At 33.8% G+C, this 115,343-nt stretch carries 110 protein-coding genes and 1 pseudogene (2 of these 111 cut by a window edge); 43 read left to right on the top strand and 68 right to left on the bottom strand.

Features of this window, described 5'->3' with window-relative positions:
* The 4 genes in view from SMGD1_RS02695 to SMGD1_RS02710 are tightly spaced (at most 7 nt apart) and all read left to right on the top strand, a layout consistent with a single transcriptional unit that may run on beyond the window.
* Positions 1-1,063 carry the 3' portion of a bifunctional 2-C-methyl-D-erythritol 4-phosphate cytidylyltransferase/2-C-methyl-D-erythritol 2,4-cyclodiphosphate synthase gene (locus SMGD1_RS02695; RefSeq protein ID WP_008337844.1) on the top strand. It extends 59 nt beyond the left edge of the window, so only the last 1,063 of its 1,122 coding nucleotides appear in the window; the start codon falls outside the window, past its left edge; its stop codon occupies positions 1,061-1,063.
* Positions 1,060-1,947 carry a response regulator gene (locus tag SMGD1_RS02700; protein WP_008337925.1) on the top strand — a complete coding sequence of 296 codons (888 nt, stop codon included), beginning with the start codon at positions 1,060-1,062 and terminating at the stop codon, positions 1,945-1,947. Before SMGD1_RS02695 ends, SMGD1_RS02700 begins: the two co-directional genes overlap by 4 nt.
* A complete protein-coding gene (locus SMGD1_RS02705) occupies positions 1,925-3,115 on the top strand; it encodes a sulfate adenylyltransferase (RefSeq protein WP_008337937.1) in 1,191 nt (396 codons plus the stop codon). The genes SMGD1_RS02700 and SMGD1_RS02705 overlap by 23 nt, the downstream gene beginning before the upstream one ends.
* Before the next feature lie 7 nt (positions 3,116-3,122).
* Entirely contained in the window at positions 3,123-3,629 is a 507-nt protein-coding gene (locus tag SMGD1_RS02710; RefSeq protein ID WP_008337846.1) for a phosphatidylglycerophosphatase A family protein, read from the top strand.
* 25 nt (positions 3,630-3,654) lie between these two features.
* Here the strand turns inward: SMGD1_RS02710 and SMGD1_RS02715 are convergent, their stop codons facing one another.
* The 10 genes from SMGD1_RS02715 to SMGD1_RS02760 all read right to left on the bottom strand — a co-directional run bounded on the left by SMGD1_RS02715 (position 3,655) and on the right by SMGD1_RS02760 (position 14,985).
* The gene (locus tag SMGD1_RS02715) at positions 3,655-4,161 is read right to left on the bottom strand and encodes a hypothetical protein (protein ID WP_008337722.1); all 507 of its coding nucleotides are present in this window, start codon (positions 4,159-4,161) and stop codon (positions 3,655-3,657) included.
* Positions 4,162-4,170: 9 nt separating this feature from the next.
* The gene (locus tag SMGD1_RS02720) at positions 4,171-4,929 is read right to left on the bottom strand and encodes a hypothetical protein (protein WP_008337926.1); all 759 of its coding nucleotides are present in this window, start codon (positions 4,927-4,929) and stop codon (positions 4,171-4,173) included.
* Positions 4,930-4,931: 2 nt separating this feature from the next.
* Positions 4,932-6,038, bottom strand: a complete 1,107-nt coding sequence (locus SMGD1_RS02725; protein ID WP_081444055.1) for a 4Fe-4S binding protein — start codon at positions 6,036-6,038, stop codon at positions 4,932-4,934.
* A gap of 4 nt (positions 6,039-6,042) precedes the next feature.
* On the bottom strand, positions 6,043-6,657 hold the full coding sequence (locus SMGD1_RS02730; protein WP_008337895.1) for a TorD/DmsD family molecular chaperone: 615 nt from the start codon (positions 6,655-6,657) through the stop codon (positions 6,043-6,045).
* Between the two features lie 85 nt (positions 6,658-6,742).
* Positions 6,743-8,464: a mechanosensitive ion channel family protein gene (locus SMGD1_RS02735; RefSeq protein ID WP_241761431.1), complete on the bottom strand. Its 1,722-nt coding sequence runs from the start codon at positions 8,462-8,464 to the stop codon at positions 6,743-6,745.
* A 125-nt stretch (positions 8,465-8,589) separates the two neighbouring features.
* Positions 8,590-9,945, bottom strand: a complete 1,356-nt coding sequence (gene gdhA / locus SMGD1_RS02740) for an NADP-specific glutamate dehydrogenase (protein ID WP_008337785.1) — start codon at positions 9,943-9,945, stop codon at positions 8,590-8,592.
* Positions 9,946-9,996: 51 nt separating this feature from the next.
* On the bottom strand, positions 9,997-10,740 hold the full coding sequence (locus SMGD1_RS02745; protein WP_008337894.1) for a fumarate reductase iron-sulfur subunit: 744 nt from the start codon (positions 10,738-10,740) through the stop codon (positions 9,997-9,999).
* Positions 10,737-12,725: a fumarate reductase flavoprotein subunit gene (locus SMGD1_RS02750; protein ID WP_008337738.1), complete on the bottom strand. Its 1,989-nt coding sequence runs from the start codon at positions 12,723-12,725 to the stop codon at positions 10,737-10,739. Before SMGD1_RS02750 ends, SMGD1_RS02745 begins: the two co-directional genes overlap by 4 nt.
* A complete protein-coding gene (locus SMGD1_RS02755) occupies positions 12,725-13,456 on the bottom strand; it encodes a fumarate reductase cytochrome b subunit (protein ID WP_008340568.1) in 732 nt (243 codons plus the stop codon). Before SMGD1_RS02755 ends, SMGD1_RS02750 begins: the two co-directional genes overlap by 1 nt.
* 47 nt (positions 13,457-13,503) lie before the next feature.
* On the bottom strand, positions 13,504-14,985 hold the full coding sequence (locus tag SMGD1_RS02760) for a dihydrolipoyl dehydrogenase family protein (RefSeq protein ID WP_241761432.1): 1,482 nt from the start codon (positions 14,983-14,985) through the stop codon (positions 13,504-13,506).
* Between the two features lie 171 nt (positions 14,986-15,156).
* Between SMGD1_RS02760 and SMGD1_RS02765 the strand changes: the two genes are divergently transcribed.
* The gene (locus tag SMGD1_RS02765) at positions 15,157-15,483 is read left to right on the top strand and encodes a hypothetical protein (protein ID WP_008338133.1); all 327 of its coding nucleotides are present in this window, start codon (positions 15,157-15,159) and stop codon (positions 15,481-15,483) included.
* Positions 15,484-15,599: 116 nt separating this feature from the next.
* The gene (locus tag SMGD1_RS14990; protein ID WP_008337905.1) at positions 15,600-17,507 is read left to right on the top strand and encodes a methyl-accepting chemotaxis protein; all 1,908 of its coding nucleotides are present in this window, start codon (positions 15,600-15,602) and stop codon (positions 17,505-17,507) included.
* 32 nt (positions 17,508-17,539) lie between these two features.
* On the opposite strand, the gene SMGD1_RS02775 is transcribed toward SMGD1_RS14990, so the two are convergent.
* The gene (locus SMGD1_RS02775; RefSeq protein ID WP_008338054.1) at positions 17,540-17,911 is read right to left on the bottom strand and encodes a hypothetical protein; all 372 of its coding nucleotides are present in this window, start codon (positions 17,909-17,911) and stop codon (positions 17,540-17,542) included.
* A gap of 65 nt (positions 17,912-17,976) precedes the next feature.
* Here SMGD1_RS02775 and SMGD1_RS02780 point away from each other — a divergent pair, with 65 nt between their 5' ends.
* Positions 17,977-18,372: a rhodanese-like domain-containing protein gene (locus SMGD1_RS02780; RefSeq protein ID WP_008340575.1), complete on the top strand. Its 396-nt coding sequence runs from the start codon at positions 17,977-17,979 to the stop codon at positions 18,370-18,372.
* Between the two features lie 66 nt (positions 18,373-18,438).
* On the opposite strand, the gene SMGD1_RS02785 is transcribed toward SMGD1_RS02780, so the two are convergent.
* Positions 18,439-21,564 carry an efflux RND transporter permease subunit gene (locus SMGD1_RS02785; protein WP_081444056.1) on the bottom strand — a complete coding sequence of 1,042 codons (3,126 nt, stop codon included), beginning with the start codon at positions 21,562-21,564 and terminating at the stop codon, positions 18,439-18,441.
* A 3-nt stretch (positions 21,565-21,567) separates the two neighbouring features.
* Positions 21,568-22,008: a hypothetical protein gene (locus SMGD1_RS02790; RefSeq protein ID WP_008337969.1), complete on the bottom strand. Its 441-nt coding sequence runs from the start codon at positions 22,006-22,008 to the stop codon at positions 21,568-21,570.
* A gap of 67 nt (positions 22,009-22,075) precedes the next feature.
* Between SMGD1_RS02790 and SMGD1_RS02795 the strand changes: the two genes are divergently transcribed.
* On the top strand, positions 22,076-22,786 hold the full coding sequence (locus SMGD1_RS02795) for a DUF445 domain-containing protein (RefSeq protein WP_008337914.1): 711 nt from the start codon (positions 22,076-22,078) through the stop codon (positions 22,784-22,786).
* Positions 22,787-22,806: 20 nt separating this feature from the next.
* On the opposite strand, the pseudogene SMGD1_RS02805 reads toward SMGD1_RS02795, so the two are convergent.
* A pseudogene (locus SMGD1_RS02805) lies at positions 22,807-24,275 on the bottom strand (acetyl-CoA carboxylase biotin carboxylase subunit).
* A 150-nt stretch (positions 24,276-24,425) separates the two neighbouring features.
* On the opposite strand from SMGD1_RS02805, the gene SMGD1_RS02810 reads away from it, so the two are divergent.
* Positions 24,426-25,301 (top strand): AraC family transcriptional regulator, encoded by an 876-nt coding sequence (locus tag SMGD1_RS02810; RefSeq protein ID WP_008337733.1) that lies wholly within the window; start codon positions 24,426-24,428, stop codon positions 25,299-25,301.
* On the opposite strand, the gene SMGD1_RS02815 is transcribed toward SMGD1_RS02810, so the two are convergent.
* Positions 25,298-25,600 carry a hypothetical protein gene (locus SMGD1_RS02815; protein ID WP_008340581.1) on the bottom strand — a complete coding sequence of 101 codons (303 nt, stop codon included), beginning with the start codon at positions 25,598-25,600 and terminating at the stop codon, positions 25,298-25,300. The genes SMGD1_RS02810 and SMGD1_RS02815 overlap by 4 nt on opposite strands.
* A gap of 1 nt (position 25,601) precedes the next feature.
* Positions 25,602-25,805 carry an RNA-binding S4 domain-containing protein gene (locus SMGD1_RS02820; RefSeq protein WP_008337903.1) on the bottom strand — a complete coding sequence of 68 codons (204 nt, stop codon included), beginning with the start codon at positions 25,803-25,805 and terminating at the stop codon, positions 25,602-25,604.
* 92 nt (positions 25,806-25,897) lie between these two features.
* Here SMGD1_RS02820 and SMGD1_RS02825 point away from each other — a divergent pair, with 92 nt between their 5' ends.
* The gene (locus SMGD1_RS02825) at positions 25,898-26,500 is read left to right on the top strand and encodes a putative metalloprotease CJM1_0395 family protein (protein WP_008338139.1); all 603 of its coding nucleotides are present in this window, start codon (positions 25,898-25,900) and stop codon (positions 26,498-26,500) included.
* Positions 26,501-26,612: 112 nt separating this feature from the next.
* Here SMGD1_RS02825 and SMGD1_RS02830 read toward each other — a convergent pair whose 3' ends face one another.
* Positions 26,613-27,155, bottom strand: a complete 543-nt coding sequence (locus tag SMGD1_RS02830) for a hypothetical protein (RefSeq protein ID WP_008338089.1) — start codon at positions 27,153-27,155, stop codon at positions 26,613-26,615.
* 234 nt (positions 27,156-27,389) lie between these two features.
* Between SMGD1_RS02830 and SMGD1_RS02835 the strand changes: the two genes are divergently transcribed.
* Both SMGD1_RS02835 and SMGD1_RS02840 read left to right on the top strand, forming a co-directional pair.
* Positions 27,390-27,608, top strand: a complete 219-nt coding sequence (locus SMGD1_RS02835; RefSeq protein WP_008337787.1) for a cold-shock protein — start codon at positions 27,390-27,392, stop codon at positions 27,606-27,608.
* A 118-nt stretch (positions 27,609-27,726) separates the two neighbouring features.
* Positions 27,727-28,170 (top strand): hypothetical protein, encoded by a 444-nt coding sequence (locus SMGD1_RS02840; protein WP_008340584.1) that lies wholly within the window; start codon positions 27,727-27,729, stop codon positions 28,168-28,170.
* On the opposite strand, the gene SMGD1_RS02845 is transcribed toward SMGD1_RS02840, so the two are convergent.
* Together SMGD1_RS02845 and pta are read right to left on the bottom strand one after the other, a co-directional pair.
* Entirely contained in the window at positions 28,167-29,192 is a 1,026-nt protein-coding gene (locus tag SMGD1_RS02845) for an acetate kinase (RefSeq protein ID WP_008337676.1), read from the bottom strand. The genes SMGD1_RS02840 and SMGD1_RS02845 overlap by 4 nt on opposite strands.
* Positions 29,192-31,273: a phosphate acetyltransferase gene (pta, locus tag SMGD1_RS02850; protein ID WP_008338009.1), complete on the bottom strand. Its 2,082-nt coding sequence runs from the start codon at positions 31,271-31,273 to the stop codon at positions 29,192-29,194. Before pta ends, SMGD1_RS02845 begins: the two co-directional genes overlap by 1 nt.
* Positions 31,274-31,342: 69 nt before the next feature.
* Between pta and acs the strand changes: the two genes are divergently transcribed.
* Both acs and SMGD1_RS02860 read left to right on the top strand, forming a co-directional pair.
* On the top strand, positions 31,343-33,298 hold the full coding sequence (gene acs, locus SMGD1_RS02855) for an acetate--CoA ligase (RefSeq protein WP_008337704.1): 1,956 nt from the start codon (positions 31,343-31,345) through the stop codon (positions 33,296-33,298).
* 6 nt (positions 33,299-33,304) lie between these two features.
* Complete coding sequence (locus SMGD1_RS02860; protein WP_008337782.1) at positions 33,305-33,649, top strand: YchJ family protein; 345 nt, start codon at positions 33,305-33,307, stop codon at positions 33,647-33,649.
* Between the two features lie 55 nt (positions 33,650-33,704).
* On the opposite strand, the gene SMGD1_RS02865 is transcribed toward SMGD1_RS02860, so the two are convergent.
* Entirely contained in the window at positions 33,705-34,124 is a 420-nt protein-coding gene (locus SMGD1_RS02865; RefSeq protein WP_008338100.1) for a GNAT family N-acetyltransferase, read from the bottom strand.
* 177 nt (positions 34,125-34,301) lie between these two features.
* On the opposite strand from SMGD1_RS02865, the gene SMGD1_RS02870 reads away from it, so the two are divergent.
* The 4 genes from SMGD1_RS02870 (at position 34,302) to SMGD1_RS02885 (ending at position 39,428) form a co-directional block, all read left to right on the top strand.
* Entirely contained in the window at positions 34,302-36,569 is a 2,268-nt protein-coding gene (locus SMGD1_RS02870) for a methyl-accepting chemotaxis protein (protein WP_008337994.1), read from the top strand.
* A gap of 67 nt (positions 36,570-36,636) precedes the next feature.
* On the top strand, positions 36,637-38,241 hold the full coding sequence (locus tag SMGD1_RS02875; protein ID WP_008337838.1) for an ABC-F family ATP-binding cassette domain-containing protein: 1,605 nt from the start codon (positions 36,637-36,639) through the stop codon (positions 38,239-38,241).
* On the top strand, positions 38,228-39,079 hold the full coding sequence (locus SMGD1_RS02880; RefSeq protein ID WP_008337983.1) for a DUF5718 family protein: 852 nt from the start codon (positions 38,228-38,230) through the stop codon (positions 39,077-39,079). Before SMGD1_RS02875 ends, SMGD1_RS02880 begins: the two co-directional genes overlap by 14 nt.
* A gap of 4 nt (positions 39,080-39,083) precedes the next feature.
* Positions 39,084-39,428 (top strand): translation initiation factor, encoded by a 345-nt coding sequence (locus SMGD1_RS02885; RefSeq protein ID WP_008338091.1) that lies wholly within the window; start codon positions 39,084-39,086, stop codon positions 39,426-39,428.
* Here SMGD1_RS02885 and SMGD1_RS02890 read toward each other — a convergent pair.
* Positions 39,425-40,681 carry a diguanylate cyclase gene (locus tag SMGD1_RS02890; protein WP_008338057.1) on the bottom strand — a complete coding sequence of 419 codons (1,257 nt, stop codon included), beginning with the start codon at positions 40,679-40,681 and terminating at the stop codon, positions 39,425-39,427. The two genes, SMGD1_RS02885 and SMGD1_RS02890, sit on opposite strands and share 4 nt — an antisense overlap.
* Before the next feature lie 228 nt (positions 40,682-40,909).
* On the opposite strand from SMGD1_RS02890, the gene SMGD1_RS02895 reads away from it, so the two are divergent.
* From SMGD1_RS02895 to SMGD1_RS02945, 11 genes are all read left to right on the top strand, one after another.
* Positions 40,910-41,581 (top strand): Crp/Fnr family transcriptional regulator, encoded by a 672-nt coding sequence (locus SMGD1_RS02895; protein WP_008337901.1) that lies wholly within the window; start codon positions 40,910-40,912, stop codon positions 41,579-41,581.
* Complete coding sequence (locus SMGD1_RS02900; RefSeq protein ID WP_008338110.1) at positions 41,578-42,588, top strand: type IV pili methyl-accepting chemotaxis transducer N-terminal domain-containing protein; 1,011 nt, start codon at positions 41,578-41,580, stop codon at positions 42,586-42,588. Before SMGD1_RS02895 ends, SMGD1_RS02900 begins: the two co-directional genes overlap by 4 nt.
* A 205-nt stretch (positions 42,589-42,793) precedes the next feature.
* Positions 42,794-45,613, top strand: a complete 2,820-nt coding sequence (gene napA, locus SMGD1_RS02905; RefSeq protein ID WP_008337904.1) for a nitrate reductase catalytic subunit NapA — start codon at positions 42,794-42,796, stop codon at positions 45,611-45,613.
* Between the two features lie 41 nt (positions 45,614-45,654).
* Positions 45,655-46,467: a ferredoxin-type protein NapG gene (gene napG / locus SMGD1_RS02910; RefSeq protein WP_008337933.1), complete on the top strand. Its 813-nt coding sequence runs from the start codon at positions 45,655-45,657 to the stop codon at positions 46,465-46,467.
* Positions 46,467-47,294: a quinol dehydrogenase ferredoxin subunit NapH gene (napH, locus tag SMGD1_RS02915; RefSeq protein ID WP_081444057.1), complete on the top strand. Its 828-nt coding sequence runs from the start codon at positions 46,467-46,469 to the stop codon at positions 47,292-47,294. Before napG ends, napH begins: the two co-directional genes overlap by 1 nt.
* Positions 47,295-47,296: 2 nt before the next feature.
* Positions 47,297-48,001, top strand: a complete 705-nt coding sequence (locus tag SMGD1_RS02920) for a nitrate reductase cytochrome c-type subunit (RefSeq protein ID WP_008338108.1) — start codon at positions 47,297-47,299, stop codon at positions 47,999-48,001.
* Positions 48,001-48,495, top strand: a complete 495-nt coding sequence (locus SMGD1_RS02925) for a ferredoxin-type protein NapF (protein ID WP_008340593.1) — start codon at positions 48,001-48,003, stop codon at positions 48,493-48,495. Before SMGD1_RS02920 ends, SMGD1_RS02925 begins: the two co-directional genes overlap by 1 nt.
* Positions 48,496-49,446 (top strand): WD40 repeat domain-containing protein, encoded by a 951-nt coding sequence (locus tag SMGD1_RS02930; protein ID WP_008337754.1) that lies wholly within the window; start codon positions 48,496-48,498, stop codon positions 49,444-49,446.
* A 23-nt stretch (positions 49,447-49,469) separates the two neighbouring features.
* Positions 49,470-49,859: a chaperone NapD gene (locus tag SMGD1_RS02935; RefSeq protein WP_008337997.1), complete on the top strand. Its 390-nt coding sequence runs from the start codon at positions 49,470-49,472 to the stop codon at positions 49,857-49,859.
* A gap of 2 nt (positions 49,860-49,861) precedes the next feature.
* Complete coding sequence (locus SMGD1_RS02940) at positions 49,862-50,152, top strand: hypothetical protein (protein WP_008337839.1); 291 nt, start codon at positions 49,862-49,864, stop codon at positions 50,150-50,152.
* Positions 50,152-50,586, top strand: coding sequence for a hypothetical protein (locus SMGD1_RS02945; protein ID WP_008337890.1), 435 nt, complete (start codon positions 50,152-50,154; stop codon positions 50,584-50,586). The genes SMGD1_RS02940 and SMGD1_RS02945 overlap by 1 nt, the downstream gene beginning before the upstream one ends.
* A gap of 20 nt (positions 50,587-50,606) precedes the next feature.
* Here the strand turns inward: SMGD1_RS02945 and SMGD1_RS02950 are convergent, their stop codons facing one another.
* From SMGD1_RS02950 to surE, 20 genes are read right to left on the bottom strand one after another with little or no spacing between them, the layout of a single operon-like run.
* Positions 50,607-51,887 carry an aminopeptidase P N-terminal domain-containing protein gene (locus SMGD1_RS02950; protein WP_008337989.1) on the bottom strand — a complete coding sequence of 427 codons (1,281 nt, stop codon included), beginning with the start codon at positions 51,885-51,887 and terminating at the stop codon, positions 50,607-50,609.
* Entirely contained in the window at positions 51,884-52,483 is a 600-nt protein-coding gene (locus tag SMGD1_RS02955) for an ABC-type transport auxiliary lipoprotein family protein (protein WP_008340596.1), read from the bottom strand. The genes SMGD1_RS02950 and SMGD1_RS02955 overlap by 4 nt, the downstream gene beginning before the upstream one ends.
* Positions 52,483-53,445, bottom strand: coding sequence for an MlaD family protein (locus tag SMGD1_RS02960; RefSeq protein ID WP_241761433.1), 963 nt, complete (start codon positions 53,443-53,445; stop codon positions 52,483-52,485). The genes SMGD1_RS02955 and SMGD1_RS02960 overlap by 1 nt, the downstream gene beginning before the upstream one ends.
* Entirely contained in the window at positions 53,438-54,178 is a 741-nt protein-coding gene (locus tag SMGD1_RS02965; RefSeq protein ID WP_008338063.1) for an ABC transporter ATP-binding protein, read from the bottom strand. The genes SMGD1_RS02960 and SMGD1_RS02965 overlap by 8 nt, the downstream gene beginning before the upstream one ends.
* Entirely contained in the window at positions 54,178-55,251 is a 1,074-nt protein-coding gene (locus SMGD1_RS02970) for an ABC transporter permease (protein ID WP_008337952.1), read from the bottom strand. The genes SMGD1_RS02965 and SMGD1_RS02970 overlap by 1 nt, the downstream gene beginning before the upstream one ends.
* Before the next feature lie 32 nt (positions 55,252-55,283).
* Positions 55,284-55,778 carry a chemotaxis protein CheW gene (locus tag SMGD1_RS02975; RefSeq protein ID WP_008337724.1) on the bottom strand — a complete coding sequence of 165 codons (495 nt, stop codon included), beginning with the start codon at positions 55,776-55,778 and terminating at the stop codon, positions 55,284-55,286.
* The gene (locus tag SMGD1_RS02980) at positions 55,778-58,174 is read right to left on the bottom strand and encodes a hybrid sensor histidine kinase/response regulator (RefSeq protein ID WP_008337690.1); all 2,397 of its coding nucleotides are present in this window, start codon (positions 58,172-58,174) and stop codon (positions 55,778-55,780) included. Before SMGD1_RS02980 ends, SMGD1_RS02975 begins: the two co-directional genes overlap by 1 nt.
* 10 nt (positions 58,175-58,184) lie before the next feature.
* Positions 58,185-59,126, bottom strand: coding sequence for a chemotaxis protein (locus SMGD1_RS02985; protein ID WP_008337876.1), 942 nt, complete (start codon positions 59,124-59,126; stop codon positions 58,185-58,187).
* Positions 59,127-59,128: 2 nt separating this feature from the next.
* The gene (locus tag SMGD1_RS02990; protein ID WP_008338080.1) at positions 59,129-59,884 is read right to left on the bottom strand and encodes a UDP-2,3-diacylglucosamine diphosphatase; all 756 of its coding nucleotides are present in this window, start codon (positions 59,882-59,884) and stop codon (positions 59,129-59,131) included.
* Entirely contained in the window at positions 59,874-60,878 is a 1,005-nt protein-coding gene (gene argC, locus SMGD1_RS02995; protein WP_008337921.1) for an N-acetyl-gamma-glutamyl-phosphate reductase, read from the bottom strand. The genes SMGD1_RS02990 and argC overlap by 11 nt, the downstream gene beginning before the upstream one ends.
* Positions 60,865-61,362: a transcription elongation factor GreA gene (greA, locus tag SMGD1_RS03000; protein WP_008337764.1), complete on the bottom strand. Its 498-nt coding sequence runs from the start codon at positions 61,360-61,362 to the stop codon at positions 60,865-60,867. The genes argC and greA overlap by 14 nt, the downstream gene beginning before the upstream one ends.
* A 48-nt stretch (positions 61,363-61,410) precedes the next feature.
* A complete protein-coding gene (locus SMGD1_RS03005) occupies positions 61,411-62,403 on the bottom strand; it encodes an LPP20 family lipoprotein (protein ID WP_008338014.1) in 993 nt (330 codons plus the stop codon).
* Positions 62,400-62,987 (bottom strand): caspase family protein, encoded by a 588-nt coding sequence (locus tag SMGD1_RS03010; RefSeq protein ID WP_008340604.1) that lies wholly within the window; start codon positions 62,985-62,987, stop codon positions 62,400-62,402. The genes SMGD1_RS03005 and SMGD1_RS03010 overlap by 4 nt, the downstream gene beginning before the upstream one ends.
* Positions 62,988-62,995: 8 nt before the next feature.
* Positions 62,996-64,198, bottom strand: coding sequence for an Lcl C-terminal domain-containing protein (locus SMGD1_RS03015; RefSeq protein ID WP_008340607.1), 1,203 nt, complete (start codon positions 64,196-64,198; stop codon positions 62,996-62,998).
* A gap of 50 nt (positions 64,199-64,248) precedes the next feature.
* Positions 64,249-64,755 (bottom strand): Lcl C-terminal domain-containing protein, encoded by a 507-nt coding sequence (locus SMGD1_RS03020; protein WP_241761434.1) that lies wholly within the window; start codon positions 64,753-64,755, stop codon positions 64,249-64,251.
* Between the two features lie 17 nt (positions 64,756-64,772).
* Positions 64,773-65,024, bottom strand: coding sequence for a hypothetical protein (locus SMGD1_RS03025; protein WP_008337661.1), 252 nt, complete (start codon positions 65,022-65,024; stop codon positions 64,773-64,775).
* Complete coding sequence (locus SMGD1_RS03030) at positions 65,008-65,388, bottom strand: hypothetical protein (protein ID WP_008340609.1); 381 nt, start codon at positions 65,386-65,388, stop codon at positions 65,008-65,010. Before SMGD1_RS03030 ends, SMGD1_RS03025 begins: the two co-directional genes overlap by 17 nt.
* Positions 65,389-65,403: 15 nt before the next feature.
* Positions 65,404-66,303, bottom strand: a complete 900-nt coding sequence (locus tag SMGD1_RS03035; protein WP_008338008.1) for a hypothetical protein — start codon at positions 66,301-66,303, stop codon at positions 65,404-65,406.
* Positions 66,303-66,944: a tRNA threonylcarbamoyladenosine dehydratase gene (locus SMGD1_RS03040; RefSeq protein WP_008337896.1), complete on the bottom strand. Its 642-nt coding sequence runs from the start codon at positions 66,942-66,944 to the stop codon at positions 66,303-66,305. The genes SMGD1_RS03035 and SMGD1_RS03040 overlap by 1 nt, the downstream gene beginning before the upstream one ends.
* Before the next feature lie 5 nt (positions 66,945-66,949).
* Positions 66,950-67,735: a 5'/3'-nucleotidase SurE gene (gene surE, locus SMGD1_RS03045; RefSeq protein WP_008337651.1), complete on the bottom strand. Its 786-nt coding sequence runs from the start codon at positions 67,733-67,735 to the stop codon at positions 66,950-66,952.
* An 85-nt stretch (positions 67,736-67,820) separates the two neighbouring features.
* Here surE and SMGD1_RS03050 point away from each other — a divergent pair, with 85 nt between their 5' ends.
* Entirely contained in the window at positions 67,821-68,372 is a 552-nt protein-coding gene (locus SMGD1_RS03050; protein ID WP_008338135.1) for a hypothetical protein, read from the top strand.
* A gap of 41 nt (positions 68,373-68,413) precedes the next feature.
* Entirely contained in the window at positions 68,414-69,517 is a 1,104-nt protein-coding gene (locus SMGD1_RS14995; protein WP_008337777.1) for a methyl-accepting chemotaxis protein, read from the top strand.
* Between the two features lie 3 nt (positions 69,518-69,520).
* On the opposite strand, the gene SMGD1_RS03060 is transcribed toward SMGD1_RS14995, so the two are convergent.
* Genes SMGD1_RS03060 through SMGD1_RS03070 form a run of 3 tightly spaced genes read right to left on the bottom strand, consistent with a single transcriptional unit; the run spans position 69,521 to position 74,951 of the window.
* Positions 69,521-70,762, bottom strand: coding sequence for a TolC family protein (locus SMGD1_RS03060; RefSeq protein ID WP_008337658.1), 1,242 nt, complete (start codon positions 70,760-70,762; stop codon positions 69,521-69,523).
* Positions 70,762-73,905, bottom strand: coding sequence for an efflux RND transporter permease subunit (locus tag SMGD1_RS03065; protein ID WP_008337736.1), 3,144 nt, complete (start codon positions 73,903-73,905; stop codon positions 70,762-70,764). Before SMGD1_RS03065 ends, SMGD1_RS03060 begins: the two co-directional genes overlap by 1 nt.
* Positions 73,905-74,951 carry an efflux RND transporter periplasmic adaptor subunit gene (locus tag SMGD1_RS03070; protein WP_008338101.1) on the bottom strand — a complete coding sequence of 349 codons (1,047 nt, stop codon included), beginning with the start codon at positions 74,949-74,951 and terminating at the stop codon, positions 73,905-73,907. The genes SMGD1_RS03065 and SMGD1_RS03070 overlap by 1 nt, the downstream gene beginning before the upstream one ends.
* A gap of 114 nt (positions 74,952-75,065) precedes the next feature.
* Between SMGD1_RS03070 and SMGD1_RS03075 the strand changes: the two genes are divergently transcribed.
* The 3 genes from SMGD1_RS03075 to murI all read left to right on the top strand — a co-directional run bounded on the left by SMGD1_RS03075 (position 75,066) and on the right by murI (position 77,770).
* Positions 75,066-75,560 (top strand): MarR family winged helix-turn-helix transcriptional regulator, encoded by a 495-nt coding sequence (locus SMGD1_RS03075; protein ID WP_188093529.1) that lies wholly within the window; start codon positions 75,066-75,068, stop codon positions 75,558-75,560.
* Between the two features lie 105 nt (positions 75,561-75,665).
* Positions 75,666-77,027 carry a transcription termination factor Rho gene (rho, locus tag SMGD1_RS03080; RefSeq protein ID WP_008337828.1) on the top strand — a complete coding sequence of 454 codons (1,362 nt, stop codon included), beginning with the start codon at positions 75,666-75,668 and terminating at the stop codon, positions 77,025-77,027.
* Positions 77,027-77,770, top strand: coding sequence for a glutamate racemase (murI, locus tag SMGD1_RS03085; protein WP_008340615.1), 744 nt, complete (start codon positions 77,027-77,029; stop codon positions 77,768-77,770). Before rho ends, murI begins: the two co-directional genes overlap by 1 nt.
* On the opposite strand, the gene SMGD1_RS03090 is transcribed toward murI, so the two are convergent.
* Positions 77,771-78,814 (bottom strand): chemotaxis protein CheX, encoded by a 1,044-nt coding sequence (locus SMGD1_RS03090; protein WP_008337929.1) that lies wholly within the window; start codon positions 78,812-78,814, stop codon positions 77,771-77,773.
* A 134-nt stretch (positions 78,815-78,948) separates the two neighbouring features.
* On the opposite strand from SMGD1_RS03090, the gene SMGD1_RS03095 reads away from it, so the two are divergent.
* A complete protein-coding gene (locus tag SMGD1_RS03095; RefSeq protein WP_008338121.1) occupies positions 78,949-80,709 on the top strand; it encodes a GGDEF domain-containing protein in 1,761 nt (586 codons plus the stop codon).
* A 53-nt stretch (positions 80,710-80,762) separates the two neighbouring features.
* On the top strand, positions 80,763-82,556 hold the full coding sequence (locus tag SMGD1_RS03100; protein WP_241761435.1) for a DNA polymerase III subunit gamma/tau: 1,794 nt from the start codon (positions 80,763-80,765) through the stop codon (positions 82,554-82,556).
* Positions 82,557-82,560: 4 nt separating this feature from the next.
* Here the strand turns inward: SMGD1_RS03100 and SMGD1_RS03105 are convergent, their stop codons facing one another.
* The 5 genes from SMGD1_RS03105 to SMGD1_RS03125 form a co-directional block, all read right to left on the bottom strand.
* Positions 82,561-82,773 (bottom strand): hypothetical protein, encoded by a 213-nt coding sequence (locus SMGD1_RS03105; protein WP_008337859.1) that lies wholly within the window; start codon positions 82,771-82,773, stop codon positions 82,561-82,563.
* A gap of 72 nt (positions 82,774-82,845) precedes the next feature.
* On the bottom strand, positions 82,846-84,240 hold the full coding sequence (locus tag SMGD1_RS03110; protein ID WP_008337669.1) for a HAMP domain-containing sensor histidine kinase: 1,395 nt from the start codon (positions 84,238-84,240) through the stop codon (positions 82,846-82,848).
* A complete protein-coding gene (locus SMGD1_RS03115; RefSeq protein WP_008338103.1) occupies positions 84,234-84,908 on the bottom strand; it encodes a response regulator transcription factor in 675 nt (224 codons plus the stop codon). Before SMGD1_RS03115 ends, SMGD1_RS03110 begins: the two co-directional genes overlap by 7 nt.
* A 106-nt stretch (positions 84,909-85,014) precedes the next feature.
* A complete protein-coding gene (locus tag SMGD1_RS03120) occupies positions 85,015-85,710 on the bottom strand; it encodes a response regulator transcription factor (RefSeq protein ID WP_008337759.1) in 696 nt (231 codons plus the stop codon).
* Positions 85,703-88,231 carry an ABC transporter substrate-binding protein gene (locus tag SMGD1_RS03125; protein ID WP_008337999.1) on the bottom strand — a complete coding sequence of 843 codons (2,529 nt, stop codon included), beginning with the start codon at positions 88,229-88,231 and terminating at the stop codon, positions 85,703-85,705. The genes SMGD1_RS03120 and SMGD1_RS03125 overlap by 8 nt, the downstream gene beginning before the upstream one ends.
* 110 nt (positions 88,232-88,341) lie before the next feature.
* On the opposite strand from SMGD1_RS03125, the gene SMGD1_RS03130 reads away from it, so the two are divergent.
* Positions 88,342-88,797 (top strand): hypothetical protein, encoded by a 456-nt coding sequence (locus tag SMGD1_RS03130; protein ID WP_008337893.1) that lies wholly within the window; start codon positions 88,342-88,344, stop codon positions 88,795-88,797.
* On the opposite strand, the gene SMGD1_RS03135 is transcribed toward SMGD1_RS03130, so the two are convergent.
* From SMGD1_RS03135 to yajC, 15 genes are all read right to left on the bottom strand, one after another.
* A complete protein-coding gene (locus tag SMGD1_RS03135) occupies positions 88,794-89,606 on the bottom strand; it encodes a TIGR00282 family metallophosphoesterase (RefSeq protein ID WP_008337745.1) in 813 nt (270 codons plus the stop codon). The genes SMGD1_RS03130 and SMGD1_RS03135 overlap by 4 nt on opposite strands.
* Positions 89,606-92,596 (bottom strand): transcription-repair coupling factor, encoded by a 2,991-nt coding sequence (gene mfd / locus SMGD1_RS03140; protein ID WP_008338042.1) that lies wholly within the window; start codon positions 92,594-92,596, stop codon positions 89,606-89,608. The genes SMGD1_RS03135 and mfd overlap by 1 nt, the downstream gene beginning before the upstream one ends.
* A gap of 85 nt (positions 92,597-92,681) precedes the next feature.
* Positions 92,682-92,993, bottom strand: a complete 312-nt coding sequence (locus tag SMGD1_RS03145) for a bactofilin family protein (protein ID WP_008337741.1) — start codon at positions 92,991-92,993, stop codon at positions 92,682-92,684.
* The gene (locus SMGD1_RS03150) at positions 92,990-93,946 is read right to left on the bottom strand and encodes a M23 family metallopeptidase (protein ID WP_008337743.1); all 957 of its coding nucleotides are present in this window, start codon (positions 93,944-93,946) and stop codon (positions 92,990-92,992) included. The genes SMGD1_RS03145 and SMGD1_RS03150 overlap by 4 nt, the downstream gene beginning before the upstream one ends.
* A gap of 3 nt (positions 93,947-93,949) precedes the next feature.
* Entirely contained in the window at positions 93,950-95,104 is a 1,155-nt protein-coding gene (locus tag SMGD1_RS03155) for a bifunctional folylpolyglutamate synthase/dihydrofolate synthase (protein ID WP_241761436.1), read from the bottom strand.
* Positions 95,105-95,106: 2 nt separating this feature from the next.
* A complete protein-coding gene (locus SMGD1_RS03160; RefSeq protein WP_008337638.1) occupies positions 95,107-96,657 on the bottom strand; it encodes a GGDEF domain-containing protein in 1,551 nt (516 codons plus the stop codon).
* 3 nt (positions 96,658-96,660) lie between these two features.
* On the bottom strand, positions 96,661-97,173 hold the full coding sequence (gene lptE, locus SMGD1_RS03165) for an LPS assembly lipoprotein LptE (RefSeq protein ID WP_008337735.1): 513 nt from the start codon (positions 97,171-97,173) through the stop codon (positions 96,661-96,663).
* 2 nt (positions 97,174-97,175) lie between these two features.
* Positions 97,176-99,626, bottom strand: coding sequence for a leucine--tRNA ligase (gene leuS, locus SMGD1_RS03170; protein WP_008338137.1), 2,451 nt, complete (start codon positions 99,624-99,626; stop codon positions 97,176-97,178).
* Between the two features lie 9 nt (positions 99,627-99,635).
* The gene (locus tag SMGD1_RS03175; protein WP_008338018.1) at positions 99,636-99,974 is read right to left on the bottom strand and encodes a DUF6394 family protein; all 339 of its coding nucleotides are present in this window, start codon (positions 99,972-99,974) and stop codon (positions 99,636-99,638) included.
* Positions 99,975-100,054: 80 nt separating this feature from the next.
* The gene (locus SMGD1_RS03180; RefSeq protein WP_008338016.1) at positions 100,055-100,243 is read right to left on the bottom strand and encodes a PLDc N-terminal domain-containing protein; all 189 of its coding nucleotides are present in this window, start codon (positions 100,241-100,243) and stop codon (positions 100,055-100,057) included.
* Positions 100,244-100,317: 74 nt separating this feature from the next.
* The gene (locus tag SMGD1_RS03185) at positions 100,318-102,924 is read right to left on the bottom strand and encodes a CHAT domain-containing protein (RefSeq protein ID WP_008337788.1); all 2,607 of its coding nucleotides are present in this window, start codon (positions 102,922-102,924) and stop codon (positions 100,318-100,320) included.
* Complete coding sequence (locus SMGD1_RS03190; RefSeq protein WP_008337902.1) at positions 102,914-103,648, bottom strand: hypothetical protein; 735 nt, start codon at positions 103,646-103,648, stop codon at positions 102,914-102,916. Before SMGD1_RS03190 ends, SMGD1_RS03185 begins: the two co-directional genes overlap by 11 nt.
* Before the next feature lie 178 nt (positions 103,649-103,826).
* Positions 103,827-104,798 (bottom strand): protein translocase subunit SecF, encoded by a 972-nt coding sequence (secF, locus tag SMGD1_RS03195; RefSeq protein ID WP_008337751.1) that lies wholly within the window; start codon positions 104,796-104,798, stop codon positions 103,827-103,829.
* A 2-nt stretch (positions 104,799-104,800) separates the two neighbouring features.
* A complete protein-coding gene (gene secD, locus SMGD1_RS03200) occupies positions 104,801-106,366 on the bottom strand; it encodes a protein translocase subunit SecD (RefSeq protein ID WP_008340619.1) in 1,566 nt (521 codons plus the stop codon).
* Positions 106,356-106,622 (bottom strand): preprotein translocase subunit YajC, encoded by a 267-nt coding sequence (yajC, locus tag SMGD1_RS03205; RefSeq protein ID WP_008337797.1) that lies wholly within the window; start codon positions 106,620-106,622, stop codon positions 106,356-106,358. The genes secD and yajC overlap by 11 nt, the downstream gene beginning before the upstream one ends.
* A gap of 82 nt (positions 106,623-106,704) precedes the next feature.
* Here yajC and SMGD1_RS03210 point away from each other — a divergent pair, with 82 nt between their 5' ends.
* From SMGD1_RS03210 to SMGD1_RS03225, 4 genes are read left to right on the top strand one after another with little or no spacing between them, the layout of a single operon-like run.
* The gene (locus SMGD1_RS03210; RefSeq protein ID WP_008337688.1) at positions 106,705-107,940 is read left to right on the top strand and encodes an apolipoprotein N-acyltransferase; all 1,236 of its coding nucleotides are present in this window, start codon (positions 106,705-106,707) and stop codon (positions 107,938-107,940) included.
* 44 nt (positions 107,941-107,984) lie between these two features.
* A complete protein-coding gene (locus SMGD1_RS03215) occupies positions 107,985-110,084 on the top strand; it encodes an RNA degradosome polyphosphate kinase (protein WP_008338120.1) in 2,100 nt (699 codons plus the stop codon).
* A gap of 1 nt (position 110,085) precedes the next feature.
* The gene (locus SMGD1_RS03220; protein WP_008337756.1) at positions 110,086-110,613 is read left to right on the top strand and encodes a gamma carbonic anhydrase family protein; all 528 of its coding nucleotides are present in this window, start codon (positions 110,086-110,088) and stop codon (positions 110,611-110,613) included.
* Between the two features lie 9 nt (positions 110,614-110,622).
* Entirely contained in the window at positions 110,623-111,234 is a 612-nt protein-coding gene (locus tag SMGD1_RS03225) for a trimeric intracellular cation channel family protein (RefSeq protein WP_008337786.1), read from the top strand.
* Positions 111,235-111,258: 24 nt separating this feature from the next.
* Here SMGD1_RS03225 and argJ read toward each other — a convergent pair whose 3' ends face one another.
* The 3 genes from argJ to rpmB are packed head-to-tail and all read right to left on the bottom strand — an operon-like array spanning position 111,259 to position 113,764.
* Positions 111,259-112,434, bottom strand: a complete 1,176-nt coding sequence (gene argJ / locus SMGD1_RS03230; protein WP_008338138.1) for a bifunctional glutamate N-acetyltransferase/amino-acid acetyltransferase ArgJ — start codon at positions 112,432-112,434, stop codon at positions 111,259-111,261.
* Positions 112,427-113,557, bottom strand: coding sequence for a potassium channel family protein (locus SMGD1_RS03235; protein ID WP_171801000.1), 1,131 nt, complete (start codon positions 113,555-113,557; stop codon positions 112,427-112,429). The genes argJ and SMGD1_RS03235 overlap by 8 nt, the downstream gene beginning before the upstream one ends.
* Positions 113,558-113,575: 18 nt before the next feature.
* Complete coding sequence (gene rpmB / locus SMGD1_RS03240; RefSeq protein ID WP_008338092.1) at positions 113,576-113,764, bottom strand: 50S ribosomal protein L28; 189 nt, start codon at positions 113,762-113,764, stop codon at positions 113,576-113,578.
* Between the two features lie 169 nt (positions 113,765-113,933).
* Between rpmB and SMGD1_RS03245 the strand changes: the two genes are divergently transcribed.
* On the top strand, positions 113,934-114,731 hold the full coding sequence (locus SMGD1_RS03245) for an HDOD domain-containing protein (protein ID WP_008337709.1): 798 nt from the start codon (positions 113,934-113,936) through the stop codon (positions 114,729-114,731).
* On the top strand, positions 114,728-115,343 hold the 5' end (the start) of the coding sequence (locus SMGD1_RS03250) for a chemotaxis protein CheX (RefSeq protein WP_008337732.1). The gene runs 779 nt beyond the window's last position; the window shows 616 of its 1,395 coding nt (coding positions 1-616); its start codon is at positions 114,728-114,730; its stop codon lies beyond the right edge, outside the window. The genes SMGD1_RS03245 and SMGD1_RS03250 overlap by 4 nt, the downstream gene beginning before the upstream one ends.

The raw sequence follows: 115,343 nt of genomic DNA on the forward strand, positions 1-115,343 counted from the left end.
TGCTAAGAAACAGTGGCTTCGTATTGGACATGAGCCTTTATGGCAATATGTCGCCCGTAAGTGTGTAGAAACTAAACTTTTCGATAAAATCATTATCACTTCATCAAGTGACGATATTGAGTTTATGAGAAGTTACGATTCTTTTACTTTTGTAGAAGGTTCTACCACTAGACAAAGTTCTTTAAATAATGCTTTAAAAGAAGTTGAGAGCGAATATGTTCTTGTTAGTGATATAGCAAGATCTTGCATCAGCGAAGAGTTTTTGAAAAAAATCATCTCTAAAAAAGGTGAAGCTGACTGTATTGTTCCTTACTTAAAAGTTAGTGATACTATTGTATACGATAATGAGACTATAGACAGAGACAAGGTAAAGAGAATTCAAACTCCTCAGCTATCAAAGACTTCAGTTTTAAAAGATTCTCTTAATACTAATACCGAATTCACTGATGAGAGTAGTGCCATCGTAGCAAATGGTGGTTCAAGAGAGTTTATACTTGGCGAGAACGAAGCTAATAAAATCACTTTTATTAAAGATTTAAACCAACTATCATGTTTATCAAAGCCATCAAATGATATTCTTAGTGGTACAGGCTTTGATGTTCATGCTTTTGATGAGAGCAAAGATATGTATTTGTGTGGCGTTAAAATAGATTCTGACTTTGGATTTAAAGCCCATAGTGATGGTGATGTCGCCATTCATGCCTTAATAGACGCTCTTTTGGGTGCAGCTGGTATGGGTGACATTGGTATGATGTTCCCAGACAGCAGTGATGAGTATAAAAATATAGACTCAAAAATTCTACTTCAAAGAGTTGTTAATAAAATATACAACTTTGGTTTTGTTATTGTAAATGTTGATTTAACAATAGCAGCTCAGACGCCAAGGATTGGCAAGTACAAATTACAAATGAGAAAAACAATTGCAGAGATTTTAAACTGCGAAAGCTCACGAGTAAATATAAAAGCTACAACAACTGAAAAGCTTGGCTTCATAGGTCGAAGTGAAGGCGTTGGGGTTATTGCGAATGCAAATTTAAAATATTTTGATTGGACAAAAATTTGAAAATACTAATTATAGAAAATGAAGTTTATTTAGCGCAGAGTATTGCTACAAAGTTAGGCGAGTTAGGTCATGTATGTGAAATGTGTACATCTACAAGAGACGCTATAAAGAGTAATAATTATGATGTTGTTTTACTTTCCACAAACATCAATGGTCAAGATTTCAACCCTGTTATTGAGACATTCAAAAAATCTATTATTATCTTAATGGTTTCATATATTTCTAACGATACAGTCTCAAAACCACTTAGTGCCGGTGCGAAAGACTACATTCTAAAACCATTTATGATTGAAGAGCTCATAAGAAAGATAGATCACTATCAAGATTATGAAAAACTAAAGAAAAGAGATGCTGCTTATAAGAAATATCTAACTCACTCTTTTTCTACGGTAACACATGAGTATAATCATGATATTATAGATCTTCCTATTTTTATCTCATCTTCATTTCAAAAGTATTCAGATGCTTTTGCATTTGAGCATGCATATAAAAAAGATTTACCGATTCACTTTATCACGCTTAGTGATCCTAAAGCTATGAGTGAAATAGAGTCGTTGAACCAAGATGCAATTTTGTATATTATAGATTATCAAACTCTTAAAAAAGGTGATAAGAAAGCTTTCTGTTCTCTTATAACTAATAAAAAAGTTATTGTATCTAGTACAGATAAGATAGAAAATGTTGAGCATCAAGTTTTAGAGATAAAAAGTGACAACAATATTTTTGACCAGGGAGACATACTACCGATAGAGGATTATGTTAAGTATATTGTTCTTAACTATCAATACAAGTTTCCAGATATTGAACTATCAAAGAAACTAGGAATTAGCAGAAAAAGTTTATGGGAAAAACGAAAAAAATATGACATCATCAAGAAAAAATAAAACTCTTTTAATTGACAAAGAAGCAGCTTCTGCCTTAGAGTTACTAAAAGATGGACTACTAGCACCAGCTACTTCTTTGATGAACTCAAAAGAGAGTCAGAATGTTTTAAAAACGGGATTGATTAATGGAAGGACTTTCCCATTTCCTTTCATCCTTGCACCTTCTGGAAAGACTAATGCAGAGGTTCTCAGTAATCTTGAAGTCGGAGAAGAACTTACAATACTGTTTGAGAAAAAACCTTTTGCAACTCTAATAGTAGAAGAAGTTTTCCATATTGAGCCAAGTGAGAGAATTAAACATATTTACGGGACAGATGACATTGGACATCCTGGTGTTCTAGCGACTATGAATAGACTAGGGCCATTGGCAGTTTCGGGAGAGTATAAACTTGTAAATAAATCTAGTGATAAGAATAAGCAAACTATTGAAAATGCTAAAAAGCTCATAGAAGCCAAACATACAACATCACTTGTTATGGCAGCAAATCCTCTTCACCGTGCTCATGAAAGACTTATTCGCCAAGCACTTGAAAATACAGATCTGCTTGTGATATTTTTACTAAAAACAACTAACGAATCAAATTTAAGCTATGAAATAAGAAAAGAGTCTCTGGACTATTTCATAAATAACTTTCTTACAAAGAATCATGTAATTGTTGTTCCTCTGGAGAACAGCTACATTTTTGCAGGTTACAATGAAATAATCATAGATGCTATCGTTACAAAAAACTATGGTTGTGACAGACTTACAATTGGAAGAAACCATGCCGGACTTGGTATGTTTTATGATTGTAATTCAAACAAGTCTATCATCGACAAAGTAATAGGGATAGATATAGAAATAAATATAGCCAGCGAATATGTTTACTGTGATAAATGTACTACATTAGTAAGTAAAAACACTTGTCCTCATGGTCAACACCATCAGATATCTTATCATGCAGACTCAATCTTAGAGCTTCTAGAACTTGGTATTTTACCTCCAACTATGCTTATGAGAAAAGAAATTTCTGCACAAATACTCTCTAAACTATTTCCAAATAGATTTAAAAACTTAGAGAAACTATACTATGACATCTTACCGGTTGAAGGTCTTTTAGAAGAACACACTGAAAAAGATTTCTACCTAGAGTTAATGAAACTCTACCAAACTACATCACTTACTTAGGAACACAATGAACTGGTTTTTTATAACATTAGGCTACAGTGGCCTATTTCCTAAAGCTCCTGGTACTGCAGGAAGCTTTGTGGCACTTATTCTTGGTATTTTAATACTTAGTATATTTGAAGTTGAAACACTGTTTTTAGCAACTATTTTAATAAGCATCATAGCTATTCGTGAAATTAACAAATATGAACTAAAGAGTGGAATTCATGATGACAAACGTATAGTTATTGATGAACTTGCAGGAATGTGGTTTGCACTAAGTGTTGCACCAGCTATGACTATTGGCATGGGTGAGATTACACAACTAGAGAATGGATTTTTAATCCAAGCTATTTTATCATTTCTTCTATTTAGATATTTTGACATCAAAAAACCATCTATCATAGGTAGAATTGACAGAGAAGTTAAAGGCGGGATCGGTGTTATGGGTGACGATATCCTTGCAGGTTTTGCAGCTGGTATTGTCAGTTCACTTATCTGGCAAGGTTGGTTACAACTACAAGGAATGCTTTAATAGATGTTTGTATAAAACTTTAGTTTTATACAAACATAGGATCTGATGTCGGTTCTATCTCTTCAAAATCTTCAATAATTGTACTAAACATTTTCATAGTTTTCTGTGCTTTTTTTGTATGTTCATCAAAAACACTCTTAGATGCCGGAAAAGCTTCACTCAATTCTTGATAAATTAAAATACGACCATTAATATGCTTATCTATCTCAGCGAATGCATCTTTTAAATACTCTTTCTTTGTAGTGTGTCTAAAGAGTGACTTAACCATCTTTACACGTTCTTTAATTGGTATTGACTCATCGATTGCTTCTGCAATTCTTTTAATATCCAAACGAGAAAGGTAGACTCCACTATGTGCTGGTGCTAAAAGTCTTGAAGTCAGAGCATCTACAAACTGTGGTACCGGTTCTTCATCTTCCTTATCTCCAACATCTCTGTTTTGCTGTACACCATCTTCTGGGCTTAGTGAGCATTTATCACTAACAAACTTATCAAATTCTGCTTTTAAATCACTTAAATCATGTTCATTCATCGTTATTCCTTATTTTGTTATCTCTTTGTAAGCTTTTTTTGTAAGCTCTTCTATCATATCGTCGTAACTGATATACCTAGCGTTTAGTTCATCTGCTCTTTTCTTTAAGGCTGAAAACTCTTTTGTATTTTTCATATCAAAGTTAAATGCAGGGAGTTTTTCAATCATCTCTAAAGAATTAAAATCTGAAAAATCAAGCACGGCGTCAAAGTTAGATAAATCCAGACTCATTCCACTTGCACAACGATTAATATCAGCATCTTGTATCTCAACTTCTTGCGTAAAAGCCATCAACTCTTCAAGGTTCTCATTATAATAACTCACATTAAATCCACAAGATAGGAATGAAAAAGATTTTGCATGTGGTTGTACACCTATTACAGCTATCTTAGAAGCACGGATATCCTTTAGGTACTCAGTAAGTACTCTTGTACTGAAAACGTCGCCTCTGAGCTTCTCACCCTCTTTAAAGATGATATCACACATCCCAGTTCTTTTAACCATACTGCTTGCGTCATCTAATATCTCTAAAATATCATTTACATATTCATTGGATATTACAACACCGTTAACATGTGACTTTTTCATGTTCGATATAGTAAAGTAAAGATCATCTTCTCTAATGTTCATTGGAATCATCATCACGTCATCAGCATTAGCTTTAAACATCTTATTTATCACTGCACTAAATCTACTCACTCCAGCATTTTCACCTATATAACCAAATAGTTTTGTCTGGTGCGAGATTTCATTTGAATTATTCATCATAATTACATATCCTCAGTTATGCCCCAAAGGGAGCGGGCTTCTTCATCTTCTGCTTTACATCTGTAACACATCTTGTCATTTGAGTTTGTGCTAAATATAACATTACACTCATCACATCTTCTTACCTTAAAAGAGACCAAATTTTGAACGGCTGGTTCAAAAAACTCTTTTACATTGTATGAACTTGAAAGCGTTATTGCATCTGGTTCACAAACATCATGACAAATGCTACATTTTATACAAAGAAATGGATCAAAGTCTATTTTAGAATTTTTTATATCGGATGTCAGAGCACCTGTTGGACAGATTCTATAGCACATTTGACAAGCAGTACAACTATCTTCATTTAAAAGCTTTTGTGAAGTAAATGTAACTTCATTAGCATCTACAATATGAAACTGAGATGGTTTGCTTACTCTTTTTATAGCTGTAAAAAAGAGCTTTCTTTTTTCTGGTACTCTTTTTTTCTTCAACAGTGCAATATCTTCTTTTTGTAGAGTATGTTCTACAAGTTCATCAGTAGCTTTTTTAACCTCAGCCTCAAAAGCATGTTTGCCTTTTGCAACATTACCAAGAGTAATAGAGTTGAAAAAATCTCTTCTATCACTCTCCTTGTTCTGTGTTTCTTTAATAAAACAAACATCTTCAAGTTTTATCTCAGCTTCATTTTCCATAGCACTTAAAATATATGTTGCTTCTTCATAGTTTTTAAGAATCTGAGGTTTGCACTTATGTGCAATAGAACAGCTATCACAGTGTCCCATATCAAAAACCATCTTTTTTTTCAAAATAGCTAAAGAGATTATATGCTCAACACTCAAAGCTGCTATGCAAGGAACATTTTTCCGACATGAGATTATATTTTCATTATCTTCTAAAAAAGAGAAGAAAAACTCTGTAGGCTTAAATGTATCAAGAGATAGTGCTTCATTAGGACAAATTGCATCACATGCACCACAGCCAATACAAGATGAGAAATTAATTGATGGTAGAGGGTTTTCTCCTACGACAATAGCTTCTGTTGGACAGATTATTTCACACTTATTACATTCACTCTCTCTTGCAAGAGAACGAACACATCTACTGGCATTTAGTGATATTAAAGACATTTAACTATTTTGACTCTTGAACAAGGTACTCGTTATCACTAAGAATAAACTCTAACGCCATCTCTGCAGCATCGTAGTAAAGAGGTGTTCTTGCTTCAAACTTCATGTTTATGAGGTATAGTGGAGCCCATTTAAGCAGGTGCTTGTCTAAAAATTCAAGCTGAACTTCTCTTATTTCTTTTACAGATACCATATCACCCTCTTCTAAGGCTTTTAGCTCAGCAAGACACAAGTGATGCATAAATTCAAGTTCAACACCTATATGGTCTGATGATACAGTTCTCGACGCTTCATAATCAACCATAAAGTTGTATGCACTATACATATCTGTTACTGGATTTGCGCCACCAGTTTCAATCATTTGATCTTCTCTTACATAAAAAGACTCATATGGGATTAAATGCAGTATAGATAAATTTACAAAATCAGGGTTAAAATACTCTTCTAAAAGTTTATTGTCACTTAGCTCATTAAGTGGTTTCCAATCTTTTAAAGTTGGAAAAAAATCTAAAATATTTTCATCTTCTTTAATCATTTTAAGACTCTTAGCATCTAGCTCTTGTAATAAGATGCGAGACATAAGCGCGTAAATATTTACTCTTGCTTGTGTTTGTTGCATAGGTTATTGACCTTTTTTATTTGTTAAAATTATACAATTGAGATTTTTAAAGTGATTATTTTATCACAAAAGACTGAAAATATGATTAGCTTGTCTGACTAGGCTCATTTTCCTTGTAAATACTCATAGAAGGAAACGCAAACTCTAAAGAGTTTCTCTCTAAGATTTCCATTATATTATACATAACATCTTCTTTAGTCTCCAACCATTCAGCCCAATTTACACTTTTAGAAAAGCAGTATATAAGTATGTTAATACTTGAACCTGAAAATTCATCTAGATATACAAGGAGATTTCTCTTAATACCCATTTCATCATCTTTTGAAACAAGCTTAGCACTCTTATGATGAGAGTAGTCATACTCAGTATTTACAGTAGCAATTCCAGGATGCTTATCTATCATATGGCGTATCTCTTCTATAGCATTTTTTATATTTTCGCGTTTAGAGTTGTACTTGATGCCTATACTCATTTTTATTCTTCTACCAAGTGAGCGCTTATCCCAGTTCTTAACATTTTGGTTAGCTAAAATAGAGTTTGGAATTGCAATAATCGCATTATCAAAAGTCCTTAAAGTAGTAACTCTTAGACCTATCTCTACAACAGTACCTTCATGTCCATTTACAGCTATCCAGTCACCCTGAGAAAAGACATCACTAAGCAAGATGGAAAGAGTTCCAAAAAAATTGGCCAAAGAGTCTTTTGCAGCAAGAGCTACAGCAAAACCACCTATTCCAAGACCAGAGAGAACAGTGGTGAGGTTTGCCCCTGCAAAGTGTAAGATTACAAGCAGACCTATAACCATAATAATAAAATTAATTATTTTAATACCGACGTTAATTATTTCACTTTTGATTTTTTTATCGACAGTATCTATCTCATGAATTTTTATACTTGATATTACATTTACAATTTTATAGACAATATATGTGAGCAGAACTATATAACTTATAGTAAAAAACTTATCAAATGTGCCGACTCCTGCAAAATCATTATAAATATAAAGTGTTACTTCTATATTGATCAAGATGATAATAAACTCTATTGGTTTTCGTACACTGTTTAAGATATCTTTTGAATATTTTTTCAAAGATTCTATATCAAAGATATATGCTTCTATCTCTTTGTAGAGGTATTTACGAATAAGATAAATAATTGCAAATACAAGCAATATAAAAATAATTTTGACAACATCAAAGCCATATGGACGAATAACAGAGTTTATCTGTTGTGCTATAGCAGTATTGTTTATGGAGATAACAGGATTTATCAGATTATAGTTTGAGTACTTATTTAGCCTGTACATCTTCTTTTCAAACAAAGATAGATATTTAAGGGTATCTCCATTTAATTCTAATAATGCATAGTAATCTCTGATATTTTCCTTAGCCTGCTTTAGAGTTCTTGATGGTTCATCAATCTGTAAAATAGCTTCATAGTCTATATTAGTTATCTCTGCATTATGCTCTTGATTCTTTACAAACATATCACTCATATATACTTGAAATTCTTCAAAGCTCATGTTATTTAGAGCTCTAAGAATACTTCTTACCATAGTGTTTTGAGCATTTAAAAGTCTATATGATTTTACTAAGACCTCATCTCTAATAGTTGCATATTTATTACCAAGACGTTTATTTAGCTTTATGATTTTTTCTAATGCAAAAATCTCAGAGTCATAGACTCTGGATTTATCTATAAATTTGTTTTTGTTTTTTAGGATGTCATCTAACGCTTTAGAGTACAGAGCTTCTTGCTTCGCTGCAATCTGCATTATCTTCTCTTGAGTTACATTATCATCATTCATCTGCTTTATCATTTCAATCTGTTGAGTGATAAATGGCGAATAATCAGGTCCAGACTTAGCAAATAGCGGTAAAACCAGTATTAAAATTATAAGTAATTTTTTGATGACAGACTCCTTGTTATATTTTAGATGCCCTCAGCAATCATAGCATCAGCAACTTTTTTAAACCCTGCAATATTTGCTCCATCTACATAATTACCTTCAACCCCATAATCTTTGGCAGTTAAGGCAACTCTTTTACAAATCTGTTGCATTACATTTTTTAGTTTTGCATCTACTTCTTCAAAACTCCACTTACTCATAGAAGCATTTTGAGCCATTTCAAATTCACTAACAGCAACACCACCTGCATTTGCAGCTTTTGCAGGTGCAAAACATATTTTATGAGATAAGAAATCATTTACAGCTTTTGGTGTTGATGGCATATTTGCACCCTCACTTACACTAACACAACCGTTTACTATAAGATTTTGAGCGTCAAAGCCATTTAACTCATTTTGAGTTGCACATGGAAATGCCGCATAACATGGTATATCCCAAACGGCATGTCCATCTTCTGGGTACTCTGACACTGGAATATATTTAGCCTCTGGATGAGCTACTACATACTCTTCCAAAGAGGTACGTTTTTCTAGTTTCAAATCTTTCAAAAGTGCTAAATCAACACCACGAGGGTCATGAATAGTTCCTTTTGAATCTGAACAAGACACGGGGATAGCACCAATGTGATAAAGTTTCTCTATAGCATGAAGAGCAACATTACCTGCTCCACTAACTGTACATATTTTACCTGTTAAAGGCTCTTTACCTTCAATTTCCAACATAGTCTCAGTAAAGTATACAGTTCCATAACCTGTCGCTTCTGGTCTCATAAGTGATCCGCCAAACATAAACGGTTTACCTGTTAAAACACCCTCGTATGATGAAGTTATCTTTTTATACTCACCAAAAAGGTATCCTATCTCTCTGGCACCAACACCAATATCCCCTGCCGGTATATCTATACGAGGGCCTATATATTTATGAAGTTCAGTCATAAAAGCTGAACAAAACTTCATAACTTCAAAGTCACTTTTTCCCTTAGGATCAAAGTCACTTCCACCTTTACCACCACCAATCGGCAGACCGGTAAGTGCATTTTTAAGAATCTGCTCAAATCCTAAAAATTTCAATATACCCTCATTTACTGATGGATGAAAACGAAGTCCACCTTTGTATGGTCCAAGAGCATTGTTAAACTGAACTCTGTAGCCTGTGTTTACCATTATGTTTTGATTATCATCCATCCAAACTACTTTAAACTTTATTATTCTGTCTGGAACTACAAGTCTCTCTAAAATCGCGTGTTTTTTATATCTGTCATCTGATTCCAAAAGTGGAGCTATCGAATATATAACCTCTTCCATCGCCTGATAAAAAACCTTATCCTGCTCACAATTACCACTCTCAAATTTTTTAATTTTACTTTCTGCTGTAGTCATTAACTTTCCTGTTATTTTTATTATTATATGTATATTTTATAACTAATGTTCTTAATTTTTCATAGATGTTTTAATCATCATTCTTCTAAGATATGCTATCTTACTTTGCAATGGAAGGTCTTTTGGGCAGACATCTTCACATCCAAGCAACGTCATACATCCAAAGATACCATCTTCATCTCCGATAAGTTCATAATACTCTTCATCGCTACGTTTATCTCTTGGATCTAAATGATATCTAGCTATCTTATTCAGTCCAACTGCACCAGTAAATGTTGGTCGCATCTGGATAGTACCACATCCAGCTACACAACATCCACATTCTACACAGCGATCAAGCTCATATATCTCATTAGCCAGTTCTGGTTCCATGCGTTCTTCTAGTTTATCTACATCTAGCTCTTTTTCTTTATCATGTATCCAAGTCTCCAGATGCTCATTTAAATAACGCATCCATTTTCCTGTATATATAGATAAATCTCCTATGAGTTCAAAAAGAGGAAGAGGTGCAAGAGTAATATGTTCACCTAGTTTAGAAGTGAGGGTTCTACATGCAAGCTTTGGTCTTCCGTTTACAAGCATTGAACAGCTTCCACAGATACCTGCACGACAAACAAAGTCAAACTTTAAGGAGTTATCATGATGCTCTCTTATCTCATTTAAAACTATATATAGAGTCATTCCATCAGATTCTTCTACTTTAAATGTTTCCATATGTGGAACATCTTCTGGATCATGTGGATCAAAACGTAATATATTTATCTTAAGCATTCTTGCCTTTTTCTCATTACTCATACGTTCTCTCCAAGTCTCTCGTTATTTCCTCTATACTTTTTAGGCAGTTTATCTCTAAATGGCATCAAAGCTTCTTGAATCTCAAATCTGTCTTTTCCTGCTTCTTGAAGCATCTTCGTAGCCTTTTCTACACTATTTTCTCTAACCTTTGTCATTGGATGATGCTTAGTTAAATCTTTCCCGTAACCACGGAATCCAGGTGGCATCTCCATCTTAGATATATTGATATCTTCATAACTTACACTAGGCATAGTCTGATTTGCATCCGGCCACGAAGTAATCGTTCTTTTTAGCCATCTTTCATCATCTCTCTCAGGAAAATCCTCTCTTGAGTGAGCCCCTCTACTCTCTTGCCTTAAGTATGCGCCTAGAGCACATGTAAGTGCTACTTTTATCATTCTTTGAGTTCTATATGCATTAACCAGCGCCGGATTTGCAGCACGAGATTTTGAACGAAAAACTTCTATGTTCTTACTTCTCTTTAACAACTCTTCAAGCTCATCAACTGCTTCTTTTAAATCTTTGCCATTTCTAAAGATCCCAACCTTATCCATCATTATAGTTTCCATGCGACGGCGAAGAACATACGCATCTTCTCCATTTTTATTTGTAAGCAGTTTTTCTAACTTGTCATACTCTTGTTTCATAAAACACTCAACTTTACTGCTGTGAATAACCATATCACTCTCTGGAGTATCAAGGAAATCGCTAATATACTCTGCAACCATCATACCGGCTACAACAGTTTCACTTACAGAGTTTCCACCAAGTCTGTTAAAACCGTGTAAATCCCAACAAGCTGCTTCTCCACAAGAATAAAGACCTTTTAAAGTTTGTGATTCACCTGTGTATTTTGTACGGATTCCACCCATAGAGTAGTGTTGAGTCGGGCGAACAGGTATCCAGTCAACTGCAGGATCTATTCCCAAAAAGTTTTCACAAATCTCTTTTACTTCTCTTAAGTTTTTTTCTATATGTTCTCTTCCAAGATTAGTTATATCCAGCCAAAGATGATCTCCATACTTGGATTTAACTCCCTTTCCTTTTCTCATATGTTCAGTCATTCTGCGACTTACAACATCTCTAGATGCAAGCTCTTTTTTGTCAGGCTCATAGTCTGGCATAAATCTATAACCGTCTTTGTCAAGCAGAAGTCCACCATCACCGCGACAACCTTCAGTTGTCAAAATTCCAACCGGAACAATTGCAGTAGGGTGAAATTGAATAGCTTCCATATTTCCAAGTGTTGCGATACCTGTCTCAAGAGCGATTGCCTGACCCATGCCCTGACAGATAATGGCATTTGTTGAAACACTATAGATTCGTCCATATCCGCCTGTAGCCATTGTTGTAGCTTTTGATACATACGCTACCAGCTCTCCACTCATAAGATTTCTTGCAACTGCTCCGTAGCATCTGCCATCTTCGTGAATAAGTGAAATTGCTTCTAATCTCTCATGAATCTCAACTTTTTCTTTATGAGCTTTGTTATCCATTGCATAGAGCATGCTATGTCCTGTTCCATCAGAGGTATAACAAGTTCTCCATTTTTTCGTACCACCAAAATCTCTTGCTGTGATAAGACCATGAGCCTCATCTTTTTCGGTAATAGTGACTGTCTCAGCATTTATAATTACCTTTCTGTCACCCTTTTGAACTCTGCTCCATGGAACACCCCAATTAGCCAGCTCTCTTATGGCTTTTGGTGCACAATGAACGAACATTCTTGCGACTTCCTGATCTGCTCCCCAGTCGCTACCTTTGATAGTATCTGAGAAGTGAACATCTTCATTATCACCTTCACCCATTTTAGCATTTGCCAAACTAGCTTGCATCCCGCCCTGTGCAGCCGATGAATGAGATCGCTTTGGAGGGACAAGAGATATTACTACAGCGTTATGACCTCTCTCTTTAACACCAGTTGCAACCCTCAAACCAGCTAAACCACCACCAATAATAAGAACATCTGTATATATAACTTTCACTAGTGAGCCTTTAAATTTATAATAGTTGATTTATATCTTGTACCTGGTTCAAAATCATTTGTGTAACCAATATAGATATATTTCATAAGGCTAAGTGAACCGACTACAATATATATAACGATTAAACTCTTCATCAAAAGCTTAAATCTTCTTCGCGATACTTTTGTATTTCTACTCTCCATAAAACCCCACTTCATAGCAAGGCGATAAAGCCCAATAAAAGCATGTGAGACAACAGATAGAAGTAGTAAGAAGTAAAGAGGAGCCATATGTTCATGGACAACTCTGTATGAAGATGCAAATGGTCCGATATTTGAAGGTTCCGCCATCATAGTATAAAGATGCACAGAGCCGATAAAAAGCATTATAAATCCAGTCATAATTTGAACAACCCACAAAGATGTATCTTCATGCTTCATTTGAAGAACATGATTTCTCATAATCTTATGTTGTCTGTAATTATTTGGAAACTTCTTTAAAGCAACACCGGCATGAAGAATAAATATAATAGAAATTGCACCTGCTAAAAATGAGATGATCCCAGGATATGTCTCACCAAAAAAGTAATATCCTTCAAACATAATAGTTACTCTGTACATCATTTCATTACTAATTAAAATAGAAGACTCAAAAAGGATATGTCCCATTATGAACACTCCCAATATAAGCCCAGTACTACTTTGGATAAAATCCAATATTGCTGGTGTTTTATCTATCTTTTTGTTCTTCATTTATTCTCCGAGGTTATCATTATTATAATTATGCAATTTTACTATAATTATTGTTCTTCTGGCTTCCAACTTTTAAAGCTTATATATTGAGGAAAAGCTTCTGGCTTAAAGATTGACTTACCTAATAGTGTTCTAATACACTCTTGTATGCCTTCAGTCATACTTGGATGCGGGTGTACTGTTTTCATAATATCTCCAAGACGAATATTATGATCCATAAGAGTTACTATATACATAATAGATGCTGCAGATTGCGGTCCAGCTGCCCTCATACCAAGAACTTTTGGATTTTCTTCATCAGTCACTATCATCTTAAAAAATCCTTCTGTTTCTCGCATCGTTATGGCGCGAGAAACTAAAGCATGTTTATAAAAAACGACTTTATAAGCTATCTTAGCTTTTTGACACTCTTTTTCATTTAATCCTACCGATGAAATTTCAGGATTAAAGAACATAATTGTAGACATATTTCTGTATCTAAGCGGGAATTTTATTTTTGATTCTATCGCCTTTGCCGCAAATCGCCCTTCCATCTCAGCTACATTTACAAGCGCATTATGTCCGGAAATATCACCGGCTGCATATATATTACTATTGACTAAACACTCTTCATCTGTGCAGATAAGACCGTTCTGTGTTAGTTCTATACCTACATTCTCCAATCCAAGTCTTTTAAAACTCGGCACACGTCCTATTGAGACTAAGATTGTATCGACACTGATTACCTCAGTGTGAGAATCTTTATAATCAAGTGTAACATCTATATGAGTGTCATGTTTTTTAATAGATCTTAGAGATGCTGTATGATAGATTGAGACACCAATATTTTCAAGCATCTTTGCTGCATAGTCACTTACATCGTTATCTTCAAAAGGAATGACTCTCTCTTGCGAATCCAACAGGTGCACCTTTGTTTGACCAAACTCTGCAAATATTGTTGCAAACTCGCATCCAACTATTCCCGCTCCTACTATTAAGATTTCTCTTGGAAACTTTTTAAGTTTTAATATATGATTGGAGTTAATAATCATTTCTCCATCTACTTCAAGAAGTGGATGCTTTCTTGGATGAGAGCCACTTGCTATGATAAAATTATCTGCAATGATTTCAACAACTTCACCGTCATGCTTGGTAACTAGAACACTCTTATTTAAAGAAAAGCTTCCCCATCCCTCAATAAGCGTTACACTTTTGTCACTGCCCTCTTTTTTGGAAAATGTCTCGATTTGTGAGCGAATCTGGTACTCTTTTTCTCTAACTGCTGCAAAAACATTATCACGAACTTTTTCATAATCAACACTAATATTTGAAGCCCTGTAACCACGATCTATTTTATTTGCAATCGAAAAATCTTTTGAAAGCTCCCACATAGTTTTCGAGCTAAGTGCACCATCAGCAACACCTGCACCACCAATACGATTTCCTTCAATTATGCAAACATGATTGCCAAAATCATACGACCTCATTGCTGCTGCAAAACCTGCAGGACCACATCCGATAACACAAACATCATATTTTAATCTATTCATAGTATATTTTACAACATTTGACATAAAACAACTATTTCTTTTTTACAATTATGCTAGAATCACTTTTAAAAAGGATTTCTTATCACTTACACTATTATTCATACTATTCATATTTTTTCTGTATTCATCTACGGTGGATTTTTATTTGTAGATGTTCTGTTTCTTTCTAAAATGCCTCAGACTCTTGACTCCGATGAGCATAAAAAAGCCAGAGAAGCAATCATGATTCATGTAAGGAAAGTTGTTCCAAAAGCTCTTATTGTAGCTGTTTTCACAGGTCTTTACCTCTTTTCCCAAGTCTTTGGAGAGATAGCTAGCAGTGGATTAACACACTTTCAGATGCTACTTAGTATAAAAGCTTTTTTTGGTCTTTGGCTTGGCTTTCGTGGAATAAATCAAGTGTTTTTTGGGATTCAGCCTTGGGTTTTTAAAAGTCATCTTTTCCCTTTTTCGCTAGTAGTTATTATCATATTATTATCACAATTTATGTATTTATAAAGTGGTGAAATAATCACATTTTATTGATATTTTAATTTTTTTACCCTTTTTTTATAATTATTACTTATTTTATGTGATAAAATGCAGGCACATAAAATCGACAAAAGGGTAATTATATGTTTGCAAATACTAGTATCCAAAAGAAAATGAATCTTCTCATTTTAATGGTTACAATTTCGGTCCTCTCAGCCACTATATTCGTTTTTCTGGCAATGAGTTTTATAGAGTCAAAATATGACCATCTACACAAAAACTCAATGCTAGGAGCACTTCAAACTTTAGAAATAGAGAAAAACTTGAACTATGTAAGTAGAACAACCAGAGACATTATGCTCGGCGGAGACTACAACAAAGATATGACAAAGCTAAATGAGTCTATAGAAAAAATTGGTAGTCTATTTTCATCTTTAGAAAAAATGATGGAGCAAGACACTTCTTTGCCAATGGTAATAGATGCGAAAACTTCTACTATGTTATTTTTAGACAACTCTTACAAAATGATGGAATCTTTGAACAGTGAAGATATTCAAAACTCTAAAGAAAGCATATACAAAAAATATAAAAATGATTTAACACCTTTTGCAAACACTTCTAGAACAGCCTTTAAGAAGCTGGTAAAGCACAAAGGAAATGAGCTAAGCAATGACTCTGTTGCCTTAGCAGATGACTTAGGCTTTTATAAAACACTGGTTTTAGTTGCTGGTCTGTTTGTAGCAGTTGTTGTGTTTATTTTAGCAACAATAATTAGAAAATCAATCACAGGCGGGATTGGAACATTTATAACTCTTATTGGACATGCTGCAAAAGGTAACTTTACTCATAAAGACAATTCATGTAATGATACAAACACTGAGCTTGGAATTTTGGGGTGTGAACTATCTACACTATTAGGACATATTGAAAACCTTATCAATGAGATAAACAGAACAATTACAGATGCTTCTAAAGGTGTATTTACACATCAAATCTCATCTGCTGGAATGGATGGTGAATTTGTTGAAGCTATAATAAGTGTTGAGAAAAGTATTACTTTCATGAAAGAGCAAAATCAAAAAGCTGCAAGAGATACTTTCAACTCTCAACTAAGTACAAAAAGTGTTAATGTGTCTGAATCATTATCACTCATTATTAGTAATCTAAGAGATAATATTGGAAATCTAAAAGAGGTAACAAAAGCCACAAAAGCTGCTTCAGATTTAGCAAGTACTTCTCGTGAGAGTGTTAATGAAATAGTTAATGAGTTAGGACATTTAAGTGAGCAAGTTAGTACAAACAATCATAGCATCAGTGAACTAGCTAATCAGACTAATGAAATTACATCTGTTATTGAACTAATCACTGATATAGCAGATCAAACAAACTTACTAGCACTTAATGCAGCAATAGAAGCAGCAAGAGCCGGCGAACATGGACGTGGATTTGCCGTTGTTGCTGATGAAGTTCGCAAACTTGCGGAGAGGACGCACAAAGCCACTGGTGAAATTTCTGTATCTATTAAATCATTACAACAAGATATGAATGAGATTCAAGAAAGCTCTTCTACTATGAAGACTACAGTAGAAGGTTCAGCTAGTAAGATCAATGAGTTTGAAGGAACTCTGATTGAACTTAGTGATAACTCAAGTGAGATTGTAAACTACTCTTTTGAGATGGAAAACTCTATATTTGTAGTTCTTGCAAAACTAGACCATATTCTTTATAAGTCTCGTGCATATAACTCTATTATGTCACTTGACAAACTTCTTACTAACCAGACAACTCACGAATGTAGTTTAGGACAGTGGTATGATAATGAAGGAAAGAGCAGATTTGCTTCTACTTCAACTTTCGCTAAAATATCTGCTCCACATCATATTGTTCATGATAGTGCAAATATGAATTTAACTTATATTGATGGAGATGCACTGAAGTCAACACTAGATAATGCTGATGAAATTGTACGTAATTTTGATAAAATGGAAGAAGCTTCTAACGAACTCTTTACCCTACTAGATGCTATGTTAGTAGAGTCTAAACAAAACTAAGAGAATTTTTTTCTCTTAGTTAAAATAACTATCTATTCCCAATCATCATATTTAGAGTTTATATGCTTATCTTTTTTATATCTTCTAGCATTTTTACTCTTGTCTAACTGATTTGAGCTGTATAGAATATCTTCTTTAATATCTTCTATATCTTTATCTGAATCTTTTAATCCGATAATCTTTTGTACAAGTTTTTGTAAATCTTGCAATTCACCCTTATAAAGGGCTATCTCTTCAACTCTATTTAAAACTTTTAGAGCATTTTCTATTTTTTTTTCATATCTCTCTTTTGAGACTTCCGGAGTATTGAGAAGATAAGATATTATGCTATTGTGAAATCTTTCCAATGCTCTTATATAGCGGAGTCTATGAGCGTTATCTATAGCTTTTTGAGATGCTGACATGTTGTGCCTATTATTTATTTATCGTAGCTATAATTATACACTTTAATTATTATATGGAGAACAACTTGAAAAAAATATTATTATCATTGATAATTTTAAGCGTTACACTACTTGCATCTATGACAAATGAATACCCGTCACAAAAAATTTTAGATTCTAAGATTCCTATAGTTGACATCAGAACACCTGGAGAATGGAAAGAAACCGGCATAATTGAAAATTCTATCACTATTATGTTTTGGGACGAAAAAGGAGGCTATGATGTCAATGCTTTTTTAACTGAGTTAAACCAAAAAGTAGATACTAAAAAACCATTTGCTTTGATTTGTAGAACAGGAAGCAGAACAAGTGTAGTTGCAGACTTTTTAGCTAAAAAACTAAACTATGATGTTATTAATTTTTTAGGTGGAATAGTCTATCTAAAAGCGTTAAATCTAAAAACGGTTCCATACGAAAAATAATGAATTTTTTAAAATTTCTTTTTCACTTTAGCATCAGACTTGTTCTGGTTTTTGGTTTCATAGCCCTTATAGTCTTTGGACTATGGGGCTTGTTATATCTTGCTTTTTTGAAATAGGTTTAATATCATTTACCAATGCGTAGAGAGTTGGTAGATACAGAAGATTTAAAAATGTCCCCCACACCAATCCAAAACCTAAAGACACAGCTATCGGCTGTAAAATTACTGCTTGTCCAGTAGAATAAAATATAAGAGTAAATAGTCCCAAGAATGTTGTTAAAGACGTTATTACAATTGGGCGAAGTCTAAGCTTAGCTCTTGTAAAAAAATCCTCTGACCTATGCGTACCATGCAAGAAATCCAACATAATGATGCCATCGTTTATAACAACTCCGGCAAGTCCTAATATTCCTATGATTGAAGGCATACTAAGGTTTATTCCTAAGAGTTTATGTCCAAGTAGTGCACCTAAAATAGAAAGAGGTATTACACTCATAACCATTAAAACGTATTTTATTTTTGAAAATATTAGTAAAAGTGTTAAAAATATTAAAAAGACCGCTAATACCAAAGCATTTTTCATATCATCTTTAAGCTGTGTTTTCTTTTCTTTTTCTCCTAGAAGGTTAACTTCTATTCCTGAATCTCTTATGGTATTAAGTGTATCTTGAATAGAATCTAAAACCTCCGTTGGTGTAATTATTCTCTTATCAACGCTTGCATAAACAGTTTTAACTATACTTCCATTTAATTTATCAATCTTTTCATAATCTTGCAGCTGTGTAATATCAGCTATATCAGTCAATTTAACATATCGTCCATCACCAAGAGCTATGCTGAAATCTAAAAGAGTTTGGGTACTATCTTTTGCACTATCTCTTGTTTTAATCTCCATTACACCGCGTTCATTGAATGTAGTTGATTGTTTTTTCTCTAAAAAGTATGAGCTGAGAACTCTAGCTACAGATGCTTCATTAAGACCCAGACTCTCTCCATAAGAGTTTATCTTTATTTTATATTCCATCTTCCCATATCGAATATTATCACTAAAGTTTTTTATTCCTTTTAGCTTTAAGATTTCTGATTCTAAAGTTTTTACAGCTTTTTGAAGCTCTGCATCATTACTTCCAGATAAATTTATCTGTATATCGCTTCTGATAAGCCCAGGTTTATCCTCCATAACTCCTAGCTCTACCATATTGTACTTCTCTTTAAAAGGCATTACTAGTTCTCTAGCTCTAGGGGATAACTCAAAAGTCTGTTTTTGTCTTATTTTCTCTGGATTATTAAAATCAAAACTAAAGTTTAAAACTGGACTTACATACTTATTTATCCAGCTCGTCTCTTCTCTGTCATAAAGCTCCATAGTGATAAAGAAAACACTGTTATTTCTCTGTGTTTCACCTGAAAGACTTCTTCTATATCCACTTGTTGATGAGATAGACTTTAGTGAAAACTCCTCTGAGTATTCCATCATTTTTGCCTGTATCTCTTTTGAAATTTCAAAAGTATCTTCAAGAGGAGTGTTTATGTCAAGTTTTCCAGATATATAGAGGTTATTACCATCAAAATTTGGAAAAAATTGAAACTTCATCGACTTAGCAGTCATTACAGTAGCTATTGGAATCAAGATGATAAATAACAGAAGAAATGTCTTTTTATACTCAATAAAAAACGAAAGAGTTCTGCCATATAATTCCTGAAATGGTTTCCAGTTTACAAAATTATTACTTTTTCTAAGAAATTCAGCTGCATGAAGCGGTAAAAATACAAAACTCTCTAAAAGCGAACCTAATAAAATCATAATAACTACAATTGGAATTAGCACAAGGAAAAGAGCAATTTCTCCATTAAGCATAAACATAGGTAAAAATGCAGCAACAGTAGATACTGTTGCAAGTGTAACTGGGAGCATCATCTCTTTCACACCAAGCAGTGCTGCTTCCATATTCTCCATGCCATCATCAATGTGACGCTGAATATTTTCACTTACAACTATGGCATCATCAACTACTATTCCGATAACTATAAGTGCACCCAAAAGTGAGACAATATTTATAGAATAGCCCATATGATATATAAAAAGTAATCCTATAATAAATGAAAATGGAATACCTAAGGCAACAATTAGAGCTATTCTAAGGTTTATCAAAATATACATAGACAAGAAAACTAAAATTAGTCCAAACATTAGGTTAGCTATTACCGTATTTAGTCTGTCCTCAACTGGTTTTGAAGTATCTTGATAGAAGTTAAACGTAACTTCCGGATAACTTTTTTGAAGCTTTTTTGCATACTTTCTTAGTTGTGCAGAGAGTGCAATAGAGTCTCCTAGTTCACCTTTTGAGATTACTAATGTTAGAGTTTGCTTGTTGTTAAAAGATGCTAGAGTATCAGTTTGTGGATATTCTATTTCCACCTTTGCAATATCGCCCAATTTTATGTACTTTCCATCTACATTTAAGATACTCTCTTCCCACTCTTTAACATCAGCCTTACCATTTGCTGTTGATATATATATAAAACTGCCTCTCTCTTCAATATCTCCGACTGGAAAAATATAAGACAAGTCAGATATTGCTTTGAGAACACTGGCATGTTTTAATTTATAAGCAAGTACAGCCTGTGAATCAACCCTGATAGAGACTTCCTCTTTAGAGTCTCCACGAATAAGTATCTCACTAATATTTTTTATCCTTGAGATTTTTGTTTTAATCTCTTTTGCAATAGCCGTGAGTTCACCTTTGCTTATTTTATCTGAGGAGAGAGAGAGCTTAATAAGAGACCTGCTCTTATCCAAAATCCTGGCAACAGGCTCGTTCATATCTGAGGGAAGATATTGCCGTGTAAGGGCTATAGAGTCTTTTACGCGAGAGAGTATATTTACTTTATTTACACTTTTATTTAGTGTTAATATGATAGCAAAAGCACCTGGAGTGATTGTAGTTTCTGTCTTATCTATTCCATTGATATTACTGAGTTCTTCCTCAATATCACGAACTGCCATCTTATCCATAACTGTTGCACTGGCACCACTGTAAGCACCGCGCACACTTATCATATCGAGTTCTACATTTGGGAAAATTTCTTTTGGAATGCTTATATAAGCGTTAAAGCCCATATATGCTAAAAAAATTAGTAGCATATAATTTAAGCGTTTATTGTTTATAAAATACTTAATAAAGCTATTCATAGTTTAGAGTAGTGATTTAATTACGTTACTTACACCTTGGTGTAAATTGTAATGTGAAATAGGAAAATCAAGTAGTTCGTCTTCAAGGTTTACATTGTAGTGACTAAGATAGTCACCTAATATTTTCAGGTCAATATCTGTCTTAGATTCACCTTCTGCTTTGTTTGATCTTTGAACTTTAAAAGCAAGTGATTTTAGACTTACAAAATCATTCCATTTAAAAAATAGTTCTGGAGTCAGTTCATCTACACTTATACCTTCTGGAGTATATAGTTGCTTAGCATCTCTTAAAGGAATAAGCACACTCAGTATTGCCTCAGTAAAAGGAACAACCTTATCACCCCAAAAAGCCTGCTCATTTCTCGAGTTTAATTCTTTACTCAAAACATCTGTTATATCTTTTATACCCGCACTTTTAAAAAGTTCATAACTCTCTTGTTTCATAAATTATCCTGTATTTGTAATATCTATTATTTCTAGTATACTTTCGATTTTAATTAGGAGATATATATTGAAATTAAATAAAAGTTTTATCACCCATTTTATCGCTGTTATTTTAACAGCTTTATCATTTGCAATACCTGATAAATATAGTTCTTTACTTCTATTTAGCGGTTTATTTGCTCTATCTGGTGCACTAACTAATCATCTAGCTATTCACATGCTTTTTGAAAAGGTGCCTTTTCTTTACGGTTCTGGCGTAATTCCAGCAAGATTTGAAGCTTTTAAAGAGTCTATCAAAAATCTTATGATGAATGAGTTCTTTACAAAAGAGCAGTTAGATGACTTTTTCAAAAATGAAGAAAAAAAGATAAACCTAGAACCAATAATTGCAGAAACTGATTTCACTCCTGCTTTTGATGCACTTAGTAAGACTGTCATGGAATCATCATTTGGTGGTATGCTTGGTATGTTTGGTGGGGAAAGTGCATTAGATGGTCTTCGTGAACCATTTTCACTTAAGATGAAAAGTGCTGTGATTAAAATAGTTTCCTCAGATGCATTTAATAAAACACTAGAAAATCATATGCAAAACTCATCACTTAGTGATGACATGATTTTATCTATAGAGCGTGTAATAGATGCAAGGTTAAACGAGCTTACACCACAAATCGTAAAAGAAATTGTTCAAAAACTAATTAAAGAACACCTCGACTGGCTTGTCATTTGGGGTGGTGTTTTTGGTGGACTAATTGGTTTAGTTAGTTCTTTTTTATTATAGCTCCATAAACTAGACAATTCTTAATAAAGTGTAAAGTTATTTTGAAATGATACTAGTTTATTTTCTTTTATTTTTTTAATCATTTCTGCTAATTTAAGAGTTCTCTCCTCTTCATTAGCGATTGAGCTCTCTGCATCTAAGTTAAACTTATCCATGTTTACATCCAAGTACCCAGTATCAAATTTTCCGCTTTTAAAAATATTATCTCTTACTATCTCTTTGTGAAGCGATATATTTGTTTTAAAGCCTTCTATATAAAACTCATCTAGTGCTCGCCTTGCCTTAGCAACTGCACCATCCCAGTCAAGTGCCCAAACAATGAGTTTTCCAAGCATAGAATCATAACAAGTCGGTGTTTCATATCCACTGTAAAGGCTGGTATCCAATCTCACTCCAGGTCCTCCTGGTGTTAAATATTTTTTACAGTTCCAGCTGTTGGCATAAAATTTTTTTGAGGGTCTTCTGAGTTAATTCTAAACTCTATTGCATATCCTCTGAAATTTATCTCTTCTTGTTTATACTTCAACTTATCCCCGGCAGCTATCTCAATCATTCTTTGAATAATATCTACCCCGCTTACTATCTCAGTTACTGGATGTTCAACTTGGACTCTGGTATTCATCTCGATAAAGTATACGTTATCTTTTTCATCTACTAAAAATTCAACCGTACCTACACTCTCATAACCGAGTTCTTTCATAGCATCTACTGAGATTTTGCAAAGTTTTTGTCTGACCTCATCATTTAAAAGAGGCGATGGTGTTATCTCTATAACCTTTTGATGGCGACGCTGTATAGAGCAATCTCTCTCACCTAAATGAACAACATTTCCATGACTATCAGCTACAACTTGTATCTCTATGTGTCTAGGATTTTGAACATATTTTTCTATAAAGACATCCCCTTTGCCAAAATACTTTATTGACTCATTTGTTGCAGAATCAAACATATTTGAAAATTCATCAGCGAAATGAACAATCCTCATTCCTCTTCCACCACCGCCGAATGCTGCTTTTATGATTACAGGATAGCCTATCTCTTGAGCAATTTTTTCACCTTCTTGCATATTTGTTATAGGTGTATCTGTTCCCTCTAAAACAGGTACGCCTATCTTTTTCATAGCAACTTTTGAAGCCATCTTATCACCAAACAACTCTATATGTTTTGGTTTAGGTCCTATAAATATTAATTCGTTATCTTCACAAGCCTGAGCAAACTCAGCACTTTCGGATAAAAAGCCATAACCAGGATGAATAGCGTCACAATTTGTTTTTTTTGCGATATCTATTATTTTGTCATATTTCAAGTATGCGTCTATAGGATTACCTACTATTGGATAACACTCATCAGCTCTTGCTACCCACAAACCATTTACATCTATTTCAGAAAAAACAACTACTGACTTTATCTCAAGCTCTTTACATGCTCTTATAATTCTCAAAGCTATTTCACCACGGTTAGCTATTAAAACTTTAGAAATTTTTTTCATGACATATCCCATCATTAAATTTAAACGCTATTTTAATGAATTATATGCAAACAATTCTTCTTCTTTTTTGTCAATTTATTTGTTTATAAAGATAATAATAATTGTCTATAATTGTCATTTTTATAATCTATATTTGCTATAATTATTGTTATGAAAAGAGATACCTTACAAAAAAATATAAAAATAGCCAATAGTATAATGTATTACATCTATACACACATTGATGTAAATATAGATATGGATGAGTTAAGTAAGAACTTGGAAATAAGTAAATTTCATATGCATAAAGTGTTTAAAAACATTTTTGGAAAAAATATTTATGAGAGTATAAAATCTATAAGACTACAAAAAGCAGCTAGTTTACTTTTAACAAACAAGTATTCTACAATATCTGAAGTTGCTAACTTGTGCGGATATAGTTCCCACTCTTCATTTATAAAAGCTTTTAGAAATAAATTTGATGTATCTCCAAAAGAGTGGAGAAACGGTGCCTATATAGACTACTCAAACTCAATTTTACAAGCATCAAACATTTCTACAAACTCAAACATGGATTTCTCGAAAGTCTCAGCTACCATAGTCAATATGCCATCTATGAAAAGTTATTATATACGCAACAACGGTTATATAAACAATGTTAAAGAAACTTGGCAAAAACTCTATACTTTAATTCTAAATCATAAAGTAAAAAAATATAAAATGCTAGCTCTTTTACATGATAATCCAACTATAACAGATCTTAATAATTGTCAATATATAGCTTGCATTATCACTGATGAACAAGAAGATGTATTTACAAAAAGATTACCAAAATTCAAAATATCCGATGGCGTATATGCAAAATTTGATTTGCAAGGTCAAGGTGAAGATATACTAAGGTTTATACAATGGGTCTACCATGATTGGCTTGTAGATAGTGAATATGAAACAACTACAAAACCGTCATTTATTGTTTATCATAAAAACAACTATCTAAACAATGAAGAGATTTTCGATATAAGTTATTATCTATCAATTAAATTTTAATATTTTGTTGGCTCGTTAGCTTTCTTGTGCTCTAATTCAATTTCTATAGTTTTTAATTTATCGTCTAGCGGGTATGCCTGTCTTGCTTGTTTTATAGCTTCTATTGTTTGATTTAAATCTAGCTCATCTGAATTAATTTTTATTTCTGAAAACTTTTTATGTAATTCTTCTAAAGGTTTAGTGTCTGGGTGCTTTATTGACTTAAGTTCTTTATCTAGGCTCTTATCTTCCTTTGATATATACAAAGAAGATATAACTAAAAAACTTAAAAAAACAAGAGCAAAAAGAACTAACTTCATATTAACTAACTTCTATAACTGCATCCGCTATTTCTATAATGTCACCGGAGACAATCTTTGCTCCTTTTCTAAGCTCAACTTCTGCATTTCTTTTAACATACCCATCAGCTATTAACATCTTTGCATGTGCTCCACTATCTGCTAAACCTAAAACTTTTAATAATTTAAAAAGCTCTATATAATCATCTTTTAATTCAAATTTCATTTTTTATGTCCTGTTATCCTCAGCTCTACTGATGAAGATCTAATAATGAAATCATATCTAAATTTAATTTATACAGATGTATAATTTACATTATGGACATTGGATTAAACACTTTATATGACATCGGTTCTAACTATTCTGTAAAACTCAACGATAAAGAACGTCTTGTTTATGAAGATGACCCCCTTAGAAAACAAAAAACTCCTCAAGAAAAAAAACTAGAAAAAGAAGAAGAAAAAAAAGAAGTGAAAAAATCTTCTAATGAACTAAGTCAAGATGAGAAACGTTTAGTTTTAGATCTTCAATCTAGAGATGCAGAAGTTCATGCCCACGAATCTGCACACCAAAGCGGTGGCGCTTCAACAGGTGCAGCCACTTACACTTACCAACAAGGTCCTGATGGCAAAATGTATGCTATCGGAGGTGAAGTATCCGTCTCATTTCAATCAGGTTCTACTCCACAAGAGACTATCGCAAATGCTCAAGCAGTAATCGCTTCGGCCTTAGCACCGGCAGATCCAAGCGGGCAAGATATGGCAGTAGCATCCAGTGCTATGGTTATGATGATGAAAGCACAACAACAACTCTCACGAGAAACACAAGAAGCCGTTCTAGGAAAAGAAACATACAAAAACGAAGCGGATAAAAGCAACAACACCCAAACAGGCGTAACTGAACTAGATATTCCTGCCTGAACTATTAACTAATGTAAGGACTAATAAAATACCCACCTGCTAATATAATAACAGATGCGTAAAAAAGTTGTATTTCAACTATTTCTATAAATATTTTTAACATACATAACTCCTAAGCTTCTTGGTTAATGATAGAAAAACCTAAATCATGCATAGCTTTATCTACCATTTCTGTAGCAGCTTGCATAGTTTTTTGAGATATTTCAGGAAGCTCTCCTCCCCACATGTTCTCAGCATCTTTAAATCCTTGCAACATTCCTTCTCTACCTGCACGAAGTCTCTCTTCATCTCCACCTGCACCATTGATAACAAAGTTTGCTATACGCTCAGAAGTCTGTTTAATTCCAAAGATTCCATCTTCACTAACAAGTTCAGCTGCTTCTTCTTGAGACAGCTCAGCTATTGGCTTGCCCTCATAGCCTATGTCACCCAAAAAACTCTGAAAATCTTCATATAGCGAAGTGAAATCATCTTTCTTACTAGCTAAAGTACTTTGAATAGTAGTAGAACTTAACATCATTTCCCGAGCATTCTTCGCTATCTGCCCTTTAAGCTCAGCAACCTCTTCTTTTGATATTTTCTCTGTAAAGTTTGTTTTTATCCCTGCGCTATTTTGGCTTGCTTGTATATTTGGCATTTTTGATGATATTTCCATAACACATCCTTTCACTATATATATAGTATATATATCGACAAATTGGTGAAAATTTGAAAATTTTATATTTATTGTGTATTTCAAAAAAAATAAGATATAATACTTCCGATGAAAGATGAGGCTCGAGTTCATCTTTAGTGTAATATTGTGTTTTGCTCAATTGTAACCTAAAGACTCTCCAATTTTTGACTCCACTTCTCTCACGAAGTGATATTTTAATACAGAGGTATTGCAATGGCAGAATTACTAGACGGTTCAGTTAAATGGTTTAATGAAGAAAAAGGTTATGGATTTATCCAACAAGATAATGGCGGACAAGATGTATTTGTACACTTTCGTCAAGTAAACCACACAGGTGGTGGTCGTGTTTCTCTTGCTGAAGGGCAAAAAGTTACATATGAAGTAGGCGAAGGTCAAAAAGGCCCTCAAGCTGAAAACGTAACTCCACTTTAGTAACATCTTTGCAGGCTTTTAGCCTGCATTTCCACACTTTCTTTTAGACTTTTCATCCTTACACTTTTTATACACTTAATTTTTCAATAATCACTTTATCAATTTAAAGGATTACAAAATGAATACAAACCAAAATATTTTATCTTCTGTATTACTAGCTTCTTCTTTAACACTAACTCCAATTGTTACAACATCGTTAACTGCTAGCACACAATTCAGAGTAAACTCTATATCTAACTCTATTTCAAAAAATCTACATAGAAGAGGAATCGATGAAGATATTTCTAAAAAGATAGCAAATAATATTTTTACAGTTGATGAAGAACTGTTTGCTCTTATGCTTCAAAATCTTCAACATGGTTGTGATAAGCTAACTAGAAGTGAAATTATGGATTTTTTATCTACTCAAGCACTCCTGAGTAAGAATGTAAACCTTGACTCATATTCATACTTAGTAAATATGATTTACCAAATCAAACATAAAGCTTTAACAAAAAAAGATCTAAAAAGCTTAAACACTATCGCTACAAAGAACTCTTTATATGCACAAGGCTGGTTTTAAAAACTTAGACACTGCTTTGCAATTTCTAGCTCTTCATCTGTCTTTATAACTAAAACAGGTGTTCCATGAGCTAAGTTATTATTCATAATCTCATCTCTTATATACTCAGAATTTTCACCTATTCCACCGCTAAAGACGATAGCATCTACTCTGCCCAAAAGTGCCATATATGCACCTATATATTTTTTAATTCGTCTTATCATCATATTGAGAGCTAGTTTTGATTTTTCACTATTTGACTCTAGGATTTCTCTTATGTCACTACTCTCACAGATGCCAAGCAGTCCTGACTTTTTATTTAATATATTATCAACATCATCTACGCTTAGACCTAACTCTCTTTGCATATACACTACGATTGCAGGATCAATATCTCCGCTTCTTGTTCCCATAACTAAGCCTTCTAAAGGAGTAAAGCCCATAGAAGTATCTACGCTTATTCCATTTTCAATGGCACAGACACTTGCCCCATTTCCCAGATGCAGAGTGATTATGTTTAGTTGCGAAGTATCTTTATTTAATGCAATCGCACTCTCTTTTAGAAGATAAGAGTGAGATGTACCATGAAATCCATATCGTCTAATCTTATGTTTCTCATACATCTCAAATGGAAGAGCATATAGATATGCTTCTTGTGGCATCTGTGCATGAAATGCTGTGTCAAACACCGCTATTTGAAGAGCATTTGGAGCTTTTTTTCTTGCTACGATTATACCTTCTAAGTTAGCTGGATTGTGTAATGGAGCAAGAGAGCTCAGTTCTTGTATTTTTATTAATACACTCTCATCTACAATGGTTGCTTCTCTAAACTCTTCACCGCCATGAACAACTCTATGTCCTATTATATCTATACAGGTGAAATCAACATCTAAACTCTCCAAGGCATCGTGGTGATCCCTTATATTAGAGCCTTTCTCACCAATATGCTCCACTAAAAGTGTCTGTAAAATTTCTTTTGAACTCATATCAAAGAGTTTGAATTTGAGTGACGAACTTCCAGAGTTTATTACAGCTACTATCATTAGTCCTGTCCTGCTTGTATTGCTGTAATTGCGACTGTATTTACAATGTCTGAGACCGAACATCCTCGACTTAAATCATTTATTGGCTTTTTTAATCCTTGCAAAATTGGGCCAATGGCAACAGCACCACTTGAGCGCTGAACTGCTTTATATGTATTATTACCTGTATTTAAATCTGGAAAAATCAATACTGTAGCCTCTCCAGCTACTTTTGAATCTGGTAGTTTTGTTGAAGCAACTTTTTTATTTACAGCTGCATCATACTGAATAGGACCATCTATAAGTAGGTTTGGTTTTTTATTTTTAACGATTTTAGTAGCTTCTCTAACCTTATCAACATCAATCCCACTACCACTCTCTCCAGTTGAATAAGATAGCATTGCTATTTTTGCTTCTAATCCAAATGCTTGAGCTGTCTCTGCCGATGAGATTGCAATCTGTGCCAGTTCCTCAGCATTTGGATCTTGGTTTACAGCACAATCACCATAGACTAAAACCTCTTTTTTAAGGCACATAAAGAATACGCTTGATACTATAGAAATATTTGGTTTTGTTTTTATGATTTGAAGAGCCGGTCTGATTGTCTCACCAGTTGAGCCAATAGCCCCGCTAACCATTCCATCAACATGTCCAAGATGAACCATCATTGTTGCAAAATAGTTTCCATGAGTCATTGCATCTTCAGCAGCCTGTAATGTTAAACCTTTCTCTTTTCTCATTTCATAAAAGATCTCAGCGAACTCTTTTCTAAGATTAGACGTATGATGGTCTATAATAGTTGCTTTACTTAGATCTAAACCTAATCGTAAATAAGTTTCAGTTATTTTTTCACTATTGCCTAGCAGAGTTATGTCAGCGACCTCTCGACGTAAAATAATCTCAGCAGCTCTTAAAATCCTTTCGTCATTACTCTCAGGTAAAACTATTCGTTTTTTATTTAATCTTGCTCTTTCAAATAGTTTATATTCAAACATCATTGGGGTTAAAACTGTGCTAACTACAGTAGCTATTTTCTTTTCAATAGCTTCTATATCTACACTAGAGTTAAAAAGACCAAGAGCAAGTGCTATTTTTCTCTCACTAGTCACCCGCAATCTTGCTTGTGCTTTAGATAACTTGTTAGCTGTCATATAGGTGTCATCATCTACTGACAATATAGGAATACTAAAACTATTTAATCCATCTATAAGTTTTTTTATATTTGGATGAGCTTCCATCCCAAAAGGAAAAACAATACCACTAATATTAGGATAATTCTTTGAATAAAGTGCTCCAAACAAGCCTAAAATAATATCCGATCTATCGGCAGGAACTACAACTAAATCATCTTCCTCTACATGATCTAAAAAATTATTCAACGTTAAAGCAGCAACTTTTATCCCTCTAACGATTCTAGTAATATCTTTTGGCTGTAAAAAAATAGGTATTGCATCTAGTGAGTCTATGACATCTGCTATACTCAACATTCCAAGTTCATCAACCTCTTTTAAAAAATAAATCTTTAAAGGGTAGTCATTAAGTTTTTTCTTAAGCGCTTCATCTTGTTTATCATCTAATCTATTTATAAAAGTTGCAAAATGAGTACACCCTTGAAATGTAGAATTTTCATTTTCTATTAAAATATCATCATGAATATCCGCAATTGTTTTATTTTTTGCATTAACTATATTTATGATTGGTGAGCCAAAATTTTGAGCTATTTTTATATTCAGATCAAAATTGATTGTAGAGGTTAAAAAAGAGTGTCTAATTCCCTCTACTAGAACAAAATCATACTTGTCTTCAAGTTTTTTAAACTTTGTAATAAACTCATTCATCAACTGGTCAGTTTTATTGTTAGCAATCATATTTTCAACATATTCTATGTCAAAACCATAACAATCTTTATAGTCCATTTCTAGATTATATCTATTTAGCATGAAGTTAATATCTCCATCTTCAATATGTTTTGAATAGATAACTGGCCTAAAAAAAGCAACATGAGGCATATTTCTTTTTAAAATTTCCATCATTCCCATAGATATAAACAGAGTTCCGGCATTTTTTTCTTGTGCAGATATATATAACGATTTTATTTTCATATTTTATTATAGCAAATAAAACATGCTACAATATTACTAACTAAATATAACAACCAAAAGGAGCTTTCCATGAGAACTAAACTTTTTTATCCAAATAAAGAGCTTTGGGCAGATGCTGCAATAAACTCTATGGATGAGTATCATAGATTACAGGATTTTGCAAAAAATGACTATGAAGGCTTTTGGGATAGTTTTGCAAAAGAAAAAATTACTTGGAGAAAGCCTTATACTAAGGTATTAGACGATTCTAATATGCCTTTTGTTCGTTGGTTTGAAGGTGGTGAGCTCAATGTTTCTGAACAATGTATAGACCGCCATCTAAATGACAAAGCTGATAAGATTGCTATTATTTTTCAAGGCGAAAAAGGTGATATACAAAAGATTACTTACAAGCAACTATCAATTCATGTAAACAAAACTGCAAACCTTCTAAGAGATCATTTTGGTATAACAAAAGGTGACCGAATTGTTATGTACATGCCGATGATTCCGGAAGCTGCATATGTGATGCTGGCATGTGCACGTATAGGAGCTATTCACTCCATCGTCTTTGGAGGTTTTTCTGCAGATGCTATTCACAGTCGTGTTTTAGATGCAAAAGCTAAACTTATTATTACAGCTGATGGAGCTTTTCGTCGTGGAAAGCCATATTTTCTAAAACCTACCGTAGATGAAGCACTTGCTAAAGGTGAATGTGATTTTGTGGAGAAAGTTTTAGTAGTTAAGAGAAATTACGAAGATATAAACATGGTAGCTGGTCGTGATGAGATTTACAACGACTTGATTGACACTATGAGTGATAAGTGTGAAGCTGAAATTATGCAGAGTGAAGACCCTCTATTTTTACTATACACTTCTGGAAGTACAGGTAAACCAAAAGGTGTTCTACACTCTCAAGCAGGTTATATTCTTTGGGCTCAAATGACTATGGAATGGGTATTTGACATCAAAGATAGTGATATTTACTGGTGCACAGCCGATGTAGGATGGATAACGGGGCATACTTATATCATTTATGGACCATTAGCATCTGGGGCAACAACCGTTATGTTTGAAGGAGTTCCAACTTATCCAGATGCCGGTCGTTGGTGGAAAATGGTAGAAGAGCTAAAAATCACCCAGTTTTACACATCTCCTACTGCCATTCGTATGCTTCATAAAGTTGGAGATAATGAACCTGACAACTATGATTTGAGTTCACTTAGAATACTTGGTTCAGTCGGAGAACCTATTAATCCTGAAGCATGGGAATGGTACTACAATAAAGTTGGTAGAGGAAATTGTCCTATTGTCGATACATGGTGGCAGACGGAGACAGGAGGACATATGATATCTCCTCTTCCTGGAGCAACACCAATACAAACAAGTTGTGCAACACTACCGGTTCCCGGAATTATGGCAGAGGTTATGGATAAGGATGGAACACCCACCGCCATTGGTGAAAAAGGACTTTTATGTATTACTCGCCCTTGGCCAGCAATGATTCGTGGTGTATGGGGTGATGATGAAAGGTTTAAAAAAGCATATTTTGGCGAGTGTAAAAAGGATGGAAAACCGGTTTACTTTTCAGGTGATGGAGCGATGGTTGATGAAAAAGGCTACATAACTATAACAGGTCGCACTGATGATGTTATAAATGTTTCAGGTCACCGAATAGGTTCCGCTGAAGTAGAAGCAAGCATAGGAAACGCTCCGATGGTTGCTGAATCTGCTGTAGTTGGTCAGCCGCACCCAATCAAAGGAGAATCACTTTGTGCATTTATTATCTTAAATCTCAAAGAACATGCAGGATATGAAGAGATGGCTCTAGAGATAAACAGTATTATCAAAAAAGAGATTGGTGCATTTGCTAAATGTGATCGTTTCATCTTTGTCCCTGGACTTCCAAAAACACGCTCAGGCAAGATAATGCGCCGTCTTCTTCGAAGCATCTCCGTAGGTGAAGAGATTATTCAAGATATTTCAACATTAGAAGATCCAAGTGTTGTCGAAGAGATTATTAAAGCAACCAAAGAACAAAGCTGAGAAAATATGAACCCTGAAGAATTAATGAGAAGTAGATATGAGGCTTTTGTAAAAGAGGACTGGAACTATTTAGCTAAAACATCTATACACCAAACAGTAGAAGATTTAAGTCATCCAACCTCCATTGAGTGGCTTAAACTAGATGTAATAGATGTAATTGAAGATAGTGTTGAGTTTAAAGCATACTATAGAGAAAATGGAAAAATAAATGTTTTACATGAAAAAAGTAAATTTGTAAAAATAGATAACATCTGGAAATACCTTGATGGAGAGCTATTTAACACTAAAATTGAAAGAAATGAGAGTTGCCCATGTGGAAGTGGAAAGAAATTTAAAAAATGTTGTGGATAATAAAAAGAGAAGTCTACAATGAACTTCATCTAAGAGCTACACCAGCACCTATAAATTAGGAAACAGGCTTTAAAAAGATAAAACTTTTTCTTTCAAACCCATGATTTTCATAAAATTCGTGTGCCTTTTCTCTTTCAACATTAGATGATAAAACTATATTTTTACACATGCACATTTTTGCATAATCATCCAAATACTCAAGCATCATCTTCCCGTAGCCCATACTTCTATATTTTTCATCACTTACAAGATCAAAAACGTAAAGATGCCGCTTATGGTAAAGATTAGTTTGAACGCATACGCCAGCATAAGTTATAAGTTCTTCACCATTCATAATGCCAAACATCTTATATTCCATATATCTCATATCATATATTAAGTCTTCAAACTCTTTATACGATAGCTCTAATCTTAGCTGCTTCAAAACGCTATAGGCAGTATATAATTCTTTTAAATCTAATTCTCTTATTTGCATAATGTATTTTACAATTAATTCCTTACAGCAGTTCAAAAATAACTAGTTATCTAAAATAAAAGAAGTAATATTGTTACATAAGCTTAAAATATTTAAAAGAAGTTGCTATTACTTCTATATTTAACTTTAAATGAAAAACTATCACAGTAATATCACTATTTATCAAAGGATAATATTATGAATACAAAAAGTATTAAATTTAAAGTTCTTGCCTTAATGGCAGTCTCACTTCTTGTAATGACTGTAAGTATTATGTCAATATCTGTGAGTAGAGCTTCCGACTCATTAGTAAAAAGTAATATGGCATTACTAGATGCTGTAAAGGAATCAAAAAAAGAGCATATTATGGACTTCTCCCACTCTTTTGAAAACTTGTTACTATCAAGAACTGCGGATTCAGGAACAGTTCAATCAATGTGGGCTTTGGATGAGAGTTTTCAAGCCTTAGAAGAGATGACAGAAGTATCACCAGAAGATATTAAAATAGCACTTTTAAAGCATTATGAAAATGAATATATAAATAAAATAAATTTTAATGTAAAAGGTGCTAAAGCAAAAAGATCTGCCACAGACTATCTACCAAAAAGTTTAAGTGCTCAAATAGCTCAATATCTCTACATAGTAAAAAATGAGAACAAGGTTGGAGAAAAAGACAAACTTGCTATGAGCAAAGAGCATAAAGAAGTCTACTCAACAAATCACGTTCAAATTCATCCGGTTTACAAACAGATATTAGACAACTACGAACTGTATGATATCTTTATTGTAAATGCCAGTGGCGATGTTGTTTATTCTGTTTGTAAAGAGAAAGATTTTGGTACAAACCTGCTTAGTGGCGTTTACTCAGATTCTGGGCTTGGGGAAGCATTTAAAAAAGCCACTAAAACACCTAAAGGTGAAGTTGCTTTTGCTGATTTTAGACCTTACGAGCCGAGCTACAATGAGCCTGCAACATTTTTAGCATCTCCACTTTACTTTGGAAAAGATTTTGAAGGTGCTATAATTTTTCAACTACCTAAAGATAAAATCAACAGTGTAATGAATTTTAAAGGAGAGTTTGAAAAAGCAGGCCTCGGAAAGACTGGTAAAGCTAATCTAATTTCTCTAGATGGAAATATGAAAAATGACAGTCGTTTCCTAAAAGACATTAAAGATCCTGACGTAATAGCTGCAGGAACAACAATATCAATTTTTAAAATTGATTCAAAATCTGCTGATGAGATTAAAAAAGGCCAAAGTGGTTCTTGGATTGTTGATGATCATAGAGGAGTAAAAGTTCTTAGTTCATATGCACCAGTTAAAGTATTTGGGGAGTCATGGGGAATTATAGTAGATATCGATGAGTCTGAAGTACTTGAGAATGTAGAAGAGACAAGAAATGTAATTGTTGGGATTTCTATTGCTATACTTGTTGTTTTATTACTTATCAGTTTCCTTTTAACTCAAAAAGCTCTTATCTCAAAACTAAATACGCTACAAGATGCTTCATACAACTTAGCTAAAGGTGAAGGTGATTTAACTAGACAAATCATAGTCCCAAAAGGTGATGAAATCTCTGAGATTGCTCATAATATCAACGCGTTTATAGATAAAGTTCGTGTTACAGTATCACAAGCTAAAACTTCATCATCACAAAACACAGATATTGCTCAAACACTTTCAGATACATCATCAAGCATGAAAGAAAAAGCACAAGAAGAGAGTGTTCTTGTAAATAAGGTATCTATTGAAGGTAAAGATCTTCAAAATATTCTTGCTAGATCAATAGACCAAGCAAAAATCACTAAAGATGATATCAATACAGCTGGCAATATTTTAAAAGGTGCAAATAAGCAGATTGTTCATTTAGCAAATGAGATTCAACAACGTGCCCAAGATGAATTAGAACTCTCGCACAAGCTAGAACAACTAAGTGCAGATGCTACACAAGTTAAGGATGTTCTGGTTGTTATCTCAGATATTGCCGATCAGACAAATCTACTTGCACTAAATGCTGCTATTGAAGCAGCCCGTGCTGGTGAGCATGGACGCGGTTTTGCTGTTGTTGCTGATGAAGTTCGTAAACTTGCAGAGAGAACTCAGAAATCACTATCTGAAATCAATGCGACTATTAGTGTAATCGTTCAATCAGTAATAGATGCAAGTGATAACATTTCAAGAAATGCCAAAGCGATTGAAAAGCTATCAGGAGATGCAAATAACACTGAGAATGAAATAAACACAAGCATGGAGTCTATTGAGCGCTCAATTGTTCAAGTTGATGAGACAGTAACTGGTTATATTAACAACTCTAAAACTGTTGAGTCTATGATTGTTAAAGTATCTGAGATTGAAGAAATATCAAGTGAGAATAAAAAAAGTATGGATGATATATCTAATGCATCTTCAAAACTGACACAAATGACAATAAATCTAAACAATATGTTAAAAGGTTACAAAACGTAAACTTTTATAATCCCTTCTTAAACAACTCTTAGATATAATCGCGAAAATTTATCTAAGAGAAAAAATAATGGTAACAGTACAAAACTTAATTATGCGCTTTGGAAGTAGAGTTCTATTTCAAGACATTAACCTCAAACTAGACCGTCACAAAAGATACGGTCTTATCGGTGCAAATGGTGCTGGTAAAACAACTTTTTTAAATATCCTAAGTGGCAAAATTAATGAATTTGAGGGTGAGATAATTATCCCTAAAGCAAATAAAGTTGGTGTTCTAGGACAAAATCAATTTGCTTTTGAAGACTACACAATTATGGATGCAGTTCTTTACGGTAACAAAAGACTCTACGATGCAATCAAAGAGAAAGAAGAACTTTATATGACGGGAGACTTTGAAGATGACGCTGTTAACAATCGTCTTGCAGATTTAGAAGTTATCTGTGTTGAAGAAGATCCAACTTACGAGTATGATGTAAATATTGCAAAAATACTTGAAAATGTAGGTCTTGAAGCAGATTTACATCACAATCTTATGAGTACTCTAGACAGTGCTGATAAATTCAAAGTTTTACTTGCGCAGGTTTTATACCCAAAACCAGATGTACTATTTCTTGATGAGCCTACAAATAATCTTGACATCGAAACTATTAGCTGGTTAGAAAATGAGCTTAAACGTCATGAAGGTACTATGGTTGTTATCTCTCACGATAGACATTTCCTTAATGCTGTTGTTACAAACATACTTGATGTTGACTACCAAAAAATCCGTGAATTTACTGGTAACTTTGACGATTGGTATATTGCTGCAAATGTAATAGCAAAGCAGATGGAACTTAATAATGCTAAAAAAGAGAAAGAGAAAGATGAGTTAGAAGCTTTCGTTCGTAGATTTAGTGCAAATGCGTCTAAAGCTAAACAAGCAACATCAAGACAGAAAAAACTTGATAAACTTGTTATAGAAGACATCAAACCATCTTCAAGAAGAGACCCAAGTATTGTTTTTAAAGCAAAGAGAGTTATGGGTGATGAAGCATTAAATCTTGTAAACATCAATCACTCTTATGGAGACAATGAAGTACTAAAAAATTTAAATCTTAAATTTGAACCAGGTGAAAAAGTTGCACTTATCGGGCCAAATGGAGCGGGGAAAACAACTCTTGTAAAAATTATAATGGAAGAGATGAAGCCAAGCTCTGGAGAAATTCACTGGGGCGCAACAATTGAGAACTCTTACTTCCCTCAAGATACAGCAGATACTATTAAGGGAAACGGAACTCTTTATGACTGGTTAAGAGCATTTGATCCTAAGCGTGATATTGCTGAGATTCGTAACTGTCTTGGTCGTATGCTATTTAATGGTGAGCAACAAGAAAAATCTGTAGTTAGCATCTCTGGTGGTGAAAAACATAGAATGATGCTTTCAAAGATGATGCTAGAAGGTGGAAACTTTTTAGTTCTTGATGAGCCTTCAAATCACCTTGACCTTGAAGCAATCGTTGCACTTGGTGAAGGACTTCTAGACTTTAAAGGAAATGTTATCTGTGTATCACATGACCGTGAGCTTCTAGATGCATTTGCATCTCGTATTATAGAGATTCATGCTGATGGTAGTATTACAGACTTTAAAGGTAGTTACGAAGAATACGCTGAGGCTAAAGCAAATGGCAAAGTATAAAAAATTTATTGGTCTTGGAATAGCAGGTAACTTTGCACTTCACTTAGCTCAAGCTGGTGAGCTTGAGGATTTTAAAGATATTGTTACTGCAGATGAAGCAGCACCTAAAGGAATGTTTCCTTTTTATCTTCCTGCTCCTCTTGATTTAGACAGTGGCTTAGTTTTACATGCAAAAGATATTTTACGTACTTACCCTCTTTCAACTTCACATATTAGACTTCCAAAAGAAGACGTAAATGTTCAAGCTGAACCGGAAGTAGGACTTATCTGTGATTTGCAATATACAGCAGGAAGATTGTCTAAAATCATTCCAACTTACTTTGGTGCTTATAACGACTGTTCTATAAGAGTTGCAGGAGCCAGTAAAATAAGTGATAAGAAAAACTGGGGAGAAGATTCTAAAGGTCTTAGTAACACTCTTATAAAAATAGATAAGTTTAAAGAAGGCGGAGTAATGGATTCTTACTCTATTTGTAGTTTCCTTCGCCGTGATGGTGAGCTTAATGCTTATGGAGAAGATGTAGAACTTAATGGTTATAGCTACTTTTATGACAAACTTCTTGATTGGATGACTAACCAGATAAATACACAAGAAAACTTTGGACCACTAGAACCATTAAGTGAATACGTTGCAGCATGTTCTAACCCTAAAGAAGCGATTATTAGCATAGGTGCTACAAGATACACAGAGTACGGAGAAAATACATTTTTACAAAATGGCGATGAAGTAATTATTTCTCTATATAACAGAAATGATTTTTCAAAAGAAGAAGTAACTCAAAAGATTAAAAACAGTTCATATGAAAATATGAGTGTATTGGCTCAAAAAGTTATCTAATATAATGAGCAGAGGTAAAAAACTAGATATTTTCATAGGTACTGATATTGACGATGGATGGGCACAAGTTCAAACTCCACGTAAATCTAAAGTATCCAATGAAATACTAGAACCATCTAAACACTTTCTAGTATTTCAAAAAGAAAAAAGACGTGGAAAAACTGTAACTCTTGTCGGTGAGTTTAAACTTCCAAGCGAAGATGCTACGACCACGCTTAAACTACTCAAAAAAAAGCTTGGCTGCGGCGGAGCTTTTAAAGATGGTTGGATGGAATTTCAGGGTGAGTTAAAAGATAAACTTCGAGAACTTTTAGTAAATGAAGGTTTTAGATTTAAACACGGTCACTAAGCACCAATTTTTTCTGTTCTTTGAGCTGTTGCTTCACTTACATTCGTAGTAATTATATAACCGTTTCTACCACTCTCTTTAGCCTTATATAACATCTCATCAGCACGACTTATTAGTATCTCTTCATCAAGAGCTTCATCTGCAACGCAGCACACAACACCTATAGAGATAGTAAGGAATTCATTAGCCTTACTTGATTCATGTTTAATCTCTCTTGCTCTCACTGCATCACAAATTTCTCGTGCCAGTCTAGCACTGTTTGACTCATCTGTGTCTATAAGAACTACACCAAATTCTTCTCCACCTAGCCTAAAAACATAGTCACTAGGTCTCTTTAGAGAATCTCTTAAGACTTTAGAAACACTTTTGAGCGCAAAGTCACCCTCTAAATGTCCATACGTGTCGTTATACTGCTTAAAGAAATCTATATCTAACATCATAAATGTTATATATGATTTAGTCCGTTTTGCACGCTTTAGTTCTCTGTCATATATAAAGTTAAAATATCTTCTATTATGCAGAGATGTCAAAGAATCTGTATAAGAAACATTTTCAAGTTTTTTATTTGCTCTTTGTAACTTCTTAGTAGTTATCTCTAATCTTGTATGATCGTTTTGAATACTTTTAAAAACATAATAAGATATAATCAAAACACCAAAAATAATCATAGTTAAGATTATCCCTACATTTTGAATAATTGACTCATATACTTTTAAAAAATTTTTTCTCTCATACTGAGCAACTTCAACCTCATAATTTATCAGCTTATTTAGAGTTGTATGGATATGTTCAACTCTTTTTTCAAAACTTTCCATTGAAATATCATCTATTGTACGTCCTGCTAAAAGGCCATCTAATATTTTTTTGAAATAATCATTTGTTGCTATAATCTCTAAATCTGTATATTGAACATATTGTAGTTCTTCATCTCTCTTAAAGTGAGACTCATAACTTCGCCACAGAATCTCTATATTTAAAATAGAACTTTCTATCTCAGAAGATGTTTGTGATGAGCTTATTTCAGAGTTTCTTGCTTTGTAGATTGTGTTTGCAATTGAACCGTGATATATTTGAAGAATTTCATTAAGTTCAGTTACTGGGACTAATGAACCAAAATAGAGCGAATCTAGATTTTTTTTCATTGAGTTTATATTTAAATAACCCATTACTCCAACCAATACAAGTCCTATTGTAATTAGCATAAAAAGAAAAAATAGTTTACTTCTTAACTTTAGTGCTTCAACAAACTGCATATATCTCCAATCACTACTAGTTATATGATTATAAGTAGCAATTCTTATACCATTAATTTTATGATAGAATACACATAAGATATTAAACTAGGTATTTTTTTTAATGGCAAAAAGAGCATTTTTAAAAGACAATACTGGCATTGATGAGATTAAAATACTGCAAAATATGAAGACAATAGAAGAATAGTACAGAAGAGTTAAAAGAATTTTTAAAAAAGTAGAGAATATATGTCAGAAGAAAAACTTGAATCAATTAAAAAATTAAATTTCTTTAAATCTTTAGATGACAATCAAATAAAAGAGATAAAGGATATTTCAAATATTGTTGAGTACCCAAAAGGTTCAATACTATATTATGAAAATGACACTTCTAATAAAATATTCTTTCTTGTCTCCGGTGTACTAAAAGTCTACAAAATAGATAAATTTGAGAATGAAATTTTTCTATATCATATTCACAAGAACTCTCTTATATCTGAACTAACCAGTTTGGATAGTGATTCTATCTACTGTTACTCAAACTCAGAGTTTATGGAAGACAGTGTTATTTTAGAAGTAAATTTTACAGAATTTAAAAAAAGATTCCTAGCAAATAACATACTAAACAATGAATTTATCAATGAAATATTACTAAAAACACATCAACTTCACTGTGTTGTAAATAGAGAACTTGTTTTTGATGCTACAGCTAAAGTAGCATTTATGCTCAGTGATGATTTAGAGATGTTTAACTCACTTAAAAGGCAAGATGTCTCTTTTATGCTTCATATTCAGCCTGAGACACTATCAAGAGTTTTAAAGAAGCTAAAAAGAAGTAATATTATTGAGGTAGAAAACTCAAATGTTTCTATCTTAGATTTAGAACAACTAAATAATATATTCAAAGGAGATCAATTATGAAAAAATCATCAAGTATCAGCACAAAAATTAAAATATTAGGAGCTCTCCTTATAGCCTTAATGCTCAGCGTTATTGCTACGACAATATATTTAAATCAGCAGAATGAAAAAGATGCGCTTGTTATTAATATTGCTGGTAAACAAAGAATGTTGACGCAGAAAATGTCAAAAAATGTTTTTTATATACACTATAGTTCAAACAAAGATTTCTACGAATTAAATGCTGCAGTTGATGAATTTATAAAGGGCCTTAACACTTTAAGACATGGTGATTCAAACAAAAATATATCACCAGTTCCTACATATCAGATATCACTTCAACAGATAGAGGTAAGTAAACTTTGGAAAAATTTTTATGAAAATATTCAAAACTTCAAACTATTCACAAACTCCAATGTGAATAGAAAAGCAGAACTAGAAGATATTGTCACTGCAATATACAGGGACAATACAATACTTTTAGATAATGTAGACAAACTAGTGACAATGTACACTGATTACAGTGAGAATAAAACTAATTTTATAAAGATATTTCAATACACGTCAGGTTTTATACTTCTTATACTTTTTATATATTCACTTCTACAACTGCGCTTAATAGAATCACATGTAGATGCATTTATGCAGTACTCCAAAATGCTTATGAATAATGAAGATATAACAAATATAAAACCGCTAAAACTAGAAGCTGAAAGTGAAACAGAAATTGTTGAAGTTAGCGATACTATAAACTGTTTTATACAAAAAGTAAGTACAGCTATGGAGTATTCAAACGAAGCTTTACTCCAATCAGAGAGGGCTGCTTCAAAATTAGGAGAACTTACAGACGAATTTGACTCTATAATTGATGAGCTAAAAGATAAATCACTTGTTCACAAGCATCTGAATAACAGTGAAGATATTGTTATTGAATCTACAGAAGAATTAATCAATTCTACAAAAAAATTATCTAATCTAAAACTAGAATTAGAAAAACTTACCAAAAGCTGCCAGGATTCTAGAATATAATAGTAAGTTCTGAGTGCTACTTATATTCCATATATCTATAGATAAAACAAAACTTAATATATTTTTCTAACTTTTTGACATAAGTCAAAGATTTTTTTACCTTCAAAGTGCTAATATTAAATCGTTAATGGACACCTTAACAAAAATTGGAATAAAGCAATTTTTGAATTTGCTTCGTTTCGAAAATTATCAAACAGGAGAAAATATGTCACTTTCAAGAAGAGAATTTCTTAAAAGTTCAGCGGCAGCATCTGCAGCAGCAGCAATTGGTATGAGTGTACCAGCAGAGCTACAAGCAGCGGCGGACAAAGCTGAAGGCGGCTGGAGATGGGACAAGGCAGCTTGTCGTTTCTGTGGTACTGGTTGTGGTATCATGATGGCTACTAAGAATGGTAAAATTGTTGCTGTTAAAGGGGACCCTGCGGCTCCAGTTAACAGAGGGCTTAACTGTATTAAAGGTTACTTCAATGCAAAAATTATGTATGGTGCGGACAGACTAACTCAACCACTACTAAGAATGGATGATAAGGGTAACTTTGATAAAAAAGGTAAGTTTGCTCCTGTATCTTGGGAAAGAGCTTTCGATATTATGGAAGAAAAAGCTAAAGCAGCTTTTAACGAAAAAGGTCCTGAGGGTGTAGCAGTATTCGCATCTGGACAATACACTGTAATGGAAGGTTATGCAGCTCAAAAAATGATGAAAGCTGGATTCCGTTCTAATGCAATCGATCCTAATGCTCGTCACTGTATGGCATCTGCGGTTGTTGGTTTTTATCAAACATTTGGTATTGATGAGCCTTCAGGTTGTTATGATGATATCGAGCTTACTGATACAATCGTATCTTGGGGTTCAAACATGGCAGAAATGCACCCGATCCTTTGGTCTCGTGTAACTGACAGAAAACTTTCAGACCCTGAAAGAGTAAAAGTTATCAATATGTCAACTTATACTCACAGAACTTCAGATCTAGCTGATACAGAAATCATTTTCTCACCAAATACAGATACAGCAATGTGGAACTATATTGCTAGAGAAATTGTATATAACAACCCTGAATCAATTGATTGGGATTTCGTAAACAAGCATATGGTATTTGCAGCAGCAGCTCCAAACATCGGTTATGGTATGAGAAAATCTAGTGATAAATCTATCAAAGAAGGTAAGTATACAGCTCTTGAAATGGAAACTATTTCAAAAGAGATGAAAACTATTGTTTCTGAAAAAGAAGCTCCAGCACTAGCACCTTATGGTTATAAAGCTGGTGATGAGATGATTCATAACCAACCGGGCCTTAGACACTGGTTGATTAACTTTGAAGAATACAAAAAATCTTTAGAACCATATACACTAGAATATACAGCTAAAATTTCAAAAGGTGATCCGGATGAGTCTATTGAAAGTTTCCAAGCGAAACTTCAAGAACTAGCTAACCTTTATATTGAAAAAGGTAGAAAAGTAGTATCTTTCTGGACTATGGGTATGAATCAACATACACGTGGTACTTGGACGAATACACTTGCTTATAATGTTCACTTTATGCTTAATAAACAAGCTAAACCAGGTGATGGTGCGTTCAGTTTAACTGGTCAGCCTTCTGCTTGTGGTACAGCTCGTGAAGTTGGTACGTTTACTCACAGACTTCCAGCTGATATGATGGTTAAAAATCCTAAGCACCGTGCAATTGCTGAAAAAGCATGGCATATTCCTGAAGGAACAATCAATGGTCAAATGGGACAACACATCATGCGTATCCACCGTGACATCGAAGATGGTCATGTTAAATTTGCATGGGTAAATGTTTGTAACCCTTACCAAGATTCTGCTTCTGCTTCTCACTGGATTAAAGCAGCTCGTGAAATGGATAACTTCATTGTAACTTCTGATGGATACCCAGGTATCTCTGCTAAAGTTTCTGACCTTATTCTTCCATCTGCAATGATCTATGAAAAATGGGGTGCTTATGGTAATGCTGAGCGTCGTACTCAACACTGGAGACAACAAGTTCTTCCAGTAGGAAACGCAATGTCTGATACATGGCAGTGGGTTGAGTTCTCTAAGCGTTTTACGGTTAAAGATCTATGGATGAAAGACGTAAAAGTTGGATGGGGCAAAGGCGATATGAAAGCCGTTCCATTAGACAAAATCAAAGCTTTAGGATACAACGAAAATACAACTATGTATGAAATTCTATTCGCTAATGATAGAGCTAAATCTTACAAAATTGATATGAACGATCCAGTACAAGCTGGTTATGACAATTCTGAGTGTTCTGGTGACTCTCGTAAAGTTATTGGTTCAGACGGTAAAGAGTTTACTGGTTACGGTTTCTTTATCCATAAATATCTTTTTGAAGAGTATGCAGCGTTTACTCGTGGTCACGGTCATGACCTTGCACCATTTGATGTTTACCATAAAGTTCGTGGTCTTAAATGGCCTGTTGTTGATGGTAAAGAGACTCAGTGGAGATTTAATGCGAAATACGATCCTTATGCAGCGAAAGCTACAAAAGAAAGTGGTAATTCACATGCATTCTACGGTGGTTTCTTAAAAGAATGTCTTCAAGGTAATCTAAACGGTTTTGATAAAACTCTTGGTAAGTTAAAGATACCAAACAAAGCCAAAATATTTGCTCGTCCGTACATGGATCCTCCAGAAATGCCGGATGCTAACTATGATACATGGTTATGTACAGGTCGTGTACTTGAACACTGGCACTCAGGAACTATGACTATGCGTGTACCTGAACTATATCGTGCAGTTCCAGAAGCGTTATGTTATATGCACCCACAAGATGCTAAAGATAAAGGTCTTACACAAGGTGCTTTATGTTGGGTAGAGTCTCGTCGTGGTAAAGTTAAAGCTAGAGTTGAGACTAGAGGTAGAAATAGAACTCCTAGAGGACTAGTGTTTGTACCATGGTTTGATGAGAAAGTATTTATCAATAAAGTTTGTCTAGATGCGACTTGTCCATTATCAAAACAGACAGACTACAAAAAATGTGCTGTAAAAATTTACAAAGCATAGATAAATAAATATACTAGATTTAGAGTAAGGAAAGATTCGTTTTGAGCGAAAACAGACCTAAAATAGAAAGAAAAGAACCATTGAGTGATAGAAGAAGATTTATCCTCACTATGGCACGGGGTGTTGGAGTTACAGCACTTGGTGGATTGGTATGGAGCGCTTATGTTGATGAAGTTACAGCTTCACAACTGCTTCTGCGCCCACCTGGAGCCATAGAAGAGAAAGATTTTTTGAAAACTTGTATTAAATGTGGATTGTGTGTTGAAGCATGTCCGTACGATACACTGTTACTCGCTAAACCAGGTGATAATAAACCTCTAGGAACTCCATATTTTATTCCTAGGGATATTCCCTGTTATATGTGTCCAGATATTCCTTGTGTGCCTGTTTGTCCGACAGGTGCACTTGATGAATCGAGCGTTACAACTAAAGGTAAACTTGATATAAATGTAGCCGATATGGGTCTTGCAGTTATTGATGATGAAAGTTGTATAGCTTTTTGGGGAATTCAATGTGATGCATGTTATAGAGCTTGCCCTCTTTTAGGAGAAGCCATAACAATTGTGTATGAAAAAAATGAGAGGACTGGTAAACACGCTTTTATGAAACCAATTGTTCACGCTGACATCTGTACTGGATGTGGCTTATGTGAAAGAGCTTGTGTTACAGAAAAAGCAGCTATATTTGTACTTCCTAGAGAAGTCGCAACTGGTAAAGCAGGAGACTACTACATCAAAGGATGGGATAAAAATGATGAAAAGCGTTTAGAAAATGCTGAAGAAATCAAAACCCAAACTAAGATAAGTAAGGAGAGTGCTGTTGACTCTTTAAATGATTCGGGAGATTTATACTAATGGCTAAGCTATGGAATAATTACCGATATTTATTTTTAAGAAGATTTGTCCAGATAGGTTTGCTATTGTTATATTTTGGAGCGAATCATTGGGGATGGACTATCCTAATGGGAAACCTTAGTTCATCAAGTTTTTTAGGTGTTGTGCCTTTAAGTGATCCATATGCTGCATTACAAATGCTAGCTGCAGGTGCTATTTTAGCAACTGATTTACTTATAGGTGCTGCAATTATTGGTATTTTTTATCTACTAATAGGCGGTCGCGTATTTTGTAGTTGGGTTTGTCCTATAAATATGATAACTGATGCTGCGGCATACTTAAGAAATGTACTTGATATTGATCGTAACCAAAAGAGACAACCAGCAACTCGCTATATGAGATACTGGGTTTTAGTTTTAAGTTTAATTATCTCAGCAGTGATGGGCATTACTGCTTTTGAATTTATTAGTCCAATCTCTATGGTTCATAGAGGGATTGTATTTGGTTTAGGATTTGGATGGGCAGCAATGCTCATTATTTTTCTTTTTGACCTGTTTGTGCTTAAAAATGGCTGGTGTGGGCATCTATGTCCTCTAGGTGGTTTTTACTCACTTTTAGGTAAATTTAGTCTGATTAGAGTAAAACATACTGTAGAAAATTGTACTGCATGTATGAAATGTAAAACAGTTTGTCCTGAGCGCCAAGTTTTACACATGATAGATAAAGAAAGCCTACCTGTACTTTCAGGTGAATGTACAAATTGTGCAAGATGTATTGAAGTGTGTGATGATAATGCACTTGGTTTCTCAATCAGGGAACTAGCAAAAAACAAAAAAACGGGAGAGTAACAATGAAAACAATGAGTAAGATAACGATTGGTTTAGTTGCTGCGGCACTGCTAATTGTAGGATGTGGGGATAGTGGTAAAGCTGCTCCATCTGCAAACGCTAAAGTGGCACCAACAATTACTGAGGCATCTTTAGGTCTTAGAAAAACCGACCTATATAGTGAAGATACTACAACTGGGGACAAAACTCAGTATAGTACAAGTGCAGCTGGTAGTGGTAAAATGATTCAAAGAGCATTCCAAGATGCTCCACCGATGATTCCACATGACACAGATGGAATGTTACCTATTAAAATAGGAGATAACCAATGTACTGGTTGTCATATGCCAGAAGTTGCAAGTTCAATGGGTGCTACATCAATTCCAGTATCACACTTTACAAACTTTAGACCAAAGCATAAATATGATGGTCAAGAGTTTACGAAGAGTATTGATAATATGAAAAATGAGGTAGCTATAAAAGAGTCAACTCATCTTCAAGGTGCAAGATTTAACTGTACGCAGTGTCATGCTCCACAATCTCAAGGTGCATTGGCAGTTGAGAATACGTTCGAAGCTACATATACACGTCCTGATGGTGCTAATAAATCAGGCTGGAGCGGAAAAGCTCTAACTGATCAATTAGACACTGTTAAAGGTGAAGGCGGTAAAGTATCTGCGGCAGATATTGCAAATGCAAATTCTCCATCTGGTAGTTTAGGTCACTAATGGAAAGAAGAGAGCTTTTTAGCTCTCTGGCCTCCAAACTTAAAGGTGAAAACCTTAAAAAAAACAGTCCAGAGAGACATATAAGACCACCTTACTTTAACGACGAATCTCTTTTTCTCAATGAGTGTAGTAAGTGCGAAGCAAAATGCGCCACTGTTTGTGAAGAAGAAATAATAAAAATTGCAGATGATCAAACTCCTTACTTGGATTTTTCTCATAGTGGATGTACATTTTGCGATGAATGTGCGAAAGCCTGTGAATTTGGAGTTCTTAGCGTTGAAGATAAAAGAAATATAAATGCTAAGGTTACTATTTCAAAAAACGAGTGTCTAAGCTGGAATGCTGTTATGTGTTTTTCATGTAAAGATCCGTGCTTAGACAATGCTATTGATTTTAAAGCTATGTTTATGCCTGAGATAAATGACAAATGTACATCTTGTGGTTTTTGTCTAAGCAGATGTCCGGCAACATCTATACATTTTGAGGTAATATAAATGATTAGAATTCTACTTTTAACAGTTTTTATAACTTCTATAATATTTGCAGATATAAAAATGCCACTAAAACAATACATATCAACTGGACCAGTTACAGATATGCTAATAAGTGGCTCTAAACTCTATAGTGCAACTAATGCTAGTTGCGTGGATATTTTTGATCTAGAGAGTCGAAAAATAATCCAAAAAATTGAAATTAGTAAGATTAAAGATTTTATGGGTGATGAAGTTGATTCAAAGATCTACTCTGTGGATGTTTTAGATAATCAAGTACTTCTTCTATCTCAAGCTAAAAATGGATTTAGAAGAGTTCATATTTATAAAGATAAAAAGCTTGAACTGATTATTCCATATACTAAAAATCTAACAATATCAAAGGTTAAGTTTTTAAACAAAGATACAATTCTACTGGGAATGTTGAGTAATGAACTTATATCTTTTAACTTAAATACAAAAGCTTATAACTGGAGCATACAAGTTTCAGGAGCAAAGTTTTCAGACTTTGCGTTGAGTGAAAATAAAGACGAAGCCATCGTTGCAGATGAGAGCGGAAGTCTAAAGATTCATAATATGAAAGATGGGAAACTGATTAATCTTCTTGAAGGACAGAATTTAGATAATGTTTTTCAAATAGATTATAAAAATGGAATTATTGCAACTGCTGGGCAAGATAGAAGAGTGGTAATATATGCCTATAAGTTTGACTCAGCCTACTATCAGTCATCTAGTTTTTTGATTTATAGTGTCGGCTTATCTCCAAGCGGGAAAAGAGTAGCTTATTCAAGTGATGAAAATAATAATATAACAGTATTTAATACAATTACAAAATCGGTTCTGGGTAAATTTGGAGGAAATAAAATGACTCTTTCAAAGATACTCTTTTTAAACGAAAATGAGTTTTTAGTTTCTAGTGATGATAAAACCATTAATCTTTATAAGATAAAATAAACTCAAATAATAAGGAAAACAGAATGAATGTTTCAAGTATAGTAGTTAAAACAGTACCAAAGTTTTTAGAAGAAGTGGTTCAGAGCCTAAAAGATTGTGAAGTATGTGATTATCATATGCATGATGAAGAAGGTCGTATCATTATCACTATAGAAGGTGCAGGTGTTGAAGAAGAGTTAAAAAAACTTCGTGTTATTGAAGCAATCCCTCATGTAATTACAGCTGACATGCAAATGGCATACAGTGAAGATGAGCTGAATGAGCATATGGAAGTATTATCAAATTCTGATGTTGTTCCCAAGATGCTAAATGATGAAGATATAGATCCAAGAGACATCGTTTATAACGGTGATTTAAAGAAAAAAGACCTTGAAGGTTTTGCTAGACGCTTTGACGAGACTGGTAAAAAATAGTTATGAGCCTAATATTTGAGTCAAAAATAAAAGTAGATGAAAATAATGAGTGGTTTATCGAACTAACTGACACATCAGATGGCAGAGTTGAAATCTGTAAAAACATGGATGAATACAAAGAAAAGTTTGAAAAAATGGGTGAAGACTATGGTGGAAATGTTGATCAGGTGATATGGTCTCAAGATGACAATGTTCCTCCATATCATATAGATGAGATTAGACAGGCTATGGCGGACCTTCAAGCTGAAGTTGAAGCAAAAATAGGCAGACCTCTAATGGAAGAGAATAAATAGTGGAAGCCAAGGCTATAGTTACAGACACTTACTTGGACCCTATAGAGATTTCTTTGCATCTAAAAAATGTAGAGTACATAATAATGGCTGCTTCTGCACCTGGACATTTTAAAGATACTCCTATACACTTTAGTATATTTTTAAATACAAAAGATAAATTTACACAAGACGTTCAAGATGCTATTTTAAATAAATTTTTAGAAGAACAAGGAATTACAAAACCAACTGAACTCATGAGTCAATTAATGCCAGTTGGTTTTGGAAAAAGTAATCAAGACACACCAATGCCTCTACTTTTAATAAGACCTGAAGATCAGAGAACTATCCCCCATGCAGTTATGTTTGTTATGGATTTTCTAGCAGATTCTGAAAACTTTCATGAAGCAAAAATAAATAAGCTTACAGGCTGGTCATACTCTTATACTAATGGATAAGGGAAAAAGTGGCCACAGCCTTATGCAAAGTAATAACTCATGCTCTCAATTTCTTTTACAGTTTTTGCAATTTTTTTAGATAAATTATTATGAGAATTTTTAGTAACTAAAATATCATCTTCTATTCTAATTCCTATACCTCTAAATTTTTTAGGCACACTTCTATCATCTTTAGATATGTAGATTCCAGGTTCTATAGTTAACACCATACCTTTTTTGAGTTGTATTTCTTTAGAGTTCACATCTAAGTATGGAGCCTCATCATGAACATCTAGTCCCATCCAATGTCCTATGCCATGTGGATAGTACTTTTTGTGTTCTTGCCTCTTTATAAGCTTCTTATATGTACCCTTTAAGATACCAAGTCTTAGCATACCTTTTGTAAGAAGTATCTCAGCCTCTTTTTGTAAGTCAGATCTTAGAACTCCAGGCTTTATCATTTTAATAATTTCATATTGAGTATCTAATATCATATTATACAAATCTTTTTGAGCCTTTGAAAACTTACCGTTTACAGGGATAGTTCTTGTTATATCACTTGCATAGTATTCATACTCGCATCCGGCATCTATTAAAATAAGCTTACCATCTACTAGAGGCTTGTCATTAAAAATATAATGCAGTGTATTAGCACTATCTCCACATGCGACAATTGAAGTATATGCGTCACTATATGCACCATACTTTTTAAAGTTATATTCTATTGATGCAAGAAGTTCATATTCATTCTTATGTTTTTTATTAAAAGCCATTGCTTCGTGATGTGCTTCTTTTGTAATATGGATAGCTTTTTTAATTAGGTTTATTTCCGGCTTTGATTTAATAAGTCTCATCTCACCAATCAAAGATGAGATATCTCGATGAGCTTTAAAACTGTTTTTTAGAAGTTTTTTAGCTTTAGAGAGTTTCTCACCAAAGTCATAATAGAGGTATTTTTTATCTTTACTAAGCTCTTTTATACTCTTTTTAAAATCTTTACTCACAACAACAGAGTCAACTAAAAATCTCTTTTTTGCTTCAACCTCACCTAATCTTTTTCCATTCCAAAGTTCATAAACTTCATCTTTGTGTTGAACAAAAAATATGGTCTTTCTATCTTTTTTATTTTTTACAATAACCAAGCACGAGTTATCCTCTTTAAAACCTGTAAGATAATAGAAGTTGCTATTTTGTCTATATGGATAATTAGTATCATTAGAGCGAGTTTTATTATCTGCACTAAAGAGGACTGTTAATGAGTTCTTAGCTAACTTTTTTGCTAATAATTCTCTTCTCTTTTGATATTCGCTCTCTTTTATCACTTACAAACCTCATTCAAAAAATCCAATCCTTGTTCAAGTACATTAGTAAGTGCAGCGTCTAAGCCTTTCACTCCCCCTGATGCATCTGGAGAACTAGTCTCTTTTTTTGCACTAAAAGTTTTTGTCGATATTACTTCGCTGCTTATTGAATCAATCAATGTTAAGCTAATACCTACACTTGCATCTGACTTATCTAGATCTTTACTATAGTATTGCATAAAGTCTTCTATATTTATCTCTAGAATCAAGTCACCCCTACTTCTTGACTTTGAATTTTGAACGTTTTTAAATAGTTTAGAGTCTCTTAGTGCCTTAACCACTTGAGATGACACTTCTTGATTTGGAGAGTTATTCCACTGTGCTTGTGAGAAAGCATATATTTTATGACCGTCTAATACATAGTTCATCTGTAAAGACATTAGCGAGCTTGAACTGAATGCTTGTGAAACTTTGAGTGACTTATCTATACACCCTTTTGAATCAGTACTGTGTTTTAGTGTCTTTAGAGATAGTTTATATTCCGTAACTGCAGGTTTTGTTGTAGAACAACCTGATAACAAAAACACAAGTATTACTGCAAAATAAACTCTTATCATTATTTCTCTCCTGGACCTTTTTTAATCTCTTCTTGTTTAAATAAAATATCACCAGGACTTCTTTCATACTGGTTTAATGCACCTTCTATTCTTATCATTAAGTGTTGTAATTCAATAAGTGTATTATTCATTGTAGGAACGATGTCAGTAGATATCTCTTTTAAATTAAAATCCCCACTATCCACGGCTAGTTTAAACCTGTCCATAGAAGCTTTAATCCCAAGATAACTGTTCATTATTGACGAGAAAGTTTTTGCTATTTTATTTTCCCAAGCGACACTATTATCTACAAAGTGCTCGATTTTTGGCATCATAACATCTATTTTTTTTGTAGCATTATCAAAGTTTTTTATTGATGAGTGAAAGTTAGCTATGGCTTCATCACTCAGAAGCTTATCCATCTGAGTCATAAAAGATGCGGTTGATTTTAATAGTAGCGTTATATTTTCTTGATTATTTTCAGCTAAAAGCTTTTGTGTACCGCTTAGTGTTTTAGATAATTTAGTAGAGACACTTTCAAGTGATTTTTCAAATTGTTCAAAAAAAGAATCTTCCGTTTTTATAACAGGATATTCTTCACCCTCTTTAGCCACCAGGTTAGCAGCACCATTATCTCCCAAACTTAAGTTAATGTAACTAAGTCCTGTAATACCCTGAGCAGTTAGCTTTGCAACAGTAGTTTCTTTTACAGGTGTAGTTTTTAATATTGTTACTTGAACTTCTACCTGTTCTGAGTTTTTAGGATTAATTCTTAGTCTACTTACTTTTCCTACACTAATTCCTCTATACTTAACAGCAGCATCAAGATTAAGACCAAGCACAGACTCGTCAAAGAGTATGTTGTATTTTTGAGTCTGTGTTTCTTCTGCTGGTTTTAACAGCCAGTAAGTAAATGCTAACATTAAAGTGACCCCAAGTAGGACCATAAAACCTACTACTGTATAGTTAACTTTATTATTCAAAATTACCCCTAAAAAATGTTTGTATGAATTCACTTTTAGTATTTTTAATATTGCTCAAATCACCCTCGTAAACTATTCTTTTATTGTCTATAATTGCGACTTTGTCAAGTGTATCATAAATTGATTGTAAATCGTGTGAAACCATTACTATAGTTAGTCCTAAAAGCTTTCTGAGTTTAAGTATCAGTGCGTCAAATTCTCTCGCTGATATAGGGTCTAAGCCACTTGTAGGTTCATCTAAAAACAGAAGTTTTGGGTCCATAGCAAGCGCACGTGCAAGAGCTGATTTTTTCTTCATACCACCACTTATTTGAGAAGGATAAAGAAGAGCATCTGCGGATTTTAACCCAACAAGATTTATTTTAAACTCTACTATTTCATCTATCATCTTTTGTGAAAGATCTGTATACTCTTTTAACGGTAATGATATATTTTCTTTAATATTTAATGAAGAAAAAAGTGCACCTGCCTGAAATAAAACACCCCACTCTCTTCTTAACTTTTGTGCTTCTTCATGTCTAATACTACCAAGATCATGGCCTAAGACTTCTATTGAACCACTAGAATAGTTTTGTAACATTACCATCTCACGAAGGAGAGTTGTTTTCCCACATCCTGATGGACCTATTAGTCCATAGATTTCACCTTCATTTATACTAAGATTAAGTCCATCATGAACTATTCTCTCTTCAAAAATGGTCTTAACATTTCTCACTTCAATCATACTAGCCATTATATCCCCAGGTTTGTAAAAAGAATTGAGAATATTGCGTCACATATAATAACTGCAAATATAGATTCAACAACACTTTTTGTTGTATTGAATCCTATGCTTTGAGTGTCATCTTTAACTTCTAAACCACGATAGACCCCGATAGATGCAATAATAAATGCAAAAAATGGACCTTTACCTATCCCTATAAAAAAATGCTTAGCAGCTACAACATCATTAAACCTATCTATAAAAAGCTGAGGGCTGATATCTAAATCTATAACTGCTACTAGTAATCCGCCAAACACACTCATTATATCTGCAACAAAAATAAGAATTGGCATGGCAATCATAAGGGCTATTATTCTTGGAAGAACCAAAAATATATACGGATCGAACCCCATAGTTCTCATAGCATCCAACTCTTCTGTTATCTTCATAGCACCTATTTGTGCTGTAAATGCTGAACCACTTCGTCCCGCTATTACTATAGCAGTCATCAGTGGTGCCAGTTCTCTAAGCATAGAGATTCCCAGCATATCCACTATAAATATATTTGCTCCGTATATCTTTAGTTGATATGCTGATTGATAAGCGACCACTAGACCTATTAAAAAACTTGTTAGTGAAATAATTCCCAAAGCTTTAATTGCACTCTCGTTTATTTCAAAAGCTATCTCTTTAAACCTTATATTTTTAATGGTTTTTAGAGTATTGATTTTAGTTGCGAAAAGCTGACCGATAAATGCCATAAATGCAACAAAACCACTGTAATACAGATATGTGTTTTCACCTATAATATTTAGAAAATTCGGCCTAGTTTCCTCCGGTATCGCTTGTGAAGTTTTTTTTGATTTTAAAACTAATTCCAAAGTATCCAATATATCTTTATTGGTAGTAATTATATTTGATGTTATGTTTTTTTGAGTAAGCTTATGTATTAATGAGTTTATAAAGATAGATGCTGCAGTATCAAAGTAGACTACATCTTCTAAATCAAAATCAACTTTTCTAACTTGTGAAAAATCAATTTCATCTATCTTATTTTGGTAAGAAGTCACGGTGTAAAGTGTAAACTCTCCTGAAAATTTCAAGGAGAGTTTAGCATCTGAGAATGAATGGTTAATTAAAAATCTCTCTCTAATAATTTGTTGACTTTTAGTATAGTAATAATTTTATCTTTTTGTTTACCAACACCATCAATCATAGTATCGTCTCCACTTATTGTGTCTGGAGCAGGCCCAATATTAGATTTCTTGATTCTAATTGCCATTGTTAGTCTATCTATAACAAATCCGGCAACATCATCGTCATCTTTCATAACAATAAAACGAGTCTCATCACTATGTTTTTTCTCACTTAAACCAAACTTCAAACGAAGATCAATAAGAGGAATAACAGAACCACGAAGATTAAAAACACCCATTACATACTTAGGAACCTGAGGTACTCTTGTCCAACTAAAAGGCTTGATAATCTCTTGAATTGATAAAATAGGAATTGCATATTCTTCTTCACCAATTATAAAACCAACTAATTGTACTATATCATCTGATTGGTCTATAGAATCGCTTTGCTGCTCACCCTGTTTGCTAATTATTTCTTTTAATTTATCACTCATTATAAGAACTCCGTTTTAAAGTTAATATTTCTTTGAACTACACTTGATAGATAATCAGCAGAGTAAGGCTTAGTTATATACTCTACCATTCCAGACTCAACACCTCTCATACGATCAGATTTACCTGTACGAGATGTAACTGCAATTAAAGGCATAGTTTTATATCTGTTGTATTTTTTTATCTCTGTAGCTAGAGTATACCCATCCATTCTTGGCATCTCAATATCAATAAGCATTGCATCAAAATTATGATCACCCTGCTTTAAGATATTTAATGCTTCTTGTCCATCTCCAGCTTCAACCAATGTTATGCCTGTTGCTTCAAGTGATTTTCTCATAATCATTCTATCTGTTTTAGAATCATCTACAATCATTACAGTATAGTCACTTGCTTTAGTCTTTTCCAGTGCAATCTGAGCAGCTCCTGATGTATCTGAAACTAAAGCTGTTGCTTTTACAGTTTTTGCCATATCCATAATTGCTACTACATCTACGATAAGTGTTACACCACCATCACCACGGATTGTTGCTCCTGCGATACCATCAATACCTTTTAAGTACTCACCAAGAGATTTAATAACTATTTCTTCTTGACCTACTAAAGAATCAACAATAAGTCCAAGTTTTTGAGTACCAAGACCAAGAACAACAACATACGCATGCTCGCTTGAATCTAAAATTCTTTCAACTTCGAATATATCTCCAATATGAACTAAAGATAGTACATCATCTCTCAATCTCATAACAGAACGACCCTCTACTGTATAAATCTCATCTTTAGAGATTCTAACAGTTTCTAGTACTGACGATAGTGGAATCGCATAATGCTCTTCTTGTACACCAACTAAAAGAGCTTGAATGATTGCAAGTGTTAGAGGAATTTTAAGTCTAATAGAACTACCTCGTCCTTTCTCACTCTCAATATCAATAATACCATTAACTTTTTCTATATTAGTTTTTACAACATCCATTCCAACACCACGACCTGAAACATTTGTAACAGCTGCAGCAGTAGAAAATCCTGGTTTCATAATTAGACTAAAAGCTTCTTTATCACTCATATTATCAGCTTCTTTTTCACTGATAAGATTTTTTTCCAATGCTTTATTTTTCAGCATCTCAGCATCAAGACCTTTACCATCATCGTCAATTTGAATAACGATTTGATTTCCTTCATTGTACGCTGTTAAAGAAATTGTACCTGTTTCATTTTTTCCAGCAGCTAAACGTATCGATGGTATTTCTATACCGTGATCACAAGAGTTTCTAATAATGTGAACTAATGGATCACCAATCTCTTCAACGATTGATTTATCAAGTTCTGTCTCTTCACCATCAATTTCGAGTTCAATTTTCTTGTTTAACTCTCTGCTTAAGTCACGAATCATTCTAGGGAACTTGTTAAATACTTTTCCAATTGGCAGCATTCTTGTCTTCATAACCGCGATTTGTAGGTCAGTTGTAACAAGGGAAACAATAGAAACAACTTGATTTAACTCTTCTAAAAACTCTTCACCCTCATAACGCTCTTCAACATCATCATTGATTTTAATAAGTCTATTTTTTGCAAGAACCAGCTCACCAATAAGGTTCATCAAGTGGTCAAGTCTTTTAACATCAACGCGAATAGTCTGCTCTACTGTAGTTGCTGATTTCTTTGCAGGCGCAGCAGCTTTAGTATCATTTCTTGGATCCTCTACTTCGTCAAACACAGGAGACGGTGTTGGAGTCACATGAACTGGAGCAGCAGCTGGAGCTGGCTTAGAAGTCTCTTCTTCAACTACGTCTTCAGGAGAAGGAGGAGGTGCTGGAACATCTTCTCCTGCTGCGATCTTAGCTTCTCTTTTAGCTCTATCTTCAGCTTGTCTCTCATCAAGAAGTCTCAGAATCTCAGCCTCAACATCATCATCAGACATATTTTCATAGTCCGGCTCATCAGATGCAACTTCCTCTACCACAGGTGCAACTTCTACAATTGGTGCAGATGCTTCTGGAGTTGGAACCGCTCCATCTCCACCACTTACTTTGTCAAGTCTTGCCACACAAGCTGAAACATCCACTCCTGAATCTGAACTTGTATCACGAATAATGTTTAAGAGTGTTTTCATTAAATCTATAGACTCTAGAACAACATCCATAATATCTGGAGTAATAATCAACTCACCATGTCTAGCTTTATTTAAAACGTCTTCCATGTGATGTGTAAGGTGAGTTAAAACATCAAAATTTAGGAATGATGAAGCACCTTTAACTGTATGGGCAACGCGAAAGATTCCATTTAAAAGTTCTAAGTCTTCCGGTGTTGCTTCAAGCTCAACTAAATCTTCATCTAACTTTTCAACTAGCTCAAAAGATTCAACTAAAAAATCCTGTAATATTTCCTGAAATTCATCCATATTTACACTCCTACTTCATATGTGCACGAACAACTCGTGCAACTTCATCATAAAATGAGCTTGCTTCAAACTTAACTAAGTAAGCTTCTCCACCGGCTTCTTTACCTCTAATTTCACTAAAATGATCACTAATCGATGAGTTAAACACAATAGGAATATTTTTAAATCTTCCATCTTCTTTAACATTTGCAGCAAAATGGAAACCATCCATTTTCGGCATTTCAACATCAGAAATAATTATCTTTAATTGTTTTGATATATCATCACCATACATTTTATGAAGTTCTTCTAGCTTATCTAAGCCCTCTTGTCCATCTCCAGCTTCAATAACACTAAAGCCCATCTTTTGTATGGCTTCTTTAACAATTTTTCTAGCCGTTAAACTATCGTCCAGTACAAGAGCTAAACCAGAAAAGTTATCCATGTGTTCTGGTATATGATCAATATCAGGTTCATAAAGACCCAATTCTTGGATAACACTTTCTAAGTCAAGAATAAGAAGTACATTATCATCTTCTATTTTTGTAACACCAGTAATTTTACTGCCATCCATAGAGCCTGATCCACTTATAAAAGCAGCTGGTTCAATGTCACCCCAATTTATTCTTCTTATTCTTTTTGCTTCATGAACAACAAATCCTATTAGAACATTATTAAACTCTGTAATAATAACTCTTGAGTTTGCTATAGCATTTGCCGGCTCAACGATACCCATCCATTTAGCTAAATTTACAACGGGGATCACAACACTTCTTAAATCAAAAATACCTTCTATATATTCAGGTGTTCCAGGAAGTTCTGTTAGGCGAGGCATCTTAATTATTTCACGTACTTTTGAAACATTTATACCGTAAATCCCCTCGTAAACTTCGCCGTCTTCTTCTTTTAGAATGCGAAAGTCAACAAGTTCCATTTCATTAGAACCCACTCTCAGCGAATCGTCTATCTTCATATTTAATATCTCCTGACCGTATCGTCTTGTATAGAAAAAATATTTTCTTCTAACAATTCAACGTCTTTGAACGATTTTACAATAAAATATCTTTGATTGCAAGCAAAAGCTGCTAAATTTATATATCTAAAATCTTCAAGTTCTAGCATTTTATTTTGATGAAAATGCCCCTCTATAAAGTAGTTACATTGGTATTTATTATCTAATCTTTTTTCTATAAACTCTCTAAAGCCTCTAAACTCTTTACAGTCATCTTTTTTACTTAAATACTCATCTAATCTATTTATAATTAAGTGTCTTGATATAGAATCTAAAATATTTAAAACACTAATAACAAATGGATTTCTGACAATAGAAGTATATATATTATAAAATAAAGGGCTCTCTATATCACCATGTGCCAGTAAAACTTTTTTGCTTCCATACTCTACTTTTAGAGGTTGTTCTTTGATACCAAAAACTTTTACTTTTGGAAAAACTTTTTTTAAGTTGAAATCATGGTTTCCTTCTAGGTATATCACTTCGATTGTCTGAGATATCTCGTTTAATATGCTTACAGCTTGAGAGTTTACTTCTTGCGTATATGGTACATTGCCAAAAAGTGTATCAAAAATGTCACCCATGAGTATGAGCTGAGTAGGTTGAAGTTGTTTTGCATGGATTGCTTTTAAGAAGTCCAGAAACTCTGGGCGAATGTGCGAGTAGTGTGCATCTGAGACAACAAATGCACCCTCTTTTAACTCTATATTATGGGACATAAGCTATATTTGGTATCCCATCTTTTTGACATAAACCCATCATTATATTAGCATTTACAACAGCTTGAGATGAAGCGCCTCTCATAAGATTGTCTATAGCACTCGATATAAAAAGTATATTGCCTTTTTGTTTTACATATAAATCACAAAAATTTGTCCCTGCTACATTTTTCATATCAACAGGGTTCTCACTAATACGAACAAAAGGCTCATCTTTATAAAACTCTTTTAGCACGCTTGATGCATCAAAATCTTGACTTACTTGAATGTAGATAGACGAGATCATTCCACGAGTCAAAGGGATAAGATGAGGAACAAAATTCACCTCATCAAAATCTACTCCAAGCTTTTGTGCAATCTCTGGAGCATGTCTGTGCATAAGTGGGTTATAGGCGAATAGATTATCATTTACATTCACAAAGTGAGTAACATCACTAAGTTTTTTTCCTGCTCCACTTACACCAGTTTTAGCATCTATTATAATCGGCGTATTTTCTACTCTTTTATCCATAAATGGAAGAAGTCCTAAAAGTGCAGAAGTTGGGAAACAACCAGGATTTGCTACAAGTTTTGCAGACTTCAACTCTTCTCGATACATCTCTGGAAGACCATAAACAACATGCTCTAAGTTCTGGGGATCTGTATGTGGTGTATAGAACTCTTCATAGATATCTTGAGGTAGTCTGTAATCAGCTGAGAGATCAACTACTTTTACACCCTTAGCAATAAGTGGTTTGACATACGCCATAGCTGTTTTGTGAGGAAGCGCTAAGAAAACAAGCTCACAACTAGAAGCACAAGCTTCTATGTCAGCTTTTTGAACTTCCAAGTTACACACACCTTGGAGTGATGGATGCAATTTATCTATAGTTGTTTCACCCTCAGAGTTAGCAACATAAGCCAGAGTAAACTTTGGATGGTTAATAAGAATTTTTACAAGTTCCAAGCCAGTGTAACCACTAGCTCCGATAACTCCTACATTAATGACACTCAAATACAATCTCCTGATATTTAACTTCTTCTATCTCGTACTCTTTAGCACCGCCTGGAAGTACAACTTTCACTTCATCACCTTCTTCACGACCAAGAAGTTGTTTTGCTAGAGGTGAAGCAAAAGAGATTAATCCCATATCAGGATTACTCTCACAGCCACCGACTATAGTATATGTAACTGTTTCATCACTATCCATATCTGTCATAACCACGGTTGATCCAAAACTGATTTTTGCATGCTCTAGCTCACTTGGGTCTACTATGCGAGAACAGCCTAAAATAGAAGCTAAATCAGCTAAACGATTGTCTATATTTCTTTGAGCCTCTTTAGCTGCATGGTATTCAGCGTTTTCTTTTAAATCACCATGTTCCAATGCTTCTTCAATTGCTTTTACAATTTCTGGTCTTTTTACTTCTTTTAAATCTCTTACTTCTGCTTGTAATTTTTCGTAACCGAAAAGTGTCATTGGTTCGACTTTATCCATAATTGTTCTCTTTATTAAATTTTTTTATTTTAATGATTATATCAAATTTTAGTAGATTCTTGGCTTTGTCACAACTTTGAGTGTAGCGTAGTTTTTATCGTTCATAAACTCTATAAGCTCATCAAAATTTTTATACTTCTCTTCTTCTATCAACGCTTCATCAGCCTGAGCGAAGCTGTCAAAATGTATTTTCTCACTACTTACTATCAACACATAAAGGTCATATGTCTCTACCCCTTTTTGCATAAGCCCTGCTTCTGGTATAGTTTCAAACTCTTTATTTGGAATATTTTCTTGTTTTTCTTTTTTAATAGCTACATTTCTCACAAGTGTTGAAACTGTACCGTCTTCATAAACTGTAAGTATAGATGCATAACCATTCTTTGCAGACTTAACTTTGAAGAAAAACTTATCTTCATTGTACAAAATATTCTTAGGCTTATTGGTATTTATACTTATCTTAGAATTATCAACTGTTGTAAAAAACTTTGCAAAATCTTTTTTATCAAGGGCTTGAAGTATATTTTTGTACTTGATAAACCACTTTTTATCTTTTCTTACAAGCTCAAAGTTTATATCTTTTTTCAGTGCTTTTTTTAACTTCTTGGCAATAGTCGTATTTTTTATGTAGCTATTTTGTTTTTCATTTTCAAGTTTTGTTGCTTTGACTTTACGAATAAACTTATCTAAAGATGGGATATTTTCATACTCCACGCACACAAAATACTTGCCATCACTAAACTCAGACTTTAAAAGTTCATAGTCATACAGAGTCGCATTTGAATTTTGGGCAGAACTAAAGTCTTCACTGCTTTTAAACTCTCCGTCTCTCACTTTTTGGCTCTGAGAAAAAGATGTCTTTACACTTACAGAGATTTGAGAAGTTATATCGTTAAATGCTTCTTGTTTTGCATGTACTTCATCAACTCCACTTCCATAACCCACATAACTATTTGCTTTTGTCTTTTGGACATTGTGGTACCACATAGGGTTAGCAAATGCAGATGCTACTAGTACAATAATTAAAAGTATTTTTCTCACAAACTCAACCTAAAGTTACCTTCTATGGTAGGTTCTTGTGCTCTTACATCACCATACTCTTCTAAAGAAGTATCATAAGTTTGAGCTTTAGTATCTTTAAAGAGAGTCTTGATGTCACTATCTCCTTCTATGATGTTTTTCATCACATAAAAGCTAAAGAGGCGATGTGCTTTTTTATCATAGCCGTTTGAGTATTGGTTACCTTTTCCTGCACTCATTACCACCATTCTATTTTTATCAAATTCAACTGACTTTGCTACCATCTTTGTAGCGGCTACACCTTTTAGTACAGCTTTACCATCGGTAACTCCACTAAAGCACGAGTCAACTATTGCTACTATCTTATCTGCTTTTGAAGCACTTAATTGTGCATATATATTTTTAAGTGCGAAAAAACTCTCATCTGCTACGAAGTCTGGTTCTGTGTTAGATGCAAGCATAAAAGGTTCATTATTCAAGCTCGGTACTGGAACTCCATGACCGTTGTAATAAAAGTAGATGCTGTCTCCACTCTTCACACGGCGAAGCATCTTTTTCATACTTGTTTTTATCTTTGCTTGAGAAGCATTCTCATTTATAAGCACAAAACTATTTACTTTGAACTCCTAACCTCTTTTGAGCTGTTGAACAAACATCTCTGCACTTCTGTGCATAAGATATATATCTGTAAACTCATATTCTCTATTCCTACCACAAAAAGCCATTTGGTTTTATCTTCTTTAGCTTGTTTAGAGTTTTTAAGTAGATTATCCAGTTCACGAAAGTTATTTAGCTTACTTGCATTAAAACTACTGACTTCATTTTGCGCTACTATCACAGAACTTCTAAAACTACTCTCTACACTTATATCATTTTTGATGTTTACTGCTACTTTTGTATCATCTATGTTCATATCTGTAAATAGAGCCATATAAGTTTTTTTCTTGTAAGGAACTCTTATATCTTTTAGTTTCACACTGCTTCCGTCATACTCAAAAACAGCTTCTGGTTTTAAAGAAGCAAACTCATCTTTAAAAGCTTTTGCATCTTCTCTTTGCACTTTTATAGCAACTTTTTTAGAAAACTCTTTTTTGGCTTCAAACGATATATCTGCAACAAAATAGCCATTGTCCGCATCATATTTTAGATTTGTTAGAGTTGGTTTTCCCCAAGTTATTTCTAAGGCATTTTTGATTGCATTGATTTTTGCTTGAACTTTTGCTGTTGCATAACTCTTTTTATATTCAACTATCTCTTGTTTTTGCTTTATCTTCGTACTATCTACTCGTTTGTTAAACTCCGCAGTAGTTTCAAATTCATCTTTTACTAGTTTTAGCTCACTTGGTGGTTTAGGAATATTTTTTAGTTCCTCTTCTACTAATTTTGAGATTAATTTATCAAAGTTCAAAAGCTCAGATTGTCCTGCCCTAGCACACCTGAGATAATTTTTATCCGTCTTACTACTGCTGCCTGAATTGCCACCGCTAAAGTTCACATTCCAAGCGTACTTAGAATCTGAAACATTCACGGACGACGACCAATAAGTGCTAGAAGTGACATTTTTAAACTCTTTTTTTATCGAAGGGAGGTATATATTTTTATCAGTTATGGTTAAAAGCTGCTCAGCGGTTGGTAAAAACCAATCATCATATCCCTGTAGTGTTAAATTGTTACAGTATTTTTTTGCACTTTCCCAATCTTTTACAACACTTTTTGCATCGTTATCATCTTGCCACACAAGAACTGTTTTTTTATCTACTACAATATTTGCAGAAGCCAAGATAAAGCCTATCAAAATCAAAAGGATTACTTTCATTTCTCTTTCCTGTATTATTTAATTCCAAATTTTCAAAACTTATAACGTCACTATTGTCCTGCCCTTGCACACCTAACATAATACTTACTTGTCTGTCTGTAATAGAGGGAATAGCCATTGTCAAAGTACACATACCAAGCGTATTCAGAAACTGGAACATTCACAGACGACGACCAATAATTGCTAGAAGTTACATTTTTAAAACCTTCTTTTATGGCTGGATTAACCTTACTATAGTCAGCTATACTCTCTAACTCTATTATAGTTGGTAAATACCAATCGTTATAACCTCCATGTGATAAGTTTTGACAATATTCTTTTGCGTCATTCCAATCTTTTTTGACACTTTTTGCACGAGAGTCATCTTGCCACATTAAACCTGTAGTAATATCTTTAACTACCTCTTTTACATCATCTCTTTTTAGAGTTGATTTTTTAATATCTAGTTTTTTAACAGTTTTGTCTATAACTATCTCAACTCCAAAAGCTGAGATGCTAATCAGTACTATTAGTAGTAACTTTTTTATCATTTTTATATCTCTTGCTGTTGTTTTCAATTATTATATCAAAATCTCTAAATCTTTCTCATCGCAGATAAATCAAATTCTATAGTCTCATCTTCACAAACTACAGTAACAATACATACACTCTTAGAGATGCTAAGAGGCTTTACTATATCTTCTAAAAGAACATGTGATTCTTTTGTTGTCGGGTCATAAGCTTTTAAAGTGTTTTGCTCAACCATGAAGAGTCTTCCACCACCGCATCCATCACCGATGATGCCTTCACATATCAGTGGATCATTCAAATCAAAACCATGAGTCATCTAAACACTCCTCTTTTGCTTCTTCTAAAAACTCTTTAAACTCACTAGAATTTTTATCTAAGTCTTTATACTCAACGTAGACATACTCTTTAAATATCTTCTCATCTACACACTTACAAAGCTTAGAGTCATTAGAATCTGCACAGGTAGAAATCATCACTTGTTTTTGAACCTCATTCCAGCCAAAATAGCTTTTATAGTATGGATATAGAACCCAAAAAGCAAAACCAATCGTTAGGACTATATTTGTAATGTACTCTTTTTTCTTAGTCTCTATATATTTTTTTACATCATAAGATATAAGAATCAAAAAGACAATCTCTAAACCAATATTGAACCAGTCGCTATCTAAAAAATCAAACAAATATTACCTTTATAATTACCATTTTAAATTTGGACGCAAGATAAGTTGATGATTATCAATTCCCTCTTCTTTAAGTGCGCCGCTGTACTTGTCTCCACTGTTGTAGAGATAACCTATTCCAAGACCAAAACTGACTTTTTCACTCCAGCTAAGCGGCCATTTTTTCTCTAAAATAAGTTCCATCTCACTTAGATGCAAAGTCTTTGCATTTACCGCAGCCATAACAGAAAAAGCACTGTTGTAAACAAATGACCATGCACTTTTTTTATAATCTATACTACTTCGTCTAGCACCTATATATAAACTGTTTTCAAAGTCACTATTTTGATGGATTCTACTGCCTACTCTAAAACTCCAGTCTAAGTCTCTATCTTCTTTGTTTCTTGTACCTTTTAGTTTAAATTCCAAGTTATACCACTTGTCGTAGTGAGCCAAGTTGTCTTTTATAGAGTAGTCACCGATAGTGACAAGGTAACCTATATAGGCTCTATTATTTCCTATGTGATCTTCTTTTTTATTTTTAAAAACCATCATTCTTCCTATGAAAAATGAAAGAGAATATGGCTCTTCAAAACCTGCAGTTACTGATTTAACCAAATTAAAATTTTGTACTTTTGCTTTTTCATACATGTCTTCATGATTTTGTCTAAAGTAAAGACCACCAATTCCCATAGGATGCACGGCAGCTTCTAGTAAAAATATATTTGGATTTAAAGTATTTAAGATTAAGTCTGTGTATATTTGAGTCTCAGAAAAAGAGATAGCATCTGTAATGTTGTTATCTCTGTCAAGGTCTATAAATGCTGAAACATTTGAGTAATAAGCATCTACTTCATAGTCATACTCTATCAAATCATCACCAGATAGATTACTACAGATGCTAACAACAAACAATAGACCTAAAAAAAATTTCATTACTGCTTCTTTGTTAGAATTTTTATTGCCTCTGCACACATAGCCAGACCAAAAGATGCTGTTACTCCCATAAAGCTGCCTTTGGCTTTCACCTGCGCTTCTTCTGAAGAAAAGACTACTCTATATTTTTTATTAAAACCTCGTTTTCTAAGCTCATAACGGATTTTAGAACCAAATTTATCTCCGTAAGTTTTCCAGATATCTGTCACTTCTATCTTTGTAGGATCAAGTCTCTTTGCGCTTCCAAAAGATGAGATAAGTTTTTTGTAACACTTCTGAGCAAGAGCAAGTTTAGCTTTTGTATCATCTATGGCATCTAAAACCAAGTCATACTCATCGAAGTCAAAGTCCCAAACCCACTGCTCATCTATACGAGTATTTATGATTTTTATATCTGGATAGTGTTTTTTAAGAGCTTCTACTTTGAGTTCACCCTCATGCATCTCAGACCACATTTGACGGTTCTGGTTTGTCTCATCATATGTATCATAGTCTACAATTGTCACATCTGTAATACCACTTCTAATCAAACAATCAAGACAAAAACTACCAACTCCTCCAACACCAAGAAGCAGTATCTTGGCACTTGAAAGTTTAGTGAAATCATCTTCTAAAATAAGTTTTATACGGTCATATCTCATACTGTCTAATCTATCCACTCTTCAAGTTTTTTCATACTTTTGTATGCACTCAAATCAAGTTGAATCGGAGTAATAGAGATAAATCCATCTCTTATAGCTTCATAATCACTAACTCCATCAACTCCCTCTCTTGGAGAGAAATTTAGTGGATGCAGACCTAACCAGTAGTGCTCTTCTCCACGTGGATTTCTATGAACGTGTGAATCATTTGCATAAAACCTATAACCTGCATACGTTACTTTTATCTTAGCTTCTTTAACATCAGCTGGAATATTTACATTTAAAAATTCTCTATGAGGTAGAGGAAATGTTCCGTTTTTTATCTTTAAAACAAGCTCTTTTATAGTCTTTTGTGCAAGTGTAAAATCACCATCAGGATTTGTAAAATCCATAACTTGACTTATAGCGATAGAAGGAACATCGTGTAAAACTCCCTCCATAGCTCCTGCTGCTGTTCCGCTGTATGTAATATCTTCGCCCATGTTTGAGCCACGATTTATTCCGCTTATTAGCAAGTCTGGTTTTTTATCTTCAAAGATTGTACTAAGAGATAAGTAGACACAGTCACTAGGAGTCCCATCGTCTAGTTTGTAAAAATCATCATCAACACTTACAAAACGAAGTGGTCTCACAAGAGTAAGAGAGTGTCCACAGGCAGACTTCTCATTTGCGGGGGCTACAACTGTAACTTTCACATCTTCTAACTCTCTTAAAGCTTCTATTAAACAGAGTAGGCCTTTTGCTTCGTAACCATCATCATTTGTAACTAATATTCTGTATTTATTTTTCATAAGGACATTTTATACAAATGCTTCTTTAAACTTTATGATTTACTTTTTTTTCCGATATAGATGCAACAGATACAAAGGAAAAATTATGAATACTTCATACGCGGTTGACTCTTACAGAGCACATGACCTGAGTATAGCTATGAAAACTTCTAGCGGTGATGTTATAAAGATGGATTTCGCAAATCATCAGTCGGCATCTATGAGTCATGAACAGAATGCAAGTGGCTCAAAAACTACTATGAGTTTTGCTTCGATGCAGTCATTTCAGTTTAATATAGAGAGTAACGGAATAGATGCTCAAGATAAAAAAGAGATAGATGCATTTATGAAAATAGCTCAACCATTTATTGACTCATTTTTAAAAGAACTTCAAGACGCAGCACCAAAATCTCCAGTGACTCAACTTGCAAATAAAATAGCAAGCATATTTGAGCCAAGTAAAGAGAGAGATGAAAACGCTAAAAACAATGTAAAAACTAACATAGTTAAAATGTTTGATGACTCTATGAAAAAACTTGAAGCTCCTGAGAAACTAGATAATATAGACTCTTTAGATAAAATCTTCGCAGATGCTCAAAAACTTTTAGAAAAAACTCTTAAAGCTTTTGATGATTTCAACAAAAATATATACGCTTAAACATGCGATAGGCTTTGGTATAAAATATGCTTTAGCCAAGCATGAAAACACTTCTTTTATCACTTATTTTTACATTGTCTATATTCGCTTCATCGATCGAGCTAAACTACCACGAACTAAATAAAGAGATAGATAAAGTCTCATTAGACTTAACTCCTGAAGAGAAAGTGTCACTCTACTTTCTTGTTCTATCAACTCATGAAAACATAACAACTGCCCTCTCACTTGATAAAACTAAAGTATCTTCTTTAGAGACACTAGAGAGTCGTACACTAAAAATATTATCAGATTTACATGAAAACAACTCAAACATAGATGCCATTCAAATCAAAAAGATGAAAGAGTTATATATAAAGATAACTAAAGAGGGTCAAGAGCTTATAAAACAACACTCTGATGACTCCAATGATAAAATCATATATAAAGATAAAATAGTCTATCAAGACAAAGTTGTTTTCCAAGATAAAATTGTTGAGACATCATCACTAGGATTAAGTGTTTTACTAGGGCTATTAGGGATAGCATTAGGTTTAGCGATCGGCTTTTTCACTTTTAGAAAAACTGTAGTTAAAGAAGTCACAAAACTTCAACAGATAGAAGTTAAGAGTGATGACAAAGATCTTATAAAAAATCTTCAAGAGATTAACTCTTCTTTGGAAGATGAAATAAAATCTCTTAATGCAAATGAATCTTTAGTTACAAAAGTACAAAGTGAAAACCGCACCCTGATAGAGAGACAAAAAGAATTACAAAATTCACATGAGACTCTTCTAACTGAGTTGAATACAAAAATAGAAATTATCAGTGAAGAAAAAGAAGTTCTACTAGAAAAAGCTCAGATTCTAGAAGAGTGCCAAGATGCAAAAGATGAAGAGGAGCATGAGTTTAATGATAAGCTAAACTCACTTCAACATCAGTCACAAGATATTTTCAATGTACTTGACACTATCTCAGACATTGCTGACCAGACAAATCTACTCGCACTAAATGCAGCTATCGAAGCTGCTCGTGCAGGTGAGCATGGACGTGGTTTTGCAGTTGTTGCTGATGAAGTCAGAAAACTCGCAGAGAGAACTCAAAAAGCACTCAATGAAGCCAAAGTCAATATATCCTCTGTTGTAGATGCTGTATCAAATCTCAAATAAACCTTACTCAGAAACTATTCTCTGTAGAGTTTGGTACGCTACAAAAAGGTCATAATATGCATCGTTGTTTGCATTTACAGCCTGTGTCAGATTTGACTGAGATACTAAAAGAGTCAGAGTATCTACCTCTCCATAACTGTATCTATCAGATGTTATACGGTAATTCTCTTTTGCACTCTCTTTAGCGCGAGAAGCAACATACTTAGCACTCTTTGCAACTTTAAAACCCTCATAAGCTTTTATAAGTTGGTTTTTCAAATCAAGCTTTAGTTGATGAAGTTGAAAGTTTTGCTGATTATTTTTCTCTAAAAGAGCTTTTTTCATAGCTAAATTTCTAAACCCTGAGTATATATCCCAAATAACGTTAACTCCATAGGAAGTCTGGTCTTTTGGTTGATATATTACTGTACCTGAGGCTCTCTCTTGATCGTTAATCTGATGAGATGCTTCTAAGTTTACCTTTGGCAGATAGTTACCTGTTATTGCATCTCTTTGACTTCCAAGTGACTTACTTTTAAACATCATAGCTTTTATCTCACTACGATTCTTCATCATCTGCTCTTGAAGAAAATCTATATCTTTTACATTTTCTACACTTGCATCAAAATCATCTATATTCTCGTTCTCAGCGATGCTAACGGCTATAGTATTTTCTAAGTTACTCTTTGAAACTATAAAATCACTCTTTGCTTTTATGAGTGCCTGTTCTGCTTTTAGCTTTTCAACATCTATTAGAAGCAAATCATTCTTTGCAACTATTCCCTGCTCATACCTTACATTTGTATTATCATACTGTTTTGTAAGAGATGTTAACTGCTCTTCTTGAGCCTTAATGCTCTTTCGCTTTTTCAGATAGTCAGTATAAGCTACTGTCACTGAGAGTTTCAAGTCTGCCAAAACTGCTTTGTCTTCAAGCTTTGCAGATTCAATTTCAGACTCTTTTGAGCTGACAGTCGAGTAATCAGAAAAACCGTTAAAGATGTTGTATTTTAGACTCAAGTTATAGTTATGACTTGGACTAAAAGTAAACGCTGTTGGGTTCTCATGCTCTTGCCAAGCGAATCCTGCTTGAAGAGTTGGATGGTAAGCTCCAGTCGCTTCATCTTTTACATACTCATTGTATTTTATATTACTTTTTGAGATTGAAACTTTTGGAGAGTTACTTATGGCCAAGTCTATAGACTCACTCAGAGTCAATCCAAAGAGTGCCATATATGATGACACAAAAACTAAAACTATTCTCATTATATCTCCTTCTCTTTTTTACCTGAAATACTTAACATTAAGTACATTAGTGCAGGTGTAACTAAAATCGTAAACAACATTGAAAGGGCAAGTCCACCTGTTATAACAGAACCTAAACCTCTGTAAAACTCTGAACCAGGCCCTGGAATTAAAACTAATGGCAACATCCCAAACACAGAAGTCAAAGAACTCATAAAAATTGGTCTCAAACGTGAACGAGTAGCTTCTATGATTCCATCTTTGTAGTTCATTGAGTTGTGACGAATGTTATTTAGAGACTGGTGTACTATAAGAATCGCGTTGTTTACAACAATACCGATTAGGATAATAAAACCAAGCATAGTTAGAACATCAAGTGGCTGTGGAGCTATGAACATGTTTGTAAGTTTTAGACCAACAAAACCACCTGCTGTTGCCATAGGAACCGTAAAGAGAATCACCAACGGATAGATAAAGTTTCCAAATAGAGCGCTCATAAGCAGATAGATAATCGCAAGAGCAAATACCAAGTTCCACTTCATAGACTCTATTGTTTGAGCCAACTTATCTGCCTTACCTGCAAGTTTAACATCTGTGCCGTCTTGAAGCATAGCTGGAGGTACTCCCTCTTTTACAATCTTTTCTAATCTCTCTACACTCTCTTCTAAAGTCATAGTAGTCGGTGGTGTTACTTGAAGAGTTATCGTTCTCTTACCATCTACGTGACGAATCTTTGTAATGCTTGTAGTATGTTTAAGCTCTGAGAGCTCAGACATTGGGACTAAACCTGCCTTTGGAGTTGTAACCTGAGTTAAATACAAGGCTTCAGGAGAGTTAATCATACTGTCATGAGATTTTAAAATCATATCTATAGACTTCTCTCCGTCTTGAGTATACTCGCTTATCTTACGACCATCTAAAAGTACATCTGCTGCAAATCCAAAACTTCTGCTACTCATTCCAACATTTGCTAAAGAGTTACGATCTGGAATAATCAAAGCTTCTGGAAAAAGAAGCTCAATAGAAGGAACAGGACGAACCTGAGCACCTTGAAGTCCACCAGAGATAGCACCAAATAACATTCCACCGATTTGAGTAAGCTTAGATATATCTTGACCGCTGATATCAATGTCAATATTTCTCCCCTCACCTATGCCCTGCTCAAACACACCACTCTGAAGAGAGATACCAAATACACCAGGAAAGCTATTTACAATTGGCATCATAAATGGAATATACTCAGCAGAACGACTCTCTTCTTTTGAAATCATTCCTTGAATCATCAAGTCTCCAAAAGATACGTAAAAGCTCTCCTTGATAGGAGGAATACCGTTCACTTCATCTTTATAGTGAGGTTTCATATATTCATATATCTTATGACCGATATCCTTCTTCTCATTTTCAGAGAGCCCAGGAGGCGGGATTAGGATGTTCATAATAAGATTTTGATTTCCTTGTGGTAAATATTCCATCTTTGGAAACAGTACCATGATGGTAGCAACAGAGATGCTAGCCATAAATAGAATCATTATAAACTGATTTATTCTTCTTTTGAGACTCCAGACAACTGTCGACATAAATAAACCAGCAATTTTCTTAGCCATACTAACTAAAAATGAGTCTGGTCTTTGGGATACTTCATGCTCTTTTTCATGATCTTTTGAACTCATCTTTATAAGCTGTGTCCAAAACATTGGGATAACTGATATAGACACAAACAAAGAGAATGTAATGGCAGCAGTTACTGCTATGGCAATATCTTTAAATAGTTGTCCTGCTTCTGATTCTAAAAAGATAACCGGCAAGAAAACAGCAATAGTCGTTAATGCAGATGCTACTAAAGCACCCCAAACCTCAACAGTTCCATCATGTGCTGCATCAAATGGTTTTTTACCCATTTTTAGATGTCTGTCAATATTTTCCAAAACTACTATAGCACTGTCAAGAAGCATCCCAACCGCAAATGAAATACCAGCCAGTGAGATGGTGTTGAGACTTCTATCCATTATATTTAAAACTATAAATGTTGCAACAATACTAATAGGAATTGCTGCTGAAACAACTGCTGTCGGTAAAAATGAGCGTAAAAATAGTAAAAGGATAATAATCGCTAAAACTGCACCGACTGCAATATTTTGCTGAACTAAATCTATGGCACCCTGAATATAACCTCTTTGGTCATAGTACCATTCTAGGTGAATATTATGAGCCGGAAGTACATTTTTATTTAGATTTGTCACTACTTCTTCAACTCTGTTTGTAGTTTCTACCACATTTGCAGAAGGGTCCATTCTAACACCGTAAATAAGAGCCTTATTTAACTTATCTCCACTTGACTGTAAAATATTTGCTACAACTTTCTCATAACCTTTTGATATCTCAGCAACATCGCCAAGGCGTATGCTCTTTTGTCCATCATTAAACAGAACCATCTGCTCTAACTCTTGGATAGATGTAAATCTTGCAGATGTTCTTACACGATAAGTACGTCTGTCTATATCTACAGTTCCTGCCGCTGTGTCAACATTTTCATTTCCAATTGCAGATGCTACAGCATCAATCGTAAGTCCGTGAGCCGCAAGTCTTTGAGGGAATAGTTTAATATGTAGCTCATCTTTTGTACCACCTGGAACAAAGATGCTAGCCACTCCTTTTACACGCTCGAATTGCTCTTTTACTTCATTATCCAAATATGTAAGATATGTATCAACATCTCTGTCATTACCTTCATTTGCAACAAAACCCATCCAAATGGTAGGAGATGCATTTGAACCTGCTGATTGGATAATCGGCTTTTGCACATTTTCAGGATAAGTATCAACTTGATTTAGTTTGTTTGACACTTCAAGCAGAGCCTTATTCATATCAGTTCCAACTTCAAAAGTCAGAGTTATCTCAGATAGATTATCAGATGCTGTTGCCTCATAGTTTACAAGACCAGGAGTAGATTTTAACTGCTCTTCTTGTTTTTCAACTATGTCACGCTCAACTTCACTTGGAGTTGCTCCAGGCCATAAAGTGACAACGCCGATTTCAGGTTCTATTACATTAGGAGTCAGTTTATATGGAAGCTGAGTTAGAGCAACCAGACCAAACATCATAATCAATACTATACCGACAAAAACACTTACTGGTTTTTTTATAGATATATCAATGAGGTTCATTAATTAGCCTTCTCAACTACAGGCATATTTGGAAAGACTCTCTCGTTTCCTTTTGTAATTACTTTCATATTTACTTTTAATCCGCCAGCTGTTATAGCTGCTTCATTTTTAGTATAATTAATTACATCTACGGGAATCATAATAGCTTTTGAATCAACAACACTAAAAACTACAAAGTTTCCAAAACGTTTAATTACTGCATCTCTAGGAACTAACAGAGCTTTCTCTTTTTTAAGTGTAGGTATTTTTATATCTATTCTCATTCCCTCTATAAGATTATTTTTAGAGTTAAATGAAAGTTTTACAGGAAAAGTACGGCTTGATTTATCTGCTAAAGGGATTATACTTTTTACACTTACTTCTATATCTTTATCATTTATTTTAGCCTGTAGTTTTTGACCTACAGAGAGTGTCTCAAGAAGTGAACTTGGAATATTTACTCTCGCTTCAATACTTTGTGGATTTACCACATTAAAGACACTGTTTCCAACTGCCACCCACTCACCTATATATACATCTCTTTTTACAATAACTGCGTCAAACGGTGCTTGTATACTCTTCTTTTGAAGTTCTATCTTCATAGAAAGAAGTTCTGCTTTATGAGAATCTATCTCTGAGTTTAGAGCTTCAAGTGTATAGTAAGTGTTATCATAACTACTTTGAGCAATACTCTGCTTCTTCAAAAGTGCATCTGCTCTTTGAAGATCTTTTTGCTGTTTTGTCTGTTGAGCTAAAAAAGAATCCAGAGTAGCCTGTTTTGCTTTTACCTTGGCTTCTAAAATAGAACTCTCAAGTTTAAGTAAAACAGTTCCTTCTTTTACACTCTGACCCTCTTTCACATAGATTTTGCTAACTACACCTGAAGTCTCAGAAGCCAGTTTAGAATTTCTATCGTAGTAAAGCGTACCTACATAATTTTGAAGGGAGTTGGCATAACCTTCTTTTACCATTACAGTCTTAACCAAAGATGGCGGAGGCTGAGCACCCTTAGTTTCATTTGCTTGTATATTTAAAAACAGTGCTGCTGCCAATAATATATATTTCATATTTCAAACTTCCTTAAATTTTATCTTGCTGGAAAGATAACATATTGTCTCTTAAAGATATCTTTCCAGAAAGACATCTTTACTTATCTTGAGAATATGACTATAATTCGTCTTATGAATGCTAACGAATTAAAATTACACCTTGAGAACAAAGATGACCATATATGCAGTAATAGTGACATAGGATATGTAACACTGCCTCTATTAATGCTTTCTCAGAAGCTTTTAACAGATATAGGTAATCTTTTAGATGAGAGATATAATATGTCAACTAGCGAACTTGATGTTCTTGCATCTTTACACTCTGCTCATGATGAAAAACACACACTTACTCCTACAAAACTATATGAAAGACTTTTCTTCTCATCAGGTGGAATGACTAAAGTTTTAAAAAGGTTAGAAAAAAAAGAGTTTATTAAAAGACTCGACAATGAAGAAGACAAGAGAAGTAAACTGGTTCAACTAACTCAAAAAGGCAGAGAGATTTTAGAAAAATCTTTAGTTGATGTTATAGCACGTGAAGAAGAGATTTTTGCTCATGTAAACAGAGATGAGAGGAAAAATTTGTCAGATTTACTCTTCAAAGCACTTGGTGAAGTAGAGCAATAAATCATCAACCTTGACTTTTTGCACCCTATTATTGTACTATTACGGCATTAAAACTTATAACCCTTCTCACAAAAAAAATCCCAATTAAATCAAGGTACTTACTTTATGAGTGAAAACACTTCACAAACACCTAACAAGAACGACACTAACAAAAGTTCAACTCCAAATAGAAACAACTCAAAAACAAGAACACACAAACCTGTAAAAGGCGCTAGTGTTGAAGACCTTCGTACAAAAACTACCGAAGAATTAGTAATAATCGCTAATGAGTTAAATGTTGAGCATCCAAATGAATTAAAAAGACAAGATATTATCTTTGAAATTTTAAAGGCTCAAACTGAACAAGGTGGTTTCATACTCTTTAGTGGTATTTTAGAAATTATGCAAGATGGATATGGGTTTATCCGTTCTATAGATAAAAGTTTTAATGAAAGTATCAACGATGCTTATGTGTCAAATACACAGATAAAGAGATTTGCACTTAGAAACGGAGACGTAGTAACAGGACAAGTTAGACCTCCAAAAGATCAAGAGCGTTACTACGCACTTATCAAAATAGAAGCTGTTAACGGCTTACCTCCTGAAGAGAGTAAAAAAAGACCTCTTTTTGAAAACCTTACACCACTCTATCCACTAGATCAAATCAAACTAGAGTACAGAGAAAAAGGTCTTACAGGCCGTATGATGGATCTTTTCTGTCCTATCGGTAAAGGTCAGCGTGGACTTATCGTTGCACCTCCAAGAAGTGGTAAAACTGAACTTTTAAAAGAGATTGCTCACGGGATAACTGCTAATCATGCTGAAATTGATTTGATGGTTTTACTTGTTGATGAGAGACCAGAAGAAGTTACAGACATGGAGAGAAGTGTTAAGGGTGATGTTTACAGTTCTACTTTTGATATGCCTGCAAAAAACCATGTTAAAGTTGCTGAGATGGTCATAGAAAAAGCAAAAAGACGTGTTGAGCTTGGACGTGATGTTGTAATCCTTCTTGATTCTATCACTCGTCTTGCACGTGCTTACAATACAGTAACACCTTCAAGCGGTAAAGTACTTTCAGGTGGTGTAGATGCGAATGCTCTACACAAACCAAAACGTTTCTTTGGAGCTGCCCGTAACATTGAAAATGGCGGAAGTTTAACTATTATCGCTACTGCTCTAGTTGATACTGGAAGTAGAATGGATGAAGTTATCTTTGAAGAGTTCAAAGGTACTGGTAATATGGAAGTTGTTCTTGATAGAAAAATTGCTGATAGAAGAATATACCCTGCTATGGATATTCTTAAGTCTGGAACTCGTAAAGATGAACTTCTTATCGGCCCTGAGACTCTTCAAAAAGTATTTATACTTCGTCAGATGCTACATAAACAAGACAATGAAGTTGAAGCTCTTAAATTTATCTACACTACTATGGGTAAAAAAGAGACTAATGATGAATTTTTAGAAAGTATGAACACAAATCAATAATGAAAGTCGGAGTATTCGATAGCGGGATCGGTGGCTTAACAGTAGTTAAGTCTATGCTAGAGCACCAACTCTTTGAAGAAATCATCTACTTTGGCGATACTGCCCGCGTTCCTTACGGAATCAAAGATAAAAACACCATAATTCGTTACGCTATTGAAGCGGTAGAGTTTTTCAAAAATTTTGAACTTGACCTTATTATTGTTGCTTGTAACACGGTTAGTGCTTACGCTTTAGATGAGATGAGAGAGACTTCAGCTTGTCCCGTTATCGGAGTTGTTGAAGCTGGCATCTTAGCTACTGCCAACTCTCTAAAAGACAAAGAATCAAATATTCTAATCCTCGGTACAAAAGCTACTGTAAACTCAAAAGCTTACGAGATTGGACTAAATAAAAGAGGCTACAACAACCTTCAAGCAAAAGCTACAGGACTCTTTGTTCCTCTCGTTGAAGAAGAGATATTTAGTGGTAAAATCTTAGAAGCTACTATGGAGCACTACTTCAAAGATGTTAAAAAGCCAGATGCTATCATCTTAGGCTGTACACACTTTCCACTTATTTCAGAGAGAATAGAAAATTATTTTTCAAAAGAAAGCGTTATCATTCACTCAGGAGATGCAATAGTTGAGTATCTTGAGAATGAGTTTGAGTTTACTCATCAATATGATAAACCAACTCTAAAATTCTTTGCATCTGAGAATCCAGATGCACTTAAAGCTGTTGCTGCGAAGTGGTTATCTATTTAACTACTTCGTTATAAACATGTAAAATGCTTTACCTGCTAACTGCATATCAATCCAAACACCACTGTTTTCACCTATGTAACCTTGAGTAGCTTTTAGAGAGTTATATGTCTTTGGCAGATCAAAAATAACTTTAATATCTTTTTTGTCAAATGCTGTCTTCGTAGCTCCGGTAATAATATTACAAAACTCACCTACACCATCGTTAAGAGTCTCTAAATCATTTTCTTCTACAGTCTCGCCAAGTAGAGATTCTAAAGCTATAATAGCTATATCTTTTGGGAAGACAAGTGTGAAAAAACCTTCTAAATCACCTTTAAAATGCATAACTGCGCAGATATTGTTTGCATCTATACTTGTATCAAAACCCTTAATACTATGTGCTGATTTCTCTGCATTAAGTCCAGTAAAAGAGACTAATGTCTCAACTGCAGTATCCATAAAAACAGGAAGATTCATGATGAGATTTTTTGATAAAGAGAGACTATTTTTAGAAGCACCTGAGCTACTTAGTTTTTCATTTAAAGCACTCTGCGTAATTATGATGTCATGTGCTTCTTCATGCATACGCTCTTGAAACTCTTTTGGATCTTTTGCTCTTATTACACTATAGCCGTATTTAGAAAGTTCAGATGAGAGTCTTTTACTATTTTCTTCATCATCATCATATACCAAAACACACATACCTTCTTTAAATGCTTTCGGATCAAGAAATAAATTGGCTACATTAGTATTTTTAAACAGTTTTATCTTAGTAGTTTTGGTACACTTTTTTAAGATTCTAAAGAGTTCCATACTATAGTCAATAATGCTAATTGGAATTCCAAGATTTTGGCTCAATACATTCAAATATTTAACCATCATCATTACAATATTAGGGTCACCTTCATATATCACACCCTTTAGAGATACTAAAATACCTTTGATATTTTTATTTTTAACCATATCTTTTTTAGAAAGAATGGAGCTCTCCAGCAGTCTATTACTGCGATCTTGAATAACACCGTTATAACTAACCACTATAAAATCACTATTTTTACTATGCATCTGCTCTTACTCTCAATTTTCTTAATCTCAAAATATTATCACCGTTTGAATTAAAATCTCCTATTAACACACTCTTTGTCTTTGTAAAATATGGTGGTAACCATTTTGAAATATTCCAAGACTAGAATTGTGATATGGAAAATAAATTACCCCAAGAGTGGCATGAAAACTTAAAAATTTTAGATATTGCTTTTCAACCAATACTCAATATTCATACCGGAAAAATATTTGCTGTAGAAGCGCTTTTAAGAAATTACTTAGAAGCCGGCTTTGAATCAATATTTTCACTTTTTGATGAAGTATATAAAAAAAATTTACTCTACTCATTTGATTTAGAACTTAGAAAAAAAACAATTCAAAAATTTACTGAGATTGAGATTTACCAAGATCTGAAATTATTTTATAATCTTGATAATCGTCTTTTTGAGATGCCGGATTTTACCCAGGGTAATACCAGAAAAATACTCTTAGAGCACAATATAAAAAAAGATACTATCTGTTTTGAAATATCTGAAAGACATAAGCTAGATGGCATCCACAATATGCAGACAATCATGCAGCACTATAAAAATGAAAACTACTGTATTGCAATAGATGATTTTGGCGTGGGATATTCTGGATATAAACTCTTACATGACATAAAACCTGATATTCTAAAAATAGATAGATTTTTCCTTCAAGATGTACACAAACATCCAAAGAAAAAAGTTATGTTAAAGAGCATTACACACTTAGCAGTTCAACTTGGCATCCAAGTAGTTGCTGAGGGGGTTGAGACAGAAGAAGAGCTTCTTGTATGTAGAGATGTAGGATGTCATTTAGTGCAGGGTTATTTTATACAAAGACCTACAACAGATGTATGCAAAATAAAACCATACTACTCTGAGATATCAGATATTGTCAACAGAGATCAACGTTTTATGGATAAGGGCTATGAGATACGTAGTTACATTGTCAAAATTCCAACTCTATACGTAAAAACAAAAATGAGTACAGTCATAGAGTACTTTAAAAAGCACCAAGAGTCTACTATCATTCCAATTGTAAACTCTCACTATGAGCCGGTCGGGATTCTTCAAGATACTCAGATCAAAGATTTTCTCTACTCTCCTTATGGAAGATCTCTACTGCTTAACGATGCTTCAACAAAATCTAAATTAAAAAATCTTACGCACCCATGTGCAATAGCTGATATAAATAGTGACATATCAACTATCATAGAGCTTTTCTCAAACAATTCCGAGTCATTAGGAATCATCATCACAAAAGACTCTGAATACTATGGCTTTCTATCTGCAAGAGCTATCATCACTATCATGAATGAGCAAAATCTTCTCTTTGCAAGAGAGCAGAATCCACTTACAAAACTTCCTGGAAACACAATGATAGAAAAATATATATTTGAGGCTTCTACTTCAAAAGAGACATATCTACTTTGCTACTTTGACTTAGATAATTTTAAAGCTTTTAATGATGTTTACGGTTTTAGAAATGGGGATAGAGTTATACAACTGTTTGCAGACATACTTAGAAAAGCACTTCCTCAGGAATTTTTCAAAGCGCATATAGGCGGAGATGATTTTTTTACAGGTGTAAAAAATCTTGTAGAAGATAAGGATAAATACATAAAAGATATAAAAAATATAGTTGAAAAGTTTACAAATGATGTAAGAGCATTCTATTCTCAGGATGATAGAGAGAGAGGTTATATACTATCAAAAGATAGAGATTCAAATAAAAAAGAATTTCCTCTTCTTAGTGTAAGTGCTTCAATTTTAATGATTCATGAAAACTCTAAAAATAGATCTATTGAGAAGATAAACAATATTCTCTCCATACAAAAAAAAGTTGCAAAAGATGAGTTCTCTCACATCTCACTAAGTTGTATGATATAAGCCAAAACAATAAATTAAATATTTAATTTTTAAATCATAGTTTAACTCTTTAGATGCTAAAATCTTTAGAATTTAATTTGGAGTTGCATGTGAAAGAGTCTTCTGAAGTATTAGCAAGAAAATATCGTCCATCAAATTTTGATGAGCTTATAGGTCAAGATACTATAGCGCAGACACTTTCACTTGCACTTGACTCTAATAGACTCTCTCATGCATATCTTTTCTCTGGCCTTCGCGGAAGCGGGAAGACTTCAACTGCCCGTATATTTGCAAAAGCTCTTATATGTGAGCAGGGAATGTCGCATGAACCTTGCGGGGTTTGTCAAAACTGTAAACTGGCAGTCGAAAACCGACACATGGATATAGTTGAGATGGATGCTGCATCTTCACGAAAGATAGACGACATTAGAGACCTGATAGAACAAACAAAATACAGACCTGCATCAGCTAGATTCAAAATATTTATCATCGATGAAGTTCACATGCTAACAAAAGAGGCTTTTAACGCGCTTTTAAAGACACTAGAAGAGCCACCAGCGTATGTCAAGTTCATCTTAGCTACGACTGACCCGCTAAAACTTCCTGCGACTATTTTGAGTCGTACTCAACACTTTAGATTTAAATCAATCGCAACCAAGAAAATCATAGATCATTTAGCTCATATTTTAAACTTAGAAGAGATTAAATATGAAACTGATGCTCTGGAAATACTTGCCAGAAGTGGAAACGGAAGTTTAAGAGACACTCTTACTCTACTCGATCAAGCAATCATCTATTCTAAAAATCATGTAGATGTTAACACCGTAACGGATATGCTTGGACTTGTAGACCCTAAGTTTATTATGGATCTCTTTAGTGCTGTCTTTGCCAAAGATTATGCCAGTCTTGTGCAATATACAAAAATACTAGAAGATTATGAAGCTGAGATGGTTGTAGATGAGCTTATAGCTTATCTTAAAGAGCGCATGTACAATCAAGATGCACTCTTTTCTACTCTTGTATTAGATAGATTCTTTAGAATACTTAGTGATTCAAAATCACTATTTAGTATCAATGCTGACGGTTCATTTGTTCTCTCTCTTATATTTTTCAAAATGGTTGAAGCTCTTCGTATAAAAGAGGTTGATCAGATGATAGAATCTCTTCAAAAAGAGATAAAAAGACCTGAGATATCTAGCATAAATATAGAGCCTCTCAAGAGAGTTCAGGTTGAAGCAGTAGAGCCACAAGATCAAGTAGCATCTACCGAATCTATTCAAGAATATTATCAAGAAGAAGATGAGATGCTACATCAAGAGACTCATATTCCTGAGCCTCAGCCAGAGATGCCAAACCTCTCTCTTAAGATGTTTAATGAATTAATAGCTAGTGTAAAGGACAGAAATTCCGAACTTGGTAGATGTTTCGAAGAGTCTATCAGTTTTGTATCTTATGAAGAAGAAATTCTTACTTGGGAGAGTTGTGCAAATGAAGAGTGTAAAAAGACTCTGACTCACGGCTACTCAGCTATAAAACAACTGGTACGTGAGACATTTGGTTTTGAGACAAAGATCAAACATCAAGCCTGCACAAAAGAAATAGAAGAAAAAAAAAATCCACCTGAACCAGAATCTCTAAAGCCTGAGCTTCAAGCACAAATAAAGCAACCTCAGATGCAACATGAGCAGAGTATGTCTATGATCGAAGATGCTGAAATGGGTGGAAGTGCTAGTTGTGTAACTAACTGCTCATCTACTGAAAATGAAATCAAAGAAATCAATGGAACTAACATTAAAGATGAGCCTATGGTTCAAAAAGCCATAGAACTATTTGAAGCTACAAAGATAACTATACAGTCTAAAATTTAATATACTACTCAAAAAACATATCTCTACAGCATAGTTCTTCTTTGTTGCAAAACTCCAAAATATTTCTATATGGAGTTGAGTTTCTTCTTTTTATAGTAGCAAAATTTGCTTGTGACATATCAAGAGCATCTGCCACATCTTTATCTAAAACTTTTCTGTTTTTACTTGACGCTAAATAGAGCTTTAACTCCGATATAATGGCCTCAAAATCTCTCATATTTATTCCTACTTAATTAATAGTATAAATATAACTCAATAAAAAAAATCTTTGCGATTATATGGCAAATTGCTATTTTATTAGCATCTCTTTAAGAGAAAAACTAAAAACTGAGCCCTCTGCAAACTGAGATTTTATTTGCAGTTTAGAGTTGTGCATCTTTAAAATATAACTAACCATAGCTAGCCCTATACCCATAGAGTTGTCCCAAGTATTTTTTTTCACTCTGTAAAACTTGGCAGTCACCTTGTCTATGTTCTCCTCTTGTATGCCGATACCCTTGTCTATCACTGAGAGTTCATTATCTTTTAAAACCACATTTACTTCCACCTCAGAGTACTTTAGAGCATTGTCTACTAGGTTGATTAGAGCTAGCTCTATCATAGTCTTATCAGCTTCTATCATAGTTTTTGTAGCTTCTAGAGTTATCTCTCTGTCTCTGTATTTCAAAGAGAGGTTTGAGACGACCTCTTCACAAAGGGTCTTCATATCAAAGCGTTTAATTTCCATTTTCAAATCATCATTTTCTAGCTTAACCGACAGTGCTAAACGGTCTAGCATCTGAGATATCTTATCTCCATTTGAGCTAATCTTACTGAGGAACTTTTCACGTATCTTTGGATTGATATCTGGGTCTTCTTGAAGTGTCTGCGTATATCCGATTATTGAAGCAACAGGATTTTTGAACTCATGAGAAATAGCTGACAATATGTCATTTCTCTGCTTGTTCATGAGTCTAAGTTTTGCAGTATATTTTCGCTTTTGTTTATCTCTAGTGCTTAACTTTTTCACAAGATTTTTAAGCATTAAAGATATCTGTAAAAACTCATAAAAGTACTTTGTCTTTATGATGGCATTATAGTTTTTATTTGAGATCTCATCTAGAAAGATAGTGATTTGCTCGATATCATAAATGATTCTTGCACTCATTCTTTTTGAGATATAAAATGCGATAAGGACAACTGTTAAAAATACAAGAAAAAGCTTAGACCATAAAGAGTAAAAATCACTCATAACCTGAGCCAAACTCATAGAGAGTCTGATATAGATATTTTTATCACGATAAGAAAACTTCTTAGCTACATATAAAAAATCTACTTTGAGTGTTTTGGAGTATCTTGTTATATGCGAGAACTCATCTTTATTTGCCTGCATGATTTCATATCTTGAGGCATGGTTATCCATAGTTGATTTATCTGCACTTGACTCAGCAATGACCACACCATCTGCATCTATCATAGTGACTCTAAGATTTGTATGTTTATTTACTATAAGAGAATAAGCATCTAAATCATCTATTTTTTCTAAATCAAGTCCCATCATGACTATGGCATTTTCTAAGTGATTTTCACTATGTTCTATTATAATTGATTTAAGAGCCACATAACTAATCAGAGATGTAATAAAAAGAGTTCCTACAAAAAGAAGTAAAAACTTTATAATAAATATCTGGTGTATTTTTAGCACAACTTGTATCCAACTCCGCGAACTGTTTGAATATACTCTTTTGTCTTATCAGGATCAATCTTTTCTTTCAGGCGGTTTATAGCAACATTTACAGTTTTATACTGATATGCTTCACCGTCACCCCATACATTTGTAAGAAGATAATCACGGTCTAAAACACTGTTTTTGTTGATGATAAACTCATATAAAAGATCGAATTCCAGTTTTGTAATCTCTACACTCTCGCCATCAACAAGTAATTCTCTTGTACTCTTGTCAAGCAGTAAATCTCTATGGGAAATCTGCCCTTCATTATATTTTTTAGTAGTTCTTCTGAGTATTGATTTTACACGTAAGATGAGCTCTTTCATATTAAAAGGTTTAGTCATGTAGTCATCTCCGCCTCTTAAAAAGCCCTCTTCTATATCTGTGTCTCTATTTTTTGCACTTAGGTAGATTACAGGAGTCAGAACACCTTCTTCACGTAGATTTGCAACGAACTCGCTGCCTTCAACACCAGGAAGATTTCTATCCATAATGAGAAGATCTATCTCTTCTTCTTCAAGTATTTGACTTACTGTTTTTGTGTTTAAAAAGCCTATGACTTCAAAACCCTCTTTTTCTAAATTATACTCAAGAAGTTCTAGTAAATCCTCTTCATCTTCAACTACTACAATTTTAGCACTCATCTGTATAACCTTGGAAATATGTTTTCATTATTGTACCAAAATGTTGTTTTAGTTTGATTACAGCATGATTACAGCCAAATGCTGTTTCTTTGATAATAATTATTTATTACTGCTCAATCTTATATCCCCAGCCAAAAACATTTTTTATAGTATCTTTGGGTAATTTTTTTCTTAGATTTTTTATGATTGTCTTTAGTGCATCTAACTTATCTCGATCATAACTCTCTTCATACCAAACATTCATGATAATATCATCATAGGTAAATGTAGTATTTATAGAAGAGAAAAGTAGTGATAAAATCGATCTTTCTTTATTTGTAAGAACTGCAGATGAATTATTATTTAAAAGTTCTTCTCTTTGTATATCCCAGTAAAAGCCATCTTTTAAAACAACTGTCTTTTTAGATCTTGTTTCAAAATTAGAAAGCTCGTCGATAGCAAGGTTTAAAGCATCTTTTAACTCACTTCTACTAACAGGTTTAACAAGGTACTTTGTAAGCTTAAGCTCTGTAGCTTCAAGCATATATTTCGTATCAAAGTGAGCTGTCAGCATTATCACCTTTGAAGAGTGGTCATTTTCTCTAATTTTTCTCACCAAATCCAGACCACTTAGTTTTGGAAGGTTTATATCTACTATCATAATATCAGGTTTATTTTTCTTATACTTCTCGTAGCCTTCTTCACCATCAGCAGCTTCATATACTTTTTCAAAATGTCTGTCTAAGTAGTTTACATAGTTGGCTCTGATATCTTTTTCATCTTCAATATATAAAATTGAATATGCTTCTTTTTTATTAATCACTGCTAACCTTTAACTTGATTTCAAAGCATGAACCCATATTATGATTTTTCACATTTAACTCTCCATCCATACTCTCTTCAATGATCTTTTTAGACATATATAGACCCAAACCTGTTCCCTTAGACTTATGCTTAGTGGTAAAGTATGGTTCAAATATTTTTTCTCTAATATTTTTTGTTATTCCACCGGCATTGTCACAGATTCTAATTGTATAAAATCCATCTTTTAATTCTATTGATATATTTATTATTGGAGAGTTAATATTTCTACTTAATAGTACATCTTTAGCATTATTTAGTATAACAACTACAACTTGTTGAAGCTCACCCTCATAACCAAAATATCTAAAATCATTTTCAATATCTACAGTCACCTCAATATTGTTCTTTTTGAGGCTTCCTTTTACAATGTAAATAGATTTTTCAATCATCTCTCTGAGTAAAAATTCATTCTTCATCTTGTCATTAGCAAAAAAATCTTTAAAATCATTAATTGTATTTGACAAGTATTTTGTTAAAGACTCTATCTCCAAAAGCCTCTCTTCTACATCTACATTTCTAAAATTCTTTTCATGTAGTATGTCATCTATTAGAAGTACGGAAGAGTTTATTTGAGTGAGCGGTTGTCTCCACTGATGAGCAATATTCTCCAGCATCTCACCCATTGCAGCAAGTTTATTTTGATGAAAGAGCATCTTGTCTTTATCGCTGGATTTTTTGAGTTCGGCTTCCATTTTTTCTTGAAGTACTTCATTTAATTTTTTAATTTTTACATTTCTATAGATGAATATGATGGCTATTATAAGCACAACTGCAAATAGTTGATAAAAAAGAGAGTAGTCAAACTTTTGTTCATACTTGATCGTAAAATATTTTTTTAATATATCATGCTTGTCATCTTCTGAGAGTTTTTGAACTAATTTTTGTAAAATATTATAGAGATGTATATCATCTTCCCTGACACCAAAACCAAAAGAGAGTTTCTCAGCAAAGTGAGCACTAATTTTAAAACTTGCATAGTCTCCATGTTGAAAATTATATTCAATAGCTACAGAACTTCCTGCAAAACCAAATACTTCCCCGTTTTCAACTTTTTTCAAACCTTCTTCTGTATCTTTAACCTCTATAACCTCTAAGTTTTTATACTTATCTCTTATTATATCAACAAGTGCATAATCTTTAACTACTGCAATTTTTTCTTTGCCTATAGTATAGATATCAACTACACTGGCCTTATCTGTTTTTGTAACTATAACCGGTGGTACATCTAAATACGGAGTTGGAAAGTTAAAATCTTTTTCTCTATCCTTAGTCTGCATTAATAAAGAAAGAACATCACATTTTTTCTCTCTTGCAAGTTTTACAGACTCACTCCAGCTATCTGTTTCTATGACTTTGATTGGGATTGAAAGTTCTTTTTGAAAAAGTTTTAAAAACTCTGAGTTAAGTCCTATATATTCTCCATTTACAAGTGCTTCAAATGGCATCCAGTTCGGATCTACACACATTGAAATGATTTTTTTATTTTTTAAATACTCTTTTTCTTTTTGAGAAAAGCTTATACTAAAAGCTGAGCTCTCAAAGATAAACGACTCTATATCTCTGTTTTTTATTTTTTTAACAAAGCCGGCTTGCATAAAACTATCAGCTATTATTTTAACTCTATCCTTATCTATACTACCTACTTTGTAGATATTTGCAAACATCAACTGCTCTATCTGTTTTGCTTCAAAAAGAAGAGCTTCTTTTGATTTATTTTGAGTATTGTACTTTTGTAAAATAATATCAACTACTTCTTCTTTATGCTTTAGTGCATACTCCCAACCTCTAATAGATGCTTCTTTAAACCTTTGTACTCTTTGAGGATTTTGTAAAGCCTCTTTTTTTGATGTAAATAAGTTTACATCATAATATTTTGCTCCGTAAACAACAGGATCAAAAATCGTATATTTAATGCCTTTTTTATTTAGATAATAGAGTTCATTTGTTGTAAATGCACTCATTGCATCTATTTTTTTATTGATAAACTCATCAATTTTAAAACTTGCTGGAATGTTTATAATATCTTTAGTTTTAAGACCAAACTTATCAAGCATTAGTAAAAGAGTAATATTATCTATAGAGTCAGATACTCCCATAATCTTTTTGCCCTTTAAATCCTTTGGCGATTCAATACTCTCCTGTGCTATTAAGACTAATGGGGACTGCTTAAAAAAGTTTGCCACAAGAACAAGTGGTTTTCCTTCTAAATACTCAGCTATGATTGATGAGTAAGAGAGACCGTACTGTGCTCTTCCTTCTAAAACTTCTTCTGAAATACTTTTTGTACTGTCGTATTCTAAAAGCTCTACATCAAGTCCGACATCTTTGAAAAAACCCTTCTCTTTTGCAGCATAAAAGCCTGCAAATTCAAACTGATGCTTCCATTGAAGTTGTAAAGACACTTTGTCTAATTTGTGTGCATATAGATTAGTTATAGATAACAAAAGTAGTATTTTTATAAAGTTATTGAAAAATTTCATCGCAGTATTTTAACTAAATAAATATTTAGTATGATATAAAGTTAATATAAAAGAAACTAATAAGCTTAATTGATTTATAATATGGTAAGATAGTTATATAGGAGAATGTTATGTTTGTATCATCATATAATACTTACGTCAGTACAAACAGCTCCGATAGAACTGCAAACCAAAGAGTGGACAGAGCGAAGCCTTCTGATGGTTCTTTTGAATCTAAACTGCAACTGGACAGTGTTTTAGAGTCAAAAAACACTCAAAATCTACCAATTACTTACATCTCAAATTATAAAGCATTTAGTAATAAACAAAAAATGCAAGAAGAGTTTCAAAGTAAAGATACAGAAAAATACGCAAAAATAAACTCTAAGAAAAATGCCAAAAACGCTTATGCGGACAATTCTACGATGTTTTCACTCTTTTTAGAGCCAAAAGCAACTCAGAGTCAAACACCTCAGGTTGATCAAAAATTACCTTCTGATCTTCAAAAAGCACAAGAACAAAATATGCGCCATATCATGGTAAATACTTATCTAGCAAATGACAAATACTACCAGATAACAGCCTAGTCTTCTTCTATCCAAGCCTCAGTTTTTAAAATTCTTCCATCACAAAAATATTTTAATTTAAAAGCATTAGAACACTTACCTTTACTAAAATCCATTACAGCTAGCTGAAGTATTTTTTTACACTTCTTTGGTATATCAAAGTGTCCTTTCATCCCAGTAAGAAACTGCTTTAGAGGAACTTTAGAATCCATTCCTATAACATTGTCTCTACATCCAGTCAGACCGATGTCACTAAGATATACGGTTCCCTCAGATATTTGAAAGTCATCAGTAGAGACGTGAGTGTGAGTACCGATAATTCCGTTTACCTCACCTTTAAGCAACATCATCATACCTCGTTTTTCACTTGTAGCTTCTGCATGAAAATCTATAAATATATTTTCCACACCCTGCACTTTTAAATCTGCTACCGTCTCTTTTGCTTTTCTAAATGCATTATCGACCATAGGCATAGAGTAGTGTCCCATAAGATTTAAAACGCCTAGTTTTTCACCGGCAACTTCATAGACCTTGCATCCAGTTCCCTTTACTTCTTCTGGGTAGTTATGCGGGCGAAGTATTTCATGAGTATCAAAGAGTGCTACCACATCTTTTTTATCCCAGGTATGATTTCCACCTGTCATACAGTCTATGCCATAAGAGAGTAGCTCATTTGCATTTAGAACTGTTACCCCAAAACCATGCGACGCATTTTCATAGTTAGCTATAACAAAATCAACTTTGTATTCATCTCTTATTTGTTTAAGATGAGTTTTTAGCATCTCTCTACCTGGTTTGCCTACAATATCGCCTATAAATACTACTCTCATTAAAGTACCTTTGGTTTATTATTTCTAAGATAAAAAAGTACTGCTTTTATAATGTCATCATCATCTTTAGAGTCTGATTTTATACTCTCTTTTGAGTCGTTTTGATACGTAATAGTAATATTTTGTCCATAGTTCATAATACTTCTTATCTTTTTCTCTAAACTAAGAAGCTTTATTACCATTAGTTCAAAGAACTGTTTTGTTGGGTTGTCAAGCTCTCCAAATCTATCAATTATCTCTTCTTCTATCTCATAAATCTCTATAGGCTCTTCACACTGGGAGAGTCTTCTATAGATATCCAGACGAAGTCTGTCTTCTTTAACAACCTCATCAGATATGAAAGCAGAAATAGTAAGTTTTATATCTACTTTAGCTCTCTCGCTCTCCATAGTATTACTAAGTAGTTTAATAGCGTCTTCGAGCATTCTAAGGTATAGAGAGTAACCTATATTTTTTATATGTCCGCTCTGTGCATCTCCGACTAGATTTCCACCACCGCGTATTTCTAAATCATGGTAAGCTAGAACTGAACCGCTTCCTAAAAATGAGTTAGACTCTAAAGCTAAAAGACGCTTTTTTGCCTCATCGGTAAGGTTCTCTTTGTCTTTAACTATGAAGTAAGCAAAACCTTCTGTATGACCACGTCCTACACGACCACGAAGCTGATGCAAATCTGCTATACCGAATCTGTCTGCACCATCTACTATCATCGTATTTACATTTGGCATATGTATACCTGACTCAATAATTGAAGTCGCTATCATCAGATCATACTCTCTAGCTTCAAACTTTAACAACTCTTTTTCAGTCTCAACTGCTGAGATTTTTGAGTGAAGCATTACAACACGAAGGTCTGGAAGTATCGCTTTTAACTCACCTAGTTTTATTGGCATATGATCAATTGAGTTATGCACATAAAAAACTTGCCCGCCGCGACGAAGTTCCCTTAAAATAACTTCTTTGATAAGTTTTTCACTATACTCTTTTACAAACGTTCTAACACCCTGTCTCTCACTAGGTGGAGTTAGAAGTTGGCTCATTGTCTTTATAGAGCTCAATGCTTGGTTAAGAGAACGAGGAATTGGTGTAGCACTCATTGAGAGCAGATGCACATTATGGTAAAGCTCTTTGATCTGCTCTTTTTGCTTCACTCCAAACTTATGCTCTTCATCTATGATAACAACACCTAAGTTTTTAAATGACAAACCAAACAAAGAATGAGTACCGACTACAGCATCTATCTCTCCAGATGCTAAGCCTTTAATGATGTTGGTTCTATCTTTAGAACTTACAAACCTGTCTAGTTTCGCGTATCTGATTCCCATACCTTCAAAACGCTCTGTAAGTGAACGGTAGTGTTGAGCTGATAGAAGAGTAGTTGGAACGATCAAAGCTGATTGAAAACCTGATTTGTATGCTGCAAAGATAGTGTTCATGGCAACTTCAGTTTTTCCAAAACCAACATCACCACTAAGCAGTCTGTCCATAATGTGACCTGATTGCATCTGAGTAATTATCTCATCTACTGATTGTGTTTGATCATCGGTGTAATCAAAGCCAGATTCTTTTTGGAATTCTTGAAGTTCTTTTTTAGCAATAGTAATTTTTGGCGCTTTTATAAGTTCACGAGCTGCAGCAGTATTTACAATCTGACCTGCTATCTCCATAAGGCGTTTTTTAACCTTTTCTTTTAACTTACCAAAGCTTCCCTTACCAAGACGGTCTAGCATCGGAGTAGAACCTCCAGATGCTATGTACCTATCTATAAAGTCTAGGTTTTCAACAGGTAAAAGGATTTTATCATCACCAACATACTTGATAACTATAAAATCTTTTATTCCACCAAGTATCTCTGTCTGCTCAATCTTCTCAAATATACCTACACCATAATCCTCATGAACAACATAGTCACCTGCTTTTAAATCATCAAGCATAATAGAACTTTTTCTTCTTCGTCTCTTCTTATCTGGCTTGTTTAAAGAGATGATTAACTCATCTTTAGTGATTATATTTAAAATATATGGAGCGTAAACTTCGTTTATATTTGTAAGATTAAAAAGCCCAACCTGCTTCATCAGTGCTTCATTTGCAGCAATAATGGTTACTTTTTTATCTTTATGAACTTTTAAAAGAGCATGCAAGTCTGAGACTATCAACTCCCTAAAATCATCAGAACTTGGCATTATGTCTAAGTTAAAATTTTCTCTTGAGAGTTGAGGGTTATTTAGAGCATAAGCATCTACAAGCAGAGTATCTAAAGATCTTGCAAGCTTTGTTTTTTTACCTTCTAAAAAGTTTGAAGCCTTCTCTTCAAGATACCAAAATCCAAGAGATGCTACATCCTTAACTAAAGAGTTAAACTCACTATTGCTTGTTTTTTCACTAAGTTTATTAAAACTCTCTTCATCTAAAGAGTAAAATGCTGGAGTAATGTCAAACTTATCCAACTCCTCTTTTTGTGTTCGTTGAGATTCTAGTTCAAAATATTTTATCTGCTCAATTTCATTATCAAACAAAGAGACACGAATAGGCATCTTAGATGCAGGAGCATAGATATCTATAATATCTCCACGAAAAGATATCTCACCTTCAACCTGAACCATATCCACAAAGTTATATCCCCAAAATAACATCTCTTCTTTAAAAGCATTTAAATCAATATTTGAACCAAATTCAATTGTTTTTGATTCCAATAGAGAAGCTTGGGGCAGATGAAAAAGTAGTGTTTTTAAAGGAGATATAACAAGAGGCTTCTTTTTTTGTGCGTAATATGATTTAAGTGCCCAAAATAGCTGATGCAACTCTTCTGTATAAACACGCAAATCATCTCCAAAACTTGCTCTAAAGTCTGGGAATACAACTACTTCTTTGTTAAAAAACTTTGCAACACTCTCTAGCTCTGTAGCTTCTTTTGAGTCTTCACATATCAGGATTTCCAAATCTTGATTTGGCTCGGTTTTAAAATATTGAAATAGTGCACTTTGTGACATTGTTTTCCTAATGAAGTTGTATTATTGGAATTTTATCTAAGAGAGGCTAAAAAGGATTATAAAGTAAAAGAGAGAATCTTTTACTTTATACTTTTTTTATCTGCAGTGTTTCAGGAGTTGGAACAGGTGATACATCTTTTACAACACTATTACCTTCAAAAATACCTTTAGCTTCAATAACAAGCTCACTAGATTCTATTGTTCCACTTACACGCCCAGCTGCTTTTATCTCAACTCTTTGAGCATTTATAGTACCTTCTATATAGCCTTGTACTACAAGTCTTTGAGTAGTGACATCACCTTTAATGTGTCCATTTTTACCAATGTTCACCTCTTTTTTAGAGTTTATTACACCTTCAAATTCACCGTCTACATATAAATTACATGAGAGATTCATTTCACCTTTGATCGTAGAGCCAGTTGTGATGATGGTAGTGTTTGTGTCGGGTTTGGTACCTTGATGTGTGCTGTCGCCGTTATTAAAGATTGCCATGGTATTTGTTTTTCCTTTTCAAATATGTCTTTGTAGTTTTGTACATTCCATTTTACAAAATAAAAGGGATTTACTGCACGTTGAATAAATCTAAGTTCGTAGTGTAGATGCGGTCCGCTACTCATACCTGAGTTGCCTGTATAAGCAATTAAAGCACCCTTCTTTACAAACTTACCCGATTTTATCACAATACTGTTTAAATGACCAAAATATGATCTAAATCCGTAGTTATGTTGAAGTATTACAAGTTTACCGAATCCACTGCTTTTATGAATGCCTGCATATTCAACGATTCCATCTGCTGTAGCATAAACAGGTGTTTTCATTGGTGCTTTCATATCAAGTCCGCGATGGAACTCTTTTCTATCTAAAGTTGGATGTATTCTGTAACCAAAATTACTTGTAACTCCTTTATACTCAATAGGAGATCCACTTGGAATAAATTGTAACAGTGTTGCCATATGTTCGGAATTTACTTTTGTTATACTAACTCTATCTTGCAAAGACATATCCTCTACAGGGGATATACCAATTAATGTTTCTATTTCTGAGAGGGAATCAGAGACTTCATTAAGTTCTTTCTTCTTAGCCATTAGAGCCATCTGTGTGTCTCTCATACTTTGGTCAAGTTCGGCATTTTTTTTCTTTATGGAGTCATATGCAATCTGTGTGTTTTCACGTTTAATCTCTATCTGATCAACTGAATAGTTAAGATACAAGATAGTTCCTACTGCTATTAAAGTAACAAAACCTAAAAATAGTGCTGCATACCAAATCCCTTTTTTAACGATTTGGTGAAGATTAAACTGCCTTACTCCATGATCATCATTGATGGTAATGGTAAAATGATCATTCATATTTTAAACATCCACCCTATTTTGCCTTTTTATAAAAGCTTCCACAACACTAAAAGATCCAAAGACAAGATACTTAATGTTTGGAGTAACACTTTTAAACGTGCTACATTTTATCGCTAAATCATTTAAAGTTCTTTTAAGCCGACTATTTGATTCTGCTCTTTCATCATTTATTGCAATAATTTCTACACGTTTTACGATTGGTTTTAATATTTCAAGGATCTTTTTATAATCCTTATCTTTGTAAGTATTATAGACTAAAACATATTTATTAGGCATAAGAGAATCTCTTATAGCTTCGGCAGCAAGGGGATTGTGGCCAACATCAACAATCACATTTTCACTTATGTGAGTTAGCCTTCCAAAAAGTCTTGCATCTGTGAAATTATCATCACAGTACTCTATATTTAAAAATTTTAAAGCAGATATACTAAGTGAAAGATTTTGTACTAAATACTCTTCAAGTTTTAGTTTTTTTGTGATACTTTCTATCTTTTTTTTATCACTTTCGTCTAGCATTTGTGAATATCTCTTTATATCTAAGGACTTTTCTTTAGATAACTTCTCTGCTACACTATAAACTTCACTTTCTTTTTGAATCGCTAAAATAGCATTTTTTTGAATCGCGTTGAGTTTTGTTGTTGCAATTGATTCTATCGAGTTACCCAAAAAAGCTTCATGATCAAATGCAATTGGAGTAACAAGAGTAAGTACCTTATCAAAGACTGCAGTAGCATCATGCTCTCCGCCTAAACCTGCTTCCATAACTACATACTCACACTCTTTATAAACCAACAGGGATAATAGTGTTGTATATTCAAAATAACTAAGAGCATTAGAATCATCTTGAGATAAAATATCTTGCAGTTCTTTATGAGCTTCTTCTAAACTATTATCATCAATATTTTGTCCATTCTTCCAGACTCTCTCATTAAATTTTAAAATATGAGGAGATGTATAGTGCCCTGTATCAAACCCTAACGAGTGCAAAGCCGAAGCCAAAAAGCGACCTGTTGTTCCTTTTCCATTTGTACCAATAAGATGAATGATTTTTGGATTAGGAAGATGAGATTTTATTTTATCGTATATGCGTGGCATCCTAGAATAGTCAATCTCATTGTAATAGAGTGGTTTAGCTGATAAAAAATCTTGCAACACAGCTATTTCTTGTATGCCACTTGGTTACGACCATCTTTTTTAGCTTTATACAAATACTCATCAGCAGAGTTTATAACATTAGATAGAGAAGTGTGTTTTTTTCTCTCACTTATACCACAGCTTACGGTTACTTCTATTCTCTCCCCTTTGTACATAAAGCGGGCCTTTTCAACATGCTTTCTTACCTTCTCCGCAAATATAGCGCCACCTTCAGTATCTGTTTCACTTAAAAGCGCCATAAATTCTTCACCGCCAAATCTTCCGACTACGTCAACACTTCTTGCTTCTTTTTTTAGTATTTTTGCAAAAGCACCAAGAACAGCATCTCCAGCTTCATGGCCAAAGTTATCATTAACAGATTTGAAGTGGTCAAGATCAAACATCACAACACTAAAGTTATGCCCATATCTCTCAAACTCAGCCTCTTTTACACCCATGAAGTCATCTAATGCACGTCTATTATAAAGTTTAGTTAAGAAGTCCTCTTTTGACGCATTTTTAGCATCTTCTAGCTCACGTTCTAGTTTACGAACTTTTTTACTTAGTGCTGTTACCTCAGTACTATGATTTTTTAAATCTCTACTAAGTAGTTGAGTGTTTTCTTCTAGTGCTGTTGCAATAATGAAAAGTTTTTTATGCGCTAAAGCAAAGTTGCTAATTGTATGTTCATTATATGACTCAAGCTCTATTTTTATTTGTTGAATTTCTACAGTTGAATCATCAGAACGTTCTATCATCTCAATAAGTCTTAAAGATAATTTATCAAGAACTCCATCAAGAGACTCAACCATCTCTTTTACACTCTCTTTATCAAGTGCAATTCTCAGTAAAATAACAGCTCTTATCTCACTCTCTATACTTACACTATCCAAAAGAGAAGGATTTGATTTTATCTTATCGCTCAAATTTGCTATTTTTTCATTCACGCTAGAAGCGATAGATGGAACAAAAGATGAGACTAAAAGAGTGGCAATTCTTCTAAGTTCTTCTTCTCCAGTTATCGATTTTGATTTACCAATAGAAGTATTTAAACTCTCTACAGTCTTTCTTAAATTATTACTGTCCACACTTCCTAGAGAGCCTAATTTATTTAAAAATGTATCATCATATGTTGTTATAAAGTTAATCCAATATTGTCTAAATTGTTCTAAATCTGTTGTATTTGGATTTGAGCTTAGTAGTTTTATACTTTGCTTTGCAAGCTCTGTGGCTTCGGCATTATGCAGAACTTCTACAACTTGTAAAATTCTTTTTGTGAAAGCGCTCTGCGCTTCTAAAAGTTCTGAACATATAGTAGGTTTTGTTCTATTGAGTTTTGAGATTAAAAAACGGGATAACTCACCAATAGTTTTGATTCTATACTGAGCTAATTCTTTTTGAAAATCTTTGTTAAGAGTTTTTGTGAATTTATCTACATGGTTACAATCTTCTGACTGCATACCTGCTTTTTGTGCTTCTTTACAAAAGGCCTCAGCATAAAAATCTGGCGTTAAAAGTTTACCTTCTAGTTCAAGTCTTTTTACAGCTTTTTTAATAATACTTTGTATTGTCAAAACTTACTCCTTCTTTTTTTTAGCCCTTGCGCCCTCAGCAGAAACTTTTGCAACAAACGACCTAATCGCCTTTGCCGCACTAAAGCGTATAGCATCAAATCTCTCTTGATCAGTTACAACAGCATTTGGTGCTACTGTAAAGTCATATGTTCCTGTAACTGAGTAACCCTTAGAAACACCGCTGTGATGTCTAATTATACTCAAACTTACACTCATTCTATAGCCAATTACAAAACCATCATTATCATAGACAATAGGTGTATAAGACGGATTTGCTATACTCAAATCCAGATGAGTATCAGAACTGGCTCTATCACGCAGAGATGCGTGAAAAACTTCTATAATAGCTTCATCAACTGCATCTTTAATAATTACCGTATTTTCAGGGTCTTGTGCTGAGATAATTATGCTTGTACTAATTTTATCACCCATCACTTCTCTAGAGAACTTTGAACTTGGTTTATACCCACAAGATGCAAAACCTAAAACAATAAGAAGTGATAATATTAGTTTCAAGATTAGCCTTTAACAACTATGTTAACTAGTTTTTTAGGAACAACTATCTCTTTAACGATGCTCATTCCCTCTAACCACTTAGAAGCTGCTTCTTTTGCACTGGCTATAATATCTTCATTTGAAGCATCTACTGCTACTTCTATTTCAGTTCTTCTTTTACCGTTGATAGATACACCTAGCGTAATAGAGTCTTCTACAAAGACTTCATCTATAACTGCTTGCGGATTTAAGTTATTAAGTGAAAAATACTCACTGCTTATATCCCAACAAATATGAGGAATTACAGGCTCCATTATAGAACTTAATATCCAATAACCTTCACTCCATACATCAGAGTTACTCTGTGCATTCAGAGCATTCATAGCTTCCATAGTACCTGCTATGAGAGTGTTAAATGTATACTTTTCATTGTACACATCATTTGCACGAACTAAGGCTTCATAAACTTTCTTTCTTGCATACTTCTCATCTTTAGATAGGGTTGCATGATCAATAATAGGTTTAGTGTCAGTTTTTACGATATTTGAACTTCTGTCAAAAAATCTTTTTATAAACTTGTAAGCACCCTCAACTGCATTATCGTTCCACTCTAACTCTTGAGTCGGAGGAGCTGCAAAAAGGATAAATAGTCTAGCCGTATCTGCGCCATATTTTTCAATAATAGCATCTGGGTCAACTGTATTACCCTTAGACTTACTCATCTTAGCTCCGTCTTTAAGAACCATGCCTTGAGTAAGAAGTTTATCAAAGGGCTCATCAAAATCTAAGTAACCTAAATCACGGAATACTTTTGTAAAGAACCTTGCATATAAAAGGTGTAAAATAGCGTGTTCTATACCGCCGATGTAGTGATCAACACCCATCCAGTATTTTAACTGCTGTGGCGAAAACGCTTCTTTTTCCCAATTCTGCGGAGATGCACAAAAACGTAAAAAATACCAAGAAGACTCAACAAAAGTATCCATAGTATCTGTCTCACGAAGAGCATCTTTGCCACATTCACTACATTTACAGTGCTTCCAAGTCGGATGATTGTCAAGTGGGTTACCCTCACCAGTAATCTCAACATCTGCAGGAAGAGCAATAGGAAGATTCTCTTTTTTCTCCATAACCAAACCACAATCTTCACAGTGTATAAAAGGAATCGGAGCACCCCAATATCTCTGACGTGAAACACCCCAGTCTTTTAGTTTATAGTTTGTAGTTTTTTGACCTAACTTGTTTTCTTCAAAGTACTTAATTATGTTGTACTGAGATTTTTTAGAGTTAAGCCCGTCAAATTCTCCAGAGTTAAACAGTTCTCCAACTTCAGTGAAAGCACACTCAGAGCTAAGTTCACCCTCGTAAGGTTTAATCACTGCATTGATAGGCAGATCATATTTTTTAGCAAAGTCAAAATCTCTGTCATCATGAGCAGGAACTGCCATAACAGCTCCACTGCCATAATCCATAAGAACAAAGTTAGCTATCCAAACCGGTACTTTTTTACCAGTTAGTGGATGTATAACATCAAGTCCAAGAGAGATTCCGGCTTTCTCTTTTTGTCTGTCTATTGAAGATGTATTTTTCATCTTCGTTATATTTGCAATAACTGCATCACTTAAAAGCTTATTGTCAATCATATAGGTAACTATTGCGTGCTCAGGAGCTAGTGCAGTGTAAGAAACACCATAGATAGTATCAGGACGAGTAGTAAAAACATCAAATGATTCGAAAGTGTTGTTTAGTTTTTCTTTAGATGTCGCGTCAAAGAACAGGTCAAACTCTAAACCATTTGACTTACCTATCCAGTTTTCCTGCATAGTAAGAACTTGTTTAGGCCAGCCACCCTCAATTTTCTTTAAATCATCTAAAAGCTCATCAGCATACTGAGTAATTTTAAAGTAGTACTGATTCATATCTTTTTTAACGATTGGAGTATCACATCTCCAACAGCATCCATCAACAACCTGCTCATTTGCTAGAACAGTTTGATCATGTGGACACCAGTTAAGGAGACCTTTTTCACGATAGAGAAGGCCTTTTTCATACATATCGATAATAAAGCCCTGCTCAAATTTAGTGTACAACTCATCGCTGGTTGCAAGTTCACGCTCTTTTGAGAAAGAAAAACCTAAAGATACAAACTCTTTTTTCATGTAGTCTATATTGTCATAAGTCCAGCCCTTAGGGTGTGAACCATTTTTGATAGCCGCATTTTCAGCCGGCATACCAAAACTGTCAAATCCGATAGGATGAAGAACGTTGAAGTTTTGCTGACGGTAGTAACGTGCAAAAGCGTCACTGATAGAGTAGTTTCTAACGTGGCCCATATGTAGTCTTCCACTTGGAAATGGAAACATACTTAAAATATATTTTTTTTCTTTTTTAAAATCTTCACTAGGCTCAAAACTTCCGTTTTGAGCCCAATAGTCTTGCCATTTTTTTTCTATAGTAGTCGAGTTGTATTCCAATGAAACGTCCTAGTAATCGTCGTGTGTTTTTGAGCTCTCAATGTAAACAAGTCCTACAGAGAACATGTTAGCGATAAGTGCACCGATAGTTAAGGCAATAGCCCACTCTAAATTTCCAACAACTTCTAAATAAATAAACGCTGGAATAAGGTGTAAATCAGCCACCAAAGAGGAAGCTAAAAGCTCAGCAGAGAGTAAGTTCCTTACTCCAATTTTCAAAACTGTAGAAACAAGATTTAAACTAGCCGCAACAAAAAGTGCAACCGCACTATGTTCATATAAAAAACCCGCTATTGATGTTAAACTCATCAACGAGAAAAATACGTATATTACTTTACCCCAATCCATAGCACTACCTTATTAATTAATTGCAGTGATTATACAAAAAATATCTTAAGGAGTGACTGAATGGATAAAAGAGCATTTTATTAGCTTTTTGCAAGTAGATTTTTCTTCATAAATATGTAGAAAAACGCTAATACGGGAACAAAAATAATACCAATAACCCAAAAAACTTTTGCTTTTTTATCGTTGAATTCATTAGTTAGTATAGAACCGATAGAGTAAATCCATAGACCTAAAAACAGGACAAGGATTAAGATTGTAATATTGCTCATAACATCCTCCTTCATATCCTATACTATATCATTTGTAATGTTAAAACTATAAAAAGAAATAGAACTAATATAATCTATTTTATTAGAATAAATGCAGACCAAAAGTATGGGTTTGAGTAAGCCTCAAATACTTTTGTCTCATTACTCTTTTTTTGTAAACCTCTTTGAGTATTTTCACCAGCTATACTGTTTGTGAGTAGTTTCTTTTTTGCAAAATATAAAGATTTTGAATTTGAATTTCCTTTAGCAATATTTTCATAAAATAATTTCATCAATTGCTCTGTAGCGAGTGAATCAACAGGCCATAAAGAAGCTATTATCTCTTTACTTCCTGCTACTTTAAAAGCTCTAGCTATTCCAGTAGCTCCCTCCCCTCTAAAGTATTCACCACTTCCTGAGTTACAAGCTGACAAAACAACAAGTTTAGCATTGAGTTTTAGTTTTGAAATTTCAGTTGCACTAAGCAGTGAATCTTCTTTCTCTTCTTTTGCTAAGACTAAAGCTGGTTCATTCATATCTGGTATTTCACCACCTAATATTCCATGTGTAGCAAAATGTATGTAATCATAATCTTCAAGAGGTATTGACTTTATGATACTCTCTTTTGCATCTGTGCCTAAAAGTAGTTTAGATGAATTCATATTCTTTGATATAGTTTCAACTTCTCTTCTTGTTTCAGGAAGTTTTTGAAAATAGCCAGATATGTCTGCCGAGCGCTTTTTTGAAAAAGTTATATCAGAAAGTTTATCTACTCCACGTTCATCATACATAGGATCAGCCACAGCGAGTAGTTTTAACTCTTTAGATTTTTTATTATCTATTTGAGAAATATTCAGAGTTGTTAAATAATCAACACTATAATTTTCAAATAACATCAGCTCATCCAATGGATAAATATCTAGCGGCAGAATAGAAAGAACTCCATCACTCAGTAGATGAATATTTTTAATACCTTTAAACTTTGCTATTGGGTTTATGTACTCTCTTGCTATATTTAAAAGCTCTACTTTATTGTAAATTTGTTTTTCTACTAAATCATTTTTTATAGCATATAATTTTTTATCTAACTCTTTACTCTTTGGTATAACAGAAGCAAAAATTTCATCTTTTGATATTCCTGCTATGAGAATATCTGTCCCAACGTCAAATATGATGTAGAGTAAATCTTCTTTACTCATAGATGATTGAAGTTCTTGAAGATTTTGCTCTTTTATATCTGCAGTTGCTTTTAAGTCTTTTAGTTGACGAGAACTTAAAAGATTTAAAGCAACCAAAAAATTATCAAATGATTTTTTAGTTTTTTCTTTTTCATATATTTTTGCTCTTGAGCGAATTAATCCTAAGTAAGCATCTTTTGCGTAGCCTCTGAAGTAGCTTTTTCTTAGATTTATTGGCAGAGATGCTCTTATCTTTTCATTTGAGATAATGAGTTCATCATAAACATCACAAGCTTGAGTATAATTAGACTCTTTTTCTAAGATAATTGCTTTTAGAGTTAGCAGTTCTCTTTTAGTTTTTATAACTCCGTCTAGGTATTGATACTCTGAGGGTAATTTTTTATAGTGTTCTACTAAAAGTTTAAATCTACTCTCTGCTTCAACCATTTGTTCTGTAGCTTTGTCTATCTCTCCTGAATGATAATTTATATCTGCTGAGTATAGAGAACTTAGGTAATTGAATTTTAGAGGGATGCGTTGGAGAACAACATTAGAAGTATTACCTAATGCAAAATCAAAATTTTCGCGTAATTCTTTAATATAAATACTATTCTTTTTTGATGAAGGATCTGTTGAACCTAAAGCATTACTTTGAAGAGTATTTTGTAATTCAAGAAAAGCTATATTTGCTCTTTTCTTATCATTTGTAATAGCAAAATATTTTGCATATACAAATAATGTTTGACTATTTGTATAATAATTTTCACCAGATATATTATTTTGATTATATAATTCAAAATAGCCCTCGGCAGCCCTTCTTCCTACTATATTTGAAAATGGTGTAATATATTTGTACCCATAATACTTCATTAAAAAATCAAAATTTATTGCTTGTATATTTTCATCATTTATATTGAAATCTAGAAGAGATAATTTTAAATTATATTTTTGATATTCATAAAATACTAATAAACTATAAATATCATTCTTTTGAATATTATCTATGTCCACAATAAAGTATTCATTCATTATTTTTTCTATATTTGCTAATGTAATATTAGCTAAGTCAACTAATCCTAAGTCAAGATAAATATCAATAAGTTTAAAGGATGTATCTAATTCTATTTCCATAAAATCATATTTTTGAGACTCTAAAATTAATTTTTTATAAATTTCTATTGATTTATAAACTTGCTTTGTTTGAACATAATAATTTACGGTTACATCTGATAATTGCTTGTAAATAAATACATCAGCATATAAGCGTGCACCTCCATTAACAAAAACATTCCATAGGTCAGTACCTTTATTAAAGAGTATTTCAATTTTAGTATTAGCTTCTTTTGATGTTTTTTTATCAGTATGCAATATGTCAATAACAACTTGTTCTATCTCTAAATATGCTTTTGAATAATTGGCTTTTTTTTTGATATCTAAAGAAGATTCTAGTCCAAATGCCATTACGCTAGATGTTAAAACATATATAAAAAATAAAATATTTACAATATACAGCTTACCTTTCATGAATTATCTTTACAACTGTCACTAAAATATATGACTCTCTAATATATACCCATATCCCTAAACTATTATACCAATCAGATTTATTAGTTTTCCACATATAAGTGTACATATCACTAACTCCTGTATACTGAGTATTTGCAAATGGCTTTCCCCAACCTTCATTAATTACAAATAAGGAATCAAAATCTTTAACAATGGATTTATATAATTCATTTAATGATTCCCCATCATTTGGAGTATAGTAGACTGCCATATTTGTCCCTTCTTTTAATTCTGCAAAAGAAAGATCCATTGGATTAGTACTATTTAAATAAACTTGGAAAGGGTTGTTATTGCTTTTTTCTTTTAAGACAATTGATCTTTTCAAAGAATAGTGCCCTTTTTTAGCATCTTTAATTCCTCGTATCTTCTCTGGCTTAGAAATTGATGAGATTTTGTTAAATTCATTTTTTGTAATTAAAAATTCTTCATCAGCAATTCTTTTAGCTACTGCATCTTTTTTTGGATCAACTATCACAAATGGTAAAGTGCTTATTGTTCCATCAGCATATTGTTCTACTAACTTGTGAAATATTTTTGCTCTAGGCGAATTCACATATTTATATAATAACTTAATATCTGGTGAAGTATAATTTTTTTTTGGCTTAGGTCTAGGTTGTTCGCATCCAATCATAAAGACCAATACAACAACTAAAACACTTACCCTTAAAATACTAGTTCTCATCATAATCCTTCGTATAGTATATATATTTAACTAAGAAATTTATTATTCACTAAGTCTAATCTTTTTGTCTTTATATAAGGCTTAGACTTAGTGCATACTTTAAGTATCAATATATGAGAGTATTTGAGTAGAGCTTACCCACACCAAAGTATGGGTAAGAAAGAGTATTAAAAAGTTTTTACATAATCCCAGATTCGTACTGGTCACGCATTCTTTGTTTTTCTGCTTCTCTTTGTGACTTGGCTGCCAATTTAACATGGTAACCTTTAACATCAAAGCCAAACCATAAAAGAATTGGTGAAGCAACAAAGATAGATGAGTATGTACCAACTACAACACCAACTAAAAGTGTAAATGCAAAGGCATGGATAATCTCACCACCGAACATAAATAACGTAAATACAACGAAGAAAGTCGTTAGAGATGTAAGGGTTGTTCTTGCTAGTGTTCTTGTAATTGACTCATTGATAATCTCAGTCAAATCTGTATTTTTAGACGAAGTCACACCCTCACGAATACGGTCAAATACTATGATAGTGTCATTTAGCGAGTAACCAAGTATGGTAAGTAGTGCGGCTAGTACATCCAGATTTACATCTAAGCCAACAAGTGTAATAGCACCAAGAGCGATAGAGATATCATGAATAAGTGCAACAATAGATGCAACAGCAAAACGCCATTCAAATCTAAATGCAACATAGATTAAAATCCCGATCATCGCTAAGAGTAGAGACATTATTCCCTTCTCTTTGAGCTCTGCACCTACTGTAGGTCCAACGATATCAACACGACGTATTTCGTAATTACCTGTGCCTTTTAATGCCTCACGAGTAACATCACCTACATCTACAGTAACATCACCTGTTGTACTTTTCATACGAATAACTACTTCATCAACTGCACCAAACTCTGTTATAGAAGCATTATTAAAAAGCTCATTACCTTTTAGTTTCTCACGCATCGCATCTATTGGAGCAGTAGTGTCATACTTAACTTGAACTATTGTTCCACCTGCAAAGTCAACACCATAGTTTAGACCTTTTGTTGCTAAAAGTGCATAGGAAGCTAAAACTAAGACTACAGATAAAATCATTGCAAGCTTAGACTTGCCCATAAAATTAAAGGTTTTTGTGTATTTAAAAAATTCCATAATTAACCCTTAATCCCAAACCAGAAACGGTTGTTTTTACTTTTTTGTATTCTGCTCTCTAACATTTCATAAATACCGTGTGTACCTAAGATAGCAGTTAACATAGATGCTAAAATACCAATACTGATTGTAACGGCAAACCCTTTGATAGCACCTGTTCCATAAGCATATAGAACAACTGCTGCAATAAGTGTTGTAATGTTTGCATCTAAGATAGCTCTCATAGCATTTGAATAACCATCTTCTATGGCTTTGTGCATAGATTTACCTTCATAAATCAGCTCTCGTATTCTCTCTGAGATAATAACATTGGCATCTACAGCCATACCGACTGTCAGAACTATACCTGCCATACCAGGAAGTGTTAGGGTCGCACCAAAAAGACTCATAACAGCTAAAATGATAAATAAGTTGGCAATCAACGCAATATTTGCAATAACACCAGCCATACGGTAGTAAACAACCATAAAGATAATTACTAAAATAAAACCGCCAATAAGTGCAATCATACTAGCTTTAATACTATCAGCCCCAAGACTTGGTCCAACTGAACGTTTTTCCATGAGGTAAATAGGAGCTAAAAGTGCACCTGAACGAAGAGCGATAGCTAAATCTTTTGCTTCCATAACAGTATAGTTTCCAGAAATCTGACCAGCACCTCCACCGATACGCTCATTGATATTTGGAGCAGAATAAACTTTTCCATCTAAAACAACAGCAAGTCTTTTACCAACACTTTTGCCAGTGAAGTCACCAAATATTTCTGCACCCTCCGCATTTAACTTGAAGTTAATCAAAGGTCTGTTATTTTGATCAAATCCCATTGAAGCATCTGTTAGCATCCCGCCATCAAGAATAGGAATCTCACGAACTAAGTATTTACGGCGAGAATCTTTAACATCTTCTAAAATCACGTCACCATAAGCGCTAGCATCAGAGTCACTCATGCTGTTAACACGAGCATCTCTATCTTCATCAACTGCCATAAGCTCAAGTTTAGCTGCACGAGAAATAAGCTCTCTTGCACGTTGCTCTTCTTCTTGAGTCTTGATTCCAGCTAACTGAACAAGAATCTTCTCTTCACCTTGACGAGCTACAACAGGCTCAGCTAATCCAAATTGGTCAAGTCTATTTCTAATAGTCTCAATAGCTTGGTCAATTGCTAACTTTTCTGTTTTTATTATCTCTGCAGGTGTTAAGCTAAGTGAAAAGTTCTCAGCATTAACAGACAGGTTTACACCATCTATCTCACTTAAAAACTCTTTCATCGCCTTTGTATCATCAGCGTCAAGAAGTGAAAAAGATATTGATGATTCATCAAACTTGAGTGCATCGACCAAGATATCTTTTCTATCACTAAAATGTTTTACACTAGCAGCAATTGATTTTATACGAGACTTTGTGGCTTCTTCAGTTTTTACACCAAGAAGCATGTGTAAACCACCCTGAAGGTCAAGTCCTAAAGTAACTTTTTTTCCATCTTGCAACTGTAGTAGTGATGGTGCGGAGAAGAACAGACCAAAAACTATTGATAGTGCGAAGATAACTATGCGATAATTAAGCTTCATCCTCATACTTTCTTGCAATAGCGTCTTTTGCAATTTTAGTAATTACATCATCATTCATTTTTACACTTAAAAACTTCTCTTCAACTTTGTGAATAACTACAATAAAGCCACCATTAGTAACAACTTTGTCACCTTTAGCTAGAGCTTCGATCATCTCTTTTCTTGCTTTAGCCTCTTTTTGTTGTGGGCGGATAATCACGAAATACATGATTGCGATTAAAAATATAAACGGTAGTAATTGACTGATAATTTCCATAGGTATGGGTTTCCTTTAATTAAATTGTGGCGATTATACAAAAAGAATATTAATAAGTGACTGAATATGTGTATAATTCTACATGCTAAAAAATATTGAAACGTTTAAAAACAATAAACCATTATTATTTGATTTACTCATTGGTCTCGTAACTGCACTCCTCTTTAGCGCATTTATATATTTAGAACACTGGGGAATCACTCTAAAACTCTTCAACACTATCTTTGGTGTTGCTGCCTTAGGATTACTATTATACATTCCTAAAAGAGCTATATTGGTGGCTGGTTTCTTTATTGGACTCTTATGGTTTTACTGGATTGGTTATAGTTTTAAATATAATGGTGTTGGATATTTAACTCCTTTTATTACTCTATCATTTGCCATTATTTATATGTTGTTTTTTGGTGTTTTAGCACTAAGCAACAAAGTATATGTCAGAGCTCTTTTACTATTTTCTCTTAGTTTTTTTGAACCCTTTGATTGGAACTGGCTGCAAATTGAACTATTATTTGTAGATAGTTATATTGGTCTGTTTAAATACCAACTATTCTTCGTTTTGGCAGCTCTTACACTTCCTAATTATTTAAAATTTAAATACAAAGATGCTTCTATACTCCTGCTCCTCCTCGCATTAAATTTTAGCCCTAGTATAGAAAAAGAAGCTCCACTAAAAATCAAACTTGTTCCTACCGATATAGCACAAGACAAAAAATGGGCGAGAGCTTCTCTTAAACCTACTATCTTTATGATTTTAAAAGAGATACAAAATGCGATAGATGAAGATTATGAAGTTATTGTTTTTCCAGAGTCAGTATTTCCACTTTACATGAATGAAAATCAAAAAATCATTGATAGACTCCTTAAATATTCTCAAGATATTACCATAGTTGCAGGTTCTCTCTATAGAGATAAAGGTAATAATTACAACGTTACATATATGTTTCAAAATGGTAAATATGAAATGGCTAAAAAGCTCGTTTTAGTTCCTTTTGGAGAGTATGTACCTCTTCCAAAATTTGCACAAAACATAATCAATGATATGTTTTTTGCTGGGCAAGCTGATTTTGTAACTGCTGAGAAGCCAACAGATTTTATAATTAAAGGTGTAAAATTTAGAAATGCCATCTGCTATGAAGCTACATGCCAAGAAATATATGAGGGTGATGTAAGTTATGTTATTGCTATAAGTAACAATGCTTGGTTTGCTCCATCTATAGAGCCTACTATTCAAAAATTACTCATGAGATATTATGCGCGTAAAAATGCTACAACAATATACCATTCGGCAAATTACAAGGGTACCGGCATAGTTAGATAATAACATTTAGCTATAATAATAAAAAATATTTTTCAGGCTACTACATGTTAAATCTTAAAAATCCAGACCTATATAACAACCGTGAAATTTCATGGTTACAATTCAATACAAGAGTTTTAAAACAAGCTCAAGATGAATCACTTCCACTACTAGAACGTCTTAAATTTTTTGCTATTTATGGAACAAACCTAGATGAATTTTATATGATTAGGATTGCAGGGCTTAAAAAACTTTTTGCAGCTGGTATCATAGTATCAGGCGCTGACAAATTAACACCGATGCAGCAACTTAGGGAGATAAGAAAATATCTTCACCAAGAGCAACAAGTGATAGAGCATTGTATGAGTGGAATATTTAAAAAGCTTGAACTTGAAGGTATTTATGTAAAATCATACGATGAAGTCAACCAGCATCAAAAAAACACTCTCAATAGATATTTTAGTGAAAATATATATCCAGTAATTATACCAATTGCTATAGATGCTACACATCCGTTTCCACACCTGAATAACCTTAGCTTTGGACTAATTGTAAAGTTGAGTGATACAGATGATGAGTCAATAGAAAGATTCGGACTCATTAGAGTTCCAAGGGTTGTTAGCAGATTTATCGAACTTGACAATGCTACTTATGTTCCTGTTGAATCACTTGTTGCACAACACGTTGAAGATCTTTTCCCTGGCTATACTCTTATTAAATATGCATCATTTAGAGTTACAAGAAATGCGGATATGGAGATAGAGGAGGAAGAAGCTGATGATTTTATGGAAATTCTTGAAGAAGGATTAAAATCACGTCGTAAAGGTGAGATGGTAAGACTGGAGATCGGTAGTGATACTGATGAAGAAATTATTAATTTTTTCAATCGTCATACAAATGTTTACAAAGATGATATTTATAAATTTCACACATTTTTAAATCTATCTAGCTTATGGCAAATTGTTGGAAATAAGAATTTTGCACATCTATTAGCTGCTCCTTTTAAACCTCAGAGTTTACCTCCGTTTGACAATAGCGAAAATATTTTCACCACTCTAGAGAAGCAAGATGTTCTAATGTACCATCCTTATGAAAGTTTTGATCCAGTTGTAAGACTGATTCAAACTGCTTCAAAAGATAAAGATGTTGTTTCTATAAAGATGACTCTATATCGTTCAGGAACAAACTCACCTATAGTTCAAGCACTTATGGCTGCTGCAGAGAGCGGGAAGCAAGTAACAGTTATGGTTGAGCTAAAAGCAAGATTTGATGAAGAGAACAATCTTATCTGGGCAAAAGCACTTGAAAAAGCAGGAGCTCATGTTATCTACGGCATACGTGGATTTAAAGTTCATGCGAAAGCCTCTTTAGTAACAAGAAGAAAAAATGGAAAGCTAAAACAGTACGCACACTTGGGTACAGGGAATTACAATCAAGCAACTGCAAAAATTTATACGGATATTAGTTATCTTACTTCTAAAGATGAAATAACTAATGATTTAACAAAATTTTTTCACTTCTTAACTGGTTTTAGTAAAAAAGGCAAACTTGATGAGCTTTATATGTCACCAGCTCAAATCAAACCTAAAGTTCTTTCTTTAATTCATAATGAGACAAGAAAAGGTAGCGATGGACAAATTATTGCAAAAGTAAACTCTTTGGTTGACGAAGATGTAATTCGCGCACTGTATAAAGCCAGCCAGGCAGGTGTAAAAATCGACCTTATTGTTCGCGGCATCTGTTGTCTTAAAACAGGCATCGAAGGCGTGAGTGATAACATCAGAGTTATCTCAATTTTAGGTAAATATCTAGAGCATCCAAGAGTATTCTACTTCAAAAATGATGCTGCTCAGGTTTATATATCTTCTGCTGACTGGATGCCAAGAAATTTGGTTAGAAGAATTGAACTTTTAACTGCTATCAAAGATGAAGAGTCACAAAATAAGATTATTCAGATTTTAAAACTTCAGTGTTCTGACAACGTACTGGCATATGAGCTTCAAAGTGACGGTTCATACATAAAAGTCAAACAAATAGAAGAAGATAAAAGTGTAAATAATCATAAACTTCTAGAAGAGTTTGTAAACAAAATCTCAAAAGCAAGTAAAAAAGAGACTCAAAGAAGTGTAGCGCAAATCACTTCTCGTCTTTTTCTGGAGAGCTAATATGACATATAAGTTTAAAAATATAGAACCAATAATAGGTGAGAAAACATGGATAGCACCATCTGCTGATGTAATTGGTGATGTTACATGCGGAAGTGACTGCTCTATCTGGTTTGGAAGTGTAGTCAGAGGCGATGTTCACTACATTAAAATAGGTGACAGAGTCAGCATCCAAGATCTTAGTATGGTTCATGTAACTCACTATAAAAAAGCTGACAAGAGTGACGGTAATCCTACTATTATAGGAAATGATGTAACTATTGGTCACCGCGTTATGCTTCATGGATGCACAATAGAAGATGCTTGCCTAATCGGAATGAGCGCTACAATATTGGATGGTGCGGTAATCGGCAAAGAGAGCATTGTAGGAGCTAGTGCTTTAGTTACAAAAAACAAAGTTTTTCCTCCACGTTCGTTAATCATGGGGAGTCCAGCCAAAGTTGTTAGAGAGCTAAATGATGAAGAAGTAAAAGAACTTTATGCATCTGCTTCAAGATATGTAGCGTTTAAAAACGAATACCAGGACTAAGTTACATAGATGCCAGATTTTTTCATATACGCAGATATTATTGGCATTATAGCTTTTAGCATCAGTGGATTTTTAATAGCTATAAAAAATGATCTTGATATTCTCGGTATCTTAATAGCATCGGCACTTACTGCTCTTGGCGGTGGAGTTATCAGAGATGCTATTCTTAGTTCAGCGCCTTTTGCATTCACCTCTCTCTATCCTGCTTTAACCTTAATAGCTACTATATTAATCGCTTACATTTTTAAACTATACAAAAAACCATCGATTGAGAGAAAATTGATATTTGTAGTAAGTGATACTATTGGTCTTGTTGCTTTTAGTATTACAGGAGCGATTTTGGCGATACATGCAGATTATAACTTTTTTGGCATTATAATATTGAGCTTTATTACTGCTGTTGGTGGTGGAGTTACAAGGGACATAATGATAAATCAGGTTCCAACTGTTCTGGTAAGTGACTTCTATGGTTCTATCGCTGTAATAGTTGCTCTGCTGTTGGCATTACTTGAGATGTTTAATGGTTTGAATGAGATAAGTATTGCTGTAGTAGCCATTTTGTCTGTTATTTTAAGATTGATCGCTTTTAAAAGAGAGTGGCATCTGCCGAAGTTAAGTTAAATTTATAAAAGGCTATATAGCCTTTTATGTTCTGTAGTCCGCATTTATTTTAACATACTCATAACCTAAGTCACAACCGTATGCTTTAAAACTACCTTCACCTACACCTAAGTCACAAGAGATAGTAAACTTTTTATGTCCCATAATAACGGCACATTTTTTCTCCATCTCAGCATCAAAAAGCAATTCACCTCTATTATAAACACAAAGATTGTCAAATGAGATTTTTAGCTTCTCTTCATAAGCTTCTACCCCACTTGCACCTACTGTTGAAGCAATTCTTCCCCAGTTAGGATCTTCACCGTAAAGAGCAGTTTTAACAAGCAGAGAATCAGATAATTTCTTTGCGACTATCTCAGCTTCTCTGTCATCTTTTGCGCCAGTTATTTTGTATGTTACAAGTTTTGTAGCACCCTCACCGTCTCTAACCATCTCTAAAGCTAAGAAGTGCATCACTTTAAATAGTGCTTCTTTAAATGCTTCGGCTTCATAAGCTCCACTTTTAGCATTACTAAGAAGTAAAACAGTATCGTTTGTGGAAGTATCTCCATCAACACTAATAGCATTAAATGTTGTTTTAATAACTTCATCTAATATCTCTTGCATCTCTGCCTTTGAGACATCAGCATCCGTAGTTATAAAACACAGCATTGTTGCCATAGCCGGATTTATCATACCGGCACCTTTAGCCATTGCACCAATGTTAAAGCTACTGCCATCATCAAGCGTAACATTCAGTGCTATCTCTTTTGAGAATGCATCTGTCGTCATAATAGCTTTTGAAGCGTTGCCTGGCTCTTTTTTAGTAGTGTCAAACTTCTTGAGACCGTTTATAATTTTTTCTTTGGGAAGTCTAACACCGATAACGCCTGTTGAGCTCATTATTGGGTTTGTGACATTTTCTAAATTACTTAAAACTTCATCTATGTCTTCAAAGCCAGCTTGACCTGTCATTGCATTTGCATTTTTTGAGTTTATAAGAATGAAGTTTGTCTTAAAATCACCCTTTGCTCTAAAGTGCTTTATAGGAGCTGCATACATCTTGTTTGTAGTAAAGGTTGAAGCTACTTCACACTCATTCTCACTGTAGATAAATGCCATATCCAAGGCACCATCTTTTTTCAGTCCTGCACTTATTCCATCAGCATAAAAACCATCAGATGCGCATACGCCACCAGTAGTTTGAACTATCTTATACAAATCTCAGCTCCTTAGGCTTAGTTCTTTTTCTTAAAAGCTCTTTTGTTGTTCTTATATCACGTTGCATACCAATAATAAGCAGCTTACACTCACTTGTAATTAGTACATCACCTTTTGGCATAGATATAAATTTGCCATCTTTTTTTGTTATTCCAATTACTGAAGTGTTGGTTATTTGACGCATATGCGTCTCTTTTAATTTCTTAAGTACTGCCCAGCTATATTTTGGGACTTCTACTTCTTCCATATCCAAAGGATTATCACTCTTATATAAAAACTCTTCAAGAAGATTTTCCATATCTGGTCTTGCTGCCATTGCGCTAACTCTTTGGGCTGTTAGTTTAGTCGGAGAAACAACAGTGTCCGCACCAAGTTTTTTAAGCTTTTCAACATCACTCATTGATTCAGCTGTTGAAATAACATAATAAGGTCTTGGTAAAAAGTGTTCCTTCTCAAAAAGCCTAACAGATGCGATTATAGCAATATTATCAGCAAGAGAAGCAGATAGTGTTATAAGACCTTTAGCAGATGCAAGGTGAGCTTTTAACATTGAAAGTTCAGCGTGTGGTTCAGCTTTTAAATACGTTTGATAATTATGCTCTCTAGCCCACTCATGAATCTCTTCTCTTGGGTCAACTACTACAAAAGGAATATGATTTTTTCTCAGCTGTTTTGTTACTTCAAGAGTATAATCATTATGGTAACAGACCACAAAATGTTTTTTTAACCTTGCTATCTTATACAACATTCTTCGCTCCTTTAAAATCGTGATAATCGTACCTCTATTTAACTCTGCGATTAAAATACCGATTGCACTTGTAAAAGTTGCAAAACCTGCAATAATAAGAGTAATGGTAAATATTCTTCCTGCATCAGAAACTGGAGCTATTTCTCCAAATCCAACTGTAGTAAAGGTAATACCAGTTTGATATACGGCATCCATTAGAGTAAAATTGTCGATAAGTACATATCCGACAGTTCCTACTAACATAGTCATAACTGTTAAAATTAGGGGTAAACGAAATGCTTTTAGGTGAGGGTAAACTTCAGGAAGAAGTTTTGCGTCAGGTTTGGGAGCAGACTCCCAGTGCAGGAATTTGCGAATCCTTTGTAAAAGATTCAACATTTTTTCCTGTTCTCTTTACGAGTTTTTCTTAAGTGTGCGTAATTCTCTTGCAGAGATTTTAATCTTTTGCGTAGTACCATCTTCTAAAGTGATTCGCACAGTTCTTAGGTTTAATAAAAAACGACGCTTTGTTCTGTTTTTTGCATGAGAAACATTGTTCCCGCTCATAGGGCCTTTGCCACTAATAGCACATTTTCTTGCCATAATTAGCTTCCTTGTTTAGGTTTTAAAGTTGCGAATTGTATCAGGTAGAAGCAAAACCTAAGCTTAAAGGTGTTTTAGGCAGCTTAAAATGTTATATCATTTAGTTTTAATATTCATTTTATCAATATACAGCTAGAATATATACAAATTAACAACATATGAAGTGAAGATGATAACAAAAGATAAAATTGATGAGTATATTAGCAAAATCCCACCTGCACCGCAAGCACTAAAAGAAACACTGACGCTACTCAATGCCGGTGAACTTATTAAAGCCTCAAAAGCCGCACAGACTGATTTAGCTCTTGCAACATATCTCAAAGAACTAGTTAACAAACCTATATATGGCTTTGCAAATGAAGTTACTGATGTATCTCAAATATTTGGAATTTTGGGTGTCTCCGGCTCACAACAAACTGTTTACAACTATATGACGACTCTACTTAGTCCTGGTAAATGGGTTTTGTTTAAACTAAATGCTAGGGCATTCCATGAGTTACAGGCAAAATTATCAAAAAGATGGGAAGAGATTTTAGATCATCTATGCATAGATGATAAAAACATATCTAGTTCTATTGCTCTTCTACCAGCTAGTATTATCGTCTCAGAAGCACTGTTTTGTGACAAAATAGAAGATGTAAACCTTTTAAGAAGTGTAAAAAATCTTGATTACAACACTATACTGACTCGCCTATGTGGAGTTGGCATTTTCGATATATGCGAACAGATATCTGTTAAATGGGAGATGCCAGAAGAGATTGCTAAAATCATTCAAGCCTCTTCTGGATTGAAACCATCTGAAGATAAAAAGATAAACCTTCTTGGGAAGTGGATGCATCTCTTACTATTTTATGAACTATCTCAACCTATGTTTATTGAAGCTGGTCTAAATGACTTTATAGATTTTCAAATAGACTATGTTGGTGACATATATGAAGAATTCTCTACACTAATGGAAATAGCATGAAACCAATCGTTAAAAATGGCATAGCAATTTTTACACCTCAAGGTTTTTTAGATGGAAACAGCAGTAAAGCATTTTTAAGTATAGAAGATGTCGCATCTACGGCTTCACTAAAAGTAGATATGGTTTTAGTTTCACTAAAAAGGGTTGTGTTTTTCAACAGGAATGGGCTAGATGCTTTTATGAAACTTTTTATCAAAGTTCGCCAAGGCAGTCATGCTGCTGTTGGTTTTTGTGACTATGACACTAAAAAATATGAAGCTATAAAAGTCTTTTATAAAGATGAACTGAATTTTTCTTTATTTAAATCTATAGAGATCGCCTATCTATTTTCATCAAACTTTAAAAATCAAAATAAAAACATTCTGCTTTACAGTGAAGATAAATCTCAACGCACAGCTATGGCAATTGAACTTCACGATAACGGGCATAATCCAATTGTTGCACAAAGTGCAGAAGAGTTTAAAGAAAAATGTTCAAAAAAAGAGGCTTATGACTACGTTATAGATTCTACATATTTAGGTCAAATGGGACAAAAAATAGCTACTCGTGTAACAGGAAATGCTATTATATATTCTATCTCATCTTTTTTAGATACAGAGATAGGAAATAAAT

Source organism: Sulfurimonas gotlandica GD1 (assembly GCF_000242915.1).
GTDB classification, from domain to species: Bacteria; Campylobacterota; Campylobacteria; order Campylobacterales; family Sulfurimonadaceae; genus Sulfurimonas; species Sulfurimonas gotlandica.

Excerpts from the sequence above, each read along its gene's own strand:
- rho (WP_008337828.1), top strand. The coding sequence starts at position 75,666 with ATGAGTGAAAACACTTCACAAACACCTAACAAGAACGACACTAACAAA.
- surE (WP_008337651.1), bottom strand. The coding sequence starts at position 67,735 with ATGAAAAATAAATACAGAATATTAGTTACAAATGATGATGGTTACGAA.
- SMGD1_RS02710 (WP_008337846.1), top strand. The coding sequence starts at position 3,123 with ATGAACTGGTTTTTTATAACATTAGGCTACAGTGGCCTATTTCCTAAA.
- SMGD1_RS02865 (WP_008338100.1), bottom strand. The coding sequence starts at position 34,124 with ATGCAAATAAGAGAATTAGATTTAAAAGAATTATATACTGCCTATAGC.
- SMGD1_RS02840 (WP_008340584.1), top strand. The coding sequence starts at position 27,727 with ATGAATACAAACCAAAATATTTTATCTTCTGTATTACTAGCTTCTTCT.
- yajC (WP_008337797.1), bottom strand. The coding sequence starts at position 106,622 with ATGGAAATTATCAGTCAATTACTACCGTTTATATTTTTAATCGCAATC.
- SMGD1_RS02890 (WP_008338057.1), bottom strand. The coding sequence starts at position 40,681 with ATGCAGTTTGTTGAAGCACTAAAGTTAAGAAGTAAACTATTTTTTCTT.
- SMGD1_RS03015 (WP_008340607.1), bottom strand. The coding sequence starts at position 64,198 with ATGAAAGTAATCCTTTTGATTTTGATAGGCTTTATCTTGGCTTCTGCA.
- SMGD1_RS14990 (WP_008337905.1), top strand. The coding sequence starts at position 15,600 with ATGTTTGCAAATACTAGTATCCAAAAGAAAATGAATCTTCTCATTTTA.
- SMGD1_RS02760 (WP_241761432.1), bottom strand. The coding sequence starts at position 14,985 with ATGAATAGATTAAAATATGATGTTTGTGTTATCGGATGTGGTCCTGCA.
- rpmB (WP_008338092.1), bottom strand. The coding sequence starts at position 113,764 with ATGGCAAGAAAATGTGCTATTAGTGGCAAAGGCCCTATGAGCGGGAAC.
- SMGD1_RS14995 (WP_008337777.1), top strand. The coding sequence starts at position 68,414 with ATGAAAACACTTCTTTTATCACTTATTTTTACATTGTCTATATTCGCT.
- SMGD1_RS03025 (WP_008337661.1), bottom strand. The coding sequence starts at position 65,024 with ATGACTCATGGTTTTGATTTGAATGATCCACTGATATGTGAAGGCATC.
- napA (WP_008337904.1), top strand. The coding sequence starts at position 42,794 with ATGTCACTTTCAAGAAGAGAATTTCTTAAAAGTTCAGCGGCAGCATCT.
- SMGD1_RS03100 (WP_241761435.1), top strand. The coding sequence starts at position 80,763 with ATGCTAAAATCTTTAGAATTTAATTTGGAGTTGCATGTGAAAGAGTCT.
- SMGD1_RS02935 (WP_008337997.1), top strand. The coding sequence starts at position 49,470 with ATGAATGTTTCAAGTATAGTAGTTAAAACAGTACCAAAGTTTTTAGAA.
- SMGD1_RS03150 (WP_008337743.1), bottom strand. The coding sequence starts at position 93,946 with ATGAATGATCATTTTACCATTACCATCAATGATGATCATGGAGTAAGG.
- SMGD1_RS02955 (WP_008340596.1), bottom strand. The coding sequence starts at position 52,483 with ATGATAAGAGTTTATTTTGCAGTAATACTTGTGTTTTTGTTATCAGGT.
- SMGD1_RS03190 (WP_008337902.1), bottom strand. The coding sequence starts at position 103,648 with ATGAGAACTAGTATTTTAAGGGTAAGTGTTTTAGTTGTTGTATTGGTC.
- SMGD1_RS02775 (WP_008338054.1), bottom strand. The coding sequence starts at position 17,911 with ATGTCAGCATCTCAAAAAGCTATAGATAACGCTCATAGACTCCGCTAT.
- SMGD1_RS03125 (WP_008337999.1), bottom strand. The coding sequence starts at position 88,231 with ATGAAATTTTTCAATAACTTTATAAAAATACTACTTTTGTTATCTATA.
- secF (WP_008337751.1), bottom strand. The coding sequence starts at position 104,798 with ATGGAATTTTTTAAATACACAAAAACCTTTAATTTTATGGGCAAGTCT.
- SMGD1_RS02735 (WP_241761431.1), bottom strand. The coding sequence starts at position 8,464 with ATGAATGATGATAATGTAACTCAAGAGAAGATAATGCAGATTGCAGCG.
- SMGD1_RS02715 (WP_008337722.1), bottom strand. The coding sequence starts at position 4,161 with ATGAATGAACATGATTTAAGTGATTTAAAAGCAGAATTTGATAAGTTT.
- SMGD1_RS03090 (WP_008337929.1), bottom strand. The coding sequence starts at position 78,814 with ATGCATAGTAAAAATAGTGATTTTATAGTGGTTAGTTATAACGGTGTT.
- SMGD1_RS03115 (WP_008338103.1), bottom strand. The coding sequence starts at position 84,908 with ATGAGTGCTAAAATTGTAGTAGTTGAAGATGAAGAGGATTTACTAGAA.
- SMGD1_RS02725 (WP_081444055.1), bottom strand. The coding sequence starts at position 6,038 with ATGTCTTTAATATCACTAAATGCCAGTAGATGTGTTCGTTCTCTTGCA.
- mfd (WP_008338042.1), bottom strand. The coding sequence starts at position 92,596 with ATGTCACAAAGTGCACTATTTCAATATTTTAAAACCGAGCCAAATCAA.
- gdhA (WP_008337785.1), bottom strand. The coding sequence starts at position 9,945 with ATGACTACAGCAGAAAGTAAAATTAAAAAATTTGAGAGTGGTAATTGT.
- SMGD1_RS02985 (WP_008337876.1), bottom strand. The coding sequence starts at position 59,126 with ATGAAGATAGACGATTCGCTGAGAGTGGGTTCTAATGAAATGGAACTT.
- SMGD1_RS02845 (WP_008337676.1), bottom strand. The coding sequence starts at position 29,192 with ATGATAGTAGCTGTAATAAACTCTGGAAGTTCGTCACTCAAATTCAAA.
- SMGD1_RS03050 (WP_008338135.1), top strand. The coding sequence starts at position 67,821 with ATGAATACTTCATACGCGGTTGACTCTTACAGAGCACATGACCTGAGT.
- secD (WP_008340619.1), bottom strand. The coding sequence starts at position 106,366 with ATGAAGCTTAATTATCGCATAGTTATCTTCGCACTATCAATAGTTTTT.
- SMGD1_RS03245 (WP_008337709.1), top strand. The coding sequence starts at position 113,934 with ATGATAACAAAAGATAAAATTGATGAGTATATTAGCAAAATCCCACCT.
- SMGD1_RS02885 (WP_008338091.1), top strand. The coding sequence starts at position 39,084 with ATGAGCAGAGGTAAAAAACTAGATATTTTCATAGGTACTGATATTGAC.
- pta (WP_008338009.1), bottom strand. The coding sequence starts at position 31,273 with ATGAAAATAAAATCGTTATATATATCTGCACAAGAAAAAAATGCCGGA.
- SMGD1_RS02900 (WP_008338110.1), top strand. The coding sequence starts at position 41,578 with ATGAAAAAATCATCAAGTATCAGCACAAAAATTAAAATATTAGGAGCT.
- SMGD1_RS02975 (WP_008337724.1), bottom strand. The coding sequence starts at position 55,778 with ATGAGTGATAAATTAAAAGAAATAATTAGCAAACAGGGTGAGCAGCAA.
- SMGD1_RS03105 (WP_008337859.1), bottom strand. The coding sequence starts at position 82,773 with ATGAGAGATTTTGAGGCCATTATATCGGAGTTAAAGCTCTATTTAGCG.
- SMGD1_RS03060 (WP_008337658.1), bottom strand. The coding sequence starts at position 70,762 with ATGAGAATAGTTTTAGTTTTTGTGTCATCATATATGGCACTCTTTGGA.
- SMGD1_RS03215 (WP_008338120.1), top strand. The coding sequence starts at position 107,985 with ATGTTAAATCTTAAAAATCCAGACCTATATAACAACCGTGAAATTTCA.
- SMGD1_RS03135 (WP_008337745.1), bottom strand. The coding sequence starts at position 89,606 with ATGAGAGTAGTATTTATAGGCGATATTGTAGGCAAACCAGGTAGAGAG.
- SMGD1_RS02790 (WP_008337969.1), bottom strand. The coding sequence starts at position 22,008 with ATGAAACAAGAGAGTTATGAACTTTTTAAAAGTGCGGGTATAAAAGAT.
- SMGD1_RS03180 (WP_008338016.1), bottom strand. The coding sequence starts at position 100,243 with ATGAGCAATATTACAATCTTAATCCTTGTCCTGTTTTTAGGTCTATGG.
- SMGD1_RS02940 (WP_008337839.1), top strand. The coding sequence starts at position 49,862 with ATGAGCCTAATATTTGAGTCAAAAATAAAAGTAGATGAAAATAATGAG.
- greA (WP_008337764.1), bottom strand. The coding sequence starts at position 61,362 with ATGGATAAAGTCGAACCAATGACACTTTTCGGTTACGAAAAATTACAA.
- SMGD1_RS02965 (WP_008338063.1), bottom strand. The coding sequence starts at position 54,178 with ATGGCTAGTATGATTGAAGTGAGAAATGTTAAGACCATTTTTGAAGAG.
- SMGD1_RS02755 (WP_008340568.1), bottom strand. The coding sequence starts at position 13,456 with ATGAAGAACAAAAAGATAGATAAAACACCAGCAATATTGGATTTTATC.
- SMGD1_RS03185 (WP_008337788.1), bottom strand. The coding sequence starts at position 102,924 with ATGAAAGGTAAGCTGTATATTGTAAATATTTTATTTTTTATATATGTT.
- SMGD1_RS03145 (WP_008337741.1), bottom strand. The coding sequence starts at position 92,993 with ATGAATCTCTCATGTAATTTATATGTAGACGGTGAATTTGAAGGTGTA.
- SMGD1_RS02930 (WP_008337754.1), top strand. The coding sequence starts at position 48,496 with ATGATTAGAATTCTACTTTTAACAGTTTTTATAACTTCTATAATATTT.
- SMGD1_RS02720 (WP_008337926.1), bottom strand. The coding sequence starts at position 4,929 with ATGATGAATAATTCAAATGAAATCTCGCACCAGACAAAACTATTTGGT.
- SMGD1_RS03035 (WP_008338008.1), bottom strand. The coding sequence starts at position 66,303 with ATGAAATTTTTTTTAGGTCTATTGTTTGTTGTTAGCATCTGTAGTAAT.
- SMGD1_RS02980 (WP_008337690.1), bottom strand. The coding sequence starts at position 58,174 with ATGGATGAATTTCAGGAAATATTACAGGATTTTTTAGTTGAATCTTTT.
- SMGD1_RS02785 (WP_081444056.1), bottom strand. The coding sequence starts at position 21,564 with ATGAATAGCTTTATTAAGTATTTTATAAACAATAAACGCTTAAATTAT.
- SMGD1_RS02990 (WP_008338080.1), bottom strand. The coding sequence starts at position 59,884 with ATGTCCCATAATATAGAGTTAAAAGAGGGTGCATTTGTTGTCTCAGAT.
- SMGD1_RS03095 (WP_008338121.1), top strand. The coding sequence starts at position 78,949 with ATGGAAAATAAATTACCCCAAGAGTGGCATGAAAACTTAAAAATTTTA.
- SMGD1_RS02765 (WP_008338133.1), top strand. The coding sequence starts at position 15,157 with ATGCCTCAGACTCTTGACTCCGATGAGCATAAAAAAGCCAGAGAAGCA.
- murI (WP_008340615.1), top strand. The coding sequence starts at position 77,027 with ATGAAAGTCGGAGTATTCGATAGCGGGATCGGTGGCTTAACAGTAGTT.
- SMGD1_RS02895 (WP_008337901.1), top strand. The coding sequence starts at position 40,910 with ATGTCAGAAGAAAAACTTGAATCAATTAAAAAATTAAATTTCTTTAAA.
- SMGD1_RS03070 (WP_008338101.1), bottom strand. The coding sequence starts at position 74,951 with ATGAAATATATATTATTGGCAGCAGCACTGTTTTTAAATATACAAGCA.
- SMGD1_RS02825 (WP_008338139.1), top strand. The coding sequence starts at position 25,898 with ATGGACATTGGATTAAACACTTTATATGACATCGGTTCTAACTATTCT.
- SMGD1_RS02835 (WP_008337787.1), top strand. The coding sequence starts at position 27,390 with ATGGCAGAATTACTAGACGGTTCAGTTAAATGGTTTAATGAAGAAAAA.
- napH (WP_081444057.1), top strand. The coding sequence starts at position 46,467 with ATGGCTAAGCTATGGAATAATTACCGATATTTATTTTTAAGAAGATTT.
- acs (WP_008337704.1), top strand. The coding sequence starts at position 31,343 with ATGAGAACTAAACTTTTTTATCCAAATAAAGAGCTTTGGGCAGATGCT.
- SMGD1_RS02880 (WP_008337983.1), top strand. The coding sequence starts at position 38,228 with ATGGCAAAGTATAAAAAATTTATTGGTCTTGGAATAGCAGGTAACTTT.
- SMGD1_RS02830 (WP_008338089.1), bottom strand. The coding sequence starts at position 27,155 with ATGGAAATATCATCAAAAATGCCAAATATACAAGCAAGCCAAAATAGC.
- SMGD1_RS02925 (WP_008340593.1), top strand. The coding sequence starts at position 48,001 with ATGGAAAGAAGAGAGCTTTTTAGCTCTCTGGCCTCCAAACTTAAAGGT.
- SMGD1_RS03075 (WP_188093529.1), top strand. The coding sequence starts at position 75,066 with ATGAATGCTAACGAATTAAAATTACACCTTGAGAACAAAGATGACCAT.
- SMGD1_RS02745 (WP_008337894.1), bottom strand. The coding sequence starts at position 10,740 with ATGAGTAATGAGAAAAAGGCAAGAATGCTTAAGATAAATATATTACGT.
- SMGD1_RS03220 (WP_008337756.1), top strand. The coding sequence starts at position 110,086 with ATGACATATAAGTTTAAAAATATAGAACCAATAATAGGTGAGAAAACA.
- SMGD1_RS02820 (WP_008337903.1), bottom strand. The coding sequence starts at position 25,805 with ATGAAATTTGAATTAAAAGATGATTATATAGAGCTTTTTAAATTATTA.
- SMGD1_RS03065 (WP_008337736.1), bottom strand. The coding sequence starts at position 73,905 with ATGAACCTCATTGATATATCTATAAAAAAACCAGTAAGTGTTTTTGTC.
- SMGD1_RS02730 (WP_008337895.1), bottom strand. The coding sequence starts at position 6,657 with ATGCAACAAACACAAGCAAGAGTAAATATTTACGCGCTTATGTCTCGC.
- SMGD1_RS02815 (WP_008340581.1), bottom strand. The coding sequence starts at position 25,600 with ATGAAGTTAGTTCTTTTTGCTCTTGTTTTTTTAAGTTTTTTAGTTATA.
- SMGD1_RS02920 (WP_008338108.1), top strand. The coding sequence starts at position 47,297 with ATGAAAACAATGAGTAAGATAACGATTGGTTTAGTTGCTGCGGCACTG.
- SMGD1_RS03225 (WP_008337786.1), top strand. The coding sequence starts at position 110,623 with ATGCCAGATTTTTTCATATACGCAGATATTATTGGCATTATAGCTTTT.
- SMGD1_RS03040 (WP_008337896.1), bottom strand. The coding sequence starts at position 66,944 with ATGAGATATGACCGTATAAAACTTATTTTAGAAGATGATTTCACTAAA.
- SMGD1_RS02860 (WP_008337782.1), top strand. The coding sequence starts at position 33,305 with ATGAACCCTGAAGAATTAATGAGAAGTAGATATGAGGCTTTTGTAAAA.
- SMGD1_RS03210 (WP_008337688.1), top strand. The coding sequence starts at position 106,705 with ATGCTAAAAAATATTGAAACGTTTAAAAACAATAAACCATTATTATTT.
- SMGD1_RS02870 (WP_008337994.1), top strand. The coding sequence starts at position 34,302 with ATGAATACAAAAAGTATTAAATTTAAAGTTCTTGCCTTAATGGCAGTC.
- SMGD1_RS03130 (WP_008337893.1), top strand. The coding sequence starts at position 88,342 with ATGTTTGTATCATCATATAATACTTACGTCAGTACAAACAGCTCCGAT.
- SMGD1_RS02875 (WP_008337838.1), top strand. The coding sequence starts at position 36,637 with ATGGTAACAGTACAAAACTTAATTATGCGCTTTGGAAGTAGAGTTCTA.
- SMGD1_RS02810 (WP_008337733.1), top strand. The coding sequence starts at position 24,426 with ATGAAAAGAGATACCTTACAAAAAAATATAAAAATAGCCAATAGTATA.
- SMGD1_RS02705 (WP_008337937.1), top strand. The coding sequence starts at position 1,925 with ATGACATCATCAAGAAAAAATAAAACTCTTTTAATTGACAAAGAAGCA.
- SMGD1_RS03175 (WP_008338018.1), bottom strand. The coding sequence starts at position 99,974 with ATGGATTGGGGTAAAGTAATATACGTATTTTTCTCGTTGATGAGTTTA.